Annotated in this window: 115 protein-coding genes, 1 tRNA gene, 1 other RNA gene, 1 riboswitch and 1 other annotated feature (2 of these 119 only partly in view); of the genes, 73 read left to right on the top strand and 44 right to left on the bottom strand. The window is 68.5% G+C overall.

Features of this window, described 5'->3' with window-relative positions; genetic code table 11:
• Window positions 1-157: the beginning of an acyltransferase family protein gene (locus tag ACFQQC_RS11440; RefSeq protein ID WP_376862519.1), read on the bottom strand. The gene continues 995 nt to the left of window position 1, outside the view; only the first 157 of its 1,152 coding nucleotides appear in the window; its start codon is at window positions 155-157; the stop codon falls past the left edge of the window.
• Between the two features lie 122 nt (window positions 158-279).
• Between ACFQQC_RS11440 and ACFQQC_RS11435 the strand changes: the two genes are divergently transcribed.
• Window positions 280-693, top strand: a complete 414-nt coding sequence (locus ACFQQC_RS11435; protein WP_376862518.1) for a response regulator — start codon at window positions 280-282, stop codon at window positions 691-693.
• 48 nt (window positions 694-741) lie between these two features.
• Window positions 742-794, top strand: a sequence feature (sul1 is cis-regulatory element that is thought to sense ions involved in sulfur or methionine metabolism; They are found in Alphaproteobacteria).
• A 56-nt stretch (window positions 795-850) separates the two neighbouring features.
• Window positions 851-2,326 (top strand): SulP family inorganic anion transporter, encoded by a 1,476-nt coding sequence (locus ACFQQC_RS11430; RefSeq protein ID WP_376862684.1) that lies wholly within the window; start codon window positions 851-853, stop codon window positions 2,324-2,326.
• A gap of 21 nt (window positions 2,327-2,347) precedes the next feature.
• Here the strand turns inward: ACFQQC_RS11430 and folE are convergent, their stop codons facing one another.
• Window positions 2,348-2,923, bottom strand: a complete 576-nt coding sequence (gene folE, locus ACFQQC_RS11425; RefSeq protein ID WP_376862517.1) for a GTP cyclohydrolase I FolE — start codon at window positions 2,921-2,923, stop codon at window positions 2,348-2,350.
• Between the two features lie 45 nt (window positions 2,924-2,968).
• The gene (locus ACFQQC_RS11420; protein WP_376862516.1) at window positions 2,969-4,099 is read right to left on the bottom strand and encodes a hypothetical protein; all 1,131 of its coding nucleotides are present in this window, start codon (window positions 4,097-4,099) and stop codon (window positions 2,969-2,971) included.
• Between the two features lie 153 nt (window positions 4,100-4,252).
• Here ACFQQC_RS11420 and fliQ point away from each other — a divergent pair, with 153 nt between their 5' ends.
• The 10 genes from fliQ to flhA all read left to right on the top strand — a co-directional run bounded on the left by fliQ (window position 4,253) and on the right by flhA (window position 14,564).
• Window positions 4,253-4,516, top strand: a complete 264-nt coding sequence (fliQ, locus tag ACFQQC_RS11415; RefSeq protein ID WP_376862515.1) for a flagellar biosynthesis protein FliQ — start codon at window positions 4,253-4,255, stop codon at window positions 4,514-4,516.
• A 7-nt stretch (window positions 4,517-4,523) separates the two neighbouring features.
• Window positions 4,524-5,294 carry a flagellar biosynthetic protein FliR gene (fliR, locus tag ACFQQC_RS11410; RefSeq protein ID WP_376862514.1) on the top strand — a complete coding sequence of 257 codons (771 nt, stop codon included), beginning with the start codon at window positions 4,524-4,526 and terminating at the stop codon, window positions 5,292-5,294.
• Window positions 5,287-6,363, top strand: coding sequence for a flagellar biosynthesis protein FlhB (flhB, locus tag ACFQQC_RS11405; RefSeq protein WP_376862513.1), 1,077 nt, complete (start codon window positions 5,287-5,289; stop codon window positions 6,361-6,363). The genes fliR and flhB overlap by 8 nt, the downstream gene beginning before the upstream one ends.
• A gap of 94 nt (window positions 6,364-6,457) precedes the next feature.
• Complete coding sequence (gene fliF / locus ACFQQC_RS11400; protein ID WP_376862512.1) at window positions 6,458-8,101, top strand: flagellar basal-body MS-ring/collar protein FliF; 1,644 nt, start codon at window positions 6,458-6,460, stop codon at window positions 8,099-8,101.
• Between the two features lie 14 nt (window positions 8,102-8,115).
• Complete coding sequence (gene fliG / locus ACFQQC_RS11395; RefSeq protein ID WP_376862683.1) at window positions 8,116-9,141, top strand: flagellar motor switch protein FliG; 1,026 nt, start codon at window positions 8,116-8,118, stop codon at window positions 9,139-9,141.
• A 1-nt stretch (window position 9,142) separates the two neighbouring features.
• Window positions 9,143-9,796: a flagellar assembly protein FlbE gene (locus tag ACFQQC_RS11390; protein ID WP_376862511.1), complete on the top strand. Its 654-nt coding sequence runs from the start codon at window positions 9,143-9,145 to the stop codon at window positions 9,794-9,796.
• Window positions 9,796-10,128 carry a flagellar motor switch protein FliN gene (gene fliN, locus ACFQQC_RS11385; RefSeq protein ID WP_376862510.1) on the top strand — a complete coding sequence of 111 codons (333 nt, stop codon included), beginning with the start codon at window positions 9,796-9,798 and terminating at the stop codon, window positions 10,126-10,128. Before ACFQQC_RS11390 ends, fliN begins: the two co-directional genes overlap by 1 nt.
• A 37-nt stretch (window positions 10,129-10,165) precedes the next feature.
• Window positions 10,166-11,566 carry a sigma-54-dependent transcriptional regulator gene (locus ACFQQC_RS11380; protein WP_376862509.1) on the top strand — a complete coding sequence of 467 codons (1,401 nt, stop codon included), beginning with the start codon at window positions 10,166-10,168 and terminating at the stop codon, window positions 11,564-11,566.
• A gap of 3 nt (window positions 11,567-11,569) precedes the next feature.
• Complete coding sequence (gene bla / locus ACFQQC_RS11375) at window positions 11,570-12,460, top strand: class A beta-lactamase (protein WP_376862508.1); 891 nt, start codon at window positions 11,570-11,572, stop codon at window positions 12,458-12,460.
• Between the two features lie 10 nt (window positions 12,461-12,470).
• Complete coding sequence (gene flhA, locus ACFQQC_RS11370; protein WP_376862682.1) at window positions 12,471-14,564, top strand: flagellar biosynthesis protein FlhA; 2,094 nt, start codon at window positions 12,471-12,473, stop codon at window positions 14,562-14,564.
• A 172-nt stretch (window positions 14,565-14,736) separates the two neighbouring features.
• On the opposite strand, the gene ACFQQC_RS11365 is transcribed toward flhA, so the two are convergent.
• Window positions 14,737-15,444 carry a hypothetical protein gene (locus ACFQQC_RS11365; RefSeq protein ID WP_376862507.1) on the bottom strand — a complete coding sequence of 236 codons (708 nt, stop codon included), beginning with the start codon at window positions 15,442-15,444 and terminating at the stop codon, window positions 14,737-14,739.
• A gap of 120 nt (window positions 15,445-15,564) precedes the next feature.
• Here ACFQQC_RS11365 and ACFQQC_RS11360 point away from each other — a divergent pair, with 120 nt between their 5' ends.
• The 5 genes from ACFQQC_RS11360 (at window position 15,565) to ACFQQC_RS11340 (ending at window position 19,281) form a co-directional block, all read left to right on the top strand.
• Window positions 15,565-17,085, top strand: coding sequence for an ATP-binding protein (locus ACFQQC_RS11360; protein ID WP_376862506.1), 1,521 nt, complete (start codon window positions 15,565-15,567; stop codon window positions 17,083-17,085).
• Entirely contained in the window at window positions 17,085-17,510 is a 426-nt protein-coding gene (locus tag ACFQQC_RS11355; protein WP_376862505.1) for a response regulator, read from the top strand. The genes ACFQQC_RS11360 and ACFQQC_RS11355 overlap by 1 nt, the downstream gene beginning before the upstream one ends.
• Window positions 17,507-18,553 (top strand): sensor histidine kinase, encoded by a 1,047-nt coding sequence (locus ACFQQC_RS11350; protein WP_376862504.1) that lies wholly within the window; start codon window positions 17,507-17,509, stop codon window positions 18,551-18,553. Before ACFQQC_RS11355 ends, ACFQQC_RS11350 begins: the two co-directional genes overlap by 4 nt.
• Window position 18,554: 1 nt before the next feature.
• Window positions 18,555-19,007: an NUDIX domain-containing protein gene (locus ACFQQC_RS11345; protein ID WP_376862503.1), complete on the top strand. Its 453-nt coding sequence runs from the start codon at window positions 18,555-18,557 to the stop codon at window positions 19,005-19,007.
• 88 nt (window positions 19,008-19,095) lie between these two features.
• On the top strand, window positions 19,096-19,281 hold the full coding sequence (locus ACFQQC_RS11340; protein ID WP_376862502.1) for a CsbD family protein: 186 nt from the start codon (window positions 19,096-19,098) through the stop codon (window positions 19,279-19,281).
• Window positions 19,282-19,346: 65 nt separating this feature from the next.
• On the opposite strand, the gene ACFQQC_RS11335 is transcribed toward ACFQQC_RS11340, so the two are convergent.
• The 5 genes from ACFQQC_RS11335 to ACFQQC_RS11315 form a co-directional block, all read right to left on the bottom strand.
• Window positions 19,347-19,853, bottom strand: a complete 507-nt coding sequence (locus ACFQQC_RS11335; RefSeq protein ID WP_376862501.1) for a hypothetical protein — start codon at window positions 19,851-19,853, stop codon at window positions 19,347-19,349.
• 34 nt (window positions 19,854-19,887) lie between these two features.
• Window positions 19,888-21,066 (bottom strand): VWA domain-containing protein, encoded by a 1,179-nt coding sequence (locus tag ACFQQC_RS11330; protein ID WP_376862500.1) that lies wholly within the window; start codon window positions 21,064-21,066, stop codon window positions 19,888-19,890.
• A gap of 65 nt (window positions 21,067-21,131) precedes the next feature.
• Complete coding sequence (locus ACFQQC_RS11325; RefSeq protein WP_376862499.1) at window positions 21,132-21,797, bottom strand: hypothetical protein; 666 nt, start codon at window positions 21,795-21,797, stop codon at window positions 21,132-21,134.
• A 50-nt stretch (window positions 21,798-21,847) separates the two neighbouring features.
• Window positions 21,848-22,375: a GNAT family N-acetyltransferase gene (locus ACFQQC_RS11320; protein WP_376862498.1), complete on the bottom strand. Its 528-nt coding sequence runs from the start codon at window positions 22,373-22,375 to the stop codon at window positions 21,848-21,850.
• Window positions 22,376-22,384: 9 nt separating this feature from the next.
• Complete coding sequence (locus tag ACFQQC_RS11315) at window positions 22,385-23,395, bottom strand: zinc-binding alcohol dehydrogenase family protein (protein WP_376862497.1); 1,011 nt, start codon at window positions 23,393-23,395, stop codon at window positions 22,385-22,387.
• A gap of 87 nt (window positions 23,396-23,482) precedes the next feature.
• Between ACFQQC_RS11315 and ACFQQC_RS11310 the strand changes: the two genes are divergently transcribed.
• The 16 genes from ACFQQC_RS11310 (at window position 23,483) to ACFQQC_RS11235 (ending at window position 34,739) form a co-directional block, all read left to right on the top strand.
• The gene (locus tag ACFQQC_RS11310) at window positions 23,483-23,860 is read left to right on the top strand and encodes a winged helix-turn-helix transcriptional regulator (RefSeq protein WP_376862496.1); all 378 of its coding nucleotides are present in this window, start codon (window positions 23,483-23,485) and stop codon (window positions 23,858-23,860) included.
• A complete protein-coding gene (locus tag ACFQQC_RS11305; RefSeq protein WP_376862495.1) occupies window positions 23,857-24,774 on the top strand; it encodes a histone deacetylase family protein in 918 nt (305 codons plus the stop codon). The genes ACFQQC_RS11310 and ACFQQC_RS11305 overlap by 4 nt, the downstream gene beginning before the upstream one ends.
• Window positions 24,775-24,834: 60 nt before the next feature.
• Complete coding sequence (locus tag ACFQQC_RS11300; protein ID WP_376862494.1) at window positions 24,835-25,473, top strand: histidine phosphatase family protein; 639 nt, start codon at window positions 24,835-24,837, stop codon at window positions 25,471-25,473.
• 16 nt (window positions 25,474-25,489) lie between these two features.
• Window positions 25,490-26,119: a peptidylprolyl isomerase gene (locus ACFQQC_RS11295; RefSeq protein ID WP_376862493.1), complete on the top strand. Its 630-nt coding sequence runs from the start codon at window positions 25,490-25,492 to the stop codon at window positions 26,117-26,119.
• A gap of 62 nt (window positions 26,120-26,181) precedes the next feature.
• Window positions 26,182-26,430: an exodeoxyribonuclease VII small subunit gene (locus tag ACFQQC_RS11290; RefSeq protein ID WP_376862492.1), complete on the top strand. Its 249-nt coding sequence runs from the start codon at window positions 26,182-26,184 to the stop codon at window positions 26,428-26,430.
• Entirely contained in the window at window positions 26,430-26,780 is a 351-nt protein-coding gene (locus tag ACFQQC_RS11285; RefSeq protein WP_376862491.1) for a tRNA-binding protein, read from the top strand. Before ACFQQC_RS11290 ends, ACFQQC_RS11285 begins: the two co-directional genes overlap by 1 nt.
• A 41-nt stretch (window positions 26,781-26,821) precedes the next feature.
• Window positions 26,822-27,691, top strand: a complete 870-nt coding sequence (locus ACFQQC_RS11280) for a polyprenyl synthetase family protein (protein WP_376862681.1) — start codon at window positions 26,822-26,824, stop codon at window positions 27,689-27,691.
• 115 nt (window positions 27,692-27,806) lie between these two features.
• Window positions 27,807-29,717 carry a 1-deoxy-D-xylulose-5-phosphate synthase gene (gene dxs, locus ACFQQC_RS11275; protein WP_376862490.1) on the top strand — a complete coding sequence of 637 codons (1,911 nt, stop codon included), beginning with the start codon at window positions 27,807-27,809 and terminating at the stop codon, window positions 29,715-29,717.
• 74 nt (window positions 29,718-29,791) lie between these two features.
• A complete protein-coding gene (locus ACFQQC_RS11270; protein WP_376862489.1) occupies window positions 29,792-30,244 on the top strand; it encodes a hypothetical protein in 453 nt (150 codons plus the stop codon).
• A 70-nt stretch (window positions 30,245-30,314) separates the two neighbouring features.
• The gene (locus ACFQQC_RS11265; RefSeq protein ID WP_376862488.1) at window positions 30,315-31,166 is read left to right on the top strand and encodes a class I SAM-dependent methyltransferase; all 852 of its coding nucleotides are present in this window, start codon (window positions 30,315-30,317) and stop codon (window positions 31,164-31,166) included.
• A gap of 217 nt (window positions 31,167-31,383) precedes the next feature.
• Window positions 31,384-31,731, top strand: a complete 348-nt coding sequence (locus tag ACFQQC_RS11260) for a hypothetical protein (RefSeq protein WP_376862487.1) — start codon at window positions 31,384-31,386, stop codon at window positions 31,729-31,731.
• A 411-nt stretch (window positions 31,732-32,142) separates the two neighbouring features.
• Window positions 32,143-32,505, top strand: a complete 363-nt coding sequence (locus tag ACFQQC_RS11255; RefSeq protein WP_376862486.1) for an AtpZ/AtpI family protein — start codon at window positions 32,143-32,145, stop codon at window positions 32,503-32,505.
• A 4-nt stretch (window positions 32,506-32,509) separates the two neighbouring features.
• Window positions 32,510-33,304 carry a F0F1 ATP synthase subunit A gene (locus ACFQQC_RS11250; protein WP_376862485.1) on the top strand — a complete coding sequence of 265 codons (795 nt, stop codon included), beginning with the start codon at window positions 32,510-32,512 and terminating at the stop codon, window positions 33,302-33,304.
• Between the two features lie 53 nt (window positions 33,305-33,357).
• Window positions 33,358-33,582: a F0F1 ATP synthase subunit C gene (locus tag ACFQQC_RS11245; RefSeq protein ID WP_201099132.1), complete on the top strand. Its 225-nt coding sequence runs from the start codon at window positions 33,358-33,360 to the stop codon at window positions 33,580-33,582.
• Window positions 33,583-33,660: 78 nt separating this feature from the next.
• Complete coding sequence (locus ACFQQC_RS11240) at window positions 33,661-34,224, top strand: hypothetical protein (protein ID WP_376862484.1); 564 nt, start codon at window positions 33,661-33,663, stop codon at window positions 34,222-34,224.
• Entirely contained in the window at window positions 34,224-34,739 is a 516-nt protein-coding gene (locus ACFQQC_RS11235) for a F0F1 ATP synthase subunit B (protein ID WP_376862483.1), read from the top strand. Before ACFQQC_RS11240 ends, ACFQQC_RS11235 begins: the two co-directional genes overlap by 1 nt.
• Window positions 34,740-34,804: 65 nt before the next feature.
• On the opposite strand, the gene ACFQQC_RS11230 is transcribed toward ACFQQC_RS11235, so the two are convergent.
• The 11 genes from ACFQQC_RS11230 to ACFQQC_RS11180 form a co-directional block, all read right to left on the bottom strand.
• Window positions 34,805-35,275 carry a DUF6789 family protein gene (locus tag ACFQQC_RS11230; protein ID WP_376862482.1) on the bottom strand — a complete coding sequence of 157 codons (471 nt, stop codon included), beginning with the start codon at window positions 35,273-35,275 and terminating at the stop codon, window positions 34,805-34,807.
• A 216-nt stretch (window positions 35,276-35,491) separates the two neighbouring features.
• A complete protein-coding gene (locus ACFQQC_RS11225) occupies window positions 35,492-36,313 on the bottom strand; it encodes an SDR family oxidoreductase (RefSeq protein WP_376862481.1) in 822 nt (273 codons plus the stop codon).
• A gap of 70 nt (window positions 36,314-36,383) precedes the next feature.
• On the bottom strand, window positions 36,384-37,964 hold the full coding sequence (gcvPB, locus tag ACFQQC_RS11220) for an aminomethyl-transferring glycine dehydrogenase subunit GcvPB (protein WP_376862480.1): 1,581 nt from the start codon (window positions 37,962-37,964) through the stop codon (window positions 36,384-36,386).
• 14 nt (window positions 37,965-37,978) lie between these two features.
• A complete protein-coding gene (gcvPA, locus tag ACFQQC_RS11215; RefSeq protein WP_376862479.1) occupies window positions 37,979-39,325 on the bottom strand; it encodes an aminomethyl-transferring glycine dehydrogenase subunit GcvPA in 1,347 nt (448 codons plus the stop codon).
• Window positions 39,326-39,394: 69 nt separating this feature from the next.
• On the bottom strand, window positions 39,395-39,760 hold the full coding sequence (gcvH, locus tag ACFQQC_RS11210; protein WP_376862478.1) for a glycine cleavage system protein GcvH: 366 nt from the start codon (window positions 39,758-39,760) through the stop codon (window positions 39,395-39,397).
• 10 nt (window positions 39,761-39,770) lie between these two features.
• Window positions 39,771-40,883: a glycine cleavage system aminomethyltransferase GcvT gene (gcvT, locus tag ACFQQC_RS11205; protein WP_376862477.1), complete on the bottom strand. Its 1,113-nt coding sequence runs from the start codon at window positions 40,881-40,883 to the stop codon at window positions 39,771-39,773.
• Between the two features lie 144 nt (window positions 40,884-41,027).
• Window positions 41,028-41,126, bottom strand: a riboswitch (glycine riboswitch).
• A 117-nt stretch (window positions 41,127-41,243) separates the two neighbouring features.
• Window positions 41,244-41,705, bottom strand: coding sequence for a peptidase S1 (locus tag ACFQQC_RS11200; RefSeq protein WP_376862476.1), 462 nt, complete (start codon window positions 41,703-41,705; stop codon window positions 41,244-41,246).
• A 108-nt stretch (window positions 41,706-41,813) separates the two neighbouring features.
• Window positions 41,814-42,125 (bottom strand): hypothetical protein, encoded by a 312-nt coding sequence (locus ACFQQC_RS11195; protein ID WP_376862475.1) that lies wholly within the window; start codon window positions 42,123-42,125, stop codon window positions 41,814-41,816.
• The gene (locus tag ACFQQC_RS11190; protein WP_376862474.1) at window positions 42,122-43,135 is read right to left on the bottom strand and encodes an adenosine deaminase; all 1,014 of its coding nucleotides are present in this window, start codon (window positions 43,133-43,135) and stop codon (window positions 42,122-42,124) included. Before ACFQQC_RS11190 ends, ACFQQC_RS11195 begins: the two co-directional genes overlap by 4 nt.
• A 29-nt stretch (window positions 43,136-43,164) precedes the next feature.
• Window positions 43,165-44,967, bottom strand: a complete 1,803-nt coding sequence (argS, locus tag ACFQQC_RS11185; RefSeq protein ID WP_376862473.1) for an arginine--tRNA ligase — start codon at window positions 44,965-44,967, stop codon at window positions 43,165-43,167.
• 1 nt (window position 44,968) lies between these two features.
• Window positions 44,969-45,655, bottom strand: a complete 687-nt coding sequence (locus ACFQQC_RS11180; protein WP_376862472.1) for a Tat pathway signal sequence domain protein — start codon at window positions 45,653-45,655, stop codon at window positions 44,969-44,971.
• Window positions 45,656-45,804: 149 nt separating this feature from the next.
• On the opposite strand from ACFQQC_RS11180, the gene ispH reads away from it, so the two are divergent.
• The 5 genes from ispH to ACFQQC_RS11155 all read left to right on the top strand — a co-directional run bounded on the left by ispH (window position 45,805) and on the right by ACFQQC_RS11155 (window position 50,511).
• Complete coding sequence (ispH, locus tag ACFQQC_RS11175) at window positions 45,805-46,776, top strand: 4-hydroxy-3-methylbut-2-enyl diphosphate reductase (protein ID WP_376862471.1); 972 nt, start codon at window positions 45,805-45,807, stop codon at window positions 46,774-46,776.
• A 68-nt stretch (window positions 46,777-46,844) separates the two neighbouring features.
• Complete coding sequence (locus ACFQQC_RS11170) at window positions 46,845-47,759, top strand: DUF4232 domain-containing protein (protein ID WP_376862470.1); 915 nt, start codon at window positions 46,845-46,847, stop codon at window positions 47,757-47,759.
• A 40-nt stretch (window positions 47,760-47,799) separates the two neighbouring features.
• Entirely contained in the window at window positions 47,800-48,990 is a 1,191-nt protein-coding gene (locus tag ACFQQC_RS11165; protein WP_376862469.1) for a glycine C-acetyltransferase, read from the top strand.
• An 11-nt stretch (window positions 48,991-49,001) separates the two neighbouring features.
• Window positions 49,002-50,042, top strand: coding sequence for an L-threonine 3-dehydrogenase (gene tdh, locus ACFQQC_RS11160; RefSeq protein WP_376862680.1), 1,041 nt, complete (start codon window positions 49,002-49,004; stop codon window positions 50,040-50,042).
• Between the two features lie 88 nt (window positions 50,043-50,130).
• Complete coding sequence (locus ACFQQC_RS11155; RefSeq protein ID WP_376862468.1) at window positions 50,131-50,511, top strand: opioid growth factor receptor-related protein; 381 nt, start codon at window positions 50,131-50,133, stop codon at window positions 50,509-50,511.
• Between the two features lie 4 nt (window positions 50,512-50,515).
• On the opposite strand, the gene ACFQQC_RS11150 is transcribed toward ACFQQC_RS11155, so the two are convergent.
• On the bottom strand, window positions 50,516-51,505 hold the full coding sequence (locus ACFQQC_RS11150; protein ID WP_376862467.1) for a DNA topoisomerase IB: 990 nt from the start codon (window positions 51,503-51,505) through the stop codon (window positions 50,516-50,518).
• Between the two features lie 72 nt (window positions 51,506-51,577).
• On the opposite strand from ACFQQC_RS11150, the gene rlmJ reads away from it, so the two are divergent.
• Window positions 51,578-52,396 carry a 23S rRNA (adenine(2030)-N(6))-methyltransferase RlmJ gene (rlmJ, locus tag ACFQQC_RS11145; RefSeq protein WP_376862466.1) on the top strand — a complete coding sequence of 273 codons (819 nt, stop codon included), beginning with the start codon at window positions 51,578-51,580 and terminating at the stop codon, window positions 52,394-52,396.
• Between the two features lie 4 nt (window positions 52,397-52,400).
• Here the strand turns inward: rlmJ and ACFQQC_RS11140 are convergent, their stop codons facing one another.
• Window positions 52,401-52,703 carry an antibiotic biosynthesis monooxygenase family protein gene (locus tag ACFQQC_RS11140; protein WP_376862465.1) on the bottom strand — a complete coding sequence of 101 codons (303 nt, stop codon included), beginning with the start codon at window positions 52,701-52,703 and terminating at the stop codon, window positions 52,401-52,403.
• A gap of 130 nt (window positions 52,704-52,833) precedes the next feature.
• Between ACFQQC_RS11140 and ACFQQC_RS11135 the strand changes: the two genes are divergently transcribed.
• Window positions 52,834-53,523: a type 1 glutamine amidotransferase gene (locus ACFQQC_RS11135; RefSeq protein WP_376862464.1), complete on the top strand. Its 690-nt coding sequence runs from the start codon at window positions 52,834-52,836 to the stop codon at window positions 53,521-53,523.
• 136 nt (window positions 53,524-53,659) lie between these two features.
• Complete coding sequence (locus ACFQQC_RS11130) at window positions 53,660-56,056, top strand: ATP-binding protein (RefSeq protein WP_376862463.1); 2,397 nt, start codon at window positions 53,660-53,662, stop codon at window positions 56,054-56,056.
• 9 nt (window positions 56,057-56,065) lie between these two features.
• Here ACFQQC_RS11130 and hemF read toward each other — a convergent pair whose 3' ends face one another.
• Window positions 56,066-56,941: an oxygen-dependent coproporphyrinogen oxidase gene (gene hemF, locus ACFQQC_RS11125; protein ID WP_376862462.1), complete on the bottom strand. Its 876-nt coding sequence runs from the start codon at window positions 56,939-56,941 to the stop codon at window positions 56,066-56,068.
• A 101-nt stretch (window positions 56,942-57,042) separates the two neighbouring features.
• Here hemF and ACFQQC_RS11120 point away from each other — a divergent pair, with 101 nt between their 5' ends.
• Window positions 57,043-58,296: a dipeptidase gene (locus ACFQQC_RS11120; protein ID WP_376862461.1), complete on the top strand. Its 1,254-nt coding sequence runs from the start codon at window positions 57,043-57,045 to the stop codon at window positions 58,294-58,296.
• A gap of 4 nt (window positions 58,297-58,300) precedes the next feature.
• Here ACFQQC_RS11120 and ACFQQC_RS11115 read toward each other — a convergent pair whose 3' ends face one another.
• Window positions 58,301-58,750, bottom strand: coding sequence for a tRNA (cytidine(34)-2'-O)-methyltransferase (locus tag ACFQQC_RS11115; protein ID WP_376862679.1), 450 nt, complete (start codon window positions 58,748-58,750; stop codon window positions 58,301-58,303).
• A 194-nt stretch (window positions 58,751-58,944) separates the two neighbouring features.
• Here ACFQQC_RS11115 and petA point away from each other — a divergent pair, with 194 nt between their 5' ends.
• From petA to ACFQQC_RS11070, 9 genes are all read left to right on the top strand, one after another.
• On the top strand, window positions 58,945-59,478 hold the full coding sequence (petA, locus tag ACFQQC_RS11110; protein ID WP_376862460.1) for a ubiquinol-cytochrome c reductase iron-sulfur subunit: 534 nt from the start codon (window positions 58,945-58,947) through the stop codon (window positions 59,476-59,478).
• A 17-nt stretch (window positions 59,479-59,495) separates the two neighbouring features.
• Window positions 59,496-60,794 (top strand): cytochrome bc complex cytochrome b subunit, encoded by a 1,299-nt coding sequence (locus ACFQQC_RS11105; protein WP_376862459.1) that lies wholly within the window; start codon window positions 59,496-59,498, stop codon window positions 60,792-60,794.
• An 8-nt stretch (window positions 60,795-60,802) separates the two neighbouring features.
• Window positions 60,803-61,678 carry a cytochrome c1 gene (locus ACFQQC_RS11100; protein ID WP_376862458.1) on the top strand — a complete coding sequence of 292 codons (876 nt, stop codon included), beginning with the start codon at window positions 60,803-60,805 and terminating at the stop codon, window positions 61,676-61,678.
• 141 nt (window positions 61,679-61,819) lie between these two features.
• Complete coding sequence (locus tag ACFQQC_RS11095) at window positions 61,820-62,395, top strand: DUF1579 domain-containing protein (RefSeq protein ID WP_376862457.1); 576 nt, start codon at window positions 61,820-61,822, stop codon at window positions 62,393-62,395.
• Between the two features lie 76 nt (window positions 62,396-62,471).
• Complete coding sequence (locus tag ACFQQC_RS11090; RefSeq protein ID WP_376862456.1) at window positions 62,472-64,124, top strand: M28 family metallopeptidase; 1,653 nt, start codon at window positions 62,472-62,474, stop codon at window positions 64,122-64,124.
• An 89-nt stretch (window positions 64,125-64,213) separates the two neighbouring features.
• Window positions 64,214-65,839: a M28 family peptidase gene (locus ACFQQC_RS11085; protein ID WP_376862455.1), complete on the top strand. Its 1,626-nt coding sequence runs from the start codon at window positions 64,214-64,216 to the stop codon at window positions 65,837-65,839.
• Window positions 65,839-66,225: a RidA family protein gene (locus ACFQQC_RS11080; protein WP_376862454.1), complete on the top strand. Its 387-nt coding sequence runs from the start codon at window positions 65,839-65,841 to the stop codon at window positions 66,223-66,225. The genes ACFQQC_RS11085 and ACFQQC_RS11080 overlap by 1 nt, the downstream gene beginning before the upstream one ends.
• Window positions 66,226-66,267: 42 nt before the next feature.
• Window positions 66,268-66,696: a thiol-disulfide oxidoreductase DCC family protein gene (locus ACFQQC_RS11075; protein ID WP_376862453.1), complete on the top strand. Its 429-nt coding sequence runs from the start codon at window positions 66,268-66,270 to the stop codon at window positions 66,694-66,696.
• Entirely contained in the window at window positions 66,693-68,327 is a 1,635-nt protein-coding gene (locus tag ACFQQC_RS11070) for a DUF4166 domain-containing protein (protein ID WP_376862452.1), read from the top strand. Before ACFQQC_RS11075 ends, ACFQQC_RS11070 begins: the two co-directional genes overlap by 4 nt.
• A 55-nt stretch (window positions 68,328-68,382) precedes the next feature.
• Here the strand turns inward: ACFQQC_RS11070 and ACFQQC_RS11065 are convergent, their stop codons facing one another.
• The 6 genes from ACFQQC_RS11065 to ACFQQC_RS11040 form a co-directional block, all read right to left on the bottom strand.
• On the bottom strand, window positions 68,383-69,396 hold the full coding sequence (locus ACFQQC_RS11065; RefSeq protein ID WP_376862451.1) for a DUF6607 family protein: 1,014 nt from the start codon (window positions 69,394-69,396) through the stop codon (window positions 68,383-68,385).
• A 48-nt stretch (window positions 69,397-69,444) separates the two neighbouring features.
• Window positions 69,445-71,742, bottom strand: a complete 2,298-nt coding sequence (locus ACFQQC_RS11060) for a TonB-dependent hemoglobin/transferrin/lactoferrin family receptor (RefSeq protein WP_376862450.1) — start codon at window positions 71,740-71,742, stop codon at window positions 69,445-69,447.
• A 137-nt stretch (window positions 71,743-71,879) separates the two neighbouring features.
• Window positions 71,880-73,001: a beta-ketoacyl-ACP synthase III gene (locus ACFQQC_RS11055; protein WP_376862449.1), complete on the bottom strand. Its 1,122-nt coding sequence runs from the start codon at window positions 72,999-73,001 to the stop codon at window positions 71,880-71,882.
• A 70-nt stretch (window positions 73,002-73,071) separates the two neighbouring features.
• On the bottom strand, window positions 73,072-73,893 hold the full coding sequence (locus tag ACFQQC_RS11050; RefSeq protein WP_376862448.1) for an HpcH/HpaI aldolase/citrate lyase family protein: 822 nt from the start codon (window positions 73,891-73,893) through the stop codon (window positions 73,072-73,074).
• An 11-nt stretch (window positions 73,894-73,904) separates the two neighbouring features.
• Window positions 73,905-74,582: an SDR family NAD(P)-dependent oxidoreductase gene (locus tag ACFQQC_RS11045; RefSeq protein WP_376862447.1), complete on the bottom strand. Its 678-nt coding sequence runs from the start codon at window positions 74,580-74,582 to the stop codon at window positions 73,905-73,907.
• Between the two features lie 115 nt (window positions 74,583-74,697).
• Window positions 74,698-75,195, bottom strand: a complete 498-nt coding sequence (locus tag ACFQQC_RS11040; RefSeq protein WP_376862446.1) for a GAF domain-containing protein — start codon at window positions 75,193-75,195, stop codon at window positions 74,698-74,700.
• 259 nt (window positions 75,196-75,454) lie between these two features.
• Here ACFQQC_RS11040 and ACFQQC_RS11035 point away from each other — a divergent pair, with 259 nt between their 5' ends.
• The 4 genes from ACFQQC_RS11035 to ACFQQC_RS11020 all read left to right on the top strand — a co-directional run bounded on the left by ACFQQC_RS11035 (window position 75,455) and on the right by ACFQQC_RS11020 (window position 79,580).
• The gene (locus ACFQQC_RS11035; protein WP_376862445.1) at window positions 75,455-76,936 is read left to right on the top strand and encodes a tetratricopeptide repeat protein; all 1,482 of its coding nucleotides are present in this window, start codon (window positions 75,455-75,457) and stop codon (window positions 76,934-76,936) included.
• A 15-nt stretch (window positions 76,937-76,951) separates the two neighbouring features.
• Window positions 76,952-78,427 carry a hypothetical protein gene (locus tag ACFQQC_RS11030; RefSeq protein ID WP_376862444.1) on the top strand — a complete coding sequence of 492 codons (1,476 nt, stop codon included), beginning with the start codon at window positions 76,952-76,954 and terminating at the stop codon, window positions 78,425-78,427.
• A 141-nt stretch (window positions 78,428-78,568) separates the two neighbouring features.
• Entirely contained in the window at window positions 78,569-79,324 is a 756-nt protein-coding gene (locus ACFQQC_RS11025; RefSeq protein WP_376862443.1) for a hypothetical protein, read from the top strand.
• Between the two features lie 46 nt (window positions 79,325-79,370).
• The gene (locus ACFQQC_RS11020; protein ID WP_376862442.1) at window positions 79,371-79,580 is read left to right on the top strand and encodes a hypothetical protein; all 210 of its coding nucleotides are present in this window, start codon (window positions 79,371-79,373) and stop codon (window positions 79,578-79,580) included.
• A gap of 57 nt (window positions 79,581-79,637) precedes the next feature.
• On the opposite strand, the gene ACFQQC_RS11015 is transcribed toward ACFQQC_RS11020, so the two are convergent.
• Window positions 79,638-79,710 (bottom strand) — tRNA-Ile (locus tag ACFQQC_RS11015).
• A gap of 306 nt (window positions 79,711-80,016) precedes the next feature.
• Here ACFQQC_RS11015 and ACFQQC_RS11010 point away from each other — a divergent pair.
• On the top strand, window positions 80,017-80,820 hold the full coding sequence (locus ACFQQC_RS11010; RefSeq protein WP_376862441.1) for an SIMPL domain-containing protein: 804 nt from the start codon (window positions 80,017-80,019) through the stop codon (window positions 80,818-80,820).
• Between the two features lie 110 nt (window positions 80,821-80,930).
• Here ACFQQC_RS11010 and ACFQQC_RS11005 read toward each other — a convergent pair whose 3' ends face one another.
• From ACFQQC_RS11005 to panD, 3 genes are read right to left on the bottom strand one after another with little or no spacing between them, the layout of a single operon-like run.
• Window positions 80,931-81,206: a hypothetical protein gene (locus ACFQQC_RS11005; RefSeq protein ID WP_376862440.1), complete on the bottom strand. Its 276-nt coding sequence runs from the start codon at window positions 81,204-81,206 to the stop codon at window positions 80,931-80,933.
• A 54-nt stretch (window positions 81,207-81,260) separates the two neighbouring features.
• Window positions 81,261-82,013, bottom strand: a complete 753-nt coding sequence (locus ACFQQC_RS11000) for an SIMPL domain-containing protein (RefSeq protein ID WP_376862439.1) — start codon at window positions 82,011-82,013, stop codon at window positions 81,261-81,263.
• Between the two features lie 47 nt (window positions 82,014-82,060).
• Complete coding sequence (gene panD / locus ACFQQC_RS10995; protein WP_376862438.1) at window positions 82,061-82,417, bottom strand: aspartate 1-decarboxylase; 357 nt, start codon at window positions 82,415-82,417, stop codon at window positions 82,061-82,063.
• 225 nt (window positions 82,418-82,642) lie between these two features.
• Between panD and sppA the strand changes: the two genes are divergently transcribed.
• From sppA to ACFQQC_RS10980, 3 genes are all read left to right on the top strand, one after another.
• Window positions 82,643-84,424, top strand: coding sequence for a signal peptide peptidase SppA (sppA, locus tag ACFQQC_RS10990; RefSeq protein ID WP_376862437.1), 1,782 nt, complete (start codon window positions 82,643-82,645; stop codon window positions 84,422-84,424).
• A gap of 115 nt (window positions 84,425-84,539) precedes the next feature.
• Window positions 84,540-84,860, top strand: coding sequence for a hypothetical protein (locus ACFQQC_RS10985; protein WP_376862436.1), 321 nt, complete (start codon window positions 84,540-84,542; stop codon window positions 84,858-84,860).
• Between the two features lie 14 nt (window positions 84,861-84,874).
• Window positions 84,875-85,636 (top strand): N-acetylmuramoyl-L-alanine amidase, encoded by a 762-nt coding sequence (locus ACFQQC_RS10980; RefSeq protein WP_376862435.1) that lies wholly within the window; start codon window positions 84,875-84,877, stop codon window positions 85,634-85,636.
• On the opposite strand, the gene ACFQQC_RS10975 is transcribed toward ACFQQC_RS10980, so the two are convergent.
• Together ACFQQC_RS10975 and ACFQQC_RS10970 are read right to left on the bottom strand one after the other, a co-directional pair.
• Complete coding sequence (locus tag ACFQQC_RS10975; protein WP_376862434.1) at window positions 85,633-85,926, bottom strand: type II toxin-antitoxin system RelE/ParE family toxin; 294 nt, start codon at window positions 85,924-85,926, stop codon at window positions 85,633-85,635. The two genes, ACFQQC_RS10980 and ACFQQC_RS10975, sit on opposite strands and share 4 nt — an antisense overlap.
• Complete coding sequence (locus ACFQQC_RS10970) at window positions 85,927-86,172, bottom strand: hypothetical protein (protein WP_376862433.1); 246 nt, start codon at window positions 86,170-86,172, stop codon at window positions 85,927-85,929.
• 41 nt (window positions 86,173-86,213) lie between these two features.
• Here ACFQQC_RS10970 and rnpB point away from each other — a divergent pair.
• The 12 genes from rnpB (at window position 86,214) to ACFQQC_RS10910 (ending at window position 99,527) form a co-directional block, all read left to right on the top strand.
• An RNA gene (gene rnpB / locus ACFQQC_RS10965) (RNase P RNA component class A) lies at window positions 86,214-86,594 on the top strand.
• A 433-nt stretch (window positions 86,595-87,027) separates the two neighbouring features.
• Window positions 87,028-87,510: a division/cell wall cluster transcriptional repressor MraZ gene (locus ACFQQC_RS10960; protein WP_376862432.1), complete on the top strand. Its 483-nt coding sequence runs from the start codon at window positions 87,028-87,030 to the stop codon at window positions 87,508-87,510.
• A complete protein-coding gene (rsmH, locus tag ACFQQC_RS10955; RefSeq protein ID WP_376862431.1) occupies window positions 87,507-88,472 on the top strand; it encodes a 16S rRNA (cytosine(1402)-N(4))-methyltransferase RsmH in 966 nt (321 codons plus the stop codon). Before ACFQQC_RS10960 ends, rsmH begins: the two co-directional genes overlap by 4 nt.
• Complete coding sequence (locus ACFQQC_RS10950) at window positions 88,469-88,900, top strand: cell division protein (RefSeq protein WP_376862430.1); 432 nt, start codon at window positions 88,469-88,471, stop codon at window positions 88,898-88,900. The genes rsmH and ACFQQC_RS10950 overlap by 4 nt, the downstream gene beginning before the upstream one ends.
• Window positions 88,897-90,618 (top strand): peptidoglycan D,D-transpeptidase FtsI family protein, encoded by a 1,722-nt coding sequence (locus ACFQQC_RS10945; RefSeq protein WP_376862429.1) that lies wholly within the window; start codon window positions 88,897-88,899, stop codon window positions 90,616-90,618. The genes ACFQQC_RS10950 and ACFQQC_RS10945 overlap by 4 nt, the downstream gene beginning before the upstream one ends.
• On the top strand, window positions 90,615-92,084 hold the full coding sequence (locus ACFQQC_RS10940) for a UDP-N-acetylmuramoyl-L-alanyl-D-glutamate--2,6-diaminopimelate ligase (protein WP_376862428.1): 1,470 nt from the start codon (window positions 90,615-90,617) through the stop codon (window positions 92,082-92,084). Before ACFQQC_RS10945 ends, ACFQQC_RS10940 begins: the two co-directional genes overlap by 4 nt.
• Window positions 92,077-93,468, top strand: coding sequence for a UDP-N-acetylmuramoyl-tripeptide--D-alanyl-D-alanine ligase (gene murF, locus ACFQQC_RS10935; RefSeq protein WP_376862427.1), 1,392 nt, complete (start codon window positions 92,077-92,079; stop codon window positions 93,466-93,468). Before ACFQQC_RS10940 ends, murF begins: the two co-directional genes overlap by 8 nt.
• 4 nt (window positions 93,469-93,472) lie before the next feature.
• The gene (gene mraY, locus ACFQQC_RS10930; RefSeq protein WP_376862426.1) at window positions 93,473-94,582 is read left to right on the top strand and encodes a phospho-N-acetylmuramoyl-pentapeptide-transferase; all 1,110 of its coding nucleotides are present in this window, start codon (window positions 93,473-93,475) and stop codon (window positions 94,580-94,582) included.
• Between the two features lie 4 nt (window positions 94,583-94,586).
• A complete protein-coding gene (gene murD / locus ACFQQC_RS10925; protein ID WP_376862425.1) occupies window positions 94,587-96,080 on the top strand; it encodes a UDP-N-acetylmuramoyl-L-alanine--D-glutamate ligase in 1,494 nt (497 codons plus the stop codon).
• Window positions 96,077-97,258, top strand: a complete 1,182-nt coding sequence (locus ACFQQC_RS10920; RefSeq protein WP_376862424.1) for an FtsW/RodA/SpoVE family cell cycle protein — start codon at window positions 96,077-96,079, stop codon at window positions 97,256-97,258. The genes murD and ACFQQC_RS10920 overlap by 4 nt, the downstream gene beginning before the upstream one ends.
• A 9-nt stretch (window positions 97,259-97,267) precedes the next feature.
• The gene (murG, locus tag ACFQQC_RS10915) at window positions 97,268-98,356 is read left to right on the top strand and encodes an undecaprenyldiphospho-muramoylpentapeptide beta-N-acetylglucosaminyltransferase (protein WP_376862423.1); all 1,089 of its coding nucleotides are present in this window, start codon (window positions 97,268-97,270) and stop codon (window positions 98,354-98,356) included.
• Between the two features lie 52 nt (window positions 98,357-98,408).
• Complete coding sequence (locus ACFQQC_RS10910; protein ID WP_376862422.1) at window positions 98,409-99,527, top strand: mechanosensitive ion channel family protein; 1,119 nt, start codon at window positions 98,409-98,411, stop codon at window positions 99,525-99,527.
• Between the two features lie 163 nt (window positions 99,528-99,690).
• On the opposite strand, the gene ACFQQC_RS10905 is transcribed toward ACFQQC_RS10910, so the two are convergent.
• A complete protein-coding gene (locus tag ACFQQC_RS10905) occupies window positions 99,691-100,170 on the bottom strand; it encodes a hypothetical protein (protein WP_376862421.1) in 480 nt (159 codons plus the stop codon).
• Between the two features lie 48 nt (window positions 100,171-100,218).
• Here ACFQQC_RS10905 and ACFQQC_RS10900 point away from each other — a divergent pair, with 48 nt between their 5' ends.
• Window positions 100,219-100,935 (top strand): WecB/TagA/CpsF family glycosyltransferase, encoded by a 717-nt coding sequence (locus ACFQQC_RS10900; RefSeq protein WP_376862420.1) that lies wholly within the window; start codon window positions 100,219-100,221, stop codon window positions 100,933-100,935.
• Here the strand turns inward: ACFQQC_RS10900 and ACFQQC_RS10895 are convergent.
• The 6 genes from ACFQQC_RS10895 to ACFQQC_RS10870 all read right to left on the bottom strand — a co-directional run bounded on the left by ACFQQC_RS10895 (window position 100,932) and on the right by ACFQQC_RS10870 (window position 107,988).
• A complete protein-coding gene (locus ACFQQC_RS10895) occupies window positions 100,932-101,870 on the bottom strand; it encodes a DUF6438 domain-containing protein (RefSeq protein ID WP_376862419.1) in 939 nt (312 codons plus the stop codon). The two genes, ACFQQC_RS10900 and ACFQQC_RS10895, sit on opposite strands and share 4 nt — an antisense overlap.
• Window positions 101,870-105,307: a chromosome segregation protein SMC gene (smc, locus tag ACFQQC_RS10890; RefSeq protein ID WP_376862418.1), complete on the bottom strand. Its 3,438-nt coding sequence runs from the start codon at window positions 105,305-105,307 to the stop codon at window positions 101,870-101,872. The genes ACFQQC_RS10895 and smc overlap by 1 nt, the downstream gene beginning before the upstream one ends.
• 12 nt (window positions 105,308-105,319) lie before the next feature.
• Entirely contained in the window at window positions 105,320-105,940 is a 621-nt protein-coding gene (locus ACFQQC_RS10885) for a thioredoxin domain-containing protein (protein ID WP_376862417.1), read from the bottom strand.
• A 12-nt stretch (window positions 105,941-105,952) separates the two neighbouring features.
• Window positions 105,953-106,594 carry a thioredoxin domain-containing protein gene (locus ACFQQC_RS10880; protein ID WP_376862416.1) on the bottom strand — a complete coding sequence of 214 codons (642 nt, stop codon included), beginning with the start codon at window positions 106,592-106,594 and terminating at the stop codon, window positions 105,953-105,955.
• A 136-nt stretch (window positions 106,595-106,730) separates the two neighbouring features.
• On the bottom strand, window positions 106,731-107,378 hold the full coding sequence (locus ACFQQC_RS10875) for a thioredoxin domain-containing protein (protein ID WP_376862415.1): 648 nt from the start codon (window positions 107,376-107,378) through the stop codon (window positions 106,731-106,733).
• Window positions 107,379-107,436: 58 nt separating this feature from the next.
• Complete coding sequence (locus tag ACFQQC_RS10870) at window positions 107,437-107,988, bottom strand: DUF721 domain-containing protein (protein WP_376862414.1); 552 nt, start codon at window positions 107,986-107,988, stop codon at window positions 107,437-107,439.
• Window positions 107,989-108,009: 21 nt separating this feature from the next.
• On the opposite strand from ACFQQC_RS10870, the gene ACFQQC_RS10865 reads away from it, so the two are divergent.
• Window positions 108,010-109,050 (top strand): A/G-specific adenine glycosylase, encoded by a 1,041-nt coding sequence (locus ACFQQC_RS10865; RefSeq protein WP_376862413.1) that lies wholly within the window; start codon window positions 108,010-108,012, stop codon window positions 109,048-109,050.
• Between the two features lie 158 nt (window positions 109,051-109,208).
• Here ACFQQC_RS10865 and ACFQQC_RS10860 read toward each other — a convergent pair whose 3' ends face one another.
• Window positions 109,209-109,833, bottom strand: partial view of a site-specific DNA-methyltransferase gene (locus ACFQQC_RS10860; protein ID WP_376862412.1) — the 3' portion only. It continues 455 nt past the right edge of the window; the window shows 625 of its 1,080 coding nt (coding positions 456-1,080); its start codon lies off the right edge, out of view — the gene reads right to left on this strand; the stop codon is at window positions 109,209-109,211.

The raw sequence follows: 109,833 nt of genomic DNA, 5'->3' as shown, positions 1-109,833 counted from the left end.
ACACGGGGTGCACGCCCTCCGCCAGCGGCACGGGCGCCGACATCTGGAAGTGATGCAGGATGATCAGGCTGGCCACGATGAAACGCAGGGCGTCGAGCCACCCGCCCCGAACGATGGGCAGTGTCTCATTCCGGGTCGAAATCGCGGTCCAGGGCATCAGATCAGCCTCCTTCGCGCGGATCGCCGCAAGGTCCGGGCCAGCGATCCGCCCGGCGACTTGCATCGTTAACGGACGCAGTTACGCTTACGGATCAGTGCTTTTCGCCAGCGGGATTCACCATGGCCCAGTCGATTCTCATCGCCGAAGACGAAGCGGACATCCGCGAACTCTTCACCCTGATCCTGTCCTCGGCGGGCTATGAGGTGACCACGGTGGCGGATGGGGTCGAGGCCCTGACCCGTCTGGCCTATGCGCCGCCGTCGATGGTCATTCTCGACCTCAACATGCCCCGGGTGGACGGGCTGGAGGTGCTGGCCGCCATTCGGACGGTCGAGGCGTGGAAGGACGTGCCGGTGCTGGTGCTGACCGCTTCGGGCACGGGAGACAATCTGGTCGCGGCCCGGCGGCTGGGCGCGCGGGGCTATCTGTTGAAGCCGCTGACGCCTTCCGGCCTCGTTGAGCGTGTCGAACAGGTGCTCGGCGACAAGACCCTGATCTGGCTCGACGACATCACGCGGTCGCGGACGGCCTGACGGCGCGGTTGCCAATCCGGTCGGACTCGGGCATCTGCCGGCGCGTCACAAGGACCCGTTCATTCGGGTGGCTACCCCGGGCGCCGATCCCTCGGGAAACCTGAACCGGACGAAGCGCGATGCGCCGCCGGTCCACACCGCAGACCGATCCATGACCATCTTTGCCTCCGCGCGCCAGCAATGGCTCGCCAACCCGCGCCGCGACCTGCTCGCCGGCACGGTCGTCGCCCTCGCCCTGATCCCCGAGGCGATCGCCTTCTCCATCATCGCGGGCGTCGATCCCGCCGTCGGCCTGTACGCCAGCTTCATCATCGCGGTGACCATCTCGATCGTCGGCGGCCGTCCGGCGATGATCTCGGCCGCGACCGGGGCGATGGCCCTGGTCATGGTCACCCTCGTTCGCGATCACGGGCTGGAGTACCTCTTCGCCGCCTCCCTGCTGACCGGCGTGTTCCAGATCCTCATCGGCCTGCTGAAGCTGGGCCGCTACATCCGCTTCGTCAGCCGCAGCGTGATGACCGGCTTCGTCAACTCGCTGGCCATCCTGATCTTCCTCGCCCAGATGCCCGAGCTGATCGGCGCCAATTGGCAGACCTTCGCCCTCGTGGCGGCGTCGCTGGCGATCATCTACGGCGTGCCGCGGATCACCAAGGCCATCCCGTCGCCGCTGATCGCCATCGTGGTCATCAGCGCCTTCGTCATCTGGACCGGCATGGATGTCCGCACCGTCGGCGACATGGGCCAGATGCCCTCGACCCTGCCGGTCTTCCACATCCCCGCCGTGCCCCTGACGTGGGAGACCTTCACCATCATCGGCCCGGTGGCGGCGACCCTGGCCTTCGTCGGCCTGCTGGAATCCCTGCTGACCGCCAATCTGCTGGACGACATCACCGACACCCCGTCCGACAAGGATCGCGAGACGCGCGGTCAGGGCATCGCCAACATCGCCGCCTCCCTGTTCGGCGGCATGGCCGGCTGCGCCATGATCGGCCAGTCGATCATCAATGTGACCTCGGGCGCACGAGGCCGCCTGTCGACCCTCTGGGCGGGCCTGTTCCTGCTGTTCCTGATCCTGGTGCTTCAGGACTGGGTCGCGCGCATCCCGATGGCCGCGCTGGTGGCGGTGATGATCATGGTCTCGGTCGGCACCTTCGACTGGAAGTCGGTGCTGAACCTGCGCTCGATCCCGCTTCAGTCATCGATCGTGATGATCGCGACCACGGTCACGGTCGTCGCCACCCATGATCTGTCCAAGGGGGTGGTGCTGGGCGTGATCCTGTCGGCCGTCTTCTTCATGCGGAAGCTGGGCAAGACCATCGTCGTGCAGGAGATCGAGACGCCGGAGCCCGGCGTGCTGCGCTATCGCGTCAGCGGCCAGCTGTTCTTCGGCTCGGCCGATGTCTTCGCCGCCGCCTTCGAGCATCATGGTCAGCCGACCCGCGTCGAGATCGACATGACCGACGTGCATCTGTGGGATCTCACCGCCGTCGCCGCCGTGGACAAGGTGGTGTTCCGCTATCGCCGTCAGGGCGCGGAGGTGCGCGTCATCGGCATGAACGAGGCCGGGCAGTCGCTGATCCAGCGCGTCGGCCAGCACGACAAGGCCCACCTGCCGGCAGGCGCGACCCACTAGGGAAGGGCGGTTTCGACCGCCCTATTTCCGCGTCAGTCGCAGGAACTCTTCACGGGTGCGCGGGTCGTCGCGCATGACGCCGCTCAGGTGGCTGGTGGTCAGGCTGGCGCCCGGCGCATTGACGCCACGCAGGGTCATGCAGCTGTGCTCGGCCTCGATGACCACGCCCACACCCTGCGGCCGCAGGACTTCCTCGATGGCCAGGGCGATCTCGGAGGTCATCTTCTCCTGGATCTGCAGGCGGCGGGCGAAGCCGCGCACCACCCGGGCCAGCTTGGAGATGCCGACCACGCGGTCCGTCGGCAGGTAGCCGACGTGGGCCACGCCGACGACCGGCAGCATGTGGTGCTCGCAGGCGCTGACGAAGCGGATGTCCTTCAGCACGACCATCTGGTTGTAGCCGCCGACCTCCTCGAAGGTCTTCTCCAGATACTGGCGCGGGTCGGTCTCATAGCCCTCGTAGAGCTCGCGATAGCTGCGCGCCACGCGCGCCGGCGTCTCCAGCAGGCCCTCGCGGTCGGGATTGTCCCCTGCCCATTCGATCAGGGTGCGGACAGCGGCTTCGGCGTCGGCCTGGGTGATGCTCGGCTTGGTCATGGGGGCCTTAGACCCCGAAGCGGGGTGAAGTTCCAGTGGCTTTGGCTACCGCAGCGCCCAGTTCGCCGGATCGAGGACTTCATTGGGCAGCATGACGTCGGTGGGCGACAGCACGGTCCGGCGCACCTCGCGGGCCGCTACTGATGACCCTCCGCCTCGCGTATGGACCCGTTCCCCAAGAAGATCGCCTTCCGGCGTCAGGCACTCGAACCGGCCATAGTCGGCGACGCCGGGCGTCATGAAGCTCCAGGCGCAGCTCTCGCCATCGACCGTGAGAGGGACGAGATCATCGCGGTTCGAAGGCTCCGGCGGGGGGGAGTCCAGGGTCGGTGGCAGGGCCGACATTGTCAGCGAGACGTACCGCCCCTCGGCATCGATGTTGGCGGCGACGAATCCGCGGCCTGAACGGTCCCTGACCGTGATCCTGCGGGGTTCATCGAAGCGCACGATCTCGCCCATTCGAGCGAAGCGCTTCTCGATCCGGCTCGCGCCCTGATCACCATCGCTGAGGCTGACGATCACGCCCTGCGCAGGACTTGACGGCCAGTTGATCGCCCAACGGTTCGGATCAAGCAGGTCGGATGGGGGCGTCACGACATCGGCCGCCACCGTCCCCCGGACAAGGCTGATCGCTCTCATCTCGCGGCGGTAAGGGCCGTTGGTGCTCTCGTACCGATGCCAGAGTTCGATGCCGTCGTCCGTAATACAGCTCAACCAGCGCGCATCCGAAGCGGTGGTCATCACGCGCGAGGTTATGTCCCATACCGCACAGGTCTCGCCCAGCAGATGGTCGGTCTCGCCGGTGGGGCGCACAGGACCGTTATCGGAGGGGCCGTCCCTGGTGGCGGTCATGTGGAGGTAGACGTACCGACCATCCTCTCCACGTGTGAAGCTGACCGTGACAGGCGCGCTCAGGCTGACGAGATAGGTCGCCGACCCCTGCAGATCGCTGGTGTCGACGCGTGCCCAGTTTCCATGACGGCGGACCGTGCGGCGATCATTCCGGGCGGTGTCGTCGCCGATCATGACGACGATGTGGTCCGGCGATGCCTTCGGTGCGAACGGAGCCCGGTCCGCGTCCCTGCCAGTCGCCCATCTCGGGGGAACCTGTGTCTGCACATAGGAGGTGGGGCCGAGGATGGCTATTGCCAGGCAGATCGCCAGATCCCGGACCATATCGTGTGCTCCCCCGTTCGGATGAGGTTGGGGCGCCAGGGGTTTAAATGCCGCCTACTGTTTACGGTTTACGTCCACTAACGCCTTGTTAACCACGCTCCCGGCATTTCTTGCCTGGTTCGGCTGCGCGTGTTGCGGCCTCGGGAGTGTGGGATGAACGGCGCGGAAGTTCTGGATGTGGGTCGCGACGCCCTGTGGCTGACGATCCAGCTGTGCGCGCCTGTCCTGCTGGTCGGGCTGGTCGTCGGCGTGGCCATCGGTCTGGTGCAGGCCCTGACGCAGATCCAGGAACAGACCCTGATCTACGCCCCCAAGATCATCGCCATCTTCGTTTCGCTCCTGCTGTTCCTGCCGCTGATGGGCGCCCTGCTGGGCGGCTTCATGCGGACCATCGCCGCGCGCATCGCCGGCATGTGACCGGCGCGTGGAGCCGTACGCCACATCTGAACAGGTCTGGCAGGGCGCGCTGATCTTCGCCCGGATCGGCGCGGTGCTCCTCATGCTGCCTGGCGTGGGCGAAAGCTATGTGCCGCCGCGCATTCGCCTGTCGTTCGGGCTGGTCGTGACCCTGGCCCTGTGGCCGGTGGTGGCGGGCAGTCTGCCGGCCTTGCCGGCGACGGTGGGCGGCATGGCCGGCTGGGTCATCCGCGAGGTCATCGTCGGCCTGATGATCGGCGCCCTGCTGCGCAGCTTCCTGACCGCCCTGTCGACGGCGGGCGAGATCGTGTCGCTGCAGACCACCCTCAGCTTCGCTCAGACGGCCAACCCGATGCAGGCCCAGCCGGGCACGACCATCGCGGCCTTCCTGATGCTGCTGGGCACGACGCTGATCTTCGCCACCAACACCCACCACCTGTTCATCGCCGGTCTGGTCGGCTCGTATGAGCTGATCGCCCCCGCCCGCCCGCTGGTCACCGGCGACTTCACCACCCTGGCGATCCGGACGCTGGGCGACAGCTTCGCCCTGGGCGTGCAGCTTTCCGCGCCCCTGCTGGTCTTCGCCCTCATCTTCAACCTGGCCTCGGGACTGGTCGGCCGCGTCATGCCGGCGTTCCAGATCTTCTTCGCCGCGGCCCCGCTCAGCGTCATCCTGGGCCTGTCGATCTTCGCCCTGAGTCTCGGCGTGGTCGGCACGGTCTTCATCGACCGCTACCGGGCGCTGATCCAGCTCTTCGCGGGAGGCGCCGGTGGCTGAAGGCGCCGATCCCGAGTCGAAGACAGAAGAAGCCACCCCACGAAAATTAGCCGATGCGCGGCTGAAGGGGGATATCGCCAAGTCGATGGATGTCGGCTCGGCGGCGTCATTGCTGGGCGCGGCGGCGGTCCTGCTGGGCGCGGGCGGCTATTTCGCCACCTCGATGGCGGAGCAGTTCCTGCCCTTCATCGCCTCGCCGCACGCCATGCTCGGCGGACTGGATGCGGGCGCGGGCGTCGAGATCGGCATGCAGGCCCTGTGGGCGGTGACGCCCTTCCTCGGCGCGGTCATGCTGGCCACCATCATCGGCGGCGTCGGCGGCAATCTGGCCCAGTCCGGCATCCTCTTCACCGCCGAGAAGCTGAAGCCCCAGTGGAGCCGGATCAATCCGCTGGAGGGCTTCAAACGCATCTTCGGGCCGGACGGCCTGTTCCAGTTCGGCAAGACCTTCCTGAAGCTGATCGTGGTCGGCTTCATCTGCTGGATGGTGCTGAAGCCGCACATGCGTCAGTTCGAGAACATGGCGGCCATGCCCCCCGCGGCCATCCTGCCGCTGGCGCGCGACATGGCCATCGCCCTGATGGTGGCGGCCCTGATCTTCCTCAGCTTCACCGCCGGTGCGGACTACATCTGGCAGAAGTTCCGCTTCGCCAAGCGGATGCGGATGTCCAAGGAAGAGCTGAAGGAAGACTACAAGCAGTCGGAAGGCGATCCGCACGTCAAGGCGAAGCTGAAGCAGATCCGCATGCAGCGCAGCCGCCAGCGGATGATGGCCAATGTGCCCAAGGCCACCGTCATCGTCACCAACCCGACCCACTACTCCGTCGCCCTTCGGTACGAGCCCGATCAGGGGGATGCGGCCCCGGTCTGTGTGGCCAAGGGCGTCGACGCCCTGGCGCTGCGGATCCGGGAGGTGGCGCGTGAGCACAAGGTCCCGATCGTGGAGAACGTGCCGCTGGCGCGGGCGCTCTACGCCGCCGTCGATATCGACGAGACTATCCCGCGCGAGCATTTCGAGGCCGCCGCCAAGCTGATCGGCTTCGTCATGGGGCAGCGCAAAAAACGCTGATAGGCCGGGGTCTTAACGCGGCGTTTACCATGGGCCCGGCATTTTCTGCCCAGCGGGTCGGATGAGGGTCCCGTGAGTATCGGGGCTAGAGCGCGTGGGCGGCTTCACGGCGGCGTTGCAGAGATTCGGGATCGGTCGGCTGGCCGTGGTGCTGGGCGTCGCCGCCGGCGTCGCGGCGGTGCTGATCGCCGTCATGCTGCGCATCGGCCAAGCGCCCGACGCCCTGCTGTATTCCAACCTCGATCTGCGCGAAGCCTCGGAAGTCACCACGGCGCTGGACAGCGCGGGCATCAAATACAGCTCGCGCGGCGACGGCTCGACCATCTTCGTCAACCGCGATCAGGTCGGCGAGGCCCGCATGCTGGTCGCCGGCAAGGGGCTCGTGACCTCGGGCAGCGTCGGGTACGAGATTTTCGACAACCAGTCGGTGCTGGGCCAGACCGAGTTCCAGCAGAACCTGAACGCCAAGCGCGCCCTCGAGGGCGAGCTGGCCCGCACCATCCAGAGCATGCGCGGCATCCAGTCGGCCCGGGTGATGATCGCCCTGCCGGAACGCCAGCTGTTCCAGTCCCAGGCCGCGGAGCCGACCGCGGCTGTCGTCGTCGGCGTGACGGGCGGTCAGCTGAGCGGCGCGCAGGTGCAGGCGATCCGCAACGTCGTCGCCTCGTCCGTGCCGAACCTGAAGACCGAGAAGGTCACCCTGACCGACACGTCGAACCGCACCCTGGCGGCGGGCTCGGGCGCCGACGGCTTCAGCGCCGCCTCCGCCGAGGAGGCGCGTGGCCAGACCGAGGCCCAGCTGCAGGCGCGCATCAAGGATATCGTCGAGGGCGTCGTCGGCGTCGGCGGCGCGCGGGTGCAGGTCACCGCCGAGATCGACCATGCCCGCTCGACCACCCAGGAACAGCGTTTCGATCCGGACGGCCAGGTCGTCCGCTCGACCTCGACCAACGGCACGGAAAGCACGGACACGACCGCCGTGCCGGACGGCGGCGCGACCGCGACCAACAACATTCCCGGCGGTCAGGCCCCCAACGCCGGGCAGCAGGGCTCGCGCGACACCCAGAACACCGAGACCACCAACTACGAGATCTCCAACACCACCACCACCACGGTGAAGGAAGCCGGCGAGGTCAAGAAACTGGCCGTCTCGGTCGCGGTGGACGGCAAGTGGACGCCCGCCGCCAACGGCAATGGCGAGCCGACCTATGAGGCCCGCACCGCCGAGGAGATCGCCCAGATCAAGTCGCTGGTCGCCGCCGCCGTCGGCATCGACGAGGCCCGCGGGGACAAGATCGAGGTGCTGAACGTCCGCTTCAACCGCGACCCGGTCGCGGGCGGCGGCGCGGAGGCCGGTTCCTCGATGTTCGACTTCACCAAGAACGACATGATGCGCGGCGTGGAGCTGCTGGTGCTGCTGATCACCGGCATCCTGCTGATCTTCTTCGTCCTGCGCCCGCTGCTGAAGGCCGCGACCGGCGGGGCGACCGCCACGCCGCAACTGGCCGGACCGGGCGGCGTCCCCGTCACCTCGCTGCAGACCAGTATCGTCGGCGGCGCGGGCGGAGTGGACGGCCTGCCGCAGCTCGGTGGTCCGTCGGAGATGGATCAACGGCTCGACATCGCCCGCATCGAGGGGCAGGTGAAGGCGTCGTCGGTCAAGAAGGTCGCCGAGTTCGTCGAGAAGCATCCGGAGGAATCCACCGCGATCCTGCGCAACTGGGTGCATGAGACCTGATGTCCGGCGCCCGCATGGTCACCAAGAAGCCGGCTATCGAGGACGTCAGGAAGCTGACGGGCCCGGAGAAGGCGGCTGTCATCCTGCTGTCCCTGGGCGAAGACCACACCAAGCTGTGGGAAGGCCTGGACGAGGAAGAGATCAAGGAAATCTCCCAGGCCATGGCCGGCCTGGGCACTGTCTCGTCCTCGGTGGTCGAGGAGCTGCTGGTCGAGTTCGTCTCGGGCATGAGCGGCTCGGGCGCCGTCATGGGCAGCTATGAGCAGACCCAGAAGCTGCTGGCCTCCTTCATGCCGGGCGACCGCGTCGACGCCCTGATGGAGGAAATCCGCGGTCCCGCCGGCCGGACCATGTGGGACAAGCTCGGCAATGTGAACGAGGCCGTCCTCGCCAACTATCTGAAGAACGAATACCCGCAGACCGTCGCGGTGGTCCTGTCCAAGATCAAGCCGGACCACGCCTCGCGCGTCCTGACCAGCCTGCCCGAGGACTTCGCCCTGGAGTGCGTCCAGCGCATGCTGCGCATGGAGCCGGTGCAACGCGACATCCTCGACAAGATCGAGCAGACCCTGCGCACCGAGTTCATGTCGAACCTGGCCCGCACCTCCAAGCGCGACAGTCACGAGCTGATGGCCGACATCTTCAACAGCTTCGATCGCCAGACCGAGGCCCGCTTCATCGGCGCGCTGGAAGAGCGCAACCGCGAGGCGGCCGAGCGCATCCGCGCCCTGATGTTCGTGTTCGAGGATCTGTCCAAGCTGGATCCGGGCGGCGTCCAGACCCTGCTGCGCGCGGTCGAGAAGGACTCGCTGGCCCTGGCCATGAAGGGCGCGTCCGAGACCCTGCGCGAGATGTTCTTCTCCAACATGTCCGAGCGCGCGGCCAAGATCATGCGCGAGGACATGGAGTCGATGGGCCCGGTCCGTCTGAAGGACGTCGATCAGGCCCAGATGGCCATGGTCCAGGTCGCCAAGGATCTCGCCGCCAAGGGTGAGATCATGCTGGTCGGCCAGGGCGGCGACGACGAGTTGATCTACTGACATGACCCAGTCCGCCGAAAGAAAACTGTTCTCCTTCGACACCGAGTTCGACGCGGGCGGCGAGGTCGTGCGCGGCTCGGCCTGGCGTCCGGTGAAGCACGCGTGGACGCAAGTGGAGGTCGAGGCGCTGGTGGCGCAGGCGTCGCTGGAAGCGCGCGAGGCCGCCCTGGCCGAGGTCGCCAGCATCCAGGCCATGGCCCTGTCCTCCATCGGTCAGGCGCTGGCCAACGCCGCGCCCGCCCTGACCCAGATCGCGCAGGCCCACCGCGAGCAGGCCGCCGAACTGGCCATGGCGGCCGCCCGCGTCGTCGCCGCCTCGGCGCTGGACCGTTTCCCCCATGCTCCGCTGCAGGCGGCGCTGGAAACGCTGGGGCAGGAGATCGACGCCTCGCCGCGGCTGGTCATCCGCACCGGCGAACTGAACGACGAGACCCGTCAGCGCCTCCAGCAGATGGCCGCCGACGCCGGCTTCTCGGGCGCGCTGGCCTTCCGTGACGAGCCTGGCCTGCCGGTCGCCGCCTTCCGCCTGGAATGGGCCGACGGGCGCGCTGACTTCGAGCCCGAAGCCGCCTTCGGTCGCATGACCGAGGCCCTGAATTCCGCCCTGGCCGCCGAGGCCGGGCACGCTGAAACCCTGAACGACGGGAGGTTCTGATGGCCACCGACACCATGGCTCTGGAGGAGTTCTCCTCGGAGAACGGCTTCCCCGCCCACGAGGAGCACACCGAGAAGACCGCCCACGATCTGGCGCCGGTCTTCGACGTGCCGGTCAACATCTCGGCCGTTCTGGGCAAGGCCCACATGTCCGTCGCCCAGCTGCTGAAGCTGAACCGCGGCAGCGTGCTGGAGCTGGACCGCAAGGTCGGCGAGGCGATCGACATCTTCGTCAACAACCGTCTCGTCGCCCGCGGCGAGGTGGTGGTCGTGGAAGACCGTCTGGGCGTGACCATGACGGAAATCATCAAGACGGAAGACAGCGGCGCCTGATTGGCGACGCGAGCGTAGAGATTAGAGGAGAAGACCCATGCGGCTTCTGGTGGTTGGCAGGCTCAGCGGACAGCTGGCGACGGCGGTGAAGATGGCCATGGCGCACGGCGCCAAGGTCCAGCACGTCGAGCGCGGTGATCAGGCGACGGAGCAACTGCGTCGCGGGCAGGGCGCCGACCTGCTGATGGTCGACTATCGCGTCGACATCGCCGCCCTGATCACGGCCAACGAGAACGAGCGGATCCATGTGCCGGTGGTGGCCTGCGGCGTCGACGCCGACGCCTCGGACGCCGCCAACGCCATCCGCGCGGGCGCCAAGGAGTTCATCCCCCTGCCGCCGGAAGCCGACCTGATCGCGGCGGTGCTGTCGGCGGTGGCCGATGACGAACGCCCGATGATCTCGGCCGATCCGTCGATGAAGCATGTCATCCAGCTGGCTGACCAGGTCGCCCGCTCGGAAGCCTCGATCCTGATCACCGGCGAAAGCGGCGTCGGTAAGGAAGTCATGGCCCGCTACCTGCACGCCGGGTCCAAGCGCGCCGAGCGTCCGTTCATCAGCGTCAACTGCGCGGCCATCCCGGACAATCTGCTGGAGTCCGAGCTGTTCGGGCACGAGAAGGGCGCCTTCACCGGCGCCATGGCCCGCCGCATCGGCAAGTTCGAGGAGGCCGACGGCGGCACCCTGCTGCTGGACGAAATCTCGGAGATGGACGTCCGCCTGCAGGCCAAGCTGCTGCGCGCCATCCAGGAGCGGGTCATCGACCGCGTCGGCGGCACCAAGCCTGTGCCGGTCAACATCCGCATCATCGCCACCTCGAACCGCGATCTGGCCAAGTCGGTCGCCGAGGGCAGCTTCCGCGAAGACCTGCTGTACCGCCTGAACGTCGTGAACCTGCGCCTGCCCGCCCTGCGCGAGCGTCCGGGCGACATCGCCGTGCTGGCCGATCACTTCGTCAAGAAATACGCCGCCGCCAACGGCGTGCCGGTCCGCCCGATCTCGCAGGACGCCAAGCGCGCCCTGACCACCCATCGCTGGAACGGCAACGTCCGCGAACTGGAGAACGCCATGCACCGCGCGGTGCTGCTGGCGGTTGGGCCGGAGATCGACGTCGAGGCCATCCGCCTGCCGGACGGCCAGCCGCTGACCGCCGGCGCGATGGGCGCAGCGCCCGTCGCCCATGACGCCGGTCCGGCCGCCCGCGCGGCCCACGCCGCCGACGTCATCTCGCGCGCCCATGTCGGCCAGACCGTCGCGCAGATGGAGAAGACGCTGATCCTCGACACCCTGTCCCACTGCCTGGGCAACCGCACCCACGCGGCCAACATCCTGGGCATCTCGATCCGGACCCTGCGCAACAAGCTCAACGAATACGCCGACGAGGGCACGTCGATCCCTGCGCCCCAGTCGGGTGTCGCGGCCTCCGGCTACGCAGCCTGATCCATGACCACGGGAACGGACCGCAGAAGCGTCCTGACCGGCCTCGGCGCACTAGGTGTGGCCGGGTGTGGCGACGTGTCGGAGATCAAGGTCACTCCCGGTGTGTGGGAGGTTGATCTCAGCGCCCTTGAAGCCGCGAACGGCGGTCGCATCGGTCTGGAAGCCCGGGACTGGAACATGGTCTCGTGGCGCGCCCAAGAGCGGTTTAACTACTGCTCGACCTTCAAGCTGTTCCTGGCTGTCGCCACACTTCAGCGTGTCCAGCGGGGTGAGGAGCGGCTTGATCGGGCCGTCCAGATCACAGCAGCAGACATGGTCAGCCATGCGCCAATTACCGAGCCTGCGGTGGGTTCAACCCTGACTATTCGCGAACTGTGCAAAGGCACTGTCGAGGTCAGTGACAATCCGGCCGCCAACATCCTGATCCGCGAGCTGGGTGGGCTGGACATCTGGCGTGCGTGGTATCGCTCGATCGGCGACCAATCCACCACCGTCGACCGGGTCGAGCCGATGATGAATCGCAAGGACGGTGACAAGGATACGATAACCCCCTCCCAGGCCGTGACCAATCTCACCCGGGTTTTTGGCGCCGGTGAGATTCCGCCAGTGCTGAATCCGGAGCTGATGGCGCTTTTGCGCGGCTGGTTGATCGCTAGTCCGACCGGCGGGAACCGCATCAAGGGTGGCACGCCGACCAACTGGACTGTGGCCCACAAGACCGGCACCGGGGGTAGGGGCCAGACCAATGACATTGGCGTTATCGAGCCTGTCTCGGGCGAGCGGATCCGCATCGCCATCTACTATGACGCGCCAGAAAGCCTGCCGGTCGAGCGTCGCGAAGCGGTCATCGCCGAAGCGACCCGCATGGCTCTGAAGGCGCTCGGCCATGACTGACGCCCCGATCATGATGAAGGACGGGCTGGCCCGTCCGACCGCCGGCGATATGCGCGGTTGGCTGATGCGCGGCGAGGTCATGATGGCCGTCGGCGTGATCGGCGTGATCATGCTGCTGATCCTGCCGATTCCGAAATTCCTGCTGGATCTGCTGCTGGCCTTCTCGCTGGTGTCGTCGGTGCTGATCCTGATGACGGCCGTGATGATGAAGCGGCCGCTCGACTTCGCCATCTTCCCGACGGTGCTGCTGGTCTCGACCCTGTTTCGTCTGGGCCTGAACCTGGCCTCGACCCGGCTGATCCTGACCCACGGCCAGGAAGGCCACGCCTCCGCCGGTCAGGTCATCGCCGCCTTCGGCGAGCTGATGATGGGCGGCAACTTCATCATCGGGGTGATCATCTTCGCGATCATCCTGGTGGTGAACTTCGTCGTCATCACCAAGGGTTCGACCCGGATCGCCGAAGTGTCCGCCCGCTTCACCCTGGACTCCATGCCGGGCAAGCAGATGGCCATCGACGCCGATCTGTCGTCCGGCCTGATCACCGAGGACCAGGCCAAGCTGCGCCGCAAGGAACTGGAGCAGGAATCGACCTTCTTCGGGGCCATGGACGGTGCGTCCAAGTTCGTGCGCGGCGACGCCGTGGCCGGCCTGATCATCACCTTCATCAACGCCATCGGCGGCATTCTGATCGGCGTCATCTCGCACGGCATGCCGGTCGGCGACGCGGCCAACACCTATGTCCAGCTGACCATCGGCGATGGTCTGGTCACCCAGGTCCCGGCCATCATCATCTCGATCGCCGCCGGCTTCCTGGTGTCGAAGGCCGGCGTCGAGGGCACCGCCGACAAGGCCTTCGTCAGCCAGCTGGCCACCAACCCGGTTTCGCTGGGCGTGGTCGCCGGTTCGTCGGCCCTGATCGGCCTGATCCCCGGCATGCCGATCATCCCCTTCATGGCGCTGGCCGCCGGGGCGGGCTTCATGGCCTGGAAGCTGGGTCGCCAACGTCTGAAGCCCCAGCCGACCGAAGCCGAGATGGCCCAGACCGCCTCCGGTCCCAAGGAGGATGTCGAGGAACCCATCGGCACCGCCCTGACCATCGACGAGGTCAAGATCGAGCTGGGCTATTCCCTGCTGTCGCTGATCAACGATCTGGAGGGCCGTCGCCTGACCGATCAGGTCCGCGCCCTGCGCCGCTCGCTGGCCCAGGAGTACGGCTTCGTCATGCCGTCGGTCCGCATCCTCGACAACATGCGCCTGGGCACCCAGGGCTACGCCATCCGCATCAAGGAGATGGAGGCCGGGGCCGGCGAGGTGCGTCTGGGCTCGCTGATGGCCATGGATCCCGCGGGCCGTCAGGTCGAGCTGCCGGGCGAGCATACGCGTGAACCCGCCTTCGGCCTGCCCGCCACCTGGATTGATGAGAGCCTGCGCGAGGAAGCCACCTTCCGCGGCTACACCATCGTCGACCCGTCTACGGTGCTGACCACCCACCTGACCGAAATCCTCAAGGAGAACATGGCCGACCTGCTCTCCTACGCCGAGGTGCAGAAGCTGCTGAAGGAGCTGGGCCCGGAAGAGCAGAAGCTGGTCGACGAACTGATCCCCTCGGTCGTCACCGTGACCACCCTGCAGCGCGTCCTGCAGTCCCTGCTGCGCGAGAAGGTCTCGATCCGCGATCTGGGCGCCATTCTGGAAGGCCTGGCCGAGGCCGCGCCGCACACCACCTCGGTCACCACCCTGGTCGAGCACGTCCGCGCCCGTCTGGCCCGTCAGCTGTGCTGGCAGCACAAGGGCGATGACGGCGCCCTGCCCATCGTCACCCTGTCGCCGGAATGGGAGCAGGCCTTCGCCGAAAGCCTGATCGGCCCCGGCGAGGACAAGCAGCTGGCCATGGCCCCGTCGCGCCTGCAGGACTTCATCCGCGCCGTCCGGGATGTCTTCGAGCGCGCGGCCATGTCGGGCGAGACGGCGGTGCTGCTGACCGGCCCGCAGGTTCGTCCCTATGTGCGCTCGATCATCGAGCGCTTCCGCGGCCAGACTGTCGTGATGAGCCAGAACGAGGTCCATCCGCGCGCACGTCTGCGGACGATCGGCTCGGTCTGATCTGAAGGGAAAAGGTGGCGACGCCGTCCTGGAAGTGGTGGGCCCGGGCCGACGCCGCCTGCGGACGACGTGCCGATAGAAAGCCGCCCGCAGATCGGCTCTAGTCCGAAAGCGGGGGCGAAACAGCCTTAACTTTAGTTATAGCCGGGGCCCCGGAAGGGGGCGGTCCGGCCTATTGAACCGAGGTCCAGCCGCCCGAGGAGGCGTTGCGCGCGGCGTCGTTGACCGGGCGGGCGATCAGGCCGGACTGGGTGATCCAGACCTCATACTGGGCTCCATCGGCCATCGGCATATAGGCCGCTCCGCCGTACAGTGTGTCCACCGCATCGATGCGGTGGCGGTACTTCCGGGCCATGTCCCAGGTGCTGAGTTTCCAGGGAAGACCATTGGAATTGTCCGGCTGGGTCAGGGCGTGGACACTGCGCTCAGCGTTGATCTCCTGCTGGACCGACTGGTAGCGGCCCGACAGGCGATCCAGACGGTACTGGGTGTCCAGACCCATCACATTGGCCCAGGGCTTCCACTTCAGCACCTGCGCCTCGATGCGCCATTCGTCGCCGTGCAGCGGATAGAGGTTGGTGGCCGAGGGCATGTTCTCGCCGTTGGCCGGTTCGATCACCGTGGCCTCGAAATACTGCGGCCCCAGCTGGCGGGTGATGATGGTGGCCACCGGACGCTCATAGGTCAGGCGGGAATAGGTCTGGATGTCCAGCGCCAGCAGGGCCGCTATGGTCGCCGCGGCGATAAAGCCCGCGCCGCCGGCCGCGCCCAGAAGCCCGCCGAAGAACCGGCCCCGGAACAACGCGCCCAGCCCCTTGATCAGAAGCATCAGGCCGAGCACCGCCACGATCGCCGGAACGACCCACCACCACCAAACCATTCTGTGTCCCTTTCCCCCGAACAAGACCGGGCAATCTTTACCTTAAATCCCGAGGGCGGCGAGGGTTTCTCCTGTCACGCGACTGGACAGCGCAAAACGTAACGCTAATGCTCCCGCCTGATGAGTTCGGCGTGGCGCGACACCTTAACGGCGATAGGCCAGTTCCTGCGGACGCCCACCCTCGGTCGGCGCGTCGCGGGGATGCTCGTGCTGGCCATCGCCCTGCTGCTGGCGACCAACGTCGCGACCTTCGTGATGATCAGCCGGACGGCGACCTTCAATGAGGAGGTCATCCTCGCTCAGCAGATGCGGCGGCAGACCCGGACCATCCTCATCCGCCTGATCGATACCGAAACCGGCCAGCGCGGGTTCCTGCTGACCAGCAATGCCGAGTATCTGACCATTCATCAGGAGGCCGCGCGCGATCTGCCGGTCATGCTCGACGACCTGGAGACCTTCTCGCGGGGCGATCCCGACATCGAGCCGCGGGTCGACAATCTGCGTGAGCTGGCCGAGACCAAGGCCGCCGAGCTGCAGCGCACCATCGACATGGCCCGCACCGGCCGTCTGGGACAGGCGCTGAGCGTCGTTCGAGGCAATGAGGGCAAGGCGACGATGGACGCCTTCCGCGCCGAGGCCGCCGCCATCGACGAGATCCTGCAGACGCGAACCGAGTTCCGTCGACGCCAGTCCGAATGGGCCAGCACGGTCACCCTGATCGCCAATGCGGCCGGCGGCGTTCTGATCCTCATCCTCGCCGGCGTCAGCGCTTGGCTGGTCCGCCGCTACGTGCTGGAAATCCAGGAGGCGCGCGAGGCCGTTTCCCGCCTGAACGCCGGGCTGGAAGGGCAGGTGCGCGAACGCACGGCCGACCTGACCCGCGCCAACGAGGAAATCCAGCGCTTCGCCTATATCGTCAGCCATGACCTGCGCGCGCCGCTGGTCAACGTCATGGGCTACACCTCCGAGCTGGAGCAGGCGGGCAAGGTGGTCGACAAGGCCATCACCGAGGCCGAGAGCAAGCGGAAGGTCGATCCGGACGTCATCATGGCCGTCCGCGAGGACATGCCCGAAGCCATCGGCTTCATCCGCGCCTCCACCGAGAAGATGGACCGGCTGATCAACGCCATCCTGAAACTGTCGCGCGAGGGCCGTCGTTCGCTGGCGCCCGAACTGCTGGACATGACGCCCATGGTCCAGGGCATCGCCGACAGCCTCAATCACCAGACCGGCGAGGCGAATGCCGAGATCATCGTCGAGCCGCTGCCGCGCTTCGAGAGCGATCGGCTGTCCGTCGAACAGATCTTCGGCAATCTGGTCGACAACGCCGTCAAATATCTGGATCACGACCGCCCGGGCCGCATCACCGTGTCCGGGGAGGACCTGCACGGCTGGGTCGTCTATCGGATCGCGGACAACGGTCGCGGCATCTCGCCCAAGGACCACGAGCGCATCTTCGAGCTCTTCCGCCGCTCCGGCCGTCAGGATCGGGCGGGAGAGGGGCTTGGCCTGGCCTTCGTCCGCAACAGCGTCCGCCGTCTCGGCGGCGACATCACCGTGGAGTCAGAGCTCGGAAAGGGCTCGACATTTACCCTCAAATTCCCCACACGCCTCATCCTCGCCGAGGCCGGAGACTACTGATGACCACGTCCGTCAAGATCGTGATGATCGAGGATGACCTCGGCCACGCCAAGCTGATCGAGAAGAACATCCGTCGCGCCAATATCGCGAACGAGATCGCCCACTTCGCCGACGGCTCGTCGGCCATCGACTATCTGTTCAGCCAGGAAGTGCGCGCCAACGGGCCGCTGCTGATCCTGCTGGACCTGAACCTGCCGGATATGTCGGGCACGGACATTCTGGAGAAGGTGAAGGGCGACGAGCGCCTGCGCCGCGCCCCGGTGGTGGTCCTGACCACCACGGACGACAAGGTCGAGATCCAGCGCTGCTACGACCTAGGCTGCAACGTCTACATCACCAAGCCGGTGGACTACGAAAGCTTCGCCGGCGCCATCCGCCAGCTCGGACTGTTCCTGTCCGTCATGCAGGCCCCGGAGATCGAGTGAAAGCCGACGGCGAGGTCATCCGCCTGCTCTATATCGACGATGACCGCGGTCTCTCGCGGCTGGTCGAGAAGGAGTTGGGGCGTCACGGCTATGTCGTGACCTGCGCGCCCGACGGGGATGCGGGGCTGGATATCCTCGTCGCCCGTCCGACGGATTTCGACGCCATCGCCCTGGACCACTACATGCCCGGTCGCGAGGGGCTGGACGTCCTGCCGGACATCGTCGCCCTGACCGATCCGCCGCCGGTGGTCTATGTCACGGGCGCCCAGGAGGGCCGCATCGCCGTCGCCGCCCTGCGCGCCGGCGCCGCCGACTACGTCATCAAGGACGTGTCCGAAGACTTCACCGCCCTGCTGCGCAACGCCATCGAGGACGCCATCCAGCGTCGTCGCCTGCAGCGCGAGAACGACGAGGCGCAGGAGCAGGTCCGCCTCGCCCGCGACCGCGCCGAGGCCATGCTGCGGGAGGTCAACCACCGGGTCGGCAACTCGCTGCAGCTGGTGTCCAGCTTCATGTCCCTGCAGATGCGCCATCTGGCCGACGACGGCGCCCGCTCGGCCCTGCGCGAGTCGCAGGCGCGGATCGAGGCCGTCGCCCATGTGCACCGCCGCCTCTACACCTCGGGCGACATGTCGTCGGTCGAGATGGACGAATACCTCCGCGGCCTGATCGACGAACTGTCCAAGTCCGTCGGCCCGGACGCCGGTTCGCCCAGGCTCACCCTTGAGGTCGAGCCCCTGCGTGTCTCGACCGATCAGGCCGTTTCACTGGGCGTGGTGGTCACCGAACTGGTCACCAATGCGGTGAAGTACGCCTATGCCCCCGGTCAGGGCGGCGAAATCCGCGTCATCCTGCGCACAGGCGCAGACGGCCGCGCCCTGCTGACGGTCGAGGATGACGGCCCGGGCATGGGCGACGGTAAGCCCAAGGGCACGGGCCTCGGCGGCAAGATCATCTCCGCCATGGCCTCCGGCCTGCGCTCGGCGGTCGAGTTCGATCAGGCGCACAAGGGAGTCCGCGCCCGACTGGCCTTCGATCTCTGACATGACCGCCGCCCTTCAGTTCGGCGCGGCGGAGCCGGGGCTGGACTACACGCTCCGCCCCACCGCTTTCGGCCTCGTCTTCCACGACGGCAAGCTGGCCTGCGTCCGCGTCGATCGCGGGGAAGGCAGCTATTACGACCTGCCCGGCGGGGCGGTGGATGGCGACGAAACCGAGGAACAGGCGCTGATCCGCGAGTTCGTCGAAGAGACGGGCATGACCGTCCGCCCCTTCGCCCGCATCGCGGAAGCCGGGCAGTTCTTCCGCAAGTCCACCGGCGAACCGCTGAACAACACCGGCGGCTTCTGGATCGCCGAACAGGTCTCGCTGGATCCGGCGGCCAGGGTCGAGGCCGATCACCAACTGGTCTGGCTGCATCCGCATACGGCGCTGAACGAGCTGCGCCACGACGCCCACGCCTGGGCGGTCGCCGCCTGGTTGCGTCGAAAAGGCTGAGCCTGTCGCAGGGAACTCCTGCGAAGCCACACGGTTGTCCCTGCCGAAGCGTCGCCCTTCCGGCGTCGTCCACTCAAGGGAGTTTGCAATGCCCGATCATGATCGCATCGAAGGCGCCGCCAAGAACATGGGCGGCAAGGCCAAGGAATTCGCCGGCAAGGTCACCGGCGACGAAAAGCTGAAAGCCGAAGGCAAGGCCGACCAGATCGAAGGCAAGGTCCAGAACGCTGTCGGCGGCATCAAGGACAGCCTGCGCGGCGACAAGCGCAACTGACGCTTCGCTGACGTCACACGATCAAGCGCCGCGCCCTGCAAGGGGCGCGGCGTTTTCGTGAGGGCTCAGTCCCGCCCGCCGAGCCTGATGCGCAGGCCCTGATCGCGCACCGGCTCGCCGCCCACCGTGCATTCCTCGCGATAGGTCATGCCGCCTTCGCGCGTGTTGCTGGGGCGGGTGGTGCAGACCCGGTCGCGCAGGTCCGGCCCGCCCGGCACGGCGCGCGGTGTCGCGCCGCACTGCAGGGCATAGCTGTCTCCCGCCGCCTCCTGACGACAGTTGTCCAGCGATCCGGTCGGCCTCAGCCCCGCCGGCAGGTCGTCGCCCAGATGGGCGGCCAGGGCGAAGCGGATGCGGTTCTGGCACGCCTCCATGGGCTCGGAGGAGGCGCGGATCAGCGGGCTGCACTCCGATCGCTCGTAGCCGAACGGGTCCGTGCGGGCCCAGTCGGGAATGGCGGGGGCTTCGGTGGGGGCCACGACGGGCGCCGGTTCCGGCGGCGGGCTGGCCCACACGATCTGGGGCGCGGCGGCCTGTTGCAGCATCAGGAAAAGCACGGCGGCGGTCAGCATGGGAACCCTCCGGATGTGTCCCGGTGACGCTAGCCTATTTCGCCAGCGCCCGCATCGCCTTCTCCAGCCCTTCCAGCGTCAGCGGATACATCCGTTCGTCGATGACCTCGCGGATCAGCCCGACCGAGGCGGAGTAGTTCCAGTACCGTTCCGGCGACGGGTTCAGCCACGCCACCTTGTCCCACTGCTGCGTGGCGCGCTTCAGCCAGACCGCGCCCGCCTCCTCGTTCCAGTGCTCGACCGAGCCTCCGGGCATGGTGATCTCATAGGGGCTCATGGTGGCGTCGCCGACGAAGATGGCGCGCCAGTCGGCGGGGTATTTGTTCAGCACGTCCCAGGTGTCGATCTTCTCGGTGTGCCGACGCCGGTTGTCCTTCCACACACCTTCATAGAGGCAGTTGTGGAAATAGAAGAATTCCAGATGCTTGAACTCGGTCTTGGCCGCCGAGAACAGCTCCTCGCACATCTTCACATGGGCATCCATCGAGCCGCCGATGTCGAGGAACAGCAGCACCTTGATCGTATTGCGCCGCTCGGGCCGCATGTGGATGTCCAGCCAGCCCTGACGCGCCGTCCCGTCGATGGTGGCGTCCATGTCCAGCTCATCCGCCGCCCCCTGCCGGGCGAAGCGGCGCAGGCGGCGCAGGGCCACCTTGATGTTGCGGGTGCCCAGCTCGACCTGATCGTCCAGGTTCCGGTACTCGCGCTTCTCCCAGACCTTCACGGCCCGGCCATGCTTGCCGGGGCCGCCGATGCGCACGCCCTCGGGATTGTAGCCGCCGTGACCGAACGGGCTGATCCCGCCGGTCCCGATCCATTTGTTCCCGCCCTCGTGCCGGCCCTTCTGTTCCTCAAGACGCTCCTTCAGCGTGTCCATCAGCTTCTCGAACCCGCCCATGGCCTCGATGGCGGCCTTCTCTTCCTCGGACAGGTATTTCTCGTTCAGCAGCCGCAGCCAGTCCTCGGGCAGGCTGGTCGTCAGGTCCTCGCCCGCGCCCACCGTCTCGATGCCCGCGAACACCTTGCCGAACACCTGATCGAACCGGTCGTAGTGCTTCTCGTCCTTGACCAGAACGGCGCGCGACAGGTGGTAGAAATCATCCACCCGCCCCGAAGCCACGCCCTTGTCCATGGCCTCCATCAGATGGAGCCATTCCTTCATCGACACCGGAACCTTGGCGTCGCGCAGGGCTGTGAAGAAGGGCAGGAGCATGGGGGCAGACTAGCAGGCGGCGAAGCCAAGCCCAATCTCTCGGGGCGTTAGCGATGCCGCGCCGATCAATCTCCGGAAAATGGCGGCAGACGGCGCATTACCAGCATCGTCGCGAAGCCTGTGTTGGCGAAGGCGCTGATTTCACGTGCCTTGTCGGCTGGCCCGGTCGCCCGTAGCTTGAATCCCCAACCGTCCAGATGCTCGACCGTCGCCATGGTGAAGCGGGGACCCAGATTGGTTTCGATGAGGAACGCAGCCGTGATGGGGGCAACGTCGTCGGCGGTCACGTTTACGATGTCGCCCTCGTAGGCGCGCGCGCTCGGGAAGCGTTGCGTGATGGCGCGCATTGCGTCCGCCAGAATCGCCTCCTCGCTCGGGAGCGGCGCATATTTGGTCGCGTATACCGTCGTCTCTGCGCTGGTTTCGGGATCTAGGGTGCTGCAACTCACATCTTCGCCGCGTTCGCCGCCCGGATAGATCGTGATCCGATTGATTTCGGAGAAGCTGCGGAAAATGCAGATCAGACCACTGCCGCGATGCCGGACCATGGGGTTCGCGTTGCCGGTGATGTTGACGAACAGATCGCCGGCCTCGGCGACGGCGATCAAACGATCCGCCTCCGCCCGCGCAGCGGCCAGTTGCTCAGATGTCGCCGGAGCGGGCGTGGCGTCCTGCGCCGCAGCCATCGGCGCGAACGCCAGCGCGGCGATGAAGGTTAAGCGAGCGATCATGGCATCCCCCTGAAACAGGCGGCGATCAAGCCATGCCGTTCGGCCCGCGTCTATCCGCGTCGCAGGATGAACTCGTCATCCAGCCAGCTCCCGACCGGATACTGATACTCGCCCGCCTTCTCGAAACCGTAGGCGGCGTACAGCTTCTGGGCCTTCAGATTGCCGCTCCAGACGCCGATCCACAGAGGCCCGTCGGTATTGGCCTCCATCCACTCCAGCGACACGGCCAGCAGCTTCGTCCCGAGGCCCAGCCCCTGCGCGGCCTTCGACACATACAGCCGCCGCAGTTCGGCGTGGCTGCCCTTGCCGTCCGGATGGGGCAGGGTGTTCGGTCCTGTATTGGCGAAGGCCAGCAGTTCGCCGTCCCGCTCCGCCACCCACCAGGCCGCCCCCGGCTCGGCCAGCTTCGCGCGGATCGTCTCCGCATTGAAGCTGGCGTCCAGAAACGCCGTCAGATCGGCCTCGGGGTAGGGGATGCCGAACCCGGTCACGAAGGTGTCGATGAAGGTCTCGCGCCCCAGGTCGGCGAGCGCTTGCGCATCATCATCACGGGCGGGGCGGATCAGGGCGTCGGTCATGCCCCCGCCTTAGCGGGGGAAGCCGTCCAGCGCGAGCTTGCCGATGGTCGAACCGCTCTCCAGCCGACGATGTCCCTCCAGCAGGGCCTCGACCGACAGCGGGCCCAGGTTCTGCGTCAGGGTCGTGCGGATCTTCCCGGCGTCCACCAGTCTCGACACCTCGACCAGCAGGTCATGCTGGGCCTGCATGTCCGGGGTCTGGTGCATCGGACGGGCGAACATGAACTCCCAGACGAAGCCCGCGCTCTTGCCCTTCAGCAGCTCGATCGGCAGGCCCTTGAAGTCGTCGATGCAGCCGACCATCCCCTGCGGCGCGATCGCCCGCGCCAGCGCCTCGAAATGGCGCGTCGTCTGGGTCAGGGCGGCGATGTATTTCGGGGCCCGTTCGCCCGCCGCCGTCAGCGCCTCGTCGATGGGCGTCGTGTGGTCGATCACCGCGTCGGCGCCCAGATCAAGGCACCACTGGCGGGTTTCGGGGCGCGAGGCCGTGGCCACCACCCGCAGCTTCGTCGTCGTCTTGGCGATCTGGATCAGGGCCGACCCGACCCCGCCTGCGCCGCCGACGATCAGCAGGGTCTCATCCTCGTCCCGCCCGGCCTTCATCCGGTCGAACAGCAGTTCCCACGCCGTGATCGCGGTCAGGGGCAGGGCGGCCGCCTCGGCGAAGCTCAGCGACTTCGGCTTCGGACCGGTGATCCGCTCGTCCACGGCCTGCCGCTCGGCGTTCGAGCCGGGGCGCTCGATCTGCCCGGCGTAGAAGACCTCGTCCCCCACCTTGAACAGGCTGACGTCCGGGCCGACGCCCACCACCACGCCCGCGGCGTCATAGCCGAGGATCGAGGGCTGGCCAGCCTCGGGCGTTCGGCTGCCCCGCACCTTCGCATCGACGGGATTCAGGGCCACGGCCCGCACCTCGACCAGCAGATCGTGCGGGCGCAGCGTCGGCTCGGGCGCGTCAAAGGCGATCAGGGCGGCGGGGTCGTTCGCCGGGCGCGGCCCGGTCGTTCCAATGGCTTTCATGGGGCTGGTCTCCGTTGCGGTGACCTCCCACCTGATGCACCCTGCCGGTATCGGCAAGTACGGTCTTTTTCTGGATGTAGTACCCGAATGGATACCGCTTCTCACCTCTATCACCGCCCCGTCGAGCGCCGCGTGCGCGAGGGGGAATGCGTCGTCGACGCCTCGCTCGACCTGATCGGCGGCAAGTGGAAGGGGATGATCGTCTACCAGTTGCTGGTGAATGACAGCCTGCGCTTCAACGCTCTGCGGCGGCTGGTCGGCGAGGTCACCCAGCGGATGCTGACCAAGCAGCTGCGCGAGATGGAGGACGACGGGCTGGTCTCCCGCACCGTCTACGCCGAGGTGCCGCCGCGCGTGGAGTATCGTCTGACCGAGGCCGGACGCGATCTGGCCCCGGTGGTTATCGCCCTCAAGGCTTGGGGGGAAAGCCATCTCCGGGTCGCTGAGCAGGTTTGCGCGGCGTGACGGCGACCCTCTTCACCCACCCGGACATGCTGGCCCACCAGCCGGGTCTGGGGCATCCCGAAAGCCCGCAGCGGCTGAAGGCCGTGCTTGACGCCCTCGCGGACGGCGGGCTGGGTCGCGACCGGCGCGTGGCCGCCGAGGCGTCGGTGGCGGATCTGGAGCGGCTGCATCCCGCCGCCTATGTCGCGCGCCTGCTCGACGCCTCTCCGGCCGAGGGACTGAACCCGCTCGACGCCGACACCGTCCTGTCGCCCGGCAGCGTCCGCGCCGCCCGTCTGGCGGCCGGGGCGGTGGTCGATGCGGTGCGCGCCGTCGCCCGGGGCGAGCTGACCCGCGCCTTCGCCGCTGTCCGCCCGCCCGGCCACCATGCCGAGCCGGATCGCGCCATGGGCTTCTGCCTGTTCTCCAGCGTCGCGGTCGCCGCCCGCGTGGCCCAGTCCGAGGGCATGGCGCGGGTCGCCGTCATCGACTTCGACGTCCACCACGGCAACGGCACCCAGGCGGCCTTCGAGGCCGACGACACCCTGTTCCTCGGCTCCATCCACCAGATGCCGCTCTATCCGCATACCGGGGCGGCGTCCGAGACCGGCGTGGGCAATATCGTCAACGCGCCGGTTCCGCCCCACGCCGCCCGTGAAGCCTGGCGCGAAACCTTCGCCGGCCTGATGCCGTCGCTGGAGCGCTTCCGCCCGGACCTGATTCTGATCTCGTCCGGGTTCGACGCCCATCGCCGCGATCCGCTGGCCCATCAGAGTCTTGAGGCGGACGATTTCGCCTGGGCCACCCGCGCTGTCATCGAAGTCGCACGATCGTGCTGTAGCGGGAAGGTTGTCTCCTCGCTCGAGGGGGGCTACGACCTAGAAGGGCTGGGCCGTTCGGCGGTCGCCCATGTACAGGCCTTGGGGGAGGAATAAGGACGGTTCGCCAGAGGCTTACGTCCGCAGATCATGCCCTTCGCCGCGAGAGACTCATCCTTGGTTGACACCCCCGCGTCCGCACCGACCGAGCCCGCGCCGACCCGCGCAGCGCTGGTCGCCGTGCGTCCCGGCGCGATCACCCTGGCCCGCCACGGCGAGCCGGCCCTGTCGCGCAAATGCATGCTCACCTCGGACCAGTACCGCGACTGGTGGGCGAAGTATGAGGTCGGCGGCCTGCGCGCCGGCCAGACCCCGCCGCCTGAACTGCTGGCCACGGCCGAAGGCGCGGGGGCCATCTACGCCTCGACCCGCCCCCGCGCGCAGGAGACCGCCGCCGCGGCCGCCGCCGGCAAGGAGGTGCTGACGGACGCCCTGTTCATCGAGGCGCCCTTGCCGCCGCCGCACTTCCCGTCGTGGTTCAAGCTTCCGCCGAAATACTGGGGCGGCGTCGCCCGCTTCTGGTGGCACGCCTTCAACCATCACGAAGGCCAGGAAACCCGTCGCGAGGCCGAGGCCCGCGCCGAACAGGCCGCCCAGGTGCTGATCGCCCGCGCCTCGTCCGGGCAGGACGTGCTGGTGCTGGCTCACGGCTATTTCAATCACATGGTCGGCAAGCGCCTGAAGGCCGCCGGCTGGAAGCTCGTCCACAACCAGGGCTTCCGCTACTGGTCCCAGCGTCGGTACGAGAAGCGCTGAACCTCCGGAGGTCCGCATGATCCGCCGTTCCCTGCTGTCCGGTCTGTTCGGCCTGGCCCTGGCCTTCAACGCCCTTCCGGCCTTCGCCCAGGACGCCGCCGTGGACCCCGCCGTCGCGCCGGTGCGGATCGCGCTGGAAACCGGCATGGGCCGCATCGTGATCGAGACCGATCCGCGCGCGCCGATCACCGCCGCCAACTTCGTCCGTTATGCCGATGAGCGCCGGTTCGATGGGGCGCACTTCTACCGGGGCATGACTGTCGCGCCCGGCTACGCCCTCGTCCAGGGCGGGACCAGCGCCCTGCCTGACCGCGCCCTGCCGCCCATCGCCCATGAGCCGACCAGCCAGACCGGCCTCAGCCACGTCAACGGCGCCGTCTCGATGGCGGCCGCCGCCCCGGGACAGGCGACCGGGGATTTCTTCATCATCATGGGCGACCTGTCCTCGCTGGACGCGGGCAAGACCGCGCCGGACGATCAGGGCTTCGCCGTCTTCGGCCGGGTGGTCGAGGGGATGGAGGTTGTCGAGACGATTCTGGCGGCGCCGAAGTCTCCGACCGAGGGGGAGGGCGTCATGCGCGGCCAGATGCTGGATCCCCGCGTGCCCATCGTCACCGCCCGTCGCGTCGAAACGCCCGCCCCCTGAAAGCCGGGATAAGCGTTCTGCCCGCTTGAGGCGGCCCGTTCGCCCCTCTAGGGTCGCGCGCAATGACCGACGCCGCCCCCATCCCCGCCGACCTCAGCTTCGAAGACGCCCTGCAGCGTCTGGAACAGATCGTGTCCCGGCTCGAGTCCGGCCAGGCTCCGCTGGAGGAGTCGATCGCCCTCTATGAGGAAGGCGCGCGCCTGAAGGCCCATTGCGAGGCCCGGCTGAAGGCCGCCCAGCTGCGGGTCGAGAAGATCGTTGTCGGCCCCGACGGCCAGCCGCGCGGCGCCGAGCCCGCGTCCTTCGACTGATGTCCGGTCCCGCCGAAACCATCGGCTTCGACGACTTCATGAAGGTCGACATCCGGGTGGGCCAGGTCCTCAAGGCCGAACCCTTCCCGGAAGCGCGCAAGCCCGCCTACAAGCTGACCATCGATTTTGGCCCCGACATCGGGATCAAGAAGTCCTCGGCCCAGATCACCGTCCACTACACGCTGGAACAGCTGCAGGGGCGTAAGGTCGCCGCCGTGGTCAACTTCCCGCCGCGCCAGATCGGCCCGGTCATGTCGGAGGTCCTGACGCTCGGCTTCCCCGACGAGAACGGCGCGGTCGTACTGGTCGGCGTCGACCGTGAAGTCCCCGTGGGCGGGAGGCTGTTTTGACCTCCATCCCACACGCGGCCAATTCACCGGAACAGGGCGTCATCGACCGGGTGGCCGAGGTCGCCGATCTGGTCACCGTGGCTCTCGACGAGCTGCTGCCTCGCGCCGACGGTCCCGAGTCCCGCCTGACCGAGGCCATGCGCTATGCGGCCCTCGGCCCCGGCAAGCGGCTGCGGCCCTTCTTCGCGCTGGAAGCCGCGACCCTGTTCGATATCGAGGAGCGGCCCGTCCTGCGCGCCGCCTGCGCCCTGGAATGCGTCCACGCCTACAGCCTGGTCCATGACGACCTGCCGGCGATGGACAATGACGACATGCGCCGGGGCCGCCCGACCGTGCATATCGCCTATGACGAGGCCACGGCCATCCTCGCGGGCGACGCCCTGCAGACGGCGGCCTTCGACATCATCCTGCACGAGGACACCCACGACGATCCGGCCATCCGCTGCGAGCTGGCGGCGCGGCTTTCGATGGCGTCGGGCGCGCGCGGCATGGCCGGCGGCCAGATGATCGACCTGCTCGGCGTCCGCGACGACCTCGGCGGCGTCGCCCGCATGCAGCGTCTCAAGACCGGCGCCCTGTTCACCTTCGCCTTCGAGATTCCGCTGATCATCGCCGGCGCGCGCGACATCCACCGTCAGGCCCTGACCAGCTTCGCCCACGACATCGGTCTGGCCTACCAGATCGTCGACGACCTGCTGGACGCCGAGGGCGACGAGGACATCCTCGGCAAGGCGGCGGGCAAGGACGCGGCGCAGGGCAAGACCAATTTCGTCACCCTGCTGGGCATCGATCAGGCGCGGCACAGGGTCGCGCATCTGGCCGACCAGGCCCGCGCCCATCTGGACGTCTTCGGCCCGGATGCGGATATCCTCAAGGCCAGCGTGGACTTTGTGCTTCAGCGCCGGTCCTGATAGGGCTTCCCGCCTGCACCACTCCTGCACGGATTTTTCAGACCGCTTCCACCAGACACGCAGCGAAACAGGCTACAGCGTGTTGGAAGACTGAAGGTTTAGGTTCCCCTCCCGAATGCCCGACACGCCCCTTCTCGATCAGGTGAAATTCCCCGCCGACATGCGGGACTTCGATATCGCCCAGCTCAAGCAGCTGGCGGACGAGGTGCGCACCGAGACCATCGACGCCGTCTCCGTCACCGGTGGCCACCTCGGCGCCGGTCTGGGCGTGGTCGAGCTCAGCGTGGCCCTGCACCACGTCTTCGAGACGCCCAAGGACATCCTGATCTGGGACGTCGGCCACCAGTGCTATCCGCACAAGATCCTGACCGGCCGCCGCGACCGCATCCGCACCCTGCGTCAGGGCGGCGGCCTGTCCGGCTTCACCAAGCGTTCGGAGAGCGAATACGACCCCTTTGGCGCGGCCCACGCCTCGACCTCGATCAGCGCCGCCCTCGGCTTCGCCGCCGCGCGCGACCAGAAGGGCGAGACCAACCGCGTCGTCGCCGTCATCGGCGACGGCTCCATGTCCGCCGGCATGGCCTATGAGGCCATGAACAACGCCGTCGAGGCCACCAATGGCCAGCTGATGGTGATCCTGAACGACAACGACATGTCCATCGCTCCGCCGGTGGGCGGGATGAGCGCCTATCTGGCGCGTCAGGTCTCGGGCGGCGCCTATCGCCAGGTCCGCAACATCGGCAAGAAATTCGTCGAACACCTGCCGCGCCCGTTCAAGGAAGCCGCCCGCAAGGCGGAAGAGTACGCCCGCGGCATGGTCGTCGGCGGCACCTTCTTCGAGGAGCTGGGCTTCTACTATGTCGGCCCCATCGACGGGCACGACATGGACAATCTGGTGCCCATTCTGAAGAACGCGGCGGCCATCACCGATCGCCCGGTGCTGGTCCACGTGGTCACCCAGAAGGGCAAGGGCTACGCCCCGGCCGAGAGCAGCAACGACAAGCTGCACGCGGTGGTCAAGTTCGACGTCGTCTCCGGCAAGCAGTCCAAACCGGTCTCCAACGCCCCCAGCTACACCAAGGTCTTCGGGACCGAGCTGATCAAGCGGGCGCAGGTCGATCCGTCCATCGTGGCCATCACCGCCGCCATGCCGTCCGGCACCGGGCTGGACCTGTTCGGCGCCGCCTTCCCCGAGCGGACCTATGACGTCGGCATCGCCGAGCAGCACGCCGTCACCTTCGCCGCGGGTCTCGCCGCCGACGGCATGAAGCCGGTCTGCGCCATCTATTCGACCTTCCTCCAGCGCGGCTACGACCAGGTCGTCCACGACGTGGCGATCCAGTCCCTGCCGGTCCGCTTCGCCATGGACCGCGCCGGTCTGGTCGGCGCCGACGGCTCGACCCATGCCGGTTCGTTCGACATCGGCTTCATGGGCGCGCTGCCGGGCATGGTCCTGATGGCCGCCTCGGACGAAGCCGAACTGGCCGCCATGATCGCCACCAGCCTCGAGATCGACGACCGCCCCTCGGCCTTCCGCTATCCGCGCGGCGACGGCGTCGGCGTCGACATCCCGGAACTGGCCGCCCCGTTGCAGATCGGCAAGGGCCGCATCGTCCGCGAGGGCACGACCGTCGCCATCCTGTCGCTGGGCACCCGCCTGCAGGAATCGCTCAAGGCCGCCGATGCCCTGGCCGCGCGCGGGGTCTCGGCCACCGTCGCCGACGCCCGCTTCGCCAAGCCGCTGGATGAGGAACTGATCCTGCGTCTGGCCCGCGAGCACGAATGCCTGATCACGGTCGAAGAGGGCGCCATGGGCGGCTTCGGCGGCTTCGTGCTGCAGATGCTGGCCTCGAAGGGCGCTCTGGATAGCGGCCTGAAGATCCGCACCCTGCACCTGCCGGACGTCTTCCAGGATCAGGACAAGCCCGAGCTTCAGTACGCCCAGGCCGGTCTCAACGCGGACCAGATCGCCGCCGCCGCCCTGCAGGCGCTCGGCGTCGAGGCCAGCCGCGCCGTCCGGGCCTGACGCCCGCTTCAGGCAACCCTGACCGGGGTCTGATCGTTTCCGGATCGCACGGTGGGAGATGCGGAGTTCAGGCCATGAAGTTGATCGTTCCCACACTGGTTCTCGGCCTGATGGCCGGCCCGGCCCTCGCCCAGGAGGCCGGTCGCCCCGCGCCGCCCACCGAGACGCCGCTGCCGGAGTTGCAGCCCATCTTCCGCGCGGGGGATCCCGCCATGAGCTGCGTCCAGATTTCCGACGAGGCCGCGGCCCTCAGCCAGCATATGGGTGGCGAGCAGGGCGGCGGGGTGTTCAGGTCGGTGGTCGGCGTCGGCCGGGCGGGAGCCTCCCTGCTTGTGCCCGGCGCCGGTCTGGCTCTCGCCGGCGTCGATGCCTTGAGCCGGCCCGAACGCGAGCAGCGCGAGGCGCGGGAACGCGCCGTCGAACAGCGCTGGTACTACCTCAACGGTCTCTACACCGGCCTGCGCTGCGGCCAGCAGGATCAGGCCGTGACGGTCACGCCCCCGGCCGCCGGGACACCCGTCCAGTAGCGCACGGGGTTGATATTGAGAACTGTTCTCAATATCTGCAAATGATCCATCGTGATCCGAGAGCTCGCCCATGTCCGCCGAACCCGCCCGCCCCTTTGACTGGAACGGCGACAGCGGAGACCGCTGGGTGGAAAATCAGGTTCGACTCGACCGGATGCTGGCCCCCTATGGCGACGCCCTGCGGCTGGCTGCGGCCGCCCGGCCGGGCGAGCGGGTGCTGGATGTCGGGTGCGGGGCAGGGGCCACGACGCTGGACCTCGCCGCACAGGTCGCCCCGGACGGCCGCGTCACCGGCGTTGATATCTCCCAGGCCCTGATCCACCGCGCCCGGGATCTGACGGGCGAGCAGGGGCCGCCGGTGAAATTCCTGCTGGCCGATGCGGCGACCCGGCGCTTCGATCCGATCCACGACCTGATCGTCTCGCGCTTCGGCGTGATGTTCTTCGACCAGCCTGAGGCCGCCTTCCGCAATCTGCGGAAGGCCCTGAAGCCGGACGGCCGTCTGGCTTTCGTCTGCTGGCGCGGCCCGCAGGAGAACGACTGGACCAGGCTGCCGATGACGGCCATCCGCGACATCGTTGCGCCGCCGCCCGCGCCGAACCCGGAGGCGCCCGGTCCCTTCTCCTTCGGCGACCCCGCCCGGGTGGAGCGCATCCTGACCCAGGCCGGCTTCTCGTCCATCCGCATCGCCGCCTTCGACCATCCCGTCCTGTTCGGCGCCGGAGACAGCCCGAACGCGGCGGTCGAGGACGCGGTCGCCAACGCCATCAAGGTCGGCCCCCTGGAACGCGCCCTGAAGGATCAGCCCGAAGACATCAGGGACCGCGCCGTCGCCGCCGTCCGCGCCGCCTACCGGGAGCGCCTGACCCCGGAAGGCGTGGTCATCGACGGCGCCGCCTGGGTGGTGACGGCTGGGGGCTAGGTTCTTATCGCCCGAGCCGCGTAACCCCTCCACCACCCTTCGGGTGGTCCCCCTCCCCAGCTTCGCCGGAGAGGTGACAGCGACAGTTCACCTCTCCACGCAGTGGGGAGGTGGCGCGGCGCGGCTTCGCGCCGTGACGGAGGGGTCGGGTCGGTGCGATCACCACCACCCGCGCCATACGTCCAATACTGACGCACCGGCATGCGATCCTGTCCTGATGGACCTCGCCGCCCGCTTCCATAACCAGTGCGCCGACCTCCGGGACAAGCTCCGCTTCGCCCGGACGCAGCAGGCCCTCGCCCGCCGTCAGCGCGACACGCGCCGCGTCCGCCTTTTCCAGTGTGTGACCGTCAAATGCCTGCGCGCCCTGCGTTTCGCCGCCCGCATCGAGGCCGGCAAAGCGGGGAAATGGATCTTCGACGACAGCCTTTGCCGAACCCATCCGCACTGTTCGCACCCGAATTTTTCCGCCGCCGCGGAAAATACGCGCGACGCCTCGCTGCCGCCCGTCGCCCCGGAAACCAACCGCCGCCGCACCTTCCGCGAACGGCTCCGACGATGGTGAAACTGCTCCAGAACCCACATCCGCACACCAACTCACCGCCCCAGCGCCCCTCCAGGGACGATGCACGCCCTCCCGTTTGCTTTCGTCATCCTCCGGCGAGCGCAGCGAGACCGGGGATCCAGCGGCGCGCGAGAGCGCGAAGCTCAACCTGCTGCCGCCTACTGCCTGCTGCCCACACCCCGCACCCCGCACCCCGCACCCCGATCCAGCCCCGCTTCCCTCGAATCCCGCCCCGCTGCAGCGACCGTTCGCCACGCCTTGTTATACGGGAAATAATCGTGCGGAATTTCAACGCTCTGAGGCAATCCCAAGCCGCCTTGACCTGCGGGGGTGTCGCCTATAGGTTCCGCGCCGAATTCAGACCCCCTCCGGCGTTCGTCCACAGACGGATCAAGGAGCGCTGAGGCCACCATGTCCCTGCCACCGGAATCGCGCGAAGAGGCGATCGCTCGTCTCACCAAGAGCGCATCCAGTCTGGAGCAAAGGACCGCCCCGCCGACCTCTCAGGAGATGGCGGGCATGGCGGTGGCCAACCAGGCGTGGAAGGTGGTCGCCGACCTGCTCGGCGGCGTCTTCGTGGGACTGGCGCTGGGTTTTGGCGTGGACTGGCTGTTCGCGACCAAACCCTGGGGGATTATCAGCGGGGTCCTTCTGGGCTTCGCGTTGTCGATTTACATGGCGCGCCGCACAGCTGACCGGCTGATGGCGCAGGCGAAGGCGGACGGCGTGGAGCCCAAATCCATTCCGTTCGACGATGAGGACGAGGAGCGATAGGCCCGTGGCCGATCCGATCGAACAGTTCGAGATTCACGCCCTTCCGGGTCTGGACTTCGGTGAAGTCACCCTGCCGGTCGTCGGCACGGTGCATCTCGCCGTGACCAATTCGCACGTCGCCATGACGCTGGCCTTCCTGATGGTGGTCGGCTTCCTGACCCTCGTCACCTCGAACGCCAAGGTCGTTCCGGGTCGCCTGCAGGCCGCCGGCGAGCAGCTCTTCGGCATGATCGACGGGGTCACGGACTCCATCATCGGTCACGAAGGCCGCAAATATTTCCCGTTCGTCTTCACCCTGTTCACCCTGATCCTGGGCATGAACCTGCTGGGGATGTTCCTGACCTTCACCGCGACCTCGCAGCTGGCCGTCACCTGCACCTTCGCCGTGCTGACCATCCTGCTGGTCCTGATCGTCGGCTTCGCCAAGCACGGCTTCGGCTTCTTCAGCCTGTTCTGGCCGTCGGCCGCGCCGCTGGTGCTGCGCCCGGTCGTGGGCGCCATCGAGTTCCTGTCCTTCCTGCTGCGCCCGGTCACCCTGGCCCTGCGTCTGTTCGGCAACATGCTGGGCGGTCACGTGGCCCTGAAGATCTTCGCCGGCTTCGTCGTTTCGCTGGGCGCCATGGCGTTCACCGGCGCCAGCCTGGGCCTCTTCGCCCTGCCGATCGCAGCCCTGTCGATGGTCGGGGTCGTCGCCCTGACCGCCCTCGAGTTCCTCGTGGCCTTCCTGCAGGCCTTCGTGTTCGCCGTTCTGGCCGCCATCTATCTCAATGATGTGGTCAACCTGGGTCATGGCCACTAAGGCTCTGGACCAGTTCTGTCTCAACCCTGACTTCAAACTAAGGATACACAGCAATGGAAGCTGAAGCCGCCAAGTACATCGGCGCCGGCCTGGCCACCCTCGGCATGATCGGTTCGGCCATCGGCGTGGGCAACATCTTCGCCAACTTCCTGAACGGCGCCCTGCGCAACCCGTCGGCTGCCGGCTCGCAAGTCGGCAACCTGTTCGTCGGCGCCGCCCTGGCTGAAGCCCTGGGCATCCTGGCCTTCGTTCTGGGCATCCTGATCCTGAACTCGTAAGACCCGCCTACCCGACGGCGGCGTCCTCCCGACCGGAGGGCGCCGCTGTTCTGCTAATTTCTCCGTAGAACGGACGCCATGGCCGCTCCCACCCCAATTGACCCGCACGCCGACGCTCACGCGACGACCGAGGCTCCGGCCCACGGCGGCGAAAGCGGCGGCCTGCCGCAGTTCGAAACCCAGCACTGGTTCGGGCAGATCGCCTACCTGCTGATCCTGTTCGCCGTCCTGTACCTGCTGATCAGCAAGGTCTTCGCGCCGCGCATCCGCCGCGTGATGGACGAACGGGCTGACACCATTTCCGGCGCTGTGGCCACCGCCCGTCAGGTGCAGGCTGAAGCCGCCGCCCAGGCCGAGGCCGCCAAGGCTGACGTCGCCCGGGCCCGCGCCGAAAGCCGTGCTACCGCCCAGGCCGCCGCCACCCGCATCGCCGAAGAGGCCGCCGCCCGCAAGGCGACCGAGGAAGCCGCCGTCGCGGCCCGCATCGCCGGGGCCGAGGCCGCCATCGCCAAGACCCGCGACGCCGCCATGACCAATGTCGGCACGATCGCCAATGACACCGCTTCGGCCATCGTCGAGCGCCTGACCGGCAAGGCCCCGACGGCCGCCGAGGTCGCCGCCGCCGTCAAGGGAGCCGCCTGATGCCCCACTTCCTCGACCCGCATATGTACAGCTTCGACAACCCGGAGCTCTGGGTTGCTATCGGCCTGCTGCTCTTCATCGGCATCGTGATCTGGGCCGGCGTGCCCAAGCTGGTCGCCGGCGCCCTGGACGCCAAGGCCGCCAAGATCCAGGCCGAGCTGGACGAGGCCGCCCGTCTGCGCGCCGAAGCCGAGGCCCTGCTGGCTGAAATCCGCGCCGAGAAGGCCGAGGCCGAGGCCCAGGCCGCCGCCATGCTGAAGGCCGCCGAGGACGACGCCCGTCGCCTCGAAGCCGAAGCCAAGGTCAAGCTGGAAGAGGCCATGGTTCGCCGTCAGGCGCTGGCCGAACGCCGCATCGAACAGGCCGAGGCGCAAGCCACCGCCGAGGTGAAGGCCGCCGCCACCGATCTGGCCGCCAAGGCCGCCGAACAGATCCTGACCGCCCGCGTGGCCGGCCAGAAGAGCGACCCGCTCCTCGACGCCGCCATCGCCCAGCTGGGCACGCGGCTGAACTGATCCCCGGGATCAGCTCCAAAGAACAAAGGCCCCGCTGGAGTGATCCGGCGGGGCCTCCTTCTTGTTCAGTGCGCGGCTGCGGCGCCGACCGGATGGGCCAGCCTCTTCTCGCGCCGCACCAGCCGTCCGTAGACGTTGCCGAGCACGATGCCGAAGATCGCATGGCTGGCGATCATCCAGGCCAGGGTGCCGAAACCGGCGCGCATGAAGAACATGCCGACGTTCATCATCGGCGCCAGGAACAGCCCCATCAGGATGAAGGCCCCCACGGCGAACAGGATGCCCTTCGACTCGGGCGTGTCCGTCGGCAGTCTGGGGCACAGGATGCCGAACAGCGGCCCCAGCACCAGGGTGCCGGCCGCCATATGGGCGACCCAGCCGATCGCCGGGGTATCCTGGGCCCCGAACATGACCGACAGAAGCTGCGGGAAACTGACCGCCCAGTGGCCGACGGTCGTGTTGATGGCCTCGATGATCGAGACCACGACGGTGGCCGCAAAACCCGCGACCAGACCCTTTTGTACGCGTGACATCATGACCAGCAGCGCCTCCCAACGCCTGTTTCGGTTCTTGATAACGCGAGGGAAAGCATACGCCTCCTGTGCAGACCGGCGTTCACTTTGACGTGCTTCGCAGGTGCGGGAGGATCAGGGGGCGGGGAAGGCGACGCCGGTCAGCTGCTCTGACCGGTCCCAGAGGGCGCTCGCAACGGCCCTGTCCAGCGCCTGCGGGCGGACGGCGGCGACGCCGGGCTAGCCCTTCAGGTCCATGAAGCCCAGCGGCCCGTAATAGCCGCCGGGGGTCACATCCGGAGCCGTGGCGGCCATGAGTATGGGCAGCGCCCCGTCCGACGCGGAGTGGCTGACAAGGCCCTCCAGCGCCCGGGTCACGGCCCCGAACAGGCTGCCGCCGCCCTGCGCCGGGCCATTGGCGATCAGATCGGTGCGCGCGAAGCCCGGGTGGGCCGCGACGCTGGTCAGGCCCCAGCCCTGCGCATCGCTGCGCCGCTGCAACTCGAGAGCGAACATCAGCATGGCCAGCTTCGACTGCTGGTACACCGGCCAGGCGCGATAGCCCTGGGTGTAGTTCAGGTCGTCCAGTCGGATCCGCCCGCCCTTGTGGGCGATGCTGGCCAGTTGAACCACCCGGGCCTTCCCGGCGATCAACGAAGGCAGCAGGCGGGCCGTCAGGGCGAAGTGGGACAGGTAGTTGGTCCCCAGCTGCATCTCATGCCCGTCCACCGTCGTCTGGCGCCTGGGCAGGGCCATGACGCCGGCGTTGTTGATCAGGATGTCGATGGGCCGGCCCGCCGCCAGCATCCGGTCGGCGAAGGCGGCGACGTCGGTGAGGCTGGCCAGATCAACGGGCTCGAAGCGGAGCAGGGCGTCCGGGAAGGCGCCGCGAATACGGGCGAGGGCGTCGGCGCCCTTGGCCGGGTTGCGACCCGCCAGCACCACCTCCGCGCCCTTGCCGGCCAGCGCCAGCGCGGTTTCCCACCCCAGCCCGCCGGTCGCGCCTGTGACGACGGCCAGCTTGCCGGTGAGGTCGGGGATGTCATCAGTCGTCCAGCGCATCGGATACACCTAGTGCGCCGTCGCTGAAGCGTCAGCCCCCTCCCCATCGGGGAAGGGGCGACACAGGGTATCAGGCCGCCTGGTTGGAGCCTTCCGGGGCGGTCCAGCGCAGCACCGGCGAGCGGGCGGCGCGGGTCTCGTCCAGACGACGCAGCGGGGCGTGGAAGGGCGCGCCCTTGAAGCGGTCCACATCACCAGCCTTGGCGGCGCCGGCCAGCAGGCGCATGGCCTCGATGAAGCGGTCCAGTTCGGCCTTGGACTCGGTCTCGGTCGGCTCGATCAGCATGGCGCCGTGGACGACCAGCGGGAAATACATGGTCATCGGGTGGAAGCCCTCGTCGATCATCGCCTTGGCGAAGTCGAGCGTGGTGATGTCCGTGCCCTTCAGCCATTCGTCGTCGAACAGGGCCTCGTGCATGCAGGGACCGTCGGGGAAGGCCGGGCTCATCAGGTCCTGCAGGCGGGCCTTGATGTAGTTGGCGTTCAACACCGCGTCCTCGGCGACCTGGCGCAGGCCGTCCGAACCGTGGCTCATCATGTACGACAGGGCGCGGACATACATGCCCATCTGGCCCTGGAAGGCGCACAGGCGGCCGAAGGCTTGGGCGGCCTCGTCTTCCTCGCGCTCGACCAGACGATAGCCGTCAGCGTCGTGGACGACCCACGGAGCGGGCGCGAAGGGCGCCAGGGCTTCCGACAACACCACCGGACCGGCGCCCGGACCGCCGCCGCCGTGCGGCGTCGAGAAGGTCTTGTGCAGGTTGATGTGCATGGCGTCGACGCCCAGGTCGCCCGGACGAACCCGGCCGACAATGGCGTTGAAGTTGGCGCCGTCGCAGTAGAAGTAGGCGCCGGCCTCGTGCGTCAGTCGGGCGATCTCGACGATGTCGCGCTCGAACAGGCCGCAGGTGTTGGGGTTGGTCACCATGATGGCGGCGACGTCCGGGCCCAGCTTCGAGGCCAGATCAGCCACGTCCACGCGGCCGTCGTCGGTCTGGGCGACCTCGACGACCGAATAGCCGACGAAGGCGGCGGTGGCGGGGTTGGTGCCGTGGGCGCTGGTCGGAACCAGAACCTTCTTGCGCACGTCGCCTTCGCCCTTGGCCTCATGGGCGGCGCGAATGGCCATCAGGCCGCACAGTTCACCGTGGGCGCCGGCCTTGGGCGACAGGGCGACGGCGGGCATGCCGGTCAGGGTCTTCAGCCAGTGAGACAGTTGATCCATCAGCTCCAGCGCGCCCTGCACGGTCGACATGGGTTGCAGCGGGTGGATGTCCGAGAAGCCCGGCAGGCGCGCCATCTTCTCGTTCAGGCGCGGGTTGTGCTTCATCGTGCACGAACCCAGCGGATAGATGGCCAGGTCGATGGCGTGGTTCTTCTGCGACAGGCGCACATAGTGGCGCATGGCTTCCGGCTCCGACAGGCCGGGCAGGCCGATCGGGTCCTTGCGGACCAGATCGCCGAGGTCCGAGGCCGAACCCTTGGGCTCCGGCAGGTCGACGCCGGTCTTGCCCCAGCCATCGCCCTCGAAGATCAGGGCTTCGTTCTGCAGCAGGCCGCGACCGCCGGTCAGGGTGGCGGGCTTGCCAGAGCCTTGGGTCGTGACTTCGTTCGGCGTGGTCGGGCGGCCGACGGTGTTCATGGTGCTCATCGTCTTGTCTCCGCTCAGGCCGCCAGAACCTTGCCGAGCGCCTTGGCCAGCAGGGTGATGTCAGTGTCCAGGGTGGTCTCGGTCGCCGCGACCAGCAGGACGTCGTCCATGCCGGCGTCCGGGGCCAGACGGCTGTAGGGCACGCCCGCCAGCAGGTGATGGGCGGCCAGGGTGTCGACCACCTCGGCCGCCGGCTTCGGCAGCTTGATCGCGAACTCGTTGAAGAAGCGCGGGGTCAGAACCTCGACGCCGGGAATGGCGGCCAGCGCGTCACGCGTGGCGACGGCCTTCTCGTGGTTCAGCAGGGCCAGTTTGCGCAGGCCCGTCTCGCCCAGCAGGCTCATGTGGATGGTGAAGGCCAGGGTGCACAAGCCCGAGTTGGTGCAGATGTTCGACGTGGCCTTGTCGCGACGGATGTGCTGCTCGCGGGTCGACAGGGTCAGGACGAAGCCGCGCTCTCCGTCGGCGTCCACGGTCTCGCCGGTCAGGCGGCCGGGCATCTGGCGGATCAGCTTCTCGCGCGTGGCGAACAGGCCAACGTAGGGGCCGCCGAAGTTCAGGGCGTTGCCGATCGATTGGCCCTCGGCCGCGACGATGTCGGCGCCCATTTCGCCGGGCGACTTCAGCAGGCCCATCGACACGGCTTCCGTCACCACGACGATCAGCAGGGCGCCGGCGGCGTGGGCGGCTTCGGCGATCTTCGTCACGTCGGTGGCGGTGCCGAAGACGTTCGGGGTCTGGACGACGACGCAGGCGGTGTCGGGACCGATCTGGTCGATCACGGCGGCCTCGGCGTCGACGGCGGCCGGCAGGGCCAGCGTCTCGACGCCGACGGCGTGGACCACGGTCTCGGTCGCCTTGACGTAGTGGGGGTGGACGCCGCCCGAGATGATTGCCTTGTTGCGGCGGGTCACGCGGGTCGCCATCAGCACACCCTCGGCCATGGCGGTCGAGCCGTCATAGAGGCTGGCGTTGGCCACCGGCATGCCGGTCAGGTTCGCGACCTGCGTCTGGAACTCGTACAGGTACTGCAGCGTGCCCTGGGCGATTTCCGGCTGATAGGGGGTGTAGCTGGTCAGGAATTCCGACCGCTGGATGATGTGGTCCACGGTGGCCGGAACGTGGTGCTTGTAGGCGCCGGCGCCGCAGAAAAAGGGGACGGTCCCTGCGGTGGCGTTCTTCGCCGCCATGGCCGACAGGGCGCGCTCGACCTCCAGTTCGCCCGCCACGCGCGGCAGATCCACCGGGCCATCCAGACGAGCGCTGGCGGGCACGTCCACGAACAGGTCGTCGATGGATTTCGCGCCGATGGCGGCGAGCATCGCCGTACGGTCATCGGGCGTGAGGGGGAGGTAGCGCATGGGTGGCTCCTGGCCGGGGAGGCGGCCGAGACGGCCCACTGACTCTTAATCAGCGGGCCGAAACATTAGTTACTGGGTGGCGAGGTAGGCGTCGTAGGCGGCGCGATCCATCAGGGCGTCCAGCTGCGAGGCGTCCGAGACCTTGATCTTGGCGAACCAGCCTTCGCCTTCCGGATCGGTGTTGACGGTTTCCGGGGCCGAGGCCAAGGCGGCGTTGCCCTCGATCACCTCGCCCGAGACCGGGGCGTAGACGTCCGAGGCGGCCTTGACCGATTCCACGACGGCGAAGCTGTCGCCGACCGAGACGGCTTTGCCGGCTTCCGGGGTCTCGACGAACACCACGTCGCCCAGGGCGTCGGCGGCGTGCTTGGAGATGCCGACGGTGGCGATGTCACCGTCCAGGCTGACCCACTCGTGATCCTTGGTGAACTTCATGGTCTGATCCTCAGGCCTTGGGTTTGCGGTAATAGCGTTGCGCCACGAACGGCATGGCGATGACTTCGGCGGCGGCGGCCTTGCCGCGCACGATGACCTTCAGGTCCGTGCCCAGTTCGGCGAAGGCCGGCGGCACATAGCCCATGGCGATGTTGCGGCCCAGGGTCGGCGAGGGGCCGCCCGAAGTGACCTTGCCGATGACGTTTCCGTCGGCGTCGGCGATCTCGGCGCCTTCACGGGCCGGGGCGCCTTCCTTGACGCTCAGGCCGACGCGGACGCGACTCGGGCCCTCGGCCAGCTCCTTCAGGATGCGCTCGGCGCCGGCGAAGTCGGCCCGCTCCTTGCGCGACTTGGACAGGGCGAAGGTCAGGGCGCCTTCCACGGGGCTGGTGGTCGGATCGATGTCGTGGCCGTGCAGCGGCAGGCCGGCCTCGAGGCGCAGGCTGTCGCGGGCGCCCAGGCCGATCGGCTTCACGCGGGCGTCTTCCAGCAGCAGGTTCCAGATGCGCTCGGCCTGGTCGGCCGGGACCGAGATCTCGTAACCGTCCTCGCCGGTGTAGCCCGAGCGCGAGACGTAGCAGTCCACGCCGAAGATCATCACCCGGGCGCAGTCCATGAAGCCGAAATCGCCGAACAGCGGGTCATGCTTGACCATGACCTCGGCGGCCTCGGGGCCCTGGATGGCGATCAGGGCGCGGTCCAGCACCGTCAGCTTGGCATCGCCCTCGAGGTTGGCCTGCCAGAAGGCGAAGTCCTCGTCCTTGTTGCCGGCGTTGACGACGACGAACAGGCCGTCGTGGTCCGGCTTGCCGGCCATCAGGTCGTCGATGATGCCGCCGTCCTTGTTGAGCAGCAGCGAGTATTTCTGCTTGCCGGCTTTCAGGATCGCATAGTCGCCGGGCACGAAGCGCTCGAACTGGGCGATGGCGTCCTCGCCGGTGATCTTGCACTGGCCCATGTGGGAGACGTCGAACAGGCCGGCGTGCTCGCGGGTCCAGCGGTGCTCGGCCAGCACGCCCTCGTACTGGACCGGCATGTCATAGCCGCCGAAACTGACCATGCGGGCCCCAAGGGCGCGGTGCGCGGCGTTCAGGGGCGTGGTCTTCAGGGCTTGATCGGTCATGGTCCAGACTCTCGCGGTCGCGTATTTTGGCGGAAGCTCCGCCGTCCTCGCGCCCCCGCTGTCCTGAAGCCTGAGAGATTCCGGCGACCTCAATGAGGCGCCTTGCTCCGTCGGCGAGGCCATAAGCCTGCTTTCCAGCGTCCGTGCGCCCTCGCGGTCCTTTTGCCTGAGCGTTTCCGGGGCGGTTGCGCCTTCGGCTCCGAAGCCCGTTTTCGGGGCCTCGATCTCTCCCGCGAGAGCAGGGTTCCAAGACCCCGACTCCGGTTCCAAGTCAAGCGGCAGCGTGCGTTCGGCGCACAGCAAAAAGCCCCCGGCGCGGGGCCGGGGGCTTCTTTCAGGATCACGATCCCGAACGTCGGCTTACGGCGTCTCGGTGATCAGCAGGGCGCCGCGCGCCGGGCTGTCGCCGTAGGTGCCGATCCAGACATCGTAGACACCGCTGCGCGGGCTGTTGAAGCGCACCTCGGCGTCGCCGTCGCCGTAGCTGTCGTCATCGCAGTAGAAGCGACCGTCCGCGCCGTTGATGACCAGGGTGGTGTCCTCGCCCGAGCGGGTGCGGAAGACCAGCGGCAGGCTGCCGGCGGTGTAGGTCAGCTTGAAGTCCGGCGCGCTGCTGATCTTGCCGACGCAGCCGTTGCCCAGACGCGAAGCGTCGATGCTGCCGCCCGCGACCACATCAACCGAATAGGGGTCCGGCGTGAAACCGGCCGACAGGCGCGCCGAGCCGAAGTTCGGAGTCTGCGACGAGTCCTGCGCGGCGGCGGGCATGGCGGTGGTGGTCAGGGCGCAGGCGAGAGCGAGCGCGGAAAGGCGTTTGATCATTGATGTCCCCAGTACAGGCGGCGAACAGGCCGCGACTTCCGGTGTGTCCGGTGGCGAACACATGACCGTTGGTTTCTGAACTTCAAATGAATGGCGACGCTTGGCGCGTCATGGGGCCGTGAACGACAGCACGATCAAGGTCAGGCCGAGACCGAACATCAGGGGAGTGGCCACCCGAATGACCCGGATGCAAAGGCTGATGAAGGCGCTGTCGTAGTCGCGGTGGCGGTCTGTGTAGACGTCCTGAATGAAGCGGGCTCCGAACGGATCCCACAGCGAGGACAGGATGACGGGGCCTTCGCCGCCCCGACCTTCGGCCTTGAGGCGTGACGCTTCGATAACGGCCCCGGCGAAGGCGATCACGTTTGCCGCGCCCGCGCCGAAGAAGGTCCAGACGATGATCGACAGCAGGTGGGTCACGCCGCCCGCGCCGCCCAGGCCTCGACCTCGGCGATCCGTTCGGCCTTGTCCGCTTCGCTGAGGAAGCTCCCCTCGAAGCTGTTGATCGCCATCTGCGTCACCTGCGCGCGGGTCAGGCCCACGGCTTCGGCCAGCCGGGCGTAGTTGGCGTTCACATAGCCGCCGAAATAGGCCGGATCGTCCGAGTTCAGGGTCACATGCAGGCCCCGGCGCAGCATCTCGGGGACCGGATGGTCCTTCAGGTCCTTCACCACGCAGAGCTTCAGGTTCGACAGGGGGCAGACGGTCAGGGTCATCTGCTCCTTCGCCAACCGCTGGATCAGGCTCTCGTCCTCCATCGAGCGGTTGCCGTGGTCCATGCGGTCGATGTGCAGCAGGTCCAGCGCCTCATGCACATAGGCGGGCGGGCCCTCTTCACCGGCATGGGCGCACAGCTTCAGGCCCAACTCGCGGGCGGCGGCGAAGACGCGCTGGAATTTCGACGGCGGATGCCCGACCTCGGACGAGTCCAGCCCGACCCCGATGAAATGGTGCAGGTACGGCTTGGCCATCTCCAGGGTGGCGAAGGCCTCTTCTTCCGTCAGGTGGCGCAGGAAGCTCAGGATCAGGCCGGAGGTGACGCCCAGCTCCGCCTTGGCGCGGTCCATGCCCGCGATCAGGCCCTCGACGACGACGCCGAACTCGACGCCGCGATCGGTGTGGGTCTGGGGATCGAAGAAGATCTCGGCGTGGCGCACATTGTCCGCCGCCGCCCGCTGGAAATAGGCGAAGGCCAGATCCTCGAAGTCCTTGCGCGTCAGCAGGACATTGGCCCCGGCGTAATAGATGTCGAGGAAGTCCTGCAGGTTCGAAAAATCGTAGGCCGCGCGCACGGCCTCGACGCTGTCGAACGGGATTGAGACGCCGTTGCGCTGCGCCAGCTCGAACATCAGCTCGGGCTCCAGCGAGCCCTCGATGTGCAGGTGCAGTTCGGCCTTGGGCAGGCCGGCGATGTAGGCGTCGAGCGACATGGGACTTCTCCTTGCGGGAGAAGCTTAACCTACATCCGCTCCGGCGTGTCGATTCCCAGCAGGGTCAGGGCGATGACCAGCTGATCCAGAGCCGCCTTCGACAGGGCCAGACGCGAGGCCTTGGTCGCTTCGTCCGGCGCGATCAGCACCGGGCAGGCCGCGTAGAATTTCGAGAACGACTGGGCCAGCCGGTAGGCGTGCTCGGCCACGACGTGCGGCATGCGCTTGTCGTAGGCCTCGACCGTCGCCTGCGAGAAGGCGTCCAGCGTCAGGGCCAGATCGCGCTCCGCCGGTTCGGCGATGATGATGGCGCCGGGCGCCAGACCCTGCTCGGCCGCCTTGCGTAGCATCGACTTGATGCGGACGGCTTGGAACAGCAGGTACGGACCAGCCTTGCCCTCGAAGCTCATGAAGCGGTCGAGGTCGAAGACGTAGCTGGTGGTCCGGGCGTTCGACAGGTCCGAGAACTTCAGGGCCGCGATGGCCACCTTGTGGGCGATAGCCTCGAACTCTTCCGGCGACAGGTCGTCGCCCAGCTTCGCCTCGTGCAGGCGCTCGCGCGCCTTCTCGGTCGCCTGATCGATCAGGTCACGCAGCTTCAGCACGCCGCCCGCGCGGGTCTTGAAGGGCTTGCCATCCTGGCCGTTCATCGTGCCGAAGCCGAGGTGCTCCAGCGACTTCTCGGCGGCGTAGCCGGCCAGATAGGCGGCGCGGAACACCTGCTCGAAATGCTCGGCCTGACGCTCGTCGACGACGTACAGGGCCAGGTCCGGGCTGATGGCCTTCTTGCGGTCGAGAATCGTGGCCAGGTCGGTCGTGCCGTACATGGCCGACCCTTCCGAGCTGATCACCAGCAGGGGCGGGGGCGACGGGGCCTCGATCACCGAGCCGTCGGCCAGCTTCTTCTTGCGCGTCTCGCCGGGACGGGCGACGTGAACCACCTGAGCGCCGTCATCGGCGACCAGCAGGCCCGTGTCCTTCAGATGCGCCAGCATCTCGGCCATCACCGGATCGGCGTCGCTCTCGCCGTTCCACAGGTCGAAATCGACCGACAGGTCGCCGTATTCGCGCTTGAGCGCCTCGCGGCTGACGGCCACGAAATGCTGCCACAGCGCGCGATAGCCGGGGCGGCCGTTCTGCAGTTCGGCCGTCGCCTTGCGGGCGCGGTCGCGGAAGGCCGGGTCTTCCTTGGCCTTGCCGGCGGCTAGCGGATACAGCCGGTCCAGATCGGCCAGCGAGACCGGGCTCTCGGCCGGGAAGGGACCGTCGCCCTCGGCCATGAAGGCGTCAGCCAGATTCTCATCGCCGCAGGCGACGATCAGCAGGCCCATCTGGAAGCCCCAGTCGCCGAAGTGGGCGTCGCCGATAACCGTGTCACCGCGGAAGCGGAACAGGCGCTTCAGGCTCTCGCCGATGATGGCGCTGCGCAGGTGGCCGACGTGCATCGGCTTGGCCACGTTCGGACCGCCGTAGTCGATCACCACCTTGCGGGCGTCGGTGACGACAGCGGCGCCGGCATGGGCGGCGTCGGCGGCCACTTCGCCGGCGCGCTTCGCCAGAGTGGCGTCCGCGATCTTCAGATTGATGAAGCCGGGACCGGCCACTTCGACCGAGGCGAACCGCGGGTCGTTCTCCAGCCGTGCGGCGACCTTGCCCGCCAGTTCGCGCGGGTTGGCTTTCAGCGCCTTGGCGGCGGCCAGGGCGCCGTTGGACTGGAAGTCAGCCAGATCCGGCCGGTCCGAGACCGTCACGCGGGCCAGCGACGCGTCCACGCCTTCGGCGGCGAAGGCGGCCCCGACCGCTTCGCCCAGTTCCGTCTTGAGATCGGTCATTTTACTGGGCCGGGGGTTGGGTCGTGGGAGCGGTGGTGCCCGCGTTAACGCGGAAACGGCTGCCCGAACGGTTGAACTCGGCCATCTGCGGCGTCACGTCGAAGCCCACGAGGATTTCGAAATTGCTGCCGCTGGTGGTCGCGTTGGCGCGCGGGATCACGACGGTGTTGTCACGCGTGACGGTCGCGGTGGTCGCGCCGTTCTCGAAGGTCACCGGCAGGTCGAAATAGACCTTGTCCAGCACCGCGCTGTTCCGTTCGGTCACGGCGATCCAGTAGCGGTAGGTGCGCGAGGCGCCGTCCGCCTGCGGGCCGCGACCCAAGTTGAACAGCACGCGGGTCTCCACAACGATGGGCTCGTCGCTCTGGTAGGAGCAGTCCGACACCAGCCCTTCGACCTCGCCGGTGAAGCCGACGTTGGCGGCGCTGACCCGGTCGCCGGTCATTTCGACGTAGCGGGCGGCGTCGTAGAGAATCTTCACATAGGGGCAGGGACCGGCGGCGGCGCGGCGGCGCAGCGGCGCGATCCGGGGCTGACGGCTGCTGGTGCGCTCCTCGGCCTGCTGGCCTTCCTGACCGCCGCCCGGGCGGGGCGTGCCGGACGATTGCGCGACCGCGACCGGCGCAACGGCCGACAGGGTGGCGGCGACAAGAGCCGAGGCGAGGGAAACCTTCAGGACGCGACGCATCAAATGCTCTTCCAGATCATGAGGAGGCGGCGACAGCCCGACGCCGACCGCACGCTTGCCGCTGATAGCGGCTAAACGGAGGCGCGGCAAACCCGCCGCGCGCGGAAACGACGGTGGCGGCGAGCGATCCGAGCGACTAGGTTCCGGCCATGACCGTTCACCAGCCGATCTATCCGGCCGACAAACGCCCGCTCACAGTGCGTCTGGCCACGCCTCGCGGCTTCTGCGCCGGCGTGGACCGGGCGATCCAGATCGTCGAGCGCGCCATCGAGAAATACGGCGCGCCCGTCTATGTGCGCCACGAGATCGTGCACAATCGCCATGTCGTCGAACGCCTGCGTGAGATGGGCGCGGTCTTCGTCAAGGAACTGGATGACTGCCCCGACGATCGTCCGGTGGTCTTCTCGGCCCACGGCGTGCCCAAGTCAGTGCCGGAAACCGCCCGGTCGCGTGAGATGCTGTATCTCGACGCCACCTGCCCGCTGGTGTCGAAAGTCCACGTCGAGGCCGAGCGCCACCATGCCGCCGGTCGCCACATCATCCTGATCGGCCATGCGGGCCACCCGGAGGTGGTCGGCACCATGGGCCAGCTGCCCGCCGGCGCCATCAGCCTGGTGGAAACCGTCGAGGACGCCGAAGCCTTCGAACGGCCCGGCGACGCCCCGCTGGCCTATGCGACCCAGACCACCCTGTCGGTCGATGACACCGCCGAAATCCTCGGCGCGCTGAAGCGGCGTTTCCCGGAGCTGCCGGATCCGCACAAGGAAGACATCTGCTACGCCACCACCAACCGTCAGGAAGCTGTGAAGCGCCTCGGCGAGGGCTGTGACCTGGTGCTGGTGGTCGGGTCGAAGAACTCGTCCAACTCGGTTCGTCTGGTCGAGGTGGCGATCAAGGCCGGGGCGAAGGATGCGCGGCTGGTGGATGACGCCAGCCATGTCGACTGGACCTGGCTGGAGGGTGTCTCCACGCTCGGCATCACCGCCGGCGCCTCGGCCCCCGAGCGGCTGATCGAGGATCTGGTGCAGGCCGTCCGGGATCGCTTCGACGCCGATGTGGTCGAGGACGACGGTGCCCGCGAGACCGTGACCTTCAAGCTGCCGCGTGTTCTGACGACCTGAACCGCTTGCGCAAGCGGAGCCTTTGCCGTTCATCAGCGTTAACGCCGGATCGGGAAAGGGAACTCTCAATGCGTCTGACCGTCGCCTGCTCTGTCGTCTCTATTCTGGCCCTGACCGTCTCCGCCTGTACGCAGGAGTCCGAAGCGCCGCCCGCGCCGCTGGCCGAGGCGCCCGCGCCCGCGACGCCGCCCACCCCGCCGGTCAGCTATGCCTGCGAAAGCGGCCAGCCGGTCAACGTCATCTACCCTGACACCGCCACCGCCCAGCTCGCCTACAAGGGCCAGACCTATGTCCTGCGCACCGTGCAGGCGGCGTCGGGCGCCCGCTACGTCGGCTCGGGCATCGAGTGGTGGACGGCCAATCGCGATGGCGCGGAAAGCGCCACCCTCAGCCGCCTGGGCCCGAACGAGGACGTCGGAACCGCCGTGCTGGAGCGCTGCAGCCGTCCGTCCTCCGGTCCGGTCGCGCCGGGACCGGTTCCGACGCCCGAGCCCGCGCCCGGCGGCGTCCTGCCCGCCGCCGCGCCCTGCCGGGGACCACAGCTGAAGCTTTCGACCGAGGGCGGCGACGCCGGCGCCGGCAATCGTGTCACCAATATCGGCATCCAGAACATCGGCGCGACGGCCTGCAGCCTGACCGGCTATCCGGGCGTGGTCTTGCAGGACCGTCAGGGCCGCAACCTGACCGCCATCCGCAGTGAGCAGAGCCCCGGCAGCTACTTCACCGCCGGCCAGGCCCCCGCCCCGGTCACCCTGGCCCCGCAGGCCAAGGCCGCCTTCGAACTGGCATGGAGCGTGGTGCCGAACGAGGCGCAGGGCCAGGCCTCCTGCCCGAACGTGACCCGCATCCGGGTGACGGCGCCGAACGACACCGCCGCGGCCTCGCTGGACATGGCCTTCGCGCCTTGCGGCGGTCGTGTCCGGGTCAGTCCGATCCGTTCACTGGTCCCGACGGGCACGCCGGCGCCGGAACCGACGGTTTAGGGGGTTCAATCCGTCACGAAATCGGCGTAGCGGAGCGCGCATGACAGCGACCTTCTATGACCGCGTCTCCGCGGAACTCGCCGACATCGACGCCCAGGGGCTGACCAAGCCCGAGCGCGTGATCCATTCCCGTCAGGGGCCGGTCATCCGGGTGGGAGGGCGCAACGTCCTGAACTTCTGCGCCAACAACTATCTGGGGCTGGCCGGGGACGAGCGGGTCGTGGCCGCGGGCGCCAACGCCGCCGAGGTCTATGGCGCGGGCACCGCCTCGGTCCGCTTCATCTGCGGCACGATGGAGATTCACAAGACGCTGGAACGCGCCATCGCCGACTATCTCGGCTTTGAGGATTCGATCCTGTTCGCCGCCGCCTTCGACGCCAACGGCGGCATCTTCGAGCCCCTGTTCGGCGCCGACGACGCCATCATCTCGGACAGCCTGAACCACGCCTCGATCATCGACGGCGTCCGTCTGTGCAAGGCCAAGCGCTACCGCTTCGCCACCTCGGACATGGATGACCTCGAGGCCCAGCTGAAGCAGGCCCGGGCGGACGGCGCCAAGGAGATCATCATCGCCACCGACGGCGCCTTCTCGATGGACGGCTACATCGCCAAACTGAAGGACATCCGCGCGCTGGCCGACAAGTACAGCGCCCTGGTCATGGTCGATGACTGCCATGCCACGGGCTTCCTCGGGCCGAAAGGCCGGGGCTCCTACGCCTATCACGGCGTCGAGGTCGATTTCGTCACCGGCACCTTCGGCAAGGCGCTGGGCGGCGCCATGGGCGGCTTCATCTGCGCAAAGGCGAACGTCGTGGCCCTGCTGAAGCAGCGCGCCCGGCCCTACCTCTTCTCCAACGCCCTCAGCCCCGCCGTCTGCGGCTCGTCGCTGGAGGCCATTCGCATCGCTGCCGGTGAAGAGGGCGACAAGCTGCGCGAACAGCTGTTCGCCAACGCCGCCCGCTATCGCAAGGCCATGACCGAGGCGGGCTTCACCCTGCAGCCGGGCGAGCATCCGATCATCCCGGTCATGCTGGGCGACGCTAAGCTGGCGCAGGACATGGCCGCCCGCCTGCTGGAGCTGGGCATCTATGTCATCGGCTTCAGCTTCCCGGTGGTCCCGCGTGGACAGGCCCGCATCCGCACCCAGATGTCGGCGGCGCACACCTTCGAACAGATTGATCAAGCGGTCGCGGCGTTCACGACGGCCGGCAAGGAACTGGGAGTGATCTGATGACTGACATGATGAAGGCTCTGGCCAAGACGAAACCCGAGGTCGGCCTCGAACTGATCGACGCGCCGATCCCGACGCCGGGCGACGAGGATGTGCTGATCAAGGTCAAGCGCACGGCTGTGTGCGGCACCGACATCCACATCTGGAACTGGGACGAGTGGTCCCAGAAGAACGTGCCGGTCCCGATGATCACCGGCCACGAGTTCGCCGGCGAGATCGTCGCCATCGGCAAGGACGTGGATCGCCGCCTCAAGGTCGGCCAGCGCGTCTCGGCCGAAGGCCACGTCATCGACCTGAACTCCGAAGCCGCCCGCGCCGGTCACTTCCATCTGGACCCGGACACCCGCGGCATCGGCGTGAACCGTCAGGGCGCCTTCGCCGAATACGTCGTGGCCCCGGCCTTCAACGTGATCGAGCTTCCGGACGACGTGCCCTATGAGATCGGCTCGATCCTCGATCCGTTCGGCAACGCCGTGCACACCGCGCAGCAGTTCGACCTGCTGGGCGAGGACGTCATCGTCACCGGCGCCGGTCCCATCGGCATGATGGCCGCCGCCGTCGCGCGCCATGCGGGCGCCCGCACCGTCGTCCTGACCGACATCAACGACTTCCGCCTGGAACTGGCCCAGAAGGTCGCGCCGGGCGTGCGCACGGTGAACACCAGCAAGGAAGACCTGCGCGACGTCATGCACGAGCTGGGCCTGAAGGTCGGCTTCGACGTGGCGCTGGAAATGTCGGGCTCGCCCATCGCCTTCAAACAGTGCGTCGACACCCTGATCATGGGCGGCGGCATGGCTCTGCTGGGCATTCCGTCAAAGCCGATGGAGACCGACTGGGGCCAGATCATCCTCAAGGCCCTGACCATCAAGGGCGTCTACGGGCGCGAGATGTTCACCACCTGGCGCAAGATGCTGGGGCTGCTGAAGGCCGGTCTGGACCTGCAGCCGCTGATCACCCACCAGATGTCCTACGAGAACTACCGCGAGGGATTCGAGGCCATGCGCTCGGGTCAGTCCGGCAAGGTGGTGCTGAACTGGGACAAGACCGCCTGAGGAGGCGAGGCTGAGCGAGACGCTGTATCCGGTCCTCGCCTTCCTTGAAGGGGCGGGGACCGATAGCCGGGGGCGGCTGATCTTCGATGTGCTGGCGTTCAACAACGCCGCGCTGGAGCAGAACCACGACTACATCCAGTGGTTGTTCCCGCTGACCGAGCCGTCCGGCGCCGTGCCGGACGCGCCGGTGCTGACGACCGAGGAGGTCGCGGCCATCGCGCATTCCAGCATCGCCCAGATCGTGCTGGCGGGCGCCACGGACCGGATGGCGTCCTTCTATCGGGACACCGATCGCTGGCTGAGGGCCGAGGATCACAACCACCTTCGGATCACCCGCATCATCCGCTCGCTGCGGCTGCTCCGCGGTGATGCGGCGGCGGAGGGCTTCAAGGCCTGGATCATGGCGCGGGTCGAGGCGACCGGCGCCCCGGTCAATTCGCGCAGCCGCGGCTACTGGGCCACGGCCTGACGGGTCAGCGCAGCGCCCGGATCAGGGCGGTCTCGAACCCCTTGGCCTCCGGTCCGGGCAGGGCGCGCAGTTCTCCCGCCTCGAACATCTCGAACACGCGCGGGTGGACATAGGATGACCGGCAGACGGTCGGTGTATTGCCCAGAAGACCCGCCACCGCCTTCACGCAGACCGTGACCTTGCGCTTGGCATCGGTGGGGGAGGTCGGCGTCTCTGTCTCCCGCAGCGCCCGCGCCGCCGACACCGTCCCGGCCCAGGTGCGGAAATCCTTGGCCGAAAACTGCTCGCCCATGGCGTCCCGGATGTAGGCGTTCACATCATCCGAGGTGATCGGGCAGAGGTCGCCGTCGGCGCTGCGATATTTGAACAGTTGCTGCCCCGGTAGTTCGCGCAGGGACCGGACGACTGTCGCCAGCCGGCGGTCGCGCACCTTCACCTCATGCTCCACCCCGCTCTTGCCCTTGAACGCGAAGTTCAGGGCCGCGCCGTCCACCTCCAGATGGCGCTTGTGCAGTGTGGTCAGGCCGTAGGAGCGGTTCTGCTTCGCATATTCTGCATTGCCCACCCGGATCAGGGTGATCTCCAGCAGGCGCACGGCGGTGGCCAGCACCTTGTCCCGGCTGACGCCCCGCTTCGCCAGATCGGCCTCGACCCGCTCGCGCAACTTCGGCAAGGCGCGGGCGAAGGCGGGCAGGCGGTCGAACTTGCTCTCCGAGGCGTGACGGCTCCAGTCGGGGTGGTAGCGGTACTGTTTGCGGCCCTTCGCGTCCCGCCCCGTCGCCTGGATATGGCCGGTGGCGCGCGGGCAGATCCAGACGTCGGTCCAGGCCGGAGGAATGGCCAGCCCCCGGATGCGATCCAGAACCTTCGCATCGCCGATGCGCTTGCCCGCCTTGTCCAGATACCGAAAGCCCGTCCCCGAGCGCTGGCGGGAGAGCCCGGTCATCTCGTCGCTGCACCAGGTCAGGCCTTCAGGGATCTCGACGTCGGTCATGGCGATCAGCAACGAGGCGGAAGACGGCGGGTTCCTCTTGACCCGACGCGCCGGGAAGGGGAGGGCATGGGCATGAACTATCGCCACAGCTTCCACGCCGGAAATTTCGCCGATCTGGTCAAGCACGCCCTCGTGCTCTGGCTGCTGGAGCGTCGTCGCGCCTCCGGTCCGGTCACGGTGATCGACACCCATGCCGGCGCCGGCGCCTATGACCTCACCGGCGACGCCACGCGGTCGAAGGAGGCCGAGGCCGGCATCGTCCGGTTGATGGCGGCGGACGCCCGCCCGCCCCTGATCGAGGCTCTGGCCGGGGCTGTGCAGGAACTGAACCCGAACGGCGGCGCCAACCTCTATCCGGGCTCGCCGGTGCTGGTCGCGCGGCGGCTGGATCGCGACGACCGCTATATCGGCTTCGAACTGAACCCGCCGGTGCTGGACCTGCTGACCGAGGCGCTGGAGCCCTTCCCGCAAGCCTCGGGCCGGGGCGGCGACGGCTATGATCAGGCGCGGGCCGAGGCGGCGCATTCGCCGGGCGCCTTCGTGCTGATCGATCCGCCGTTCGAGCGGCCGGACGACTATATCCGCGCGGCCGACACCGCCGCCGCCATCGTCCGCGCCGACGCCCGGGCCATGGTCGCGGTCTGGACCCCGCTGAAGGATCTGGAAACCTTCGACGGCTTCCTGCGGCGGCTGGACGAGGCGGGCGCCAAGCGGGTGCTGGTGGCGGAGGCCCGCCTGCGCCCCCTGACCAATCCGATGAAGATGAACGGCTGCGCCATGGTCATCCTCAATCCGCCCGTGGGCGCGGAGGACGCGGCGCGTCAGGTCTGCGACTGGGTGGCCGCCAATCTCGGCGACGCGGGCGCCAAGGCCGAGGTCTGGATGGCCTGAGAGGTCAGTCGATGACCTCGCCGGCCTCGTAGAGGTTCGGCTCGAACATCGCGATGGCCATGATGGGCTCCATGGCGGCGGCGACCCCGGGGATGCGCGCCATCGCCTTCCAGTCCTCCTGCGAGCGCCAGACGGCGTGGACGGCGGCGACCTTGCCGTTCAGGCCCCGGTGCAGGGTAGCGGAGACGAAGCCTTCCGCTCCGCGCTGGGCGGCGACCATGACGGCCAGATAGTCCATCAGCAGCGCCTGTTTCTCGGGCGCGCAGCGATAGACGTTGATCAGGACCACGGGTTCGGCGTCGGACATAGGGCGTCCTCTAGGGCGGATTTGCTTCAACTTTGTGCGCCAGACGTCAAGAAAGGGTGCGCCCTGCGGTCGCGCGACAATCTTGTCCCGTCGCGAGCCGTCGCCATATCGGGCCTCCGAGGAGAGCCGCATGCCCCGTATCGCCATTCTGAAGACCGGCGCTCCGCCGCCCGCCCTGGCCGACATCCACGGCGACTATCCCGCCATGTTCGAAGGCCTGCTGGGAGAGGGGTTCGCCGCCACCACCTTCGATGTGCAGGCGGGCGAGTGGCCGGACCCGGTCGCCTTCGACGGCGCGATCATCACCGGCTCGGCCGCCGGGGTCTATGAGGACGACGCCTGGATCGGCGCCCTTCTGGGCTGGATCCGGTCGGCGCGAGGCCAGACGAAGCTGGTCGGCGTCTGCTTCGGCCATCAGGCGCTCGCCCAGGCGCTGGGCGGGCGGGTCGAGAAGTCGGAGCGCGGCTGGGGCGTCGGCCTGCATCGCTATCAGGTCGTCAGCGAACAGGACTGGATGACGCCCGCCGCCGCGACCGTCGCCATTCCGGTCTCGCATCAGGATCAGGTGATGGCGATCCCGGCCGAAGCCCGCGTCCTGCTGCGTAGCGACTTCACACCCCACGCGGGCCTGATCTGGGGCGATGACGCCATCAGCTTCCAGGGGCACCCGGAGTTCACCCCGGCCTATGCCGCCGAACTGACCGCAGGGCGGCGAGGGCGGATCGACGGCGCACTGGTCGATCAGGCGCTGGACAGCCTTGAGCAGCCGAACGACCGCGCGCTGGTGTCCGGCTGGATACGGTCGTTCCTCCAACCGTAAACCTTGTTCAATGAATGCATGCGAAGACGGGGAGGATATGTCGCTTTCCCGGTTCGCGCTTTTCGTCGCCTTGCTGATCGCGTTCGCGAGCGGCCCCGGCGCCGCGCGCGCGCAATCGACGTCGGCGGACCCCGGCGTGGCGGACGCCCTGCGGCTGGCCGATTTCGTCGAGCGCCGCGCCGCCTCCACCAGCTTCGCCGCGCTGGAGCGCTTCGGCCATGCCGCTGTTTCGCGAGATGACCGTGAGGGGCTGAACCGGCTCTATCACGTCACCTGGACCATCCTGAACCAGGGCGAGTTCGACCGGGCCATGGTCTGGAATCGCCGTCTGATGCAGGCGGCCCGGCGCCAGAACGATCTGCGCTACATCGACATCGCCCATCTGAACGCCCTGACGGTTCGCTATGACCAGGGCGACAGCTCGGTCGCCGCCGAGATGCAGCGCATGGCCACGGGCGGTCGCGACTGGTTCGTGCGCGCCCATGCGACACGGCTGACGGCGCTCTGGCTGATCGACAACGCCCGGATCGGAGAGGGACTGCAACTGCTCACCCGCGCCGAGGCCGATGTGCCGGATGGCGATCCCTTCGCGAACACCGCCCGCGCCGGGATCTGGGAAGTGGCGGGCATGGGGCTGAAGGATCTGCACGACGTCGAGGGCGCGTCCGACGCCTTCCGCAAGTTCGAGATCGACTATTCCAACCCCGACTATCCGCGCCCGGATTTCGACAGCCTCTACAACCTGACCATGATGGCCGTGTCGGTCGGCGCGGCGGATCGCGCCCAGCGCTACTATGCCGCCCACAGCCGGCTGGCGCACCGTTCGGACCTGCCCACGCTGAAAATCTACGACGCCAGCCTGTGCGCCACCGTCGCCAACCTGCGTCGGGACGCCAACGCGGTGCTGGCTTGTCTGGCGCCCTATGGCGAAGACCTCGGCGAGGCGGCCTTCCTGGCGCGGGACGCCCTGCCGCTGCGCGCCATCGCCCGCGCCCGCCTCGGCCAGACGCAAGCCGCCCGTCGCGATCTGGCCAAGCTCCGGGCGCTGGAGACCGATGTCGGCGAGCAGTCCGAGTTCGATCATGTCGAGGCCGAGGTCCTGTTCGCCGAGGGACGCGCCGAGGAGGCCTACCGTCTGCTGCACGACCACATGCGGACGGGCGAGACCGAAGCGGCCCGCGCCTTCAGCGCCGGGGTCCATCAGGTCACCGGCAACATGCAGCAGCAGCTGATCGAGCGTCGTCGCCAGCTCGAGACCGCAAGCGCCAACACCCGTCTGCAACTGGCCATCACCATCATCGCGGTGCTGTTCCTGATCTGCGCCGTCGGGGCCGTCGGCTGGCTGTGGAAGCAGGGGCTGCACCTGCGTCAGGCGCAGCGTCGGGCCGAGGAGGCCAACCGCGCCAAGTCCGAATTCCTGGCCAATATGAGCCACGAGATCCGCACGCCCCTGAACGGCGTCGTGTCCATGGCCGACGCGCTGGCCCGTCGCGATCTGGACCCGCAGGAGCGGGAGATGGTCGATCTGATCTGCTCGTCCGGCGCCACGCTGGAGCGGCTGCTGTCCGACATTCTCGACAGCGCCAAGATCGAGTCCGGTCAGGTCACGCTGGAGCCCGTCGCCTTCGATCTGGAACAGGCCGTCAGCGACGTCGCCGCCCTGTGGCGGGTCAAGGCGGAGGACAAGGGCGTGGCCCTGAACGTCGACTTCGATCCGGCCCTGTCCGGCTTCGTCGAGGGCGACGCCGTCCGCCTTCGCCAGGTGCTGACCAACCTCGTGTCGAACGCCCTGAAATTCACCGCCGAGGGCGCGGTGACCCTGACCGTGCAGGCGACGGGCGAAGGGCACGCCCTGTTCCGCGTCAGCGACACCGGCGTCGGCTTCGACGCCGAACAGAAGAGCCGCATCTTCGTTCGCTTCCAGCAGGCGGACGGCTCCATCACCCGTCGCTTCGGCGGCACCGGTCTGGGGCTGGCCATCTCCACCGCGCTGGTGGACCTGATGGGCGGGGCGCTGGACTGCGAGAGCACGCCGGGCGAGGGGGCCGCCTTCTGGTTCGAGATCGCCCTGCCGACGGTCGCGGTCGTCGCGGCGGAGCCGGTCGTCGGCAACGATCCGGTGGATGTTTCGGCCGCGCCGCTGCGCATCCTGCTGGCCGATGACCATCCCGCCAACCGCAAGGTGGTCGAGATCATGCTGTCCGCCACCGCCATGGAGCTGGTCGCCGTCGAGGATGGGCGACAGGCGCTGGACGCCTTCCGGGAGGGGGGCTTCGATCTGGTGCTGATGGACATGCAGATGCCGGTGATGGACGGCCTGACCGCCACCCGCGCCATTCGCGCCCTTGAGGCCGAACAGGGGCTGGGCCACACGCCGGTGATCATGCTGACCGCCAACGCCATGGCCGAACATGTCGAGGCGGGCCGTCAGGCCGGCGCCGACGGCCACCTGACCAAGCCGGTCACCTTCGCCAGCCTGTTCGCGGCCATCACCGCCGCCCTGAACGACGAGGTCGAGGCCGAGGCGGCCTGACGATCAGTCTTAGGGCCACTTTACCACGGGCGGCATCGAGCTCAGGATCGAGTCGACGTTGCCGCCGGTCTTCAGGCCGAACATCGTGCCGCGGTCGTACAGCAGGTTGAACTCGACGTAACGCCCGCGCCGGACCAGCTGCTCCTCGCGCTCCTCCGCCGTCCAGGCCTCGCCCATCCGGCCGGACACGATCCGCGAATAGACCTCCAGGAAGGCCTCGCCGACATCGCGGGTGAAGGCGAAGTCGCGGTCCCAGTCGCCGCTGTCGTGGTGGTCGTAGAAGATGCCGCCGGTGCCGCGCGGCTCATTGCGGTGTGGCAGGAAGAAATACTCGTCGCACCACGCCTTGTATTTGGCATGCCAGGCGGGATCGTGGGCGTCGCAGGCGGTTTTCATCGCGGCGTGGAAGGCGAGGGTGTCCGGGTGGTCGTCGCGGCGATCCACATCCAGCACCGGCGTCAGGTCGCCGCCGCCGCCGAACCAGCTCTTCGTGGTCGCGATGAAGCGGGTGTTCATATGCACCGCCGGCACGCGCGGGCTGACCGGATGGCAGATCAGGCTGATGCCGGTGGCGAAGAAGCGCGGATCCTCGGCGGCGCCGGGCACCGACTTCGCATAGTCGGCGGGGAAGCTGCCGTGGACGGTCGAGACATGCACGCCCACTTTCTCGAACAGGCGGCCGTGCATCATGCCCATCACGCCGCCGCCGCCCTCATTCCGGTCCCAGGGGGTGCGCACGAACCGGCCCGGTTCGCCCGGGAACAGATCGGCGGGGGCCGCATCCTCCAGCGCCTCGAACCCGGTGTGGATGCGGTCGCGCAGGGTCTCGAACCACTGGCGGGCGGCGGCCTTCTTCTGCGCGAGGGGATCGGCGGCGTCGTTCATTCCGGCTTCCTATGACGGCGCAGCCTTCGGCGAAAGGGCGGCGTTGACCCCGGCGGTCGCCCTGCGCACTGTCACGGCTTCGCTTTGTCGGGAGTTCGCCCATGTTCCGCACCGCCCTTCTGGCCGCCGCCGCCCTGTCGGCGTTCGCGCTTCCGGCCATGGCCCAGACCCAGCCGGGCGAGGCCCAGGCGCGGATTCTCGAGACCACGCCCCTGATCGACGGTCACAACGACCTGCCCTGGGCGCTGCGGCAGGGGCATGGTCGCGATCCCTTCGCGGTGAATCTGGAGACCAATCTGAAGGCCTCGACGCGTCTGCACACCGACATTCCCCGCCTGCGCGCGGGCGGCGTCGGGGGGCAGTTCTGGTCGGTCTATGTCCCGGCCAGTCTCAGCCCGCCGGATGCGGCGGTGGCGACGTGGGAGCAGATCGACATCGTCCGCCGCATGGTCGCCGCCTATCCGGAGACCTTCGAACTGGCCACGACCGCCGACGATATCGTCCGCATCCACGGTCAGGGCCGGATCGCCAGCCTGATGGGCATCGAGGGCGGCTACTCGATCGACGATTCCCTGGGCCTGCTGCGGGAGTTCCATGAAGCCGGGGTCCGCTACATGACCCTGACCCACTCCACGACCACGACCTGGGCCGACAGCGCCACCGACGCGCCGAAATGGGGCGGCCTGTCGCCCTTCGGCGAGCAGGTGGTCAAGGAGATGAACCGCCTCGGCATGATGGTCGATCTCAGCCACGTCTCCGAGGAGACCATGCTGGACGCCATGCGGGTGTCCGAGGCCCCGGTGATCTTCTCCCACTCCTCGGCGCGGGCGGTGACCAACCATCCGCGCAATGTCCCGGACGCGGTCCTGCGCCAGATGGCCGAGGACGGCGGGATCGTCATGGTCACCTTCGTGCCGGCCTTCGTCAGTCAGGCCAACATGGACTGGGGCCCGGCCTACAATGCAGAGGCCGCACGGCTGGGCATCGCGCCGAACACCCGCCCCGAGGATCCCCGCATGACCGCCTGGGTCCAGGCCAACCCGCGTCCCGAGGCGACCCTGGCCGATGTCGTGGCCCACATCCAGCATGTCCGTGACGTCGCCGGGATCGATCATGTCGGCCTGGGCGGTGATTTCGACGGCGTCGGCGCCCTGCCCGAGAACGTCGACGGCGTGGACGCCTATCCCCGCATTCTCGCCGCCCTGATGGCCAGCGGCTGGAGCGAGGCGGACATTCGCAAGCTGGCGGGCGAAAACCTGCTGCGCACCCTGCGGGCGGTCGAGGCCGTGGCCGAGGCCAAGAGGGCCGAGCGGCCCAGCCTCGCGGCCCTGCCCGACGCCGGCGCGCCGGAGTAGGCGATCAGGGCAGGCCGCCGGTCTTTCTCAGCGCCTCGAACAGCGCGATCCCGGCCGAGACCGACAGGTTCAGGGATCGCGCCCCGGCCTTCAGGGGGATCACCACCCGTTCATCGGCGGCGGCGTGGACGTAATCCGGGGCGCCGGTCGGCTCGCTGCCGAACAGCAACACATCGTCCGCTTCAAAGGCGAAGTCCTGCAGGGGCGTGGCGCCTTTTGTCGTGAACAGCACCAGCCGCCCGGGCGCCCGATCATGCTGGAATGTCTCCCAGTCCGCATGTCGGGTCATGTGGCCAAGCGGGCCGTAATCCAGCGCGGCCCGCTTCATCGCCCGGTCGTCGAAACGGAAACCGGCGGGCTCGATGACGTGAAGTTCCATGCCGAAACAGGCGCTCAGTCGAATGCAAGCGCCTACGTTCTGTGGAATGGCTGGTTGAAAAAGGGCGAGACGCATTCTAAGGCCGTGATACGCGGGACCTGGGGGTTTGTCGCGGTCTATTTGCGACTGTTTCGCAAGAAGCATCAGCAACTTGCGGGTAATACCGCAAAACTGGACCGGATGGGGCTTTTCGGGTTTCGCCAAACACATTCAGCTGCACCACCCCGTTCCGGATCGGGTGTGGGAAGTGGCTTACCGAGGAGTGAAACGTGGCCGAATCGGTCGTTGAAGGTGAGGGCGGCGAAGCCACCCGCCGGGATTTCATCCACATCGCAGCCGGCGCGGCGGCGGTGGGCGCGGGCGCCATGGTCGTGTGGCCGCTGATCAACCAGATGAACCCGGCGGCGGATACGCTGGCCCTGGCGTCGATCGAATTCGACATGACCAAGGTCCAGGAAGGCCAGCAGGTCGTCATCAAGTGGCAGGGCAAGCCGGTGTTCGTGCGCTATCGCTCGGCCGCCGAAATGCAGACCCTCGCCGCGCAGCCGAATGAAGGCAGCCCGCCCGAAAGCGACGCCGCCCGCACCAAGGAAGGTCACCACCAGTATCTGGTCGTGCTGGGCAACTGCACCCACCTGGGCTGCGTTCCGACCTTCGGCACCGGCGAGTTCGGCGGCTGGTTCTGCCCCTGCCACGGTTCGCACTACGACGCCTCGGGCCGCATTCGTAAGGGCCCCGCTCCGCTCAACCTGATCGTGCCGGAATACGAATTCGTTTCCGACACCCGCATCAAGATCGGCTGAGGACGCAGGGAAGAACGATGAGCGCTCACGAATCCACCTACGTCCCGAAGACCGCCGTCGAGAAATGGCTCGACACCCGTCTTCCGATCGTCCGCTTCGGCGCCGACTACATGTCGCTGCCCACCCCGAAGAACCTCAACTACTGGTGGACCTTCGGCGGTATCCTGGCCCTCTGCCTGGTCACGCAGATCGCGACCGGCATCGTGCTGGCCATGCACTATGTGCCCAACACTGAACTGGCCTTCGCCTCGGTCGAGCGCATCATGCGCGACGTCAACGGCGGCGACCTGATCCGCTACACCCACGCCAACGGCGCCTCGATGTTCTTCATCGCGGTCTATCTGCACATGCTGCGCGGCCTCTATTACGGCTCGTACAAGGCGCCGCGCGAGATGATCTGGATCGTCGGCTGCGTGATCTTCTTCCTGATGATCGCCACCGCCTTCCTCGGCTATGTCCTGCCGTGGGGCCAGATGTCCTACTGGGGCGCCGAGGTGATCACCAACCTGATCGGGGCGATCCCGGTTCTGGGCGAGCCGATCCTGATCTGGCTGCGCGGCGGTCCGGCGATCGACAACGCGACCCTGAACCGCTTCTTCTCGCTGCACTACCTGCTGCCGTTCGTCATCGCCGGCTGCGTGGTGCTGCACCTGTGGGCCCTGCACCACGCCGGCCAGAACAATCCGGTCGGCATCCTGATCCCGAAGGATCGGGAGAAGAAGGACATGGTGCCGTTCCACCCGTACTTCACGGTCAAGGACGGCTTCGCCATCATCCTGTTCCTGATGCTGTTCGCGACGTTCGTCTTCTTCATGCCGAACGCCCTGGGCCACGCCGACAACTACATCCCTGCCAACCCGCTGCAGACCCCGGCGCACATCGTGCCCGAGTGGTACATGCTGCCCTTCTACGCGATCCTGCGCGCGGTCCCCGACAAGTTCGGCGGCGTCGTGGCCATGTTCGCGGCGATCGGGGTGCTGTTCGTCCTGCCCTGGCTGGATACGTCGAAGGTGCGTTCGATGCGCTACCGCCCGACCATGCGGACCTTCTTCGTCATCTTCGTCTTCGTCGGCCTGCTGCTGGGCTGGTGCGGCGCGCAGCTGCCGGACGCTCCGGTCATCGGCTCGTTCAAGACCTTCGTCCTGATCGACGGCGACCTGAACAGCTACCTGTGGCTGACCCGCTTCGCCACGCTTTACTACTTCGCCTTCTTCCTGCTGATCCTGCCGCTGGTGGGTCTCAAGGAGAAGCCGCTGCCGATCCCGGCCACCATCTCCGAACCCGTCCTGTCGGGCGGCGAAGAGCAGAAGGGCTGAGTGCGACCATGACCCTAAAAACTTCGATGCACGCCATGAAGAAGACCCTGGTCCTGATCGCCGCCGCGGCCGGCCTGACCCTGTCGTCGGCTCCCGCTCTCGCGGCCGGCGGCGGCGGCCATGCCCTGCGCGACGGCGGCTTCTCGTTCGAAGGCCCCTTCGGCACCTTCAACCAGGGCCAGCTGCAGCGCGGCTACAAGGTCTACCGCGAGGTCTGCGCCTCCTGCCACAGCATGAACCTCATGCATTTCCGCACGCTCGCCGAGCCGGGCGGCCCGTTCTATGACTCCCATCAGGTCAGCGCGGCCGAGAACCGTTTCGTGAAGGTGCTCGCGGCCGAGGTTCAGATCGCCGATATCGACACGGAAACCGGTGAGGCGATCATGCGGGACGGCACCGCCGCCGACCGCTTCCCGAACCCGTACCCCAACGCGACGGCCGCGGCTGCCGCCAACGGCGGGGCGGCTCCGCCGGACCTGTCGGTCATGGCCAAGGCCCGCCACGGCGGCGCCAACTACATCTACTCGCTGCTGACGGGCTACAAGGCTCCGCCGGCCGGCCTGCAGATCCGCCCGGGCCAGACCTACAACGAGTACATGGCCGGCGATCTGACGCCGTTCGTGGCGGAAGGCGCCCACGTGCCGCCGGGCGGCTTCATCGCCATGCCGAACCCGCTGCAGAACGGTCAGGTCACCTATGACGACGGCACCGCGGCGACCGTCGACAACTACGCCAAGGATGTCGCGGCCTACATCGCCTGGGCCTCGGATCCGAAGCAGGTCGCCCGCAAGCGCGCCGGCGTCGGCACCCTGATCTTCCTGCTGCTGTTCGCCGGTGTGACCTACCTGTCCTACCGCCGGATCTGGAAGGGCGTCGCCCACTAGGGACCGCCTGACAGGCTGAACTGATCGACCCGCCGGAGCCCGCGCTCCGGCGGGTTTTTCGTTGGCTGGCGGCGTCGCGGAACGATGTCTTGCGAGTTCGCCTGGGCGGGCGGATAGTGACGCCTCGCCGGGAGATTGCTCATGGTCCGCCTGCGTCTTGCATCCGCCCTTGTCGCCTTCAGCCTGCTGGCCGCCGCCCCCGCCGTCGCCCAGGTCCAGCAACCCGCCGGGAGTCCGGCCCAGCGAGAGCATGTCGGGGCGCTCGACTTTCTGGACGGCGAGTGGCGGGGGACGGCGACCACCACCATGCCCGGCCACACCACGGTCCTGACCCAGACCGAGCGGGTCGGGTCGCTGCTGGGCGGGTCGGTCAAGCTGATCGAGGGGGGGGGCTACGCCGCCGACGGCTCGACCCAGTTCAACGCCTTCGCCGTCCTGTCCTGGGATGAGCGGGCCGGGAAGTATCTCTTCCGCAGCTACGCCAACGGCTACACGGGCGAGTATCCGTTCGAGCGGACGGAGAACGGTTTCCGCTGGGAGATGCCGGCGGGGCCGAACGCGATGATCAAGTACGTCGCCGTGGTCGAGAACGGGACCTGGCACGAGGTCGGGGATTATGTCGCCGAAGGGCAGCCGCCGCGCCGCTTCATCGAACTGCGCCTGACCCGCGTCGGCGACACCGACTGGCCGGGCGAGGGGGCCGTGTCGCCGCAGTAGGCGAGGGTTCATCGACAGCCCCGGAATGGCGCCCTAACGTCCGCACCCTGTTCAAAAGGCTGAGGGTCTCCAGATCATGCGTTTGTCCGTTTCCGTCGCCGCGCTCGTCGCCGGCGCCCTGCTGACCGTCGGCGCCACGGGCGCGGCCGCCCAGACGGCGGAGTTCGACACCGCCCGCCTGTCCGAGCACGCCCGCATCCTGTCCGACGACAGCTTCGAGGGCCGCGGCATCGCCACCCCGGCGGAACAGAAGGTCATCGAATATCTGAGCGCCCAGTACGCCGCGGCGGGCATGGAGCCGGGCGGGCCGAACGGCCAGTGGACGCAGGACGTCACCCTGAACCGCTTCACCGCCTCCAATGTCCGGGCGAACCTGAGCGTCGGCGGCGAGAGCATCCCGCTGACCCAGGGCCAGGACATCGTGATCTCGACCCGTCTGCCGGGCGACCACGTGCATCTGATGAACAAGCCGCTGGTCTTCGTCGGCTATGGCATCGACGCGCCCGAGCGCCAGTGGGACGACTTCAAGGACGTCGATGTCCGCGGCAAGGTCATCGTCGTGCTGGTCAATGACGCCGACTTCGAGCAGCCGGAGCTGAACACCTTCGGCGGACGGGCCATGACCTATTACGGCCGCTGGACCTACAAGTACGAGGAGGCGGCGCGTCAGGGCGCGGCGGGCGTCATCATCGTCCATGAGACCGCCCCGGCCTCCTATGGCTGGGCCACGGTGACCAACAGCTGGTCGGGTCCGCAGTTCGACATCGTGCGCGAGAACGCCGCCGCCGAGCGTGTGCCGATGGAAGCCTGGATTCAGCGTGACCTGGCCATCGACCTGTTCCGCCGCGCCGGTCAGGATTTCGAGGCCCTGAAGGTCGCCGCGCGCAGCCGCGACTTCCGCCCGGTCGAGCTGGCCGGCGTGACCTTCAACGGCATGTATGACGTGGCCTCGACCCAGGTGACGACGCAGAACGTCATCGCCCGCCTGCCGGGCACGACCCATCCGGATGAGACCATCCTCTATACCGCCCACTGGGATCACATCGGCGTCGGCGCGCCGGACGCCGAGGGCGACACGATCTTCAACGGCGCCGTGGACAACGCAACCGGCACCGCCGGCATGCTGGAGATGGCCCGGGCCTTCGGTTCGGGACCGCGCCCGCAACGCTCGATCGTCTTCATCAGCTTCACCGCCGAGGAAAGCGGCCTGCTGGGCTCGGAATACTATGCGTCCAACCCGGTCTATCCGCTGGCCACGACCGTGGGCGGGTTCAACGTCGACTCGATGAACGTCTATGGCCGGGTGAACCGCTACGGCATCACCGGCTACGGCCAGTCGGACCTGGACGAACGCATCGGCGCCGCCGTCGAGAGCCAGGGCCGAACCCTCCAGCCGGACGCCAATCCGGCTTCGGGCGGCTATTTCCGTTCGGACCACTTCCCGCTGGCCAAGCGCGGCGTGCCGATGACCTACGGCGGCTCGACCGGCGACTTCCGCGATGAGCCGATCGCCGAGCGCGCCGCCACCCGCGCCGAGTACGGCCGCAGCCGCTATCACCAGGCGGCGGACGAATGGTCGCCGAACTGGGACCTGCGCGGCCAGGTCGAGGATCTGCAGGTGCTCTACACGGTCGGTTCGGCGCTCGCGAACAGCCGGGAGTGGCCGCAGTGGAAGGAAGGCTCCGAGTTCGGTCCGGCCCGCGCGGCGACGGCGGACCAGCGGGACTGATCTTCCGCCACATGACAAAAAAGTAAGGGGCGGTCCTTCGGGGCCGCCCTAATGTGCGCGCCATCGCATTCGGGATGGAGCTTCCCACCATGTTTCGCAGACTGACGGGCGGCATCGCCCTGGCCGCCGTCCTGCTGGCGGCCGGCGCCGCCAGCGCCCAGAATTTCTCCGCCGACCGTATCAGCGCCGACATCCGCACCATCAGCGCCGACGAGTATCAGGGGCGCTATCCGGGCACCGAGGGTGAGCGCCTGACCCTGGCCTTCCTGCAGGCCCAGTACGAGGCCATGGGGCTTCAGCCCGGCGGGCCGGACGGTCAGTGGCTGCAGCCGGTCGAGCTGAAGCGCTACACCCCGGTCGCCGGCGGCACGGCCAGCTGGACCGGCCCGGACGGCCAGTCTCACGCCCTGACGGTCGGCACCGACATCACCCTGCGCGCCGCGACCAATGACGGCCGCGCCTCGATCCGCAACGCGGGTGTGGTCTTCGCCGGCTACGGCATCACCGCCCCCGAGCGGAACTGGGACGACTACGGCGACCTCGACGTGCGCGGCAAGGTCGTGGTGGTCATCTCGGGCGAGCCGGACGGGGCGCTGTTCAACGGCGAGTACGCTACCAACTACCAGTCGGGCGCCTACAAGGCGGACGAAGCCTTCCGCCGGGGCGCGGTGGGCGTGATCACCCTGATCGCCCAGCCCGCCGGGTCGCCCCAGTGGCAGGGCATGATGCGCGGCGCCAACCGGACCCGCACCCTGACGCCGGGCGCGGCGGATCTGGAGTTCTCGGGCGCGATCAATCACGACACCGCCTTCGCCATGGCCTCGGCCGCCGGTCTGGGCATGGACAGCTTCGCCAACACCGCCAGCGGGTCGTTCAAGGCCGTGCCGCTGAACGGGGTCAGCCTGTCGCTGGACATCTCCGAAACCATCGACACGCTCGTCACCCATAACCTTCTGGCCAAGATCGAGGGGACCGAGCGTCCGAACGAGACCATCATCTATTCGGCCCACTGGGACCACGTCGGCGGCGAGGCCCAGCATCCGGAAACGCCGGGCGACGACAAGATCTTCAACGGCGCCTGGGACAACGCCTCGGGCACCATCGGCGTGCTGGAGATGGCCCGCCAGCTGAGCGCCGCGCCGCGTCCGAAGCGGACCATCGTCTTCGCTCACATGGCGGCCGAGGAGATGGGGCTGCTGGGCGCCTACGCCTATGCCGCCGACCCGGTCTATCCGCTGGAGACCACGGTGGCCGACATCAACATCGACATGCTGCCGCTGTCGCCCTCGACCCGCGACATCGCCATCTTCGGCAAGGGGCAGAATGATCTGGAAGACCGGCTGCAGGCGCTGGCGGAACCGCTGGGCCGCTATGTGTCGGACGACGGCATGCCCGAGCAGGGCTTCTACTACCGGTCGGACCACTTCCCCTTCGCCCGCGCGGGCGTGCCGGCGCTGATGCCCTGGCACGGCTGGGACTGGGTCGAGGGCGGTCGTGAGGCCGGTGAGGCCGCCTGGAAGGCCCGCTTCGCCGCCCACTACCACAAGCCCTCGGACGAATGGTCGGCGGACTGGGACCTGACCTCGGCGGTCGAGAACCTGACCCTGCTGTATCATCTGGGTCTGGACCTCGCGAACAGCTCGGACTGGCCGGGCTGGAAGCCGACCTCGGAGTTCGGACAGGTCCGCGCCCGCTCGGACGCGGCGCGCCGCTGATGCTGTCCATCCGCCCCCTGACCGGCGACGGCTCGCCGCCGGCGGAGGGCGAGTATGCGCAGGCCTGTGAAGTCAGCGGGGCGACCCGCTGGCTCTATCTGTCCGGCCAGATCCCGGTCGCCCCGGACGGCTCGCTGGCGACCAACTTCACCGGCCAGTGCGAGCAGGTCTGGGACAATGTCGAGACCCAGCTGCGCGCGGCGGGCATGACGTTGGACAACCTCGTCAAGGTGACCACCTACCTGTCGGACCGGGCTTATGCCTTGCCCAACCGCGAGGTTCGGTTGCGGCGGCTGGCCGGGCGGCAGATGGCCCTGACGGTGATCGTGACGGGCCTGTTCGAGGAAGGCTGGCTGGTTGAGATCGAGGCGGTGGCGGCGGCGTAACGCCGCCTTGAGAAGCTTCGCTGACAGGGCCACTGTCACCCCATGACCCGCTGGTCGCCTCAGCCCGCGCCCGATGAACCCGACGGCCTGATCCTGTTCGACGGGGTCTGTGTCTTCTGTTCGCGCTGGGTGCGGTGGGTGATCACGCACGACCGCGAGCGCCGCTTCCGCTTCCTGCCGATCCAGTCGGAGGCGGGCAGGGCGCTGGCGGTTCGGTACGGCATCGACCCGGAGGCGCCGCAGACGAACGCCGTGGTGCTGGGCGGACGCATCTTCTTCAAGTCGGACGCCGCCCTGACCGTGCTGGGCGCCCTGCCGAAGACCCGCGCGCTGAAGGCGCTGAAGGCCACGCCGCGCCTGTTGCGCGACCCGCTCTACGATCTGATTGCGAAGAACCGATACGCCGTCTTCGGGCGCACCGACGCCTGCGTGGTCCCGTCACCGGAGGACCGGGAGCGCTTTCTGGCATGACCACAGTTCTGGTGATCGGCGCAGGCGGCGTGTTCGGCTCGCGGCTGGCCGAGGGGCTGTTGCGGCACGGGTTCGGCGTGGTCGTGGCCGGGCGCGGTCGGGCGCGGGCCGAGGGCGTGGCCGGGCGGCTGCGCGCGGGGTTCCCGGGCGCGTCGGTCGAGGTGGCGCTGCTGGACACCGCCACCCTGACGGCGGAGCAACTCAGGGCCACGGGAGCGACCATCGTCGCCGACATGGCCGGGCCGTTTCAGGGGGCGCAGCCGACGACGGCGCGGGCGGCCATTGAGGCAGGGCTGCACTACGTCGATCTGGCCGACGCCCGGGACTTCGTCGCCGCCTTCCCCGCGCTGGATGAGGCGGCGCGGGCGGCGGGCGTGGCCGCCCTGAACGGCTGCAGTTCGACCCCGGCGCTCTCCAATGCGGTTCTGGATTGGCTGACCGAGGGCTGGCGCGAGGTGGTCTCGATCGAGGCCGCCATCTCGCCCGGCGCGCGGGCGCCCAAGGGGCTGTCGGTCATGCAGGCCATCCTGTCGTGGATGGGCCGTCCGGTGCGGGTGTTCGAGGACGGGAGCTGGACCACACGGCGCGGCTGGAGCGGCCTGTACCGGCGCGACTTCGGCCCGGCGGGCGTGCGGCGGGTGTCGCTGTGCGAGACCCCGGACCTCGACCTGTTCCCGGCCCGGTTCCGGCCGAGGGAGCGGGGGCTGTTCCTCGCGGGGATGGAGCCCTGGACCCTGCATCTGGAAGCCTGGCTGCTGGCCCGGTTGATCGGCCTGTTCCGGTTCGATCCCGTGCCCTTGGCCAAGCTGCTGCTGGCGCTGGCGGGGCTTCATTCCGTGTCCGGTTCCGATCGCGGGACCATGCGGGTGCAGGCGTGGGGCGTGGATGCGCAGGGGCGGGCGGCGCGGGCCGTCTGGCGACTGGTCGCCGAGCCGGGGGAGGGGCCGGTGACGCCATCCCTGCCGGCCCTCGCCGCCATCCGCGCCATCGCCGCCGGCCGGATCATGCCGGGCGCCCGGGCCTGCGTCGGCGTCCTGCCGCTGGAGGCGATCACCGAGGAGATGACGCCGCATGGACTGGAGACTGAAACGATGACGGAGCGGGCCCTCTATCCCCGCGCCATAGGCCCGGCTTTCGATGGCCTGCCTGACGCGCTTCGGGCCCTGCACGAGACCCCGGGACGGTCGATCTGGCGGGGTCGGGCGATGACCGAGGGGGCGTCAGGGCCGCTGGCGGCGTTGGCGGCCCGCATTGTCGGCTTCCCGAAGGCGCAGGCCGACTGCGAGGCCGAGGTCGCCATCGACGCCGACGGCGAGCGCTCGATCTGGCGGCGGCGCATCGGCGGCCACGCCTTCGCCAGCACCCTGTCGCGGCCCCGGCCCGGCGGTCGGGTCAGCGAGCGGTTCGGGCCGCTGAGCATGGACCTGACCCTGACGCCGGAGGGCGGGCGACTGGTCTATCGGGTCGAGGGCTGGCGCGCCGGCCCGATCCCGCTGCCGCGCTGGCTGTGCCCGGCCACCGAGGCCTTTGAGGAGGTGGATGCCGAGGGGCGCTTCGTCTTCGACGTGACCATCACCGCGCCTTTGCTGGGGCGGCTGGTGCGCTATCGGGGCTGGTTGCAGCGGGCATGAAAAAGGGGACGCCGGGCGGCGTCCCCTCCTCCCCCATACGCGGGAACGGTTCGGCTTACGACGCCGGGGCCACGGTGGCGCGGCCGATCAGTTCACGCGCCTGTGCGATGGCGGCTTCGGTGGTCAGGGTTCCTGCCTGGATCTCGTCGGCCCAGTCCATCAGCGGCTTGCCGGTGACGGCGCCGCGGTTGGCTTCTTCCTCGAGGTAGATGCCGCGGTTGCGGACGGCGACCTCCTCCCAGGCAGCGCGGACGCCGGCCCAGTAGTCTTTGGTGGCGGCCCAGTAGGCGTCACCCGGGGCGGCGTCATAGTTGTCGACGCGGCGGTAGGTGTTGATGACGTCCTCCTGGACGATGGCGACGGGTTCGCCTTCGTCGCCCTCGGCGGCGCCCATCTTGACGTTGTCCTGGATGTGGACCCAGCCTTCCGGCGTCAGGGCGTGGCGGTTGGTGCCCAGGTAGCGGTCGTAGATCGGGTTGCGCACCGCGTCGCGGCGGGCCAGCGGACGCCAGGTCGGGTCGGAGGTCCACTCCGACTGGCCGTGGTCATAGCCCCAGTGGCCGACGCCGCCGTAGCGGGGGCTGTCGTCCGTCTGCCAGACGGTCTGGGACCAGGCGCCGCGGCGTTCCTCGGCCGACACCGGGGTCAGCACCCAGCGGTTCGGACCGGCGTAGGTCAGGATGGTTTCGGGCTCATAGACCCAGTCCTGGCGCCAGTGCTTGATGACCATGTGGTTGCCCGCGTCATCGCTCATGACGAGGATGTGCTGCAGGCTGATCCGGGTTCCGTCGTCATGGACGACGCGGACGATCTCGTTGCCGGCGGAGATCTTCTCTTCCAGCGGCTCGTAGCCGGCGCGGAAGCTGACGTTCTCGCGCATGTCGAAACGGACCCGCCACTGGCCGGCCTGGGCGAGGATCGACCGGCGATCCCGCTCGAACTGGCTGGCCGCCGGGGCCTGGACCGAGGTCGCCGCGGGAGCGACTTCGGCCCCGTTTCCGGCATTGGCCGGGGCGGTCGCCGCGAGGGCGGCGGCCAGAACGGTGGTGAGCAACAGGGCTCGGCGCATGTGACAGGTCCTTCGAATGCGAGTCAGTCGCGTTATCGTCCCGCCCGATCAGTACCGCAAGGCCAGCGACAGGCCGAAGTTGCGGCCCGGCTGGGTGTAGGCGTCCTTGATCGCGGACGAGGCGGAGATCCCGCGGACATCGCTCCACAGGCTGTAGTTCTCGTCGAAGACGTTGAACACACCGGCGCGGGCGGTGACCTGATCGTTGACGTTCCAGTAGGCGGTCAGGTCCAGCAGGGCGAAGTCCTCGCCGACGTAGCAGCGCACGAGCGGATTGGTCGCGCTGTGGCAGGCGGTCAGGTTGATGGTGTCGCCCTGATCCTTGGCCTGCGACCAGGTGACGATGGCCTGACCACCGAAGCGACCGGCGGGATCATCGTAGCCCAGGCCGGCGACGACCTTGATCGGGTCGATCGACTCATAGGGGCGGGTCGTGCCGGCGTCGGTGATGTCGCCGTCGGCATAGGCGGCGGCGAAGCGGGCGCTCAGACCGTTGTCCCAGTACAGGTCGGCCTTGGCTTCCAGACCCTTGATCTCGACGTCCGAGAAGTTGACGAACTGGAAGGTGGCCGGGTTGGCGGGGTTGCCGAACTGACCGCCGATCTGCTGGCGGCTGATGAAGTTCTCATACTCCGACTGGAAGCCGACGAGCTGGCCCGAGAAGCGGCCGCCGGCCAGGTCGATGTTGCGGACCCGCAGGCCCAGCTCGACGCTGCGGCTGGTTTCCGGCTCGAGGTCCGGGTTGGAGATCGAGGTGTAGGCCTGGTTCACATTGGAGAAATAGTTGTTCACCTGGCTGGGCGTCGGCGACTTGAAGCCTTCGCCCCAGTTGGCGAAGACGCCGAAGGTGTCGGTGCTCCACCACATCACGCCCAGCTTGGGCGAGAAGTGGTCGCCGTCCTGATCGGCGCGCGAGGCGGCCGGGAACAGCGGATCGGCGGTGGTTTCCAGCTTGTAGCTGTCCCAGCGCAGGGCCGGGGTGATCGTCAGGGCGCCGTCCAGCAGGCTGATCTGGTCCTGAACGAACAGGCCGGCCAGGGTGTAGTCGGTCTTGGGGAAGGCGCTGACCGGGAAGGTTTCCGGCGGGGTCGGCACGGTGCCGCCCCGGACGCCTTCCTGGGTGGTTTCGGACCAGTCGCCGCCGACGGTGATGTTGTGGTCGCCGAACGCGCGGCTGGCGCTGGCGAACAGGCCGAAGACCTCGTTGTCGAAGGTGTTGTCGCGGGTGCGGTCGACGCCGGCGCGATCCTCGAAGGTGAACTGACGGGTGGTGGCGGTCTGCTGGTAGACCGAGACCTGACCGTGATCGAGACCCAGGGCGTCATTGATCCGCCAGTCGAGGCCGTAGCGCTCGCGCTCGGTGGTGTCCGCCGAGGTCAGGTTCTGCACGGCGGTCGCCGCGACGGGAACGGGCGGGGGCGTGGCGGCGAAGCGGGTGGCGCGACCGCTCAGGACGATGGCGTCGGCGCTCAGCTCATAGTGCTCGTAGGTGGCGCGCAGGCTCTGGCCCGGGGCGAAGTCCCAGACCAGCTTGCCGAGCCAGGCGTCCGACTGGATGTCCTGCGGGTTGGCGATGGTGCGCAGGCCGTAGTTGTAGCCCGGGCCGCTGACCCCGCTGATGGTGACGGAGACCAGCTCCTCGCCGGTGATGTTGCCGTGGGTCTCGGTTTCCTGGCTGTCACGGCCGGTCCAGGACAGCATGGCCGAGAAGTCGCCCGAGCGACCGGCGATGGTCGCCGACTTGGTCAGGCCCTCGTCGGCGGAGTTGTAGCCGACCCGGGCGCGGGCGCCGAAATTCTCGCCGTCGCGCAGCAGGTCGACCGGATCACGGGTGACGAAGCTGACGGCGCCGGCGACGCCGTCCGAACCGTACAGGGCCGAGGCTGGGCCACGCAGAATCTCGACCGACTTCATCAGGTCCAGGTCCGAATAGTCGCCGCGGCCGACGCTCTGGGCGCCGAAGCTGTAGCTGTCCGGGATGCGGACGCCGTCCACGATCATCAGCACGCGGTCGCCGCCGACGCCGCGGATGGTGAAGCCCTCATTGCCGGCGCGGCCCGAGGTGCCGGTGGCGGCGCCGAAGCGGGCGGGGGTGGTGACGACGCTGACGCCCGGCTCGAAGCGGATCAGGTCCTTGATGTCAGTGGCCAGCATGGCCTCGATCTGACGATCGGTGATGACGGTGACAGTGGCCGGAACCTCGTCGGTGCGGGTCTCGGTGCGGGTCGCCAGGACGGTGACCGGCGACAGCTCGGTCGCCTGCGGAGCGGCTTGCTGGGCCATGGCCGCGGGGGCGGCGGCGACGGTCAGGGCGGCGAGCCCGGCGGAGAGGAGGAGCGTGCGCATGTATGGTCCCGCTTGAAGAGATGGCGGGGCAATTAGTGCGAACGACTCTCACAATCAATCGCGTCTGCGACGGAGTTGTGACTCTGATGCGAATAAGTCGCAGTTATACGCCCCATGCAAGGGGCGCATAGCGGCGGTCAGTCGCGCTTGCGGACGAAGACGGTCCCGGCGGAGTAGCCGGCGCCGAAGCTGCAGATCAGGCCGGTGTCGCCGGGGGCGAAGCCGTCGTGGTGCAGGTGGAAGGCGATGATCGAGCCGGCCGAAGAGGTGTTGGCGTACTCGTCGAGGATGATGACGTTCTCGTGCGGCTCGGGCTCGCGGCCGAGGACCTTGCGGCCGATGAACTGGTTCATGTTGATGTTGGCCTGGTGGAGCCACATCCGCTTCAGGCCGGTGGGGTCGATGCCCAGTTCGCCCGCGTGGTCGACGATCATGTCCGAGACCATCGGCACCACATCCTTGAACACCTTGCGGCCCTGCTGGACGAACAGCTTGTCCGGGGCGCCGATGCCTTCGGGGGCGGCGTTGTTCAGGAAGCCGAAATTGTTGCGGATGTTGTTCGAGAAGCTGGTTTTAAGGCGCGAGCCGAGGATGTCCCAGCCGCCCGGGCCCGCCGTGTCGGCGCTCTCGATGATGACGGAGGTGGCGACGTCGCCGAAGATGAAGTGGCTGTCGCGATCCTTGAAGTTCAGGTGGGCCGAACAGACCTCGGGGTTCACCATCAACACCGCCTTGACCGAGCCGGAGGCGATGAAGTCGGCGGCGGTCTTCAGGCCGAAGGTGGCCGAGGAGCAGGCGACGTTCATGTCGAAGGCGAAGCCCTCGATGCCCAGGGCCTGCTGAACCTCGATGGCCATGGCCGGATAGGCGCGCTGCATGTTGGAGGCGGCGCACAGGACGGCGCCGATCTCGCTGACCGGCTTACCCCAGGCGGCGATGGCTTCCTGCGCGGCCTTCACGGCCATTTCGGCGAGGACCGAGAGCTCTTCGTTCGGGCGCTCGGCGATGTTGGGAGCCATGCGCTCGGGGTCGAGGACGCCGGCCTTGTCCAGCACGAAGCGCGACTTGATGCCCGACGCCTTCTCGATGAACTCGACCGAGGAGTGGGTCAGAGGGGCGACATCGCCCTCGGCGATCTCGGCGCTGTGGCGGTCGTTGAAGCGGTCGGCGTAGGCGTTGTAGGCCTCGACCAGCTCGGCGTTCGAAATGGACTGGTCGGGCGTGAAAAGCCCGGTGGCGGCGATAACGGCGTGGGTCACTCGGTGTCTTCCCTGCGGCGCCTGCCCTGGAGCGGCGTCCGTTCTTATTCCGAACTGATAGATAGGCTGGTCAGCGGCCCCGGTCGAGAGAGCGGATCAGGTATTGGGCGGCATGGAGATGCAGCCGTTCGACCATCTCGTCCTCGACGCTGATCGCCCCCTTGCCTTCGGATTCCGGCAGGGCGAAGGCAGCGACGATGGCGCGGGCGCGGGCGATCTCGGCCTCCGAGGGACCGAAGGCGGCGTTGGCCGGGGCGATCTGGGACGGGTGGATCAGGCTCTTGCCGTCGAAGCCGTAGAGGCGGCCTTGCGCGCATTCGGCGGCGAAGCCCTCAAGGTCGGTGAAGGCGTTGTAGACGCCGTCGAGGGCGAGCAGGCCGTTGGCGCGGGCGGCGGCGACGGTGGCGGCCAGCCAGGGCTTGAGCGGCTCGCGGTCGGGCGACGGGCCGGTGCGCAGGCCGATGGCCAGATCATTGACCCCCAGCATCAGGGCCTCCAACCGGTCCACGGCGGCGATGGCGTTGAGGTTCACGAGGGCGCGGGGCGTCTCGATCATGGCCCAGAGGACCGCGTCGGAGGGCAGGGCGGCGGTCAGGGCGCGGGCGGCGTCGGCGTCATCGACCTTGGGCGCGACGATCAGAGCGGCGCCTGCCTCGGACAGGGCCCTGAGGTCGTCGGCGCCCCAAGCGGTGTCCAGCCCGTTGATGCGGACGCCGAGGCGCGGGCCGAAGCCGCCGTCGCGCAGGGCCTGGACGGCGGCGGCGCGGGCGGCGGCCTTCATCTCCGGTGCGACGGCGTCCTCAAGGTCGAGGATGGCGACATCGCAGGGCAGGGTGCGGGCCTTCTCGATCGCGCGCGGATTGCTGGCGGGGAGGAAGAGGGCGGACCGCATCACCCTTGCGCTCAGACCTTGCCCGTGACCGGCACCAGCGCCCCCGTCACCGCCCGGGCCTCGGGGGAGGCGAGGAAGAGAATGACGCGGGCGAGGTCGGCGGGGGCGACCCATTTCGACGGGTCGGCGTCGGGCATGTCGGCGCGATTCTGGGCGGTGTCGAGGATCGAGGGCAGGACGGCGTTGACGGTGACCGAGGTCGACTTCAACTCCTCGGCGAGACTTTCGGTCAGGCGGTGGACGCCGGACTTGGAGGCGGCGTAGGCGCCCATGCCGGCGGCGGACTTCAGGGCGGCGTTGGCGCCGACGTTGACGATCCGGCCCTCGGGCGAGGCCTTTAGCCAGGGCAGGGCGGCGCGGCTGGCGTTCAGGGCGGTGGAGAGGTTCAGGGCGAACATCTTGTCCCAGGCGGGCTGTTCGTCATCGGTGGTCTGCCAGACGAAGCCGCCGGCGATGTTGAGCAGGGCGTCGATGCGGCCAAAGTGATCGGCGGCGGCGTTGACGGCCTGAATGGCCTCGGCCGGGTCAGTCAGGTCCACGCCGCCCAGTTCGTACACGCCGTCCGGCGCATCATGACCCTTGGCGTGGTCGATGATCGCGACCTTGAGCCCGTCGGCCAGCGCGGCCTTCACGACAGCGGCCCCGAGGGCGCCGTGGCCTCCGGTCACCAAGATCACGCGGTCAGACATGGGAACCCTCCGGCGGAAAAAGCAGTCTAAACAGTCTACTTAGTCCAGTTTGGTTGAAAAAAGACAACGAAAACAACGACTACTTCCGTCGCTAGAACTGGACGGTCTGAGCGGTTCAGGCCCCGGCGAAAACCTTGGCCATCAGCTGTTCAAGAGCATAGCGGTCCGATGCGTCAAAAGCGGACGTAACGGTCGCGTCCACGTCGAAAACCGCGATCAGGGCGCCCGAGGCGTCGAGGACGGGGACGACGATCTCGCTGGCCGAGCGGGGGTCGCAGGCGATGTGACCGGGGAAGGCGTGGACGTCCTCGACGATCTGGGTGGTGCGGGTGGCGGCGGCGGTTCCGCAGACGCCGCGCCCGAAGGCGATTCGCAGGCAGCCCAAGGTGCCCTGGTAGGGGCCGACCACCAGTTCGTCGCCCTTGGTCTCGTCCACGACGTAGAAGCCGGTCCAGAAGAAGGCCGGGAAGGCGTCGGCCAGCATGGAGGAGACCGTCGCCATGCGGGCGGTGCGGTTCGGCTCTCCGTCCAGCACGGCGAGGATTTCCGCCTCGACCTCCGCATAGCGGGCGGCCTTGTCGGCGGGGCGGTCGTCGCGGGCGACGTAGGACATCAGGACAAACTCCGGCAGGCGTCGCTCGCATATAGGCGGTGGCCCGGGCGGAAGCGAGGCCGGGGCTTTCGCCTGACAGGCGAGTGCCCAAGGCGCTGATTTCGGTGGACAACTCGCATAACGCCACAATTTCGACCCGTTGCGGCAACGCTTTGTCGCGGAACGGCGTTAACCTTGACAGCGCATTAACCTTTTCGGACCGTCGCGGTCCCGGGGCTGATGCGCGGGGGCGATACGCCTGACAGGTGTGTGAGGGGCCATGGCGGACGGGGACGGCGAACACGGACAAGGCTCGCGGTCCCGCGGGGCGCGCGCGCCGCTGGCGATCGCCGGCGTGGCGGGCGTGCTGGCGCTGGCCGCGGTCGCCATGGCGTCGTGCGGCGACCGGGGCAACGGCGTCCGCTTCTGGCAGGGCTCGCAGGCGTCCAACAGCTGTCCGCGCCCGGCCTCGATGAGCGGGTCCGAGTTCAATGCGCAGGAGACCGGGCTGCGCGTGCTGCGCCGGGCCGCCTTCCAGAACGACTTCTTCGCCCAGCTGGAGCTGGGCGCGCGCTATTCGGCGGTGAAGACGACCGACAAGAATATCGAGGATCCGATCGAGGCGGCGACCTGGCTGGCGATGGCCCTGTCGAACGACGAGGGCTACGCCCCGATCAACCGCACGCGCCGCGACGGCTGGGGCGGCTGGCGTCCGCTGTCGCGCTATGACGACTGCCGCGCGTTCGAGCGGCACGAGGCCTATCGCAAGCTGGACCGGCTGCTGGGCAATATGACGGTGGATGAGCAGTCGGCGGTGCGCGACCGGGTCATCTATGTCCTGTCGACCCAGGACGCCGAGGGCTATCGCACCCTGGCCCGGCTGCATGACGGCATGTACGGCCCGTTCGGCGAGCCGGAGGACAACCGCGAGGCGCGGGAGGCCTGGGGCCGGGGCAATGCCGACCGGGGGCAGGGGCGCGACCGGAACCGGCGCGGCTATCCGTCGGCGCTGGGGCTGTTCCAGCGCAATGACGTGGACGCCTATCTCTACAACTATCTGGCGGTGCAGACCGGCGACGTGGGCGCCTATGTGCTGATGCGCGACTTCGAGCGGTCGGCGCCGAGCCGGGCCCAGTACCAGCGCTTCGTCGAGGTGAAGGCGCGGCAGTGGACGCCGCCGTTCGAATTCTATCCCAACACCGCGCCGCAGTCGGGGGTGCCCTTCTCGGACGAAAGCCGTCCGCGCGGCGACGCTTATGAATATGCGCTGGGCCGGATGGGCGGGGAGCTGCCGTTCATCCATGTGGGCCGGGCGCTGCGCTATCTGGGCGTGACCGAGACGGCGGCGCAGCGGCCCGAGGACCTGTCCAAACGCCAGATCGAGACGCTGGAGGCCATGCTGGGTCACGCGATGGAGGGGCGGCTGTCGCATCTGGAGCGGGTGCGCGCGATCCAGCTGGCGGCGGTGAACGGCTCGTCCGAGGCGCAGCTGGTGCTGGCGGTGATGTACGCCGAGGGGATCGGCCTGCCCGCCGACTACGCCCGCGCCTTCAAATGGTTCGAGGAGGCGGCGCGGCAGGGCAATGGCGAGGCCAAGTTCGCCATGTCCAGCTACTTCGCCCTGGGCGTCGCCGGAGTGGCCGATCAGGACAAGGCCCAGGCCGTCGCCTACCGCATCGATTCCGCCCTGGCGGGCTTCGGCCCGTCGGCGGGGCGCCTGCAGGCCGTGCTGGCCCAGGTGTCCCGTGCACAGCGCCGCTAAGGAGGGCGTGACCCCATGACCCGTAACGCTTTCGGACTTCTGGGTGGTGTTGCGGCGGTCGTCGCCGGCGCGGCCCTGACGATGATCGCCGAGCCGGCGCAGGCCCAGACCGCCGCGCGGGTCGAGAGCCAGACCCGGCCCAATTTCGGCGTGCTGCTGGACCCGCCGGTGCGGTCCTACAGCCAGAGGCGCGACCGCAACCGCTATGACTATCGCCGTCACCGTCCGGACTGGCGTCCGGGCCTGCCGCCGCTGCGGCCGGGCGGGGAGGAGATCGTGCTGGTCGACTGCGGCGGAAATCCGGGATCGGGCGCGGTCGAGGATGCGGTGCGCCGGGTGCGGCCGGGCGGGACGCTGGTGATCCGCTCGCGGGCGGGCGCCTGCGTCGGCTGGCTGAATATCGACAAGCCGATGACCATCATCGGCGAGGGCGGCTTTGATCCGCGCGACTGGGGCCGCCAGCCGGGCGCGACCCTGCAGGCGCCGGACGGCCTGCCGTGCATGACGGTGGCGGCGGGGGTGCGGGTCGAGGTGCGCGACGTGCTGTTCGCCTCGCCGCGAGCGGGCGACGCCGCCTGCGTGGTCGGCTACGGGGCCGAGATCGTGATGAACAGCGTCGGCTTCCGCCATGCGGGCGACGAGGCGGCCATCTATGTGGACGGCGGCCTGCTGGACATCCGCAATGCGGTGATGGAGGCGCGCACCATCGCTCCGGCCATCGTGACCGACGGGGCGGTGCTGACCACCGCGGAGCTGGTGGTGACGGGGGCGCAGTCGGGGGTGGAGATCACGCCGGGGGCAGGTCCGGCCTCGCGCATTTCGGCCACGACCTTGCTGGGGACCAATGCGCCCAACGCCTTCGGGCCGCGCAGCATCGGGGTGATCGTCCGCGCCGGTCGCGACTATGGCCGGGTCGAGATCGACAGCACCGCCGTCTGTGGCTTCGTCGAGGGCGTGGTGGTCGAGGGAGCCTCGGTCTCCATCGAGGGCAGCCGTATCTGCCGCTCGGACAAGGGGGTTGTGCTGTACAGCGGCGAACTGCGTCTGGCCGACAGCCGGGTGCGGGCCTCGACGGTGGGCGTCGCCGCCGCCGCGGGCAACGCCGTGATCGTCAACAACGTGCTGGCCGGGATGCGCGACCCGATCTACCGCGAGCCGCGCGCCAATGTGCAGGCCAGCGGCAACCGCGTCTGGTCGCAGGCCGTGTGCCGCCCGCAGTTCCGCGACCGCTATCGCGGCCGGCATGAGCCCTACTGGCGTCCCGGCGACGGCTGGGAGTGCGCGCGCGGCTCGTATCCACAGGGCTGGTGGGCCCAGGAGGACGGCATGCTGGGCGTCCAGTACGCGGACGACGGCTATGCGCTGGACGGCTGGGACGACTACCAGAACGGCGACGGCTGGTATGACCGCGACGGCCGGTATGTGCGCGATGACCGGTATCGCGGCGAGGACCGCTGGAGCCGGGGCGGCGGCGGGTTCTGGGGGCGGTAGGGGCCTTGGACGGCGGGTTCAGCTGAGGTTGCTTGATCGCCCCGGTGCTGATCTCAGTCGCTTGAGGTCCGAGTCGCGTAGAGCGTCTGGTTGACACCTTGGTCGCTCAAAATTACCTCTCGTTGCACGGGGGGAACCGCATTGAGCGACCAAGAAATCGAAGCGCTGGAAGCGCGTCTGGCTGAACTTAAGGCGGCGCGTGATGCCAAGCAGGGGGAGCCAACCCCTGAAGCGCCGGTTGCAACCGTTCAGCCCGTAACATCGAGCAAGTCCAACGAGGCGAAATGGATCATTGGCGGCGCTGTCGTGTTCGTTGTCGTGGTCGGCCTGCTGCTGCTTGGCACTTCAGACAATGGACCAACACCGCAAACTTCTACGGCGCATACGGCGCCAAGCGGCGATGTCGAGATCGTGGAGCCGGAACCCAAGGCGTCTGCTGAGCCGCCTTCCCCTTGGGTTTATACGCGTGACGTCGATCCAATGGACGACAGCGTGACTGAGTTAGCCTGTGTGACTTCAACCAATGAAGCCCAACTGGGTTGGCCATATGGCAATCTGGGCGCGCGCCTGTGTATCCGAAAGACGAAGAAGTGGGGCACCGACATCTTCATCGCGATGAACGGAGATGCCCAGATCCTCTGCCGATCCTACGATGAGTGTCGCATCCCGACCCGGTTCGGCGAGGCTGACCCTGTGCGCTATCGTGGAACGGATTCCGCTGATGGCAGCAGCCATATCGCGTTCATCGCAGACGGCTCTGTCGGTGGGTTCATTGAACGGCTGAAAGACGCCGACACTACCCGAGTGTCGCTGACTTTCTATCAGGCAGGCGACCAAGTGATGGAGTTCAATACAAGGGACTTCCAGTGGCCAGTACCTGCTCAAGCCGATCAATGATCGTACATGGTGATGGATTTAGCTTCGGTGCCTTTGGAGGGAATGCATGAGGTTCGTTCAGTTTGTTGGCGGCCATGGCTCTCCCGTGGCGGGTAAGCCCGTCTTCGTGAACGCGGATGCTGTCGGCATTGTGTTTGAAGGCGCGGGATCGAAAGATGGTCGTCCCATCACCGCTATACACTGCGGCGGCTTCCCCGTTCTGGTGGCCGGTAGCATTCAAGAAACGCTCGCAGCGCTGCGCCGACCGACGACCTGATATAGTCTATGCTGGCGGCCAAAGGCCGCCTTGTTGACGGGCAGCGCATTTCCCCAGTAGGCCCGGAGGGACTCGAACCCCCAACCAGACCGTTATGAGCGGTCGGCTCTAACCATTGAGCTACGGGCCCCCGGAGCGGAGGACTTTCCGCATAGACGAAATCTCTGGAGATTTCGTCCATAATTCTTCCATGCCATTTTTTGGATTCAGGTCGTTCCGACCTGAAGCAAAAATGGCGGGGCAGGCCGGGCGGCGGCTTGCCAAGCGCTCCGGTGGACCGCCCCGCCTTCGCCGCCGATCTGTCGGCGATTTCACGCAGATGAACGGATCCTGCCAACGGACCCTGACCACGCGTTCAGGCGCTTACGGTCATGGTTGGAACACGAACGCCGCTGAGGGTGTTCGCAACGTCTCGCTTCTCATGGAGTCCGATCCAATGACCCGCCGTCCCGCCGCCGCTGTCGCCGCGATGCCCGCCGTTTCCAACCGCGCCCTGATGATCGGCGGCGCGATGATGGCCGCCGCCGCCCTGCTGGCCGCCGCGCCCTCCGCCCACGCCCAGTCGCAGCCCTCGGGCGGCGCGCCCCTGACCATCCAGGCGGTGACCGAGCGGCCGAGCCTGAACCTGTCGGCCTATGGCGAGGTCAAGGCGACGCCGGACATGGCGACGATCACCTTCGCCGTGGTCAATGAAGCCCCGACCGCCGCCGAGGCCATGGCCCAGAACGCCACGAAGATGAACCAGGTCATCGCCGCCCTGCGCCGCGCCGGCATCGCCGAACGCGACGTCCAGACCTCGGGCCTGAACCTGTCGGCCCAGTATGACTATGTCGAGAACAACCCGCCGCGCCTGCGGGGCTATCAGGCCAGCAATCAGGTGACGGTGGTCATCAATGACCTGACCAAGGTCGGCTCGACGGCGGACGCCGTGGTGGCCGCCGGGGTCAACCAGATCAACGGCATCAGCTTCGGGCTGAAGGATCCGTCGGCGGCTGAAAACCAGGCCCGTCAGATCGCCGTGCGCAACCTGCAGGCCAAGGCGGCCCTGTATTCCCAGGCCCTGGGCACGCCGCTGGGCGGCATCCGCTCGCTGACCGAAGGCGGCGGCTACGCCCCGCAACCGCCGCGCCCGATGTATGCGATGGCGGCGCGGATGGAGATGGCCGACTCGACCCCGATCGCCGCCGGTGAACTGACCGTGCGGATCGATATCACGGGGGTGTATGATCTGAACCGCTGAGAAGGTTTCAGGTTCTAGGTTTCAGGTTCGAGGGGACGGGAGGGGTGCGAACAGCGCCCCTCCCGTTCTGCTTTGCGGGGCCCTGAAACCTGGCCCCCAGAACCTGAAACCTAATCTCCCGACTTCACCAGCATCAGGCCGATGGCCACGTTCAGCAGGTTGGCGACCATGACGATGGCCAGGGTGGTGACCGAGTCGAAGCGGGCCACGACCACGGGCAGGGACCACGGCAGGCCGGTCACGGTGGCGGGGGTGAAGGTCACCCGCTCGGGCGGCAGGCCCAGCAGCTCCAGCCCCGGCGTGAACGCCATCATCAGCGCCAGCACCGTGAGCAGCAGATAGCCGCCGTACAGCGGCCAGCGCAGGCGGGAGAGGGTCTGGATCATCGGGTTCCTCCGAGAGGGAGGGAAGGCCGGCGCCGGGGCGGCGTCAAGCGGGTGCTACTCAATCTGGAAGGCGACCGTGACGCGCGACGTTGCCGTGACCGGTTCCGGCGCGACGGCGATACTGACAGCCGGTCCGCGAACTCGGTTGCCGGTCACCACGACGTCCGCCATTTCCCCGTCTTGTTGGTCCGCGCCCACGAGGCGCGACGACGGATCCTGGATGCGCAGGATTCCCACGATCCGACGCCCTGAGGCGTCAGACAGCATCCGGGCTTGGCGCTCCGCGTCGGCGAACGCTGCGCGATTGGCCGCCTCCCGAAGGGCGCGCATGTCAGAAACCGAATAGTCACGGACTCGCGCCGAGCCAGCGCCCAGTTCGGACGCCAATGACAATGCGTCACCCGCGCGCTCGGCGGGAGCCCCTTTAAAGGTCAGTTCCGTGCCCACGTTGTATCCGACCACCGGACAGTCATCGGTGTCGCGATCGTACTGACTGGCGCCGCAAGCTGGGTCGAATGTCGGCTGCAGCGCGATCTCGCCCGTAGTGATCGCAGAACGGGAAAGTCCGGAGAGCGTCGGCAGGTCGTCCATCATGCGTGTCTGGACCGCCGCGAGATTTCGCAAGGCCTCGACCTGCGTTGCGCCCCGACCATTGATGCTGACGGTGATACGGAACTGGTCGGGCTGGGCCTCTACCTCGGCGGAACCGGTGACGAGAATCGACGGTGGACCCGCTAAACCCTGTTGAGCGGCCACGGGCTGGGCGATGGCCAGCAAAAGCGCGGCCAGACCAAGCGATTTCAGCATGATAAAACTCCCCTTCCGATGAAGGGGACGCGATCAACGCCCTAGGGTCAAGCCGTTGTTTTGATGTTGTTGTCGTCGTCCAGCAGGACGACGTTGGGCGACCACTGGCGGGCTTCTTCCGACGGCAGCTGGCCGTAGGTCACGACGATGACCTTGTCGTTCTTCTGCACCAGACGGGCGGCGGCGCCGTTGACGCCGATGACCTTGGAGCCGCGCGGGGCCTCGATGGCGTAGGTGGTGAAGCGGGCGCCGTTGGTGATGTTCAGCACATCCACCTGCTCGTGCGGGAAGATGCCCGCCGCATCCAGCAGGTCCATGTCGATGGCGATGGAGCCCTCGTAGTCGAGGTCGGCCTGGGTCACCGTGGCGCGGTGCAGCTTGGCCTTCATCAGGGTGACCAGCATGGGAAGCGCGGTCCGAATACAACGCGGGGCGATAGGCCCCCGCTCGCAGGCGGCTGATATAGTGATTTCAGCGGCCGGCTTCAATCACGCTTTCGGCAGCGCACCATAAGCAATGGTGCGGCGCATTCGCCCGTGACGAGACGTTCATTTGACCGCAAGCCCTGCCGTCCTATGGTCAAAATGTGGCCATGACCCGGCCCGCGCCTGAGACGACGTGTCGACCCCATGAAGCAATTCTTCCTGACCATGGGCGGCGTGTTCGCCGGCCTGTTCCTGTTCTTCGTGGTGATCCCGTTCGTGTTCCTGACGATCGCCATCGCCTCGGTCAGTTCGAAGGAGCCGGTCCAGTCCAATACCGTGCTGGAACTGGACCTGCGGGAAGGCATCAGCGACCAGACCCCGACCAGCCCGTTCGCGGTGTTCGGCGGGGCGGGGCTGTCGACCGTGCAGATCGTCGATACGCTGGCCCAGGCCCAGGCGGACGACAAGGTGAAGGCCCTGCTGATCCGCCTGCCGGAAGCCGGGATCACCCCGGCGGCGGCGGACGAGATCCGTCAGGCGGTGCGCCGCTTCCGCGGGTCGGGCAAGATCGTCATCGCCCACAGCCAGGGCTTCATGCCGGTGGGCACGACGGTGTCCAGCTACATGGTCGGGGCCTCGGCGTCCGAGCTATGGATGCAGAACACGGCCGGGTTCCAGCTGTCGGGCTTCTCGGCCGAGACCGTGTTCCTGGGCCGCGCCTTCGACCGGTACGGCGTCGATGCCCAGTTCGAGCAGCGCTACGAGTACAAGAACGCGGTCAACGAATATACGCAGAGCGATTTCACCGCCGCCCACCGCGAGGCGATGACGGCGTGGATGACCTCCATCTACACCAGCGCGCTGACCCATGCGGCGCAGGACCGCAAACAGACGCCGCAGCAACTGCGCGCGACCATCGAGGCCGGGCCGTATTCGGCGCAGGACGCGCTGCGTCTGCGTCTGGTGGACAAGATCGGCCAGGTCGAGGAGGCCGAGGCCGAGGTCAAGCGCCGCGCCGGCCGGGGCGCGGAGATCATGGCGTTCAGCGACTATGCCGCCAGCGTCGGCGAGCGCACCGGCTCGGGCAAGGACGCCATCGCCATCGTGGGCGGAGAAGGGGCCATCATCACCGGTCGCGACAACGGCGGCAGCCCGTTCGGCGGCGGCGCCTCCATCGCCTCGGACCTGACGGCCAAGGCCATCTATGAGGCCATCGAGGACAAGGACGTGAAGGCCATCGTCTTCCGCGTCTCCTCGCCGGGCGGTTCGCCGGAGGCCTCGGAGCAGATCCTGGCCGCCGTGCGTGCGGCCAAGGCGGCGGGCAAGCCGGTGGTGGTGTCGATGGGCGACTATGCGGCCTCGGGCGGCTACTGGATCAGTTCGGAGGCCAGCTGGATCGTGGCCCAGCCCACGACCCTGACCGGCTCCATCGGCGTGTTCGGCGGCAAATTCGTGCTGGCCGACGCCCTGGGCCGGTTCGGCGTGGACATGCGCCACCTGTCGGTCGGCGGCGAATACGCCGACGCCTTCTCGCCGTCGCAGCCCTTCACCCCGGCCCAGCGCGCGGCCTTCGCGGCCCAGATCGACCGCACCTATGAGGAGTTCATCACCCGCGTCTCGACCGGGCGTCGCCTGCCCGCCGAGCGGGTGCGCGAGATCGCCAAGGGCCGGGTCTGGACCGGCGCCCAGGCGCACGGCATCGGTCTGGTCGACCAGTTGGGCGGACTGGAGGAGGCCATCGCCAAGGCCAAGTCGCTGGCCAACATCGGCGCTGACGTGGAGGTGCGGTTCAAGCGCTTCCCCGAGCCGAGCTCGCCGTGGGAGGCCCTGTCCAAGGCGTTCGGCGTCTCCAGCGAGGCGGCGCGGGTGCTGGTCGGCATCGGCGGGGTGATGAATGACCCGCAGGCGGAGGCGGCGGTTCGTCGCATCGAGACCGACCGCCAGCGGGCGTCGGGCGCGTCGGTGCTGGCGGATCAGCCCTACTGAGCGCGATCGGCGTGACCGGACACTCGCCTGTGAAGCCTGGTCGCATTGACCGCGGGCCTGTGTGGACCGACATTGGGCGTTCGGCGTTGTTCTCAGCGCCTCAATTGGTGAAGACATGACCCCTTCCGACCCCCTGATCTTCGGCGCCTCGGCCCGTCGTCCGTCCAACGGACTGCTGGGACCGGTGGTGTGGCTGTTCGGCCTGATCGCCACCATGGTCGCCATGGCCGTCGGCGCGGTGCTGGCGGTGGTGACCGCCGCCGCCGTGGCGGTGATCGCGGTGATCGCGGCGGTGCTGGTCTTCTTCGCCGGGATCGCCCTGCGCGCCCGCCGCACCATGACCCGTCGCAACCGCCGCGCGGACGACGGCGTGATCGAGGCCCGCAAGGAAGGCGACGCCTGGGTCGCCTATGGCTGGGAGCGCACGGGCCGCTAAAGGCCGGCCCCGCCATGCTGATCGTCAAGGACGCCCCGTCCCCCAATTTCGACGCCCGCCGCGGTCCGCCGGACATGCTGGTGCTGCACTATACCGGGATGCAGACGGCCGAGGCCGCCGTGGCCCGCCTGCGTGACCCGGAAGCCAAGGTCTCGGCCCACTATGTGGTCGATGAGGACGGCTCGATCCTGCGGCTGGTGGCCGAGGAACGCCGGGCCTGGCACGCGGGGCGCGGCGCCTGGCAGGGCGAGACCGACTGCAACGCCGCCTCCATCGGCATTGAGATCGTCAATCCGGGCCATGAGTTCGGCTATCGCGACTTCCCCGAGGCGCAGATCGCCTCGGTGATCAGCCTGATCAGCGACATCCGGACCCGCTGGACCATCCCGGACGCGCGGATCATCGGCCATTCGGACCTCGCCCCCGAGCGCAAGCAGGATCCGGGCGAGCGGTTCCCGTGGAAGCGGCTGGCCGGGGTCGGGCACGGCCTGTGGTTCGAGCCGGCGCAGGAGCGGATCGCCGCCCTGGGCGCCCCGCTGGGGCCGGGAGATGAAGGGCTGGGCGTCATCGTCCTGCGCGCCGGCCTGCATCGGCTGGGCTATGCGCTTCAGCCGGGCGGCGATTACGACGACGCGACGAAGCTGACCGTCGAGGCCTTCCAGCGCCACTGGCGTCCCGGACAGGTGGACGGCATCGCCGACGGCGAGACGCGGGCGACCCTGATGGGGGTGCTGCAACTGGCGACGGCCGAGAGCACGACCGGGGTGCTGAACTAGGGGTCGGCGCGGTCCTGGCGCGGGCCGAAGACGCGCATGACCGTGACTTCAAGCGCCTGTTCGTCGATCTTGTAGATAATGGTGTGGCCCTCGACGACGCGCTGTCTCAGCCCCGGCTTGGCGCTTCCGGGCCATCGATCTGGCCTGAACTGAAGCTCAGCCACGGCGCGGCTGATGCGGGTCATCCTGAGGCGCGCCTTGAGCCCGCTGCCGGGTTGAAGCAGCCATTTGCCGATCAGATTGAGATCGCGACGGGACCGCGCGGTGAAATAGACCGCGTAGTCCGTCATCTAGCTTATGGCCGGATCGTCGAGGTCCTCGCCGGCCGCCCAGCGGTCAAGCCAGTCGAGCGCCTCCTGACCCCCGATAACGCGTCCGGCGGCGATATCCTCTTCAGCCTCGGCGATGCGCTCCAATTCCCACGCCAGGCGCGCCTCGCGTTCGGCCGGGGTCTCGGTCGCGAGGTCGACAGGGTATTTCGGCGCGGGATGGGCCATGACGGACAAGGTATCACAACCCATCGTCGCGGGCATCATGCGGTTGACCCCGGGGGCGGGGAGGGGCATCAGTCCGCCCGTCAGACGGCCGGGCGGTCGCGGCGGGGCTTATGGTCCCGTCGAGGAAAGTCCGGGCTCCACGGTGAAAAGGCGGCGGGTAACGCCCGCCCGGGGTGACCCGAGGGATAGCGCCACAGAAAGCAAACCTCCTCCCTTGCGAGGGGGGGAAGGGTGAAAGGGTGGGGTAAGAGCCCACCGCGGGACTGGCAACAGGACCGGCATGGCAAGCCCCGCCTGGAGCAAGACCGAATAGGGATGTCGCGTGGGCTTCGGCTCACAGGGCTCACCGCCCGAGAGCATCCGGGTAGGTCGCGAGAACCGGTCAGCAATGGCCGGTCCAGAGGAATGATCGTCGCCGTCTTCGGACGGAACAGAACCCGGCTTACAGGCCGTCTGATATTTCTCTTTTTGTGGGGCTACCGCTCGCGCCGCGGGCGCTCGCTGCTTGAGCCCTATTATTTTGGCCCTAGCGCTCGCGACGCGGTCGCTCGCTGCTTGAGGGCGGGCCGCGAAGCGGCCGTGGGCTCGAAATTTCTTATTTCGATGGGACTGGCGCCGCGCGTTCGTGGGAGTGCGCCTCTGCGTCCCGGTTAACCGCTTGGATCGAAAGGGCTGTCAGGATCGGTCCACCTTGGTCCACAGGCGGATCGTTCGCTGTATGTTCCGGTTTTTGCTGATTTTTGCGCCAGCTTGACCGTTAACGATCGTCAACTAATCCCATTGAGGCGCATCTGATCCCATGCTATCCCAATTGCTCAGTAGGGCTTGGGTGCGCCGACTGGCGTTTCATCGGGATTTCAGGGGACGGGCCGAAGGGTCCGGATTGGGCAGGGCGTGTTTCTCTCGACCTATGAGAAACAATTGGACGGCAAGCGCCGCCTGCTGATCCCGCAGGAGTTCCGCACCGCCGACAACGGCGCCGAGCACGGCGTCTTCTGCTTCTTCTCGATCGAGTCCGACTGCCTCGAGGCCGGCGGCGACAAGCTGATGGCCGAGTATGTGGCCATGATCGAGGAGCTGCCCTTCGGCGACGACCTCCGCACCGCCCTGGAAGAGACCTTCTTCGCCGGTCAGCGCCCGCTGTCGTACGACGGCGGCGGCCGGATCACCCTGCCGGAAGGCCTGTGCCAGGAAGCCGGGCTGGGCGATGACGTGGTCATCGTCGGCCTGGGCTCTCGCTTCCAGATCTGGGATCGCGCCCGCTGGAACGCGCGTCGCGAGGAGCGTCGGGCGCTGGCGCGTCAGGCTGTGCGCGAGCGCGGTGAGGCCGGGCGTCTGGCCCTGCGCGCCAGACGTCCGCAAGGGGAGGGCGCATGACCTCTCCGCACGCGCCGGTCCTGATCGACGAGGTTCTGGAGGCTCTGAAGCCGCAGAAGGGCGACGTCATCATCGACGCCACCTTCGGCGCCGGCGGCTATACGCGCGCCATCCTGAAGGCCGGCGCGACGGTGATCGCGCTCGATCGCGATCCGACGGTGCAGGTCCACGCCGACGCCGTGGCCAATGACTATCCCGAGACCTTCCGCCTGATCCGCACGCCCTTCTCCGGACTGGCCGACGCCTTCGCGCAGACGGGCGAGGCGAAGCTGGACGGGGTGGTGTTCGACATCGGCGTGTCGTCGATGCAGCTGGATCAGGCCGAGCGCGGCTTCTCCTTCATGCGCGACGGACCGCTGGACATGCGGATGAGCGATGAGGGCGTCACCGCCGCCGACATCGTCAACAGCTGGGACCACGGTCCGCTGGCCCATATCTTCAAACTGTACGGGGACGAGCGTCAGTCGGGCCGGGTGGCGACGGCCATCCTGCGTCGCCGGGTCGAGCAGCCGTTCAGCCGGACGCTGGATCTGGCCGAGGTGGTCGAGAAGGCGTTGGGCGGCCGTCGCGGCGCCGCCATCCATCCGGCGACCCGGGTGTTTCAGGCCCTGCGCATCGCGGTGAACGACGAGCTGGGCGAACTGCGCGCCGGGCTGGAAGCGGCCGAGGCGACGCTGGCGCCGGGCGGGCGTCTGGCGGTGGTGACCTTCCACTCGCTCGAGGACCGGATCGTGAAGGCCTTCCTGACCGAGCGCACGGGCAATGCGCCGGGCGGGTCGCGCCATGCGCCGGTCGCCGTCGAGACGCGCAAGCCCAGCTTCACCCTGAGCTTCAAGGGCGCGGTCGAGGCGGGCGAGGCCGAGCTGGCCGTCAATCCGCGCGCCCGGTCGGCCAAGCTGCGCGCTGCTGTGCGCACGGACGCGGCGCCGTGGGGCCCGATCGGCGGAAAGGTCGCCGCATGAACGCCGCCGTCGCCCGCCACGCCCTGAACCGCCTGTTCGCCTGGAAGATCCGCGGCGTCCGCTGGATCGAGATCATCGGCGTGCTGATGGTCGCGGCCATGATCTTCTCGGTCTATCTGGCCAAGGCCGCCGCCGCGCGCGAGAGCGCCCGCATCGCCGAGCTGGAGCGTCAGATCGGCGAGAGCGGCGAGCGGGTGCGCCTGCTGCGCGCCCAGGTCGCCCGGCTGGAGCAGCCGGCCCGGCTGGAGGCCCTGTCGCGCGAGGTCGGGCTGGGCCCGGTCGAGATGAAGCGTCAGGCCAGCGAGGACGCTCTGCAGACGCTGAAGCCGGTGGCCGCGCCTCCGGCTCCGGCCCCTGTGGCCGCGCCGGCTGCGACGGCTGAGGTCGAGGCGGAAGCGCCGGCGCCGGACGCGGAGGGCGGCCGATGAGCGTGCACGATCCCCGCGCCTGGGAGCGCCCGCAGCCGCGTCCGGCCAATCCTATCCCCTACGGCCTGCGTCGTCTGGCGCCGTCCTGGCGCTGGCTGAGCGAGGCGATGTGGTGGGTCGAGCATTCGTTCGGCCGCGCCCGCGCCAACGCCCGGCCCGAGGAGGACACCCGCGTCCGCATCTTCCTGATCACCACGGTGTTCTCGGTGATCTTCTGCGCCCTGGCGCTGGGGGCGGCGAATGCGGCGCTGCTGAAGCCGAAGGGCGCGGTGGGCTCGGTGTCCAATCCGAACGCCGTATCGCGTGGCGACATCGTGGATCGCAACGGCGCCCTGATGGCGACGAACGTCACCCACTACAGCCTGTATGTGAACCCGAACGAGGTCTGGGACCCGGAGCTGGCCGCGCAGCAGATCCGCCGCGCCCTGCCGCGCGTGTCGGCCAGCAAGCTGCGCAATGTGCTGGACGGCCGGCGCCGCCTGCTGGTGCTGCAGCGCCTGACCCCGGAAGAGAAGGCCGCCGTTCACGGGCTGGCGCTGGGCGGGGTGACGTTCGAGCCGGAAGACCTGCGCATCTATCCGCTGGAAGGTTCGGCGCGGCATGTGCTGGGCGCGTCGGATACGGGCGCGCAGGGCATTTCGGGCGCTGAACTGGCCTTCAACAACGAGATCCGCGCGGCGGGTCAGAATGGCGGCAGCTTCCCGCTGTCGATCGACCTGCGGGTGCAGGGCGTGCTGGACAACGAGCTGGCGGCGGCGGCTTCGGCGGTGCAGGCCCACGGCGCCGTGGGCGTGGTCGCGGACGCCACCACCGGCGAGATCCTGGGCATGTCGAGCTGGCCCACGACCGACAGCAAGAACCTGGTGACCTCCGGCCACTACGAGATGGGGTCGGTGTTCAAGACCTTCACCATCGCGGCCAGCCTGGACACCGGCAAGGTCGACATGAACACCATGTTCGACGCCTCCCAGCCCTATATGATCGGCAACCGCCGCATCACCGACTTCCACGCGACCAACAAGATCCTGTCGCTGGAGGAGGTCTATCTGCACTCGTCCAACATCGGCACCTCGCGCATGGCGGTGGAGCTGGGCTCGAACACGATGCGGGACTATTTCCAGCGGCTGGGCCTGCTGGAGGCGGCGCCGATCGAACTGCATGAGTCCGCCCGCCCGCGCCTGCCGCGCAACTGGGAAGACTCCAGCCGGGCGTCGATGTCGTTCGGCTACGCCATCATGATCACCCCGCTGCAGATGACGGCGGCGACCGTGGCCCTGGTCAACGGCGGGATGTATCGCCCGCTGACCCTGCGTCGCGGCGGCACGGGCGTCGAGGGCCGCCGGGTGGTCAGCGCCGAGACCTCGCGGGCCATCCGCGACCTGATGCGCGCCAATGTGCTGCGCGGCTCGGGCAAGTCGGCCAATGCGCAGGGACTGCGCGTCGGCGGCAAGACGGGCTCGGCCAACAAGCTGGTCAACGGCCGCTATGATCCGCGCCACGGCGTCGGCTCCTTCGCCTCGGTCTTCCCGGCGGACGGCGGCGAGAACACGCGCCGCTATGTGATCTTCGTCCTGATCGACGAGCCGGCGCAGGGCTCGCAGCTGGGCGGCGCGGTGGCCGCGCCGACGGCGGGTCGGGTCATCGACCGCATCTCCGGCTTCCTTAATGTGGAGCGGGTGGCGGACCCGATCGTCCCCGGACTGGCGGCGCCGCGATGATCGCCGCCCAGCCCTCCGTCAAACTGTCCGACCTGCTGCGCCGCGATGTGTCCAGCGATCCGGTGATCACCGGCGTCACCGCCGACAGCCGCAAGGTCGCGCCCGGTTCGCTGTTCGTGGCCCTGCCGGGGACCGCCGCCGACGGCCGCGCCTTCATTCCGCAGGCCCTGTCGCAGGGCGCCGCCGCCGTGCTGGCGCCGTCCGACACGGACGCGGCCCTGGCCCCGGTGCTGGTGACCTCGGGCGATGTGCGCCGGGCCTACGCCATCGCCGCGCGCAGCTTCTACGGCGCCCAGCCGAAGACCTGCGTGGCCGTGACCGGGACCAACGGCAAGACCTCGGTCGCCGCCTTCTGCCGCCAGATCTGGGCGGCGCTGGGCCTGACCTCCGCGAGCATGGGCACGCTGGGGGTTTTGAAACAGACAGGTAACGTTAATCAGGCGTTGACCGGCCCCGGCCTGACCAGCCCGGACGCCGCCGACGCGGCCCGCATGCTGGCCCAACTGGCGCAGGAAGGGGTGACCCATCTGGCGCTGGAGGCCTCATCGCACGGCATCGACCAGCGCCGTCTGGACGGGGTGACGCTGAAGGCCGCGGCCTTCACCAACCTGACCCAGGACCACCTCGACTATCACGGCACGATGGACGAGTACCGGGCGTCGAAGCTGCGCCTGTTCGACACCCTGCTGCCGCGCGGGCGGACGGCGGTGCTGAACGCCGACAGCGACGCCTATTCGGCCTTCGCCGCCGCCAGCATCATGTCGGGCCTCGGCGTGATGGGGGTGGGCGAGCGCGGGCGTGATCTGGCGCTGGTCGCCCGCCGCGCCACGCCCGAGGGGCAGCGCCTGACGATCGACGTGCAGGGCGATCTGCATGAGGTGCTGCTGCCGCTGGCCGGCGCCTTCCAGGCCTCTAACGCCCTGGTGGCGGCGGGCCTGTGCATCGCCGCGGGCGAGGACGCCGGGCGGGTTCTGGCCGCCATGGAGAAGATCGAGGGCGCGCAGGGGCGTCTGGAGCGGATTCCGGGCGGCCAAGGGCAGGGCGAGGTCTATGTCGACTACGCCCACACCCCCGACGGTCTGGAGACCGTGCTGAAGGCGCTGCGTCCGCACGCGACGGGCCGGCTGATCGTGGTCTTCGGCGCGGGCGGCGACCGGGACCGGGCCAAGCGTCCGCTGATGGGCGAGATCGCGGGCTGTCTGGCCGACATCGCCATCGTCACCGACGACAATCCCCGCTCGGAAGACCCGGCCTCGATCCGCAAGGCGGTGCGTGAGGGCTGCCCTGACGCGCAGGAGGTCGGCGACCGCCGCCGCGCCATCCAGCACGCCATCGGCCTGATGCGTGAAGGAGATGTGGTGGTCATCGCCGGAAAAGGGCATGAACAGGGCCAGATCGTCGGCGGGGTGACCCATCCCTTCGACGACGCCTCCGAAGCCGCCGAAGCCCTGCGTATCCATGCCTGATATCGAACCCCTCTGGACGTCCGCCGAGATCGAGGCCGCGACCGGAGGAAGCCTGTCCGGCGCCCCGTTCGAGGCGACCGGCATCACCTACAACAGCCGTGAGATCGTCCCCGGCGACCTGTTCGTGGCGCTGAAGGGCGCGCGGGACGGGCACGACTTCGCCGACATGGCCTTCGCCAACGGCGCGACGGGCGCGATTGTCGAGCGGCCGGTCAACGGTCCGGCGGTGGTGACCGCCGACACCCTGCGGGCGCTGGAGGGGCTGGGCGTCTTTTCCCGGGATCGGGCGCCGCATGTGAAGCGCGGCGCGGTCACCGGCTCGGTCGGCAAGACCAGCGTGACGCAGGCGATCAAGGCGGGCCTCGATCTGGCTGGTCCGGCCCACGCCTCGATCAAGAGCTACAACAACCACATCGGCGTGCCGCTGACGCTGGCCCGGATGCCGCGCACGGTCGAACGGGCGGTGTTCGAGATCGGCATGAACGCGCCGGGCGAGATCGCGCCGCTGTCGAAATTCGTCCAGCCGCACGCCGCCTGCGTGACCACGGTGGGGCCGGTGCATATCGAGGCTTTCGCCGACGGAGAAGCGGGGGTGGCGGCCGAGAAGGCGTCGATCTTCGACGGCCTGATCCCCGGCGGGGTGGCGGTGGCCAATGGCGATGTCGCCTTCTCCGCCGTGCTGTGCGACCGGGCCAAGGCCGTGGGCGCGCGTCTGGCGACCTTCGGCAGCGACGTCGGGCATGACGCCCGCCTGCTGGACTTCCAGCCCTTCGAGGGCGGGGCGCGGGTCAAGGCCGAGCTGTACGGCAAGGCGCTGGACTACCAGCTGGCGCAGTCGGGCTTCCACTGGGGGCTGAACAGCCTGTGCGTCCTGCTGATGCTGGACGCGCTGGACGTGAAGCTGGAGACCGGGCTGGAGGCGCTGGCCCATTTCCGTCCTCTGGCCGGGCGGGGCGAGACGACGGCGGTGCAGGCGCCCGGCGGGGCCTTCACCCTGATCGACGAGAGCTACAACGCCAATCCGCTGTCGATGGCGGCGGGCTTCCGCAGCCTGGGCGCCAAGCCGGTGAGCGCGGGTGGTCGGCGGATCGTGGTGCTGACTGACATGCTGGAGCTGGGCGAGCAGTCGCAGGCCCTGCACGAGGGACTGGCCGCCTCCATCGACGCCGCCGGACTGGATCTGGTCCACGCCGCCGGGCCGGAGATGAAACAGCTGTATGATGTCCTGCCCGCCGCCCGTCGCGGCGTCTGGCGCGAGACCGCCGCCGAGCTGGCCTCGGAAGCGGCCACGCTTGCAGGGGCGGGCGACATTGTGATGGTCAAGGGTTCGAACGGGTCGAAGGCTTCGCTGGTGGCGAAGGCTCTGGCGGCGCTGGGGGAGTAAGAGCGTGTTTTACCTTCTGTATCTGTATTTCCAGGACGTGGCGCAGGACTACCCGCTGCTGAACCTGATCCAGTACCAGACTGTCCGGGTGGCGCTGGCCATGGCGACCGCCATGATCGTCGCCGTGGCCATGGGCAGCCGCTTCATCGCCTGGATGCGGGTCAAGCAGGGCAAGGGCCAGCCGATCCGGTCCGACGGGCCGGTGACCCATCTGTCCAAGGTCGGCACCCCGACCATGGGCGGTCTGATGATCCTGGCGGGCATCGCGGTGGCGGTGCTGCTGTGGGGCGACCTGACCAACCCCTATATCTGGATCGTGTCGTTCGTGACGGCGGCCTTCGGCGTGCTGGGCTTCATCGACGACTACGCCAAGGTGACCAAACAGACCTCGGCGGGCCTGACCTCGAAGCAGAAGCTGGTCGCCCAGACCGTCGTCTCGATCATCGCCGGCGTGCTGACGGTGCTGTGGATGACCGCCTCGCCGACCTCGCCGGGTCTGGAAACCTCGATCGCCTTCCCCTTCTTCAAGGCGGTGCTGCTGAACATCGGCTGGTTCTATGTGGCCTTCGCCGCCTTCACGATCGTGGGCTTCTCGAACGCGGTGAACCTGACGGACGGGCTGGACGGCCTGGCCATCGTGCCGGTGATGATGGCGGCGGCCGCCTTCGGCCTGATCGCCTATCTGGTCGGCAACTTCATCTTCTCCCAGTATCTGGGCGTGCACCATGTGCCGGGCTCGGGCGAGCTGGCCATCTTCTGCGCCGCCATGATCGGCGGCGGCGTGGGCTTCCTCTGGTACAACGCTCCGCCGGCCAAGATCTTCATGGGCGACACCGGTTCGCTGGCGCTGGGCGGCGCCTTGGGCGCCATCGCCGTGGCCACCAAGCATGAGCTGGTGCTGGGCATCGTCGGCGGCCTGTTCGTCATCGAGGCCGCCTCGGTCATGATCCAGGTCGCCTACTTCAAGGCCACCGGAAAGCGCATCTTCCTGATGGCCCCGATCCACCATCACTTCGAGAAGATGGGCTGGCCGGAATCGACCGTGGTGATCCGCTTCTGGATCGTCGCCGCCATGCTGGCGCTGGCCGGTCTGGCCACCCTCAAACTGCGATAGTCAGATGATCCCCGTCCCCGGCTTTGAAGGACGGAGGATCGCGGTCTTCGGCCTTGGACGGTCGGGGCTGACGGCGGCGCGCGCGCTGAAGGCGGGCGGGGCCCTGCCGGTGCTGTGGGACGACAGCGTCTCCAGCCGGATGCAGGCCGGGGCCGAGGGCTTCGCGGTCGAGGACCTGACCACGGCCGACTGGTCGGGCTTCGCCGCGCTGGTGCTGTCGCCGGGCGCGCCCCTGACCCATCCCAAGCCGCACTGGACGGTCGAGAAGGCCGAGGCGGCGGGTGTCGAGGTGATCGGCGACATCGAACTGTTCGCCCGCGCGCTGGCGGCCCTGCCGGAGGGCGAGCGGCCGCGCGTGGTGGCGATCACCGGCACCAACGGCAAGTCGACCACGACGGCCCTGATCGGCTGGGTGCTGAAGCAGGCCGGGCTGACGGTGCATGTCGGCGGCAACATCGGCATCGGGGTGCTGGCCCTGCCAGCGCCGACCAAGGACGCCGTCTATGTGATTGAGGTGTCGAGCTATCAGATGGACCTGACGACGAGCTTCGCGCCGGATGTGGCGATCCTGACCAATGTCTCACCGGACCATCTGGACCGGCATGGCGGGATGGAGGGGTATGTCGCGGCGAAGGCGCGGATATTCGCTCACGCCGCCTTGTCGCTTGTTGGGGTGGACGAAGACTGGGGGCGTGGGGTTGCGGATGAGCTGACGACGCGAGGTCTTTCGGGCGTTCGCATCTCCACATCCGCTCATCCCGGCGAAAGCCGGGACCCAGCGCTGTCCAGCGAGGCGCATCAGGACGGCGGCTGGAGCGAGGCCGGGCCGACCGATCTTCCAAAGAACTGGGTCCCGGCTTTCGCCGGGATGAGCGGAGAGATGGGGGCCGTGCCGGGAAAGCTGACTTTCGCGGGACGTGCGATCGCCGATCTCTCCACCGCCCGCTCTCTCCCCGGACGCCACAACGCCCAGAACGCGGCCTTCGCCTATGCGGCCGCGCGGGCGTTGGGCGTGTCGCACGAGCAGGCCGTCGAAGGGCTCATGACCTTCCCCGGTCTCGCGCACCGGATGGAGACCGTGGGCACGTTGGGCAAGGTGCGGTTCGTCAATGACTCCAAGGCGACCAACGCCGATGCGGCGCGGCAGGCGCTGGCCAGCTATGAGCGCAGCTTCTGGATCGCCGGCGGGCGGGCGAAGGCGGGCGGAATCGATGATCTGGAGGACCTGTTCCCCCGGGTGGTCGAGGCCTTCCTGATCGGCGAGGCGGCCGGGCCATTCGCGGCGCGGCTGGGTGAAACTCCGCACCGGATCAGCGGCGACATGGCGACGGCCGTGCAGCACGCTTACGAGGCCGCCGCCGCGACCGGGCGCGACGAGGTGGTGCTGCTGAGCCCCGCCGCCGCCAGCTTTGACCAGTATCCCGACTTCGAGGCGAGGGGAGAGGCGTTCCGCGCCGCTGTCCTGGCCCTCGGCGCTCTTCCGGCGAACGTCCCATGACCCAGCAGGGCTATACCCCCGCCTTCTCGCGCAACGACCAGAGCCTGCTGGCGCAGTGGTTCTGGACCATGGATCGCGGCCTGCTGGCCGCCGCCCTGACCCTGATGGGGCTGGGGGTGGCGTTGAGCTTCGCCTCGTCGCCGGCGGCCATCCTGGCGGACCAGTCGATCAGCGATCCCTTCCACTATTCCTGGCGGATGATCGTGTTCGCCTCGGCCGGGCTGACCGCCATGCTGGTCATGTCCTTCCTGTCGCCGCGCGGGGTGCGGCGGATCGCGGTGCTGGCCCTGCTGGGCGCCCTGTTCGTGATGGCCCTGCTGCCCTTCATCGGCGACACGGTGAAGGGGGCGGCGCGCTGGATCAATCTGGGGCCGTTCAGCCTGCAGCCGTCCGAGTTCGTGAAACCGAGCCTGATCGTCTTCGCCGCCTGGATGTTCTCCGAGGCGCAGAAGGGGCAGGGCGTGCCGGGCGTCAGCATCGCCTTCGGCGTCTGGGCCGTGGCGGTGGGGCTGCTGCTGATCCAGCCGGACATCGGCCAGACCCTGCTGATCACCACCACCTTCATGGCCGTCTTCTTCATGGCCGGGGTGCCGCTGAAGTGGGTGATGGCGCTGGCCGCCGCGGGCGGGGCTGGGGTCGTCGGCCTGTTCTTCACCTTCAGCCACATGCGCGATCGCCTGAGCCGGTTCGGTTCGGACGACGCGGGCGCGACCTACCAGATCGACCGGGCGTCCGAGGCCATCCGCGCGGGCGGGCTGGTCGGACGCGGCGTGGGCGAGGGGGTGATGAAGCGCTCGGTGCCCGACCTGCATACCGACTTCATCTACTCCGTCGGCGCCGAGGAGTTCGGCCTGGTGCTGAGCCTGGCCATGATCGGCCTGTACGCCTTCATCGTCATTCGGGGCATGCGTCTGGCCATGAAGCTGAACGACCCGTTCGAGCAGGTGGCCGCCGCCGGCCTGTTCATGCTGATCGGTCTGCAGGCCTGCATCAACATCGCCGTGAACCTGAACCTGATCCCGACCAAGGGGATGACCCTGCCCTTCATCAGCTATGGCGGATCGTCGATGGTGGCGATGGGCCTGACCATGGGGTTCGCCCTCAGCCTGACCCGCCGCCGTCCGGGCGCCTATGAACCCGGCGCCTCGCTGAACCAGCGTCGCCGCATCCTGCCGTAAGAAGCCGCCATGTCGTCCAAAGTCTGCGTCGTCGCCGCCGGGGGCACCGGCGGGCACATGTTCCCCGCCGAGGCCCTTTCGCGGGAGCTGGCCGCGCGCGGCTGGCGCATCGTGCTGGCCACCGATCACCGGGGCGAGCAGTACGCCCACAGCTTCCCCGCCGAGGAACGGCTGGCGCTGGACGCGGCCACGGGCAGCGGGCCGGTCGGCATGGCCAAGGCGGGCGTGGCCATCCTGAAGGGCGTGATGCAGGCGCGGTCGGCCCTGACGCGGCTGGACGCGGCGGTGGTGGTCGGCTTCGGCGGATACCCGTCCGCGCCCGCCCTGCTGGCGGCGCTGAGCCAGAAGCGCCCGACCCTGCTGCATGAGCAGAATGCGGTGCTGGGGCGGACCAACCGCTGGTTGGCGCCGTACGTCGGTTCGATCGCCTCGTCCTTCCCGGATCTGCAACGCGTGCCGGACAAGGTGCAGGGGCGGGTGACCCTGATCGGCAATCCGGTGCGGCCGGACATCCGCGCCCTGTACGACCGCCCGTTCGCGGCGCCGGTCGAGGGCGGGCCGATCCATGTGCTGGTGACCGGCGGCAGCCAGGGGGCCCGCATCCTGTCCGAGACCGCGCCGCGCGCGCTGGCGGCCCTGCCGGACGCGATCCGCAGCCGTCTGAAGGTGCAGCAGCAGTCGCGGCCCGAGACGCTGGAGAGCGCGCGCCAGATCTATCTGGAGGCCGGGATCGAGGCCGAGGTGGCGCCCTTCTTCCGCGACATGGCCGCCCGCCTGTCGGCGGCGCATCTGGTGATCGGCCGGGCCGGGGCCTCGACCTGTTCGGAGCTGGCGGTGGCGGCCGTGCCGTCGCTGCTGATCCCGCTGAAGATCGCCATGGACGACCACCAGCGCTTCAACGCCGCAAGTCTGGCCAGGGCCGGCGGGGCCGAGGTGATGCTGGAGGACGCGGTGACGGTCGAGGCCATGACGGCGGCGCTGGCCGCGATCCTGTCGGACCCCGCCCGTCTGTCGGCGATGAGCGCCGGCGCCCGCTCGGCGGCCCTGCCGGACGCGACCAGCGACTTGGCCGATATCGTGGAAGCGGCGGCGGGCTGACGCACCACAGGTTTTCGGGGCTCCGATCGGCGGGTCGTGCGTTAGCTTGGCCATGTCGAATTTCGTCACCGACCTGACCCGCGACATCGCCGCCCTGTGGCGCGAGTTTGACTGGCTGCCCGAGTGGGCGGTCATCACCCTGATCGTCGCCGCCTTCGTGCTGATCGGCTGGGCGGCGAACCAGCTGGTGTTCGCCCTGCTGAAGCTGGCGGTGCGCAAGCGCGACCTGTTCTGGCGCGGGCTGGTGGGGCGGGCGCGGCTGAAGGTCCGGATCATGGTGATGATCATCGCCATCGCCCTGGCGGTGACGGTCTCGCCGATGGATCCGGGGCCGTCGGACACGATCCGTCAGACGCTGGGCTTCTTCTTCATCCTGACGCTGGGCTGGATGGCCGTCGGCGCGTCCGACATGTGGGCTATCCTCTACATGCGGCGCTTCAACCTGGCGGAGGAAGACAACCTCATCGCCCGCAAGCATGTGACCCAGACCCGCATCCTGCAGAAGGTCGCGGCCCTGCTTATCGCGCTGGTGACCCTGGGGCTGGCCCTGATGACCATCGGCGCGGTGCGTCAGTGGGGGATGAGCCTGCTGGCCTCCGCCGGGGTGGTCGGCATCATCGCCGGTCTGGCCCTGCAGCCCCTGCTGACCAATCTGATCGCCGGCGTTCAGATCGCCACCGCCCAGCCGATCCGGCTGGACGACGCCGTGATCGTGGAGGGCGAATGGGGGCAGGTGGAGGAGATCACCTCGACCTATGTGGTGGTCAAGCTGTGGGACTGGCGGCGGATGATCCTGCCGCTGAGCTACTTCATCACCACGCCTTTCCAGAACTGGACCCGCGAGACGGCCCGCCTGATCGGCACGGCCTTCCTCTATGTGGACTATGAGGCGCCGATCGACCGGCTGCGGGCGGAGCTGGAGCGCATCTGCAAGGCCAGTCCGCTGTGGGACGGGGACGTGATCGCCCTGCAGGTGACGGACATCAACGACCGGGTGGCGCAGGTGCGCTGTCTGGCCAGCGCGAGGAATGCACCGACCGCCTTCGACCTGCGCTGCGAGATCCGCGAGAAGATGCTGGCGTTCATTCGGGACGAGTGCCCGGAGGCCCTGCCGAGACAGCGGCAGCTGAACTCGGGGATGGAGTTCGATCCGGCTGCCCCGGCCTCCTGACGCTATCGTCATCCCGACGAAAGTCGGGACCCAGCGGCGCGCGCGAGCGCGAAGCTGTCGCGAGCGCCGTTGCCTGAACCATCAGTGTTTCGCCGCCGTCGCGGCGCCGCTGGGTCCCGGGGTTCGCTTCGCGCCCCCGGGATGACGATAGCAGCAACGAGGTTTACGGGTTCGCCAGTGCTTCCCGCCCGACCCAGACCGCCTCCGAGAGTGCGCTGACGCCATAGGGGCCGACCGAGGCCGGATCGCAGGCGGCGGTCAGAAGCTCGGCGGCGTCGCCGCCCTCGACAGCCTCATAGGCCGGGGCGGGATCGGGCGTGGCCGGGCCTTCCGCGCCGCCGGCCTTCACCGCGGCGAAGTCCAGCCGGTCCGCCGTGCGGGCGGCGCAGTCGAACCGCCACCACGACCAGCCGCCCCAATAGGCCTGGCCGGCGATCTCGAAGTCGCTTTCGGTGACCTGGAAGGCCCGCATCTTCACCCCGTCGCCGTCACGCTCCAGTGAGACCATGTCAGCGAAGATGGCGAACCGGCCCACGCCGGTCAGGACCAGGCGATGTTCGCCCGCGTGCTCGTCCTGCGGTCGGGCCGTCGCCGGGGCGGCGAGCAGGGCGGACAGCAGCAGGATCGGGAGGAGGCGGTTCATCCGGCTATCGTAACCGGACGTTGACCGCGCCGCGAGTAGGCTGCCCCCATGACGCGCTTCATGACGCTGGATTTCGCCGACGGGACGCGGCCCGAATTGCTGGGCCAGGTCGCCGCCATGGCGCGCGCGCCTTACGGCTATGTGGTCACGCCGAACGTGGACCACGTCATCAAGCTGATGGACGGGCGGGTGGCCGAGGATGTCTATCGCGGCGCGGCGCTGATGATCTGTGACAGCCGCATCCTGACGCATCTGGCGAAGCTGAGGGGCAAGCGGCTGTCGGTCTATCCGGGCTCGGACATGACGGCGGATCTGCTGGCCTCGGACCACGACCTGACCTTCGGCGTCTTCGGCCCGGACCGGGCGGCGTTCGAGGATCTGGTCGCGCGCTATCCCGGCCGCCGGTTCACCTTCATTGAAGCGCCGATGCTGACGCCCGGCACGCCGGAGTGGGACGCGGTGGTGAAGACCGCCGCCGCCGCCGACTGGGATGTGCTGCTGGCCTGCGTCTCCTTCCCCAAGCAGGAACGGTTCGCCCACGCCCTGCGCGCCGCCGGACGACCGTTCGGCGTGACCCTGTGCGTGGGGGCGTCGATCGACTTCTTGACCGGCCGCCAGCACCGGGCGCCCGCGATCTTCCAGAAGCTCTCACTGGAATGGCTACACCGCCTGCTGAGCCAGCCGAAGCGGATGTTCCGCCGCTATGTGATCGAGGGGCCGGCGATTTTCGGGTGGTTCGTGAAGACAGAAGTGCTCAGCCGCTAAAGGGCGTCGGATGCTCTGAGCCTGTCAAAGGGGGTCGGGCAGTTCACCTGCGCGGTGTGAGAACCCCACTCCTCCGGAGAGCCGACCCAGCGTGAGGTTCCCGCCGCCTCATCCACCGCCGTCTGCAGGCGTCTGATCACCGCAGGCATCCCCACCGTGCGACCGGCGTAGTCTATCACCGTCTTCTCCTGATCGCCGATCCGGAGGCTGAGGTAGTAGGTCGGACCGTCGCTGGGTCTGGCGAGGTAGCGGTCCTCCATGGAGAAGAAGTCCGCCGCCCTGAATTTCTGCACCAGGGCGTCGAACGCCGCGCGGTTGATGCCGGCCCGGTGTGGCCCCGCCGCCTTGATGAAGCTCGACCCGCAGAAATTGACATCGCCGTCTCCGTCGAGCGTCACGATGTATGTTCCGTAGGGGCTGTAAGGGCCGACGCGCTCCAATGTGATGCTGATCGGCTGACCTTCCGGGTCGGGGAAGGGCAGATGACGGGTCGGCAGACGCTCGGGCGGAACGATGCCGACCAGTTGGAAGGCCCGGAACGGCCGGCCGGACTCCGGCGCCGGCCAACGGGCGGCGAGCGCGGCCTCAGATCCCCTGGTGCGGAAGGAAGGTTTCAGGAAAGGAACATCGACATTGAAGCGGGTGAAACGCGGCCGTCCGGCGGCGTCGGGCAGGAGTGCGCCATCGAACCGGACCGCCCGTGGCCGTCCGGTTGCATCCACCACGACTTCGTAGTGGGCCTGCCCTGCTTCACAGTCTGGCTTGTCGCACTCGATGGTGACCTCGAGCGGTTCAGGCATGGCGTCCGGGCCCTGAAACGCTGTCGGTCGCATCAGTATGGCGTGCGCCTCGAACGCCAAGCGCTCGCCGTCGAAAACCACCATTGCGACAGTTGCGGCTCCCGCGACTATCAGGCTGACCGGCAAGCGCTTCATCACGCCACCAGCGTCTCGGCCTGCTTCAGGTCCACGCTGACCAGCTGGCTGACGCCGCGGTCCGGCATGGTCACCCCGTACAGCCGGTCCATGCGGCTCATGGTCACCGGGTTGTGGGTGATGACGATGAAGCGGGTCTCGGTGCGGGTGCGCATCTCGTGGAGCATGCGGCAGTAGCGGTCGACGTTGGCGTCATCCAGCGGGGCGTCGACCTCGTCCAGCACGCAGACGGGGGCCGGGTTGGCCAGGAAGACGGCGAAGATCAGGGCGGCGGCGGTCAGGGCCTGTTCGCCGCCGGACATCAGGCTCATCACCGACAGGCGCTTGCCGGGCGGGCAGGCGTAGATTTCCAGGCCGGCCTCCAGAGGGTCGTCGCTCTCGACCAGCTTCAACTCGGCCTGACCGCCGCCGAACAGGGCCTCGAACAGGGTGCGGAAATTCTCGTTGATGATGTCGAAGGCGGCGATCAGGCGCTCGCGGCCCTCGGCGTTCAGCTCATCGATGCCGTCGCGCAGCTTGGCGATGGCGCTGGTCAGGTCCGAGCGTTCGACCTTCATCGTCTGCAGGCGGTCGCCGTAGTCGTTGGCCTCTTCCTCGGCCAGCAGATTCACCGCGCCCAGTTGCTCGCGCTCGCGCTCCAGACCTAACAGCAGGCTTTCGGCGCCGGCGGCGTCGGGCGGGCGGGCGACGGCGTCGTCGGTCAGCTTCTGGCCCAGCTCCTCCGGCGACATCTGGGCCGTTTCCTCGACGTTGCGGGTCGCGTCGGCCAGCTTCTCGACGGCCGCCTCGGCGCGGGCCGCCAGACCGGCGCGGGCCTCGCGGGCCTGACTGGCGGCGGTCTCGGCGGCGCGGGCGGCCCGGTCGGCGTCTCCGGCGGCGGTCTCGGCGACGGACAGGGCGTCGGCGGCGGCCTTGCGGCGGGTCTCGGCGACGGTCAGGGCGTCCAGCAGGGTCGAGCGCTGGGCGGCCAGTTGGTCGGGCGCGTCGGCGGCCTGCTTCAGCTTGGCGGCGGTGGTGGTTGCGTCCTTCTCCAGCGCCGTAACCCGGGCCTTGGCGTCCTTGGCGCGGCCGGCCCAGCCCTCGCGCTCGCGCTGGATGCCTTCGATGCGGGCCTGACGGGCAGCGACCTCGCGGGCCTCGGTGTCGCGCTCGACGCGGGCGGTGGCCGAGGCGGTGCGGGCGGCGTCGGCGGCGGCGCGAGCGGCGGTCAGTTCCTCACGCAGGGCGGCGAGGGTTTCGGACGGAGCTTCGGTCCCCTGCGCCTCGGTCAGGGCGGCTTCGGCGGCTTCGACCTCGGCGGTCAGGCGCGTGAGGGTCTCGTCCAGCGCCTGCGCCCGGGCCTCCTTGCGGGCCTGTTCGCGACCCAGGGCCTCGACGCGGTCGCGGGCGGCGGTCACGGCCTTGTCCAGCGGGAAGGGGGCGGCGCGGGCGGTCTTCACCAGTTCCTCGGCGGCGCGGAAGGCGTCGGTAGCGGACTTCAGCGCGGTCTGGGCGGCGTCCAGCGCGGGCTTGCCCTCATCGATCTCGGCTTCCAGTTCTGACAGGCGGGTGCGCTGAGCCAGACGGACGGCGGCGGGGCGCGGGGCCTCGGCGCGCTGGACGAAACCGTCCCAGCGCCACAGGTCGCCGTCGGTGGTGACCAGACGGGCGCCGACGGGCAGGTCCTTCGACAGGGCCGCGACCTGATCCTTCTCCGCCACCCCGCAGAGGGCCAGACGGGCCTTCAGCTGGTCGGGGGCGGAGACGTGGTCGGCCAGAGGCGTCACGCCCTTTGGCCACGATGGCGTCGGGACCGTCGCCCCCGCCCAGTAGGCGGCGGCGCGAGCGTCGAGCGCAGCGTCCAGATCGTCGCCCAGCGCGGCGGCGAGGGCGGCTTCATAGCCCTTGTCAGCCTGCACCCTGTCCAGCGCCGGGGCGTGCTCGCGCTTGCCCTGCACCAGCAGCTGGGCGAGGCCGCGGGCCTCGGTCTGCAGGCGGCCCAGACGATCCTCGGCGGCACGGGCGGCCTGACGGGCCTCCTGTTCGACGCGGGCCTTGTCGCCCCGATCGGCCTCGGCGGTCTCGACGGCGGCGCGGGCGGCGGTCAGGGCAGTCTGCGCCTGTTCAAGGGCGGTGCGAGCGGCCTCGATCTCGGGCGTTTCGAGCGGGCCGAGGGCCTCGCGCTCACGCTGGGCGGAGGCCAGTTGGGCCTTGGCCCGCTCGACCCGGGCTTCGGCGTCGCGACGGCGGGCGTTCTCGGCGGAGACGCGGGCCTCGACGGCGGCGACGGCCCCGGCGACGCGCTCGACCTCGGCGTCCGCGGCGCGGCGGGCGTCCTCGGCGGCCAGCAGGGCGGCGTCCAGTTGGGGGCCGCGGGCGGGGGCAGCGGCGATCTCGGCGGAGACCCGCTCGAAGGCCTCCGTCAGGCGGGCCAGCTCACTTTCGGCGTCCCCGGCCATGCCGGACTCGCGTTCGATGTCGGCGGCGATGCGGGCGCCTTCGGCCTTCAGCCGGTCGACCTCGGCGCGGGCCTGTTGTTCGGCCATGTCGAGCCGGTCGCGTTCAAGGCTGGCGCGATGCAGCAGGGCGCCGGCGACGGCGTCCTCCTCGCGCGCGGGCTTCAGGGCTTCCTGGGCGTTCAGGGCGGCGGTCTGAGCGCGGCCCGAGGCGGTGGTCGCCTCCAGCACCGCGCGGTCAGCCTCGGCCAGCTCGGCCTTCGCCGTCTCGGCGGCCAGCCGGGCGTCGTTCCAGCGGACATAGACCAGCGAGGCCTGCAGGGCGCGGATCTCGGCGGAGATCTTCTTGTACTTCTCGGCCTGCCGCGCCTCGCGCTTGAGGCGCGACAGGGTGGTTTCCAGCTCGCGGCCGATGTCGTCGAGGCGTTCGAGGTTGGTCTCGGCGGCCTTCAGGCGCAGCTCGGCCTCGTGACGGCGGGTGTGCAGCCCAGCGACCCCGCCGGCCTCCTCGAGGATGCGGCGGCGGTTCTGCGGCTTGGCGGCGATCAGCTCGCTGATCTGGCCCTGACGGACGAGGGCGGGCGAGTTGGCGCCGGTCGAGGCGTCGGCGAACAGCAGCTGGACGTCGCGGGCGCGGACCTCCTTGCCGTTGATCCGGTAGGTCGAGCCCTGACCCCGGTCGATGCGGCGCGAGACCTCGAGGATCGGGCTGTCGGTGAAGGGCTGGGGCGCGCGGCGCTGCGCATTGTCGATGGTCAGCTGGACTTCGGCGTGGCTGCGCGGCGGGCGGTTGGCGGCGCCGGCGAAGATGACGTCGTCCATGCCCTGACCGCGCATGGCCTTGGCCGAGTTGGCGCCCATGACCCAGCGCAGGCTTTCCAGCACATTGGACTTGCCGCAGCCGTTGGGGCCGACGATGCCGGTCAGTCCGGGCTCGATGTGGAATTCCTGCGCGTCGACGAACGACTTGAAGCCGACCAGTCTGAGGCGCTGGAACTGCACCGGGGGGAGGGCCTAGCGGGCGGCGGCGGCCGCGCGAACGGCCGCCTCCAGACCGGCCAGCGAGCGATCCTCGACGGGCCGACCGTTGACGAAGAAGGACGGCGTTCCCGTCACGCCGGCGGCGACAGCGCTGTCGATGTCGCGCTGGATGGCGGTGCGGGTCGCCGGGTCATTGGCGCACTCGGTCAGTTGCTCGACCGTGCGGCCGCTGGCGGCGACGGCGGGAGCGTACCAGTCCTCACGGTTTCCGCCGCGCAGAACCGCCGACTGGCCGTGCATGAGGACGCCGGCGACGTCGAAGAATTTCTCGGGCGCCGCGCAGCGCGCCATGGCGGCCGCCGGCATCGACAGCTGGGCCGGCGAGGTCGGCAGGTTGCGGAAGACGAACCGCACCTGACCGCTGTCGATCAGCCGCTGCTTGAAGGCCGGAAACACCGTCTGGTGCCAGTCGCCGCAGTGGTGGCAGGTGAAGGAGGCGTACTCGATCACCGTCACCGGGGCGTCGGCGCGGCCCAGGGTGCGGTCGGCGGCGGTGACCGGCGCGACGGTCTGCCGGGCCCAGGCGGGGGCGGACCCCGCCGTCAGCGGCGCCAGCAGGGCGAGACCCAGAAGCAGGGCGGTACGACGCAGCACCTTCATCGGGGATTACTTCGCCAGTTCCGCGTCGATGGCGGTCGACAGGTCAGCCAGCGAGGCGCCGCTGCCCGAACCCGGGGTCATGACCTGCACGCCATTGACCAGGAAGGTCGGGGTGCCGCTGACACCGGCGGCGATGGCGGCGCGGTCGCGCTCGTCGCTGGCCTTGAGGTTTTCCGGATCCTTGATGCAGGCCTCGATCTGGCTGTTGCTCAGGCCCGCCTCATTGCCGATGCGGAACAGGGTCGTGCGGGGATCGGCGCTGTGCAGGCCCTCGATGTCGGCCATCAGCTTGTGGACGACGTCGAAATATTTGTCGGACCCGGCGCAGCGGGCGATGGTGAAGCCGGCGGCCGCGACGGGCACCGGGCCGGTGCGCAGTTCGCGGAAGACGTAGCGGACCTTGTTGGTGTCGACGTACTTGGCCTTGAACGCGGGCCAGGTTTCCTTCTGCCACTCGGCGCAGTGGGGGCAGGTGACCGAGGCGTATTCGATCACGGTGACCTTGGCGCCTTCCGGGGCGCCCAGGGCCATGTCGCCGGTCGCCACAGCCGGAGCCGCGCCGCCGCAGCCGGTCAGGGTGGCCATGGCGGCCAGGGCGGCGGCGGACAGGGCCGCGCGGCGGCTCATGTCGGCGTAACGGAACTTCATGGGGTCGTCCTCACTCGAAGGGATTCCGGAGCATCGCGCGATTCCCTTGCGCGCGCGTGCGTCTGGATTTTCGAGAACAGGTGCGGCGAAGGTTTGTCAACGACAACCCTTCGCCGACGCCCGATGAGGTCGTGGGTTACTTGGCCAGTTCGGCGTCGATCGCCGCCGAGATGTCGGCGAGGGTCGGGCCGTTCTGCGAGCCGGGGCTGAGGATCGGCTGGCCATTGACGAAGAAGCTGGGCGTGCCCTCGACGCCGGCGGCGGTGGCGGCCCTGGCGCGCGCCTCGATGGCCTTGATGCCGTCCTCGTCCTTGATGCAGGTCTCGATCTGGCTGTTGGTCAGGCCGGCGCCGTTGCCGATGCGGAACAGGGTGTCGCGCGGGTTGCCGCCCGCCTGCCACTCACCCTGGCTTTCCATCATGGCGTGGACGACGTCGAAATACTTGTCGTCGCCGGCGCAGCGGGCGATCTGGAAGCCGGCGACGGCCACCGGGATCGGTCCGGTCGGGATTTCACGGAAGACGAAGCGGACCTTGTTGGTGTCGACGTATTTCGTCTTGAACTCGGACCAGTAGGCGTTGTGCCAGGCGGCGCAGACGTGACAGGTGACGGAGGCGTACTCCACCACGGTGACCTTGGCGCCTTCCGCGGCGCCCATGGCCATGTCGCCTTCGGCCGGGGCGTTGGCGCCGCCGCCGCTGCAGCTGGCGACCACCAGGGCCGAGGCCGCGATGGCGGTGACGATGGCCGCGCGGCGGCTCAGGAAGGTCTTGATGGTGCGCATAGAGGCTCTCCGGATCGGGTTGGGATCGAGACCCGTCCGGGCCTGAATTGTCAACGGTTCAGGTGTCGCGCGTGTCGCGCAGGACCGCCCGACCCAGCTTTTCCAGCACATCCTTCAGGGCGTCGGGCGCGTCGCTGAGCGAGGCCTTCAGCTCGGCTTCCTGATGGGCGGGCAGGGGGGCGGCCGTGGCGGCCTTGCGTTTCGGCGCGACCGGGCTGTCGGGCAGGGGCTTCACCGGGCCCTGGGCGATGCGCAGCTTGTCCACCGCGCCGGGGCCGAGGAACAGGTTCACCCGCTGGAGGATCTCCTCCGACTGGTGCTGGACCAGCAGGGCGGCGGGGCCGGCCACGCGCAGCTCCAGCGTCCCGCCGGCGCCGCCGCGACCCTTGGTCAGCTTCTGCGGGCGGGTGACGCGGGCCAGCCGTTCGCCGACGATCTCGCGCCAGCGGGGCTCCAGCGCCCCGGCGCCGCGACCCAGCTTGGCGTCCAGCTCCTTGATCAGCCCCTGCAGCGCACGACCAGCCTTGGGCGCCGGGCGCGGGGCCGGACGGGTGCGGCGGCGGGACAGGATTTCCCGGGCTTCGGCGTCAGTGGGCAGCGTGCGGCGCATTTCCGGGTTATAGCGCGACCGATGCCTTCCGTCCCCGCCGACGTGCCTGCGATCCGCGCCGCCCTTCTGGGCTGGTACGATGTCCATGCGCGGACGCTGGTTTGGCGCGCGCCGCCCGGATCGAAGGGGCGGCCCGATCCCTACCGGGTCTGGCTGTCCGAGGTGATGCTGCAGCAGACCACCACGCCGCATGCCACACCCTATTTCCTGAGCTTCACCGAGCGCTGGCCGACCGTGTCCGATCTGGCGGCGGCCGAGGATGCAGACGTGATGGCCGCCTGGGCGGGGCTGGGCTACTACGCCCGCGCCCGCAACCTGCTGGCCTGCGCCCGAGCGGTGGCGAACGCGCACGAAGGCGCGTTCCCGGACACCGAGGCGGGGCTGCTGGCCCTGCCGGGCGTGGGCGCCTACACCGCCGCCGCCGTCGCCAGCATCGCCTTCGGCGAGGCGGCCAATGTGGTGGATGGCAATGTCGAGCGGGTCATGGCCCGGCTGTTCGCGGTCGAGACGCCCGTGCCGCCCGCCCGCCCCGAGCTGCGCGCGCTGGCGGGATCGCTGGTGCGGGACGAGCGGCCCGGCGACTGGGCGCAGGCGCTGATGGATCTGGGCGCGACCGTCTGCCGTCCGAAGTCGCCCCTGTGCGGAGACTGCCCGCTGACGCCATGGTGCGCCGGCTACGCGGGCGGCCAGCCGGAACGCTATCCGCTGAAGCTGAAGAAGGCCGAGCGGCCGCACCGGACGGGGATCGCCTGGGTGCTGCGCGACAGGCAGGGACAAGGGCAGGGACGGGTGGCGCTCGTGCGGCGGCCGGACAAGGGCCTGCTGGGCGGCATGCTGGGTCTGCCGACCTCGGACTGGAGCGCGACGCCGGACGCGAGCCCGCCGGTGGACGCGGACTGGCGCGAGGCGGGCTTTGTCGAGCACGTCTTCACCCACTTCAGCCTGACGCTGGAGGTGCGCGTGGCCGACGGTGCGGGCGACTTCGTCTGGACGCCGGTGGAAGAGGCGCTGGGCGCCTTGCCGACAGTGTTCAGGAAGGCGCTGGAGCGGGGGTTGGCGTAGCATTCACCTCTCCAGCGAAGCTGGGGAGGGGGACCATGCGAGCCGTCAGGCGAAGCATGGTGGAGGGGTTGGTCGCATGGGACTGTTCCGACCCCTCCGTCACGGCGCGAAGCCGCGCCGCGCCACCTCCCCACCTGCGGTGGAGAGGCGAGGGTGTCTTACTGCATCCCGGCGCGGATTTCGGCGCGCAGGGCGTCGATGCTGCGCAGGCCCTGATCGGTCTTGAAGCGCCAGTAGGTCCAGCCGTTGCAGGCCGGGGCGTTCTCGAGCAGGGCGCCGAGTTTGTGGATCGAGCCGGTCAGGTCGCCGTGGACCAGCGAGCCGTCGGCGCGGACGCGGGCCTCGCGCTCGCCCTTGGGGCAGTACAGGCGGTCGCCCGGGCGCAGCAGGCCGGCCTCGACCAGGGCGCCGAACGGCACCTTGGGCTCGTTGCGCTTGGAGCCCATGACGGCCAGGTCTTCCGGCGCGGCGGGGATGACGGCCTTGATGCGCTTCTCGGCGACCTTGGCGTAGGTCTCGTCGCGCTCGATGCCGATGAAGTGGCGGCCCAGACGCTTGGCGGCGGCGCCGGTGGTGCCGGTGCCGAAGAAGGGATCCAGGATGACGTCGCCCGGACGGGTGGCTGACAGCAGGACGCGGTGCAGCAGGGCCTCGGGCTTCTGGGTCGGATGGGCCTTCTTGCCGTCGGCGTCCTTGATCCGCTCCTCGCCCGTGCACAGGGCCAGGGTCCAGTCCGAACGCATCTGGGTGTCTTCGTTGAAGGCCTTCAGGGCGTCGTAGTTG

It is taken from the genome of Brevundimonas sp. GCM10030266, from assembly GCF_042666595.1.
Classification (GTDB): Bacteria; Pseudomonadota; Alphaproteobacteria; order Caulobacterales; family Caulobacteraceae; genus Brevundimonas.
This window is presented reverse-complemented; position numbering and strand designations above follow the sequence as displayed.

Bases quoted from the DNA above. Each gene is read 5' to 3' on its own strand.
- ACFQQC_RS11435 (WP_376862518.1), top strand. From the start codon at position 280: ATGGCCCAGTCGATTCTCATCGCCGAAGACGAAGCGGACATCCGCGAA.
- folE (WP_376862517.1), bottom strand. From the start codon at position 2,923: ATGACCAAGCCGAGCATCACCCAGGCCGACGCCGAAGCCGCTGTCCGC.
- ACFQQC_RS11420 (WP_376862516.1), bottom strand. From the start codon at position 4,099: ATGGTCCGGGATCTGGCGATCTGCCTGGCAATAGCCATCCTCGGCCCC.
- fliQ (WP_376862515.1), top strand. From the start codon at position 4,253: ATGAACGGCGCGGAAGTTCTGGATGTGGGTCGCGACGCCCTGTGGCTG.
- fliG (WP_376862683.1), top strand. From the start codon at position 8,116: ATGGTCACCAAGAAGCCGGCTATCGAGGACGTCAGGAAGCTGACGGGC.
- ACFQQC_RS11390 (WP_376862511.1), top strand. From the start codon at position 9,143: ATGACCCAGTCCGCCGAAAGAAAACTGTTCTCCTTCGACACCGAGTTC.
- fliN (WP_376862510.1), top strand. From the start codon at position 9,796: ATGGCCACCGACACCATGGCTCTGGAGGAGTTCTCCTCGGAGAACGGC.
- ACFQQC_RS11380 (WP_376862509.1), top strand. From the start codon at position 10,166: ATGCGGCTTCTGGTGGTTGGCAGGCTCAGCGGACAGCTGGCGACGGCG.
- bla (WP_376862508.1), top strand. From the start codon at position 11,570: ATGACCACGGGAACGGACCGCAGAAGCGTCCTGACCGGCCTCGGCGCA.
- flhA (WP_376862682.1), top strand. From the start codon at position 12,471: ATGATGAAGGACGGGCTGGCCCGTCCGACCGCCGGCGATATGCGCGGT.
- ACFQQC_RS11365 (WP_376862507.1), bottom strand. From the start codon at position 15,444: ATGGTTTGGTGGTGGTGGGTCGTTCCGGCGATCGTGGCGGTGCTCGGC.
- ACFQQC_RS11360 (WP_376862506.1), top strand. From the start codon at position 15,565: ATGAGTTCGGCGTGGCGCGACACCTTAACGGCGATAGGCCAGTTCCTG.
- ACFQQC_RS11355 (WP_376862505.1), top strand. From the start codon at position 17,085: ATGACCACGTCCGTCAAGATCGTGATGATCGAGGATGACCTCGGCCAC.
- ACFQQC_RS11345 (WP_376862503.1), top strand. From the start codon at position 18,555: ATGACCGCCGCCCTTCAGTTCGGCGCGGCGGAGCCGGGGCTGGACTAC.
- ACFQQC_RS11340 (WP_376862502.1), top strand. From the start codon at position 19,096: ATGCCCGATCATGATCGCATCGAAGGCGCCGCCAAGAACATGGGCGGC.
- ACFQQC_RS11335 (WP_376862501.1), bottom strand. From the start codon at position 19,853: ATGCTGACCGCCGCCGTGCTTTTCCTGATGCTGCAACAGGCCGCCGCG.
- ACFQQC_RS11330 (WP_376862500.1), bottom strand. From the start codon at position 21,066: ATGCTCCTGCCCTTCTTCACAGCCCTGCGCGACGCCAAGGTTCCGGTG.
- ACFQQC_RS11325 (WP_376862499.1), bottom strand. From the start codon at position 21,797: ATGATCGCTCGCTTAACCTTCATCGCCGCGCTGGCGTTCGCGCCGATG.
- ACFQQC_RS11320 (WP_376862498.1), bottom strand. From the start codon at position 22,375: ATGACCGACGCCCTGATCCGCCCCGCCCGTGATGATGATGCGCAAGCG.
- ACFQQC_RS11315 (WP_376862497.1), bottom strand. From the start codon at position 23,395: ATGAAAGCCATTGGAACGACCGGGCCGCGCCCGGCGAACGACCCCGCC.
- ACFQQC_RS11310 (WP_376862496.1), top strand. From the start codon at position 23,483: ATGGATACCGCTTCTCACCTCTATCACCGCCCCGTCGAGCGCCGCGTG.
- ACFQQC_RS11295 (WP_376862493.1), top strand. From the start codon at position 25,490: ATGATCCGCCGTTCCCTGCTGTCCGGTCTGTTCGGCCTGGCCCTGGCC.
- ACFQQC_RS11290 (WP_376862492.1), top strand. From the start codon at position 26,182: ATGACCGACGCCGCCCCCATCCCCGCCGACCTCAGCTTCGAAGACGCC.
- ACFQQC_RS11285 (WP_376862491.1), top strand. From the start codon at position 26,430: ATGTCCGGTCCCGCCGAAACCATCGGCTTCGACGACTTCATGAAGGTC.
- dxs (WP_376862490.1), top strand. From the start codon at position 27,807: ATGCCCGACACGCCCCTTCTCGATCAGGTGAAATTCCCCGCCGACATG.
- ACFQQC_RS11270 (WP_376862489.1), top strand. From the start codon at position 29,792: ATGAAGTTGATCGTTCCCACACTGGTTCTCGGCCTGATGGCCGGCCCG.
- ACFQQC_RS11265 (WP_376862488.1), top strand. From the start codon at position 30,315: ATGTCCGCCGAACCCGCCCGCCCCTTTGACTGGAACGGCGACAGCGGA.
- ACFQQC_RS11260 (WP_376862487.1), top strand. From the start codon at position 31,384: ATGGACCTCGCCGCCCGCTTCCATAACCAGTGCGCCGACCTCCGGGAC.
- ACFQQC_RS11255 (WP_376862486.1), top strand. From the start codon at position 32,143: ATGTCCCTGCCACCGGAATCGCGCGAAGAGGCGATCGCTCGTCTCACC.
- ACFQQC_RS11245 (WP_201099132.1), top strand. From the start codon at position 33,358: ATGGAAGCTGAAGCCGCCAAGTACATCGGCGCCGGCCTGGCCACCCTC.
- ACFQQC_RS11240 (WP_376862484.1), top strand. From the start codon at position 33,661: ATGGCCGCTCCCACCCCAATTGACCCGCACGCCGACGCTCACGCGACG.
- ACFQQC_RS11235 (WP_376862483.1), top strand. From the start codon at position 34,224: ATGCCCCACTTCCTCGACCCGCATATGTACAGCTTCGACAACCCGGAG.
- ACFQQC_RS11230 (WP_376862482.1), bottom strand. From the start codon at position 35,275: ATGATGTCACGCGTACAAAAGGGTCTGGTCGCGGGTTTTGCGGCCACC.
- ACFQQC_RS11225 (WP_376862481.1), bottom strand. From the start codon at position 36,313: ATGCGCTGGACGACTGATGACATCCCCGACCTCACCGGCAAGCTGGCC.
- gcvPB (WP_376862480.1), bottom strand. From the start codon at position 37,964: ATGAGCACCATGAACACCGTCGGCCGCCCGACCACGCCGAACGAAGTC.
- gcvPA (WP_376862479.1), bottom strand. From the start codon at position 39,325: ATGCGCTACCTCCCCCTCACGCCCGATGACCGTACGGCGATGCTCGCC.
- gcvH (WP_376862478.1), bottom strand. From the start codon at position 39,760: ATGAAGTTCACCAAGGATCACGAGTGGGTCAGCCTGGACGGTGACATC.
- gcvT (WP_376862477.1), bottom strand. From the start codon at position 40,883: ATGACCGATCAAGCCCTGAAGACCACGCCCCTGAACGCCGCGCACCGC.
- ACFQQC_RS11200 (WP_376862476.1), bottom strand. From the start codon at position 41,705: ATGATCAAACGCCTTTCCGCGCTCGCTCTCGCCTGCGCCCTGACCACC.
- ACFQQC_RS11190 (WP_376862474.1), bottom strand. From the start codon at position 43,135: ATGTCGCTCGACGCCTACATCGCCGGCCTGCCCAAGGCCGAACTGCAC.
- argS (WP_376862473.1), bottom strand. From the start codon at position 44,967: ATGACCGATCTCAAGACGGAACTGGGCGAAGCGGTCGGGGCCGCCTTC.
- ACFQQC_RS11180 (WP_376862472.1), bottom strand. From the start codon at position 45,655: ATGCGTCGCGTCCTGAAGGTTTCCCTCGCCTCGGCTCTTGTCGCCGCC.
- ispH (WP_376862471.1), top strand. From the start codon at position 45,805: ATGACCGTTCACCAGCCGATCTATCCGGCCGACAAACGCCCGCTCACA.
- ACFQQC_RS11170 (WP_376862470.1), top strand. From the start codon at position 46,845: ATGCGTCTGACCGTCGCCTGCTCTGTCGTCTCTATTCTGGCCCTGACC.
- ACFQQC_RS11165 (WP_376862469.1), top strand. From the start codon at position 47,800: ATGACAGCGACCTTCTATGACCGCGTCTCCGCGGAACTCGCCGACATC.
- tdh (WP_376862680.1), top strand. From the start codon at position 49,002: ATGAAGGCTCTGGCCAAGACGAAACCCGAGGTCGGCCTCGAACTGATC.
- ACFQQC_RS11150 (WP_376862467.1), bottom strand. From the start codon at position 51,505: ATGACCGACGTCGAGATCCCTGAAGGCCTGACCTGGTGCAGCGACGAG.
- rlmJ (WP_376862466.1), top strand. From the start codon at position 51,578: ATGAACTATCGCCACAGCTTCCACGCCGGAAATTTCGCCGATCTGGTC.
- ACFQQC_RS11140 (WP_376862465.1), bottom strand. From the start codon at position 52,703: ATGTCCGACGCCGAACCCGTGGTCCTGATCAACGTCTATCGCTGCGCG.
- ACFQQC_RS11135 (WP_376862464.1), top strand. From the start codon at position 52,834: ATGCCCCGTATCGCCATTCTGAAGACCGGCGCTCCGCCGCCCGCCCTG.
- hemF (WP_376862462.1), bottom strand. From the start codon at position 56,941: ATGAACGACGCCGCCGATCCCCTCGCGCAGAAGAAGGCCGCCGCCCGC.
- ACFQQC_RS11120 (WP_376862461.1), top strand. From the start codon at position 57,043: ATGTTCCGCACCGCCCTTCTGGCCGCCGCCGCCCTGTCGGCGTTCGCG.
- ACFQQC_RS11115 (WP_376862679.1), bottom strand. From the start codon at position 58,750: ATGCGTCTCGCCCTTTTTCAACCAGCCATTCCACAGAACGTAGGCGCT.
- ACFQQC_RS11105 (WP_376862459.1), top strand. From the start codon at position 59,496: ATGAGCGCTCACGAATCCACCTACGTCCCGAAGACCGCCGTCGAGAAA.
- ACFQQC_RS11100 (WP_376862458.1), top strand. From the start codon at position 60,803: ATGACCCTAAAAACTTCGATGCACGCCATGAAGAAGACCCTGGTCCTG.
- ACFQQC_RS11095 (WP_376862457.1), top strand. From the start codon at position 61,820: ATGGTCCGCCTGCGTCTTGCATCCGCCCTTGTCGCCTTCAGCCTGCTG.
- ACFQQC_RS11090 (WP_376862456.1), top strand. From the start codon at position 62,472: ATGCGTTTGTCCGTTTCCGTCGCCGCGCTCGTCGCCGGCGCCCTGCTG.
- ACFQQC_RS11085 (WP_376862455.1), top strand. From the start codon at position 64,214: ATGTTTCGCAGACTGACGGGCGGCATCGCCCTGGCCGCCGTCCTGCTG.
- ACFQQC_RS11080 (WP_376862454.1), top strand. From the start codon at position 65,839: ATGCTGTCCATCCGCCCCCTGACCGGCGACGGCTCGCCGCCGGCGGAG.
- ACFQQC_RS11075 (WP_376862453.1), top strand. From the start codon at position 66,268: ATGACCCGCTGGTCGCCTCAGCCCGCGCCCGATGAACCCGACGGCCTG.
- ACFQQC_RS11070 (WP_376862452.1), top strand. From the start codon at position 66,693: ATGACCACAGTTCTGGTGATCGGCGCAGGCGGCGTGTTCGGCTCGCGG.
- ACFQQC_RS11065 (WP_376862451.1), bottom strand. From the start codon at position 69,396: ATGCGCCGAGCCCTGTTGCTCACCACCGTTCTGGCCGCCGCCCTCGCG.
- ACFQQC_RS11060 (WP_376862450.1), bottom strand. From the start codon at position 71,742: ATGCGCACGCTCCTCCTCTCCGCCGGGCTCGCCGCCCTGACCGTCGCC.
- ACFQQC_RS11050 (WP_376862448.1), bottom strand. From the start codon at position 73,893: ATGCGGTCCGCCCTCTTCCTCCCCGCCAGCAATCCGCGCGCGATCGAG.
- ACFQQC_RS11045 (WP_376862447.1), bottom strand. From the start codon at position 74,582: ATGTCTGACCGCGTGATCTTGGTGACCGGAGGCCACGGCGCCCTCGGG.
- ACFQQC_RS11040 (WP_376862446.1), bottom strand. From the start codon at position 75,195: ATGTCCTACGTCGCCCGCGACGACCGCCCCGCCGACAAGGCCGCCCGC.
- ACFQQC_RS11035 (WP_376862445.1), top strand. From the start codon at position 75,455: ATGGCGGACGGGGACGGCGAACACGGACAAGGCTCGCGGTCCCGCGGG.
- ACFQQC_RS11030 (WP_376862444.1), top strand. From the start codon at position 76,952: ATGACCCGTAACGCTTTCGGACTTCTGGGTGGTGTTGCGGCGGTCGTC.
- ACFQQC_RS11020 (WP_376862442.1), top strand. From the start codon at position 79,371: ATGAGGTTCGTTCAGTTTGTTGGCGGCCATGGCTCTCCCGTGGCGGGT.
- ACFQQC_RS11010 (WP_376862441.1), top strand. From the start codon at position 80,017: ATGACCCGCCGTCCCGCCGCCGCTGTCGCCGCGATGCCCGCCGTTTCC.
- ACFQQC_RS11005 (WP_376862440.1), bottom strand. From the start codon at position 81,206: ATGATCCAGACCCTCTCCCGCCTGCGCTGGCCGCTGTACGGCGGCTAT.
- ACFQQC_RS11000 (WP_376862439.1), bottom strand. From the start codon at position 82,013: ATGCTGAAATCGCTTGGTCTGGCCGCGCTTTTGCTGGCCATCGCCCAG.
- panD (WP_376862438.1), bottom strand. From the start codon at position 82,417: ATGCTGGTCACCCTGATGAAGGCCAAGCTGCACCGCGCCACGGTGACC.
- sppA (WP_376862437.1), top strand. From the start codon at position 82,643: ATGAAGCAATTCTTCCTGACCATGGGCGGCGTGTTCGCCGGCCTGTTC.
- ACFQQC_RS10985 (WP_376862436.1), top strand. From the start codon at position 84,540: ATGACCCCTTCCGACCCCCTGATCTTCGGCGCCTCGGCCCGTCGTCCG.
- ACFQQC_RS10980 (WP_376862435.1), top strand. From the start codon at position 84,875: ATGCTGATCGTCAAGGACGCCCCGTCCCCCAATTTCGACGCCCGCCGC.
- ACFQQC_RS10975 (WP_376862434.1), bottom strand. From the start codon at position 85,926: ATGACGGACTACGCGGTCTATTTCACCGCGCGGTCCCGTCGCGATCTC.
- ACFQQC_RS10970 (WP_376862433.1), bottom strand. From the start codon at position 86,172: ATGATGCCCGCGACGATGGGTTGTGATACCTTGTCCGTCATGGCCCAT.
- rsmH (WP_376862431.1), top strand. From the start codon at position 87,507: ATGACCTCTCCGCACGCGCCGGTCCTGATCGACGAGGTTCTGGAGGCT.
- ACFQQC_RS10950 (WP_376862430.1), top strand. From the start codon at position 88,469: ATGAACGCCGCCGTCGCCCGCCACGCCCTGAACCGCCTGTTCGCCTGG.
- ACFQQC_RS10945 (WP_376862429.1), top strand. From the start codon at position 88,897: ATGAGCGTGCACGATCCCCGCGCCTGGGAGCGCCCGCAGCCGCGTCCG.
- ACFQQC_RS10940 (WP_376862428.1), top strand. From the start codon at position 90,615: ATGATCGCCGCCCAGCCCTCCGTCAAACTGTCCGACCTGCTGCGCCGC.
- murF (WP_376862427.1), top strand. From the start codon at position 92,077: ATGCCTGATATCGAACCCCTCTGGACGTCCGCCGAGATCGAGGCCGCG.
- murD (WP_376862425.1), top strand. From the start codon at position 94,587: ATGATCCCCGTCCCCGGCTTTGAAGGACGGAGGATCGCGGTCTTCGGC.
- ACFQQC_RS10920 (WP_376862424.1), top strand. From the start codon at position 96,077: ATGACCCAGCAGGGCTATACCCCCGCCTTCTCGCGCAACGACCAGAGC.
- murG (WP_376862423.1), top strand. From the start codon at position 97,268: ATGTCGTCCAAAGTCTGCGTCGTCGCCGCCGGGGGCACCGGCGGGCAC.
- ACFQQC_RS10910 (WP_376862422.1), top strand. From the start codon at position 98,409: ATGTCGAATTTCGTCACCGACCTGACCCGCGACATCGCCGCCCTGTGG.
- ACFQQC_RS10905 (WP_376862421.1), bottom strand. From the start codon at position 100,170: ATGAACCGCCTCCTCCCGATCCTGCTGCTGTCCGCCCTGCTCGCCGCC.
- ACFQQC_RS10900 (WP_376862420.1), top strand. From the start codon at position 100,219: ATGACGCGCTTCATGACGCTGGATTTCGCCGACGGGACGCGGCCCGAA.
- ACFQQC_RS10895 (WP_376862419.1), bottom strand. From the start codon at position 101,870: ATGAAGCGCTTGCCGGTCAGCCTGATAGTCGCGGGAGCCGCAACTGTC.
- ACFQQC_RS10880 (WP_376862416.1), bottom strand. From the start codon at position 106,594: ATGAAGTTCCGTTACGCCGACATGAGCCGCCGCGCGGCCCTGTCCGCC.
- ACFQQC_RS10875 (WP_376862415.1), bottom strand. From the start codon at position 107,378: ATGCGCACCATCAAGACCTTCCTGAGCCGCCGCGCGGCCATCGTCACC.
- ACFQQC_RS10870 (WP_376862414.1), bottom strand. From the start codon at position 107,988: ATGCGCCGCACGCTGCCCACTGACGCCGAAGCCCGGGAAATCCTGTCC.
- ACFQQC_RS10865 (WP_376862413.1), top strand. From the start codon at position 108,010: ATGCCTTCCGTCCCCGCCGACGTGCCTGCGATCCGCGCCGCCCTTCTG.